Origin of the sequence: Gordonia malaquae NBRC 108250, from assembly GCF_000344135.1 — a bacterium.
Taxonomy (GTDB): domain Bacteria; phylum Actinomycetota; class Actinomycetes; order Mycobacteriales; family Mycobacteriaceae; genus Gordonia; species Gordonia malaquae.
The window spans coordinates 1-115,343 of sequence record NZ_BAOP01000010.1 but is presented as its reverse complement, the minus strand read 5'-3'; the positions used below and the strand labels follow the sequence as shown (position 1 = coordinate 115,343).

The following is a 115,343-nucleotide window of genomic DNA, read 5'->3' as shown; positions in this document are numbered from 1 at the left end:
CGGCTCGCGCATTCGGCGACCGTGTCGAGGCGAAGCTGACGGGCCGAGACACGTTGCCCGATGTGAGAGTCGAGTATCACGATGAACGACTGACCACCGTCACCGCGACGACCGCGCTCCGCGCAAGCGGCGTGAAGGCGAAGAATGCGCGCGCCGTCGTCGATCAGGCCGCCGCGGTGGCTATTCTGCAGGGATGGCTGGACGCGCGTCGCTGACGCGGGCACGCCGATGAGGAGGACCGACCGACGTGACTGACCAGGACCGTACGCCCCGTCACGGGGACGACGCACGGCCCCGCCATTCGGGTTCCACCCCGGACGGCAACGCCGGTGACCCTCGTCGATTCTTCGCCGATCCCTCATCGGTGCAGGAGGGGAACCGCCGTCGACGCCGCCGTGGGCCCGGCGACCCGACGACGACGGGGAGCATTCCGATCGTTCGAGTCGAGAGCGCGTTGCCCGATCCGACGATCGAGTACCGCACGCCCCAGCCGCCTCAGGGCGCTCCGTCGCCGTACTTCGAAGTGCGCTACCGGGACGCCTCGCCCGAGCCGATGATGCGTCTGAACGAACCGCACGCGCAGGCGCCGGTCCCCGAAGCGCCCGTCACCGGGAACGACCAGCAGCTGTTCGCATCGCCGGTCCCGCAGGAACCGGAGCCGTTCTATGCGGAGCCGGAACAGCCGGTGGCTGCACCTCCGGTGCCGGAGGTCGAGCCCACCCAACCGGTGTACGCCCAGTCCGCGCCCACTGCACCGGTGGACGTTCCGCCCGCCGCGGAACCGCAGGACCGGCCGGAGCCGCCGGTATTCGTCCCGGACATCCTCGAGTCTCGTGACGACGACGCCGACACGGGTGAGATCCCCGTCCACGGTGGCGCCATGCCGTCGCGGAAGAAGAACCGAGGCATCCTCCTCGGCATCGGTGCGCTCGTCCTCGTCGCTGTTCTCGTCGTCGGCGGACTGGGCCTCAAATGGCTCGGTGTGTTCGATTCGCGCACGGACTTCAGCAGCGACACCGGTTCCGGTTCGACGCTCGTCGAGGTGCCCGCCGACGCCGCGATCCGCGATGTGGGTCAGACTCTCGCCGATGCGGGAGTCGTCGGCAGCCAGCGTGCCTTCGTCGACGCCGCAGAAGGCGGCGCGGGCGTGTCCGCAGGTTTCTACGCGCTTCCGAAGGGAATCTCGGGCAAGGCGGCACTGGAGATGATGTCCGGTGACGACAAGCGCGTCGGACGGTTCATCGTCCCCGAGGGACTGCAACTCGACTCCAAGAAGAGCTCGGACGGCACCACCCGGCCCGGCGTGTTCCAGATGATCTCGAAGGCGACCACGTTCACCACGGACGACCGCGAGTACGGCGTGACCGCCGAACAGTTGCAGCAGGCGGCGGCGACGTCGACGCCCGAGGAGCTCGGGGTGCCCGACTGGGCTGCGGCGAAGGTGAAGGAACTGACCGGCGATCACCGCCGGATCGAGGGTCTGATCGCGTCCGGCGCGTGGGAGGACATCGACCCGCGTCTCGACGCGCGGACCATCCTCAAGGACTTGATCACCAGAAGCGTCGCCCGCTTCACCGCGTGGGGCCTGCTCAGCGGCAACAATTCGGGGAAGTCGCCGTACGACACGCTGACCATCGCGTCGATCGTCGAAGCCGAGGCACAGCACGAGGACGATTTCCCGAAGGTCGCGCGCGTGATCGTGAACCGTCTGGACCAGGACATCCGACTTCAGATGGACTCGACGGTCAATTACACCGCGGCGGTCGCCGACATCGATGTGCACGGCGAGTCGTACATGGACGACAACAAGTGGAACACGTACCAGCACGACGGGCTTCCCCTGACGCCGATCGGCGCGGTCGGTGAACGTGCGCTGTCGGCGACCGAAGACCCGGCGCCGGGCGACTGGCTGTACTTCGTGACCGTCGACAAGAAGGGCACGACGCTCTTCGCGAAGACGTTCGCGCAGCACAAGAAGAACCGCCAGGTCGCGTGCAAGAACAACCTGCTGGCGGTCAACTGTGAGTAGAGCGGCGGTCCTCGGATCGCCGGTCGGTCACTCCCGATCGCCTGATCTCCACCGTGCGGCGTACGCGGCGCTCGGTCTCGACGGGTGGACCTACGACGCCATCGAGACGACCGCTGACGAATTGCCGGCACGCGTCGGCGGCGCAGGCTCGGACTGGGTCGGGTTCTCCGTCACCATGCCGTGCAAACTCGCGGCACTCGCGTTCGCCGACGTCCGGACGGCTCGGACCGAGCTCATCGGCTCTGCGAACACGCTGGTCCGGACCCCCGACGGCTGGCGTGCGGACTGCACCGACGTCGACGGCGTGACAGGAGCACTCGCCGAAGCGGGGCTCCCCGCCGGAGCGGCACAGGCCGTGATCGTCGGGGCGGGTGGCACCGCGCTCCCGGCGCTCGCAGCGTTGGCCGAAGTCGGAGTCCACGACGTCGCCGTCGTCGCGCGGGACGAGGGGAGGGCACGCGGCGTCCTCGAACTCGCCCAACGGCTCGACGTCCGGGCACGGGTGGTCGACTTCGGCGACGACGATGCGGTGCGCGCGGCCTGCACCGACGGCGACGTGACGATCTCGACCGTCCCGGCGCCCGGGGCGGCGACGATCGCCGATGCGCTCGCCGCGTCGAAACGCGTCGTCGACGTCATCTACGATCCGTGGCCGACCCCGCTCGCTCAGGCCGTCGAGTCTGCGGGCGGCGTTGTGGTCGGCGGCATCGTGATGCTGCTCAATCAGGCGTACAGCCAGGTGGAGCAGTTCACCGGCCTCACGGCACCCCGGTCGGCGATGGCCGCCGCGGTCGGCGTCACACTCTGACGGAAAACTCACGACATGGCAGGAACGTCACACGGGGGTGCGTTTCGTACGCCACCACTCTGTGACTTCTATGGCACAACGCCACCTGCGTCGGCAGGTGAAGCACGCCTGTGGAAATCGTGCTGGTCAGATAGCGGATTCCGGGTGATGCTGGCCGCGTGATCACCATCGTGCTGTCCGCGGCCGTCATCGTGTGTGCCGTCGTCGACGCGCGTACCGGACGAATACCGAACGTGATCACCGGACCGGCCGTCGTCGTGGTGGCGGCACTCAGCGCTGCCGATCCGGCCACTGCAGTCGCGGCGGCAGTCTGCGCGGCGCCATACGCGATCGCGTTCGCGCGAGGATTGTGCGGCGGGGGAGACGTCAAACTCGCATTCGTCTGCGGTGGCCTTCTCGGTGATCCGGGACTCGCCGCGCTGGCCGTGGTCGGAGCTGCGATCGTCACGGGCATCGTCCTCGCCGCACGTCGGACGCGGGCAGTCGCGCACGGCCCGGCACTCGTCGTGGTCACATTGGTATGGCTGGTCACCGCCGTCGTCGGGCCTTCTGGAACAATTGACCCGTGTTGCGTTGGATGACTGCCGGAGAATCGCATGGACCGGCCCTGGTGGCCCTGGTCGAAGGCATGGTGGCGGGAGTGGAGATCACCACTGCCGACATCGCCGAACAATTGGCTCGACGCCGCCTGGGCTACGGCCGTGGCGCGCGCATGAAGTTCGAGGCCGACGAAGTGACCGTGATCGGTGGTGTCCGCCACGGTAAGACGCTCGGTGGTCCGATCGCGGTCGAGATCGGGAACACCGAGTGGCCCAAGTGGGAGAAGGTCATGGCGGCCGACCCCGTCGACGAGGACGAACTCGCGGGCAGCGCTCGGAACGCCGCCCTCACCCGGCCGCGCCCCGGGCACGCGGACTACTCCGGCATGCTCAAGTACGGCTTCGACGACGCACGTCCGATCCTGGAGCGCGCGAGCGCCCGTGAGACCGCCGCGCGCGTGACGGCCGGAACCGTCGCCCGGAACTTCCTCAAGCAGGTCCTCGGCATCGAGATCGTCTCGCACATCGTGTCCATCGGCGACAGTGACCCGTACACCGGCCCCGCACCACGCCCCTCCGACCTCGAGGCCATTGACGCGAGCCCCGTCCGGGCCTTCGGGAAGGACGCCGAGGCGTCGATGATCGAGGAGATCGAGGCGGCAAAGCGCGACGGTGACACACTCGGCGGCGTCGTCGAAGTGATTGCGACCGGTGTCCCCGTCGGGCTGGGCTCGCACGTCAGTGGCGAGGCACGTCTGGATTCGAGGCTCGCTGCCGCGCTCATGGGCATTCAGGCGATCAAGGGCGTCGAAGTCGGCGACGGTTTCGAGACGGCACGACGTCGCGGAAGCCAGGCGCACGATGAGATGGTCCCGGGCGCGGACGGTGTGCTGCGGTCGACGAACCGGGCCGGCGGCCTCGAAGGCGGCATGACAAACGGTGAGGACGTCCGTGTCCGCATCGCCATGAAGCCGATCTCCACCGTCCCGCGTGCTCTCGCCACCGTCGACATGACGACGGGCGAACCCGCGAGCGCCATCCACCAGCGCAGTGACGTGTGCGCGGTGCCCGCCGCCGGAGTCGTCGCCGAGGCGATGGTCGCGCTTGTCCTCGCTCAGGTGGCGCTCGAGAAGTTCGGTGGCGACTCGGTCGGGGAGACCGGCTCCAACCTGCGCGGATACCTGGACGCCGTCGAAGCGCGTCCACCGCGCCCGTGACGGTCGTCGTACTCGCCGGGTTCATGGGATCCGGCAAGTCCACAGTCGGCCGCGCGGTCGCCGATCGACTCGGACTGCGGTTCGTCGACACCGACATCGAGATCGAACGACGCTCGGGCCGCACCATCCCCGAGATCTTCGACGCCGACGGCGAGGCCGGTTTCCGGGCCGTCGAGGCCGACGTCGTACGGGCCGTGCTCGCCGAGAGCACAGGTGTTGTTGCGCTCGGTGGTGGATCACCGACGGTGCAGGCGATCCGTGAGGCCCTCGTCGGCCATCACGTCGTGTATCTCGAGATCAGTGCCGACGACGGCTTCGCCAGGGTGAACGGATCGAACCGGCCGCTGCTGTCGAGCCCCGAACCGGCCGCACGGTACGAGGAACTGCTCCACTCCCGCGTCGACGCCTACGAGAGTGTCGCCGGATTCACCGTCGACGCGACCCGTCCCGTGGACGACATCGTCACCGACATCATCAGAAGCCTGCACGAGGCAGGCCTGCCCCAGGAGGACTCATGACCGAACCGGTCACCGTCGCCGTCCGCGCGGCCTCGCCGTACAACGTCACCATCGGACGTGGACTGCTCGACGACGTCGCTGTCGCCGCGAAGGGCGCCGACCGGGTGTGCGTGGTCTATCAGCCCACGCTCGCGCAGACTGCCGAGCAGATCCGCGAGTACCTCGCGGGCAAGGGATTCGACGCACACCGCGTGGAGATTCCGGACGCCGAAGCAGGCAAGGACCTGTCGGTTGCGGCGTTCTGCTGGGAAGTGTTCGGCCGTATCGGGATGATGCGCAACGACAAGGTGATCAGCCTGGGGGGAGGCGCCGCGACCGACCTCGCGGGCTTCGCCGCCGCCACGTGGATGCGTGGCATCGGCGTCATCCATGTCCCGACCACACTCCTCGCGATGGTCGACGCCGCGGTCGGCGGGAAGACCGGCATCAACACCGACGCGGGAAAGAACCTCGTCGGGTCGTTCCACGAGCCCGACGCGGTCCTCATCGATCTCGCCACCCTCGAAACGGTTCCGCCGAACGAAGTGGTCGCGGGGCTCGCCGAGGTGATCAAGACCGGTTTCATCGCCGATCCGGTGATCCTCGATCTCATCGAAGGCGACCCGAAGGCCGCGCTCGATCCGGCAGGTGACCTCCTCCCGGAACTGATCCGGCGCTCGGTGCAGGTCAAGGCGGACGTCGTGTCGGCCGACCTGAAGGAGTCGTCGCTGCGCGAGATCCTCAATTACGGTCACACGCTCGGTCACGCGATCGAACGTCGCGAGCAGTACAAGTGGCGTCACGGCGCGGCGATCTCCGTCGGCATGGTGTTCGTCGCCGAACTGGCACGGCTTGCCGGCCGCCTCGACGATGAGACCGCCGATCGACACCGGTCGATCCTCGAACTCGTCGGACTTCCCACGGCCTACGACGAAGACGCTCTGCCCGCGTTGCTCAAGACCATGGCGGGCGACAAGAAGAATCGCTCGGGAATGATCCGCTTCGTCGTTCTCGACGGTCTCGCCAAGCCCGGCCGGCTCGAAGCGCCCGACCCCTCGCTGATCGCGGCCGCCTACTCCTCCGTGGCCAAGGGCAAGCCCTCCGGCGGCGGCGCGATCCTGCTCTGAGGAGCTGAGATGAAGAACGGCGCCGGACCTCGATGAGGTCCGGCGCCGTTCGGCGTTCGCGGGTCGGTCAGGCTGCGGGCACTGCGTGCTGGGTGTTGGCCTCGGCGGCCTCTTCGGCTGCGAGCTCCGCCTTGCGCTGCTCGCGCCGGATCAGGAAACGGCCGACCGAGGCGCCGAAGAAGGCCGGCACGAAGACGATCAGGGCGATGAACGACGTGCCGGCGATCAGCTCGATCGGCAGGCTCGCCTGACCGATGCCGTTCAACCAGACGGTGCCGAGAATCCAGCTCACCAGGCAGGACACGAAACCTGCGAACAGGCCTGCCTTGAGCCAGCGGACAGTGAGGTCCTCGTAGTCATCGGGGTCGGAATGCGCACGCGCATCCTTCAGGCCGTCCAGGCCGCCCCACACGATGGCGACGACGATGCAGGCCGCAATCGTCAGCCACCGGGCGAGGGGAGACGACAGGGGTGCGGAAATCACGACGGCACCGAGGATGATGCGGGCGGCGATATGCACAATGGACATCACGACACCACGAAGAAGCCACGAACTCATGGGGACACAGTAGCCGGGTAGAACATGTTCAACAATGCAGACATGCACTTTTCAACAAATCACGGTGCCCGACGGGCCCGACTCGCCGCCGAGATCGAGGCGTCGGACGTCGATGCGATCATCGTCTCCGACCTGACGAACCTGCGATATCTCACAGGGTTCACGGGGAGCAACGGGGCCGCACTCGTGTGGGCGGGGTCCGACCGTGACCGTGATCGGATATCGACCGACGGTCGCTACATCACCCAGGTGGGGGAGCAGGCCGCCGACCTTCGCGCGGAGATCAACCGCGACTGCCCGTCGGCGCTCCTGCGAGTGGCCGCGGCGGAGCAGCCGGGCGCGCGCGTCGCGATCGAAGGTCACGTCGTCACAGTCTCCGACTATTCGCGACTCGCCGAACTCGCCGGGGAGGTCGGTGCGGCGTTGACCCCGGTCACGGATGCAGTCGAGCGGTTACGCATCGTGAAAGACGCCGATGAAGTGGATTTGATCACGTCCGCGTGCCGGGTCGGCGACGCCGCGCTCGCCGCATTGATCGACCGCGGAGCGATCACCCCCGGCCGTACGGAACGCCAGGTCGCTCGCGAACTCGAATGGGAGATGTTCGCTCTCGGCGCGGACGCGATCGCTTTCGAGACGATCGTCGCGGCAGGCGCCATGTCGGCGATCCCGCACCACCGCCCGACGGACGTCGTCCTGAGGGCAGGCGACCTGGTCAAGATCGATTTCGGGTGCGTCTGGAGTGGATACCACTCCGACATGACGCGCACCTTCGTGCTCGGCGAGCCTCAGGCGTGGCAGACCGAGATCTTCGACATCGTCCTGACCGCACAGCAGGCCGGCCGCGACGCTCTGACAGTCGGTGCGGAACTCGCCGACATCGACGCCGCAGCCAGACGGATCATCACCGACGCCGGGTACGGCGAGTACTACGTGCACGGGCTCGGGCACGGCGTGGGCCTGCAGATACACGAAGCACCGGGAATCGGGGCCGCTGCGAGCGGTACACTGCCTGACGGCGCAACGGTCACCGTCGAACCAGGTATTTACCTGCCGGGACGCGGAGGCGTGCGGATCGAGGACACCCTTGTTGTCACCGACGCCGGACCGACGTCGCTGACGACCACATCCAGGGCGCTCCGCGTCCTGTAGACAGCAGCCGGCCCCCACCGGGGCAGGCGAACCGCGAGGAGAACATTCATGGCGACGACCGCCGACTTCAAGAACGGACTCGTCCTCAAGATGGACGACCAGCTCTGGCAGATCCTGGAGTTCCAGCACGTGAAGCCCGGCAAGGGGCCGGCTTTCGTGCGCACCAAGATCAAGAACGTGCTCACGGGAAAGGGCGTCGACAAGACGTTCAACGCGGGTGTCAAGGTCGAGACCGCGACCGTCGACCGCCGCGACATGACGTACCTGTACAACGACGGTGACGATTTCGTCTTCATGGACGGCGAGACGTACGACCAGATCAACATCACGCCGGAAACCGTCGGCGACGGTGCACGTTTCCTCCTCGAGAACATGACCGTGCAGGTCGCGACCCACGAGGGCGCGCCGCTGTTCGTCGAGTTGCCCGTCACCGTCGAACTCGTCGTTTCGCAGACCGACCCCGGTCTGCAGGGCGATCGCTCCACCGGAGGCACCAAGCCCGCCACGCTGGAGACCGGCGCCGAGGTCCAGGTCCCGCTCTTCATCAACACCGGCGACAAGCTGAAGATCGATTCGCGCGACGGCAATTACCTCGGCCGCGTCAACAGCTGATCGGCGAGTACTGAACAGCTGGTTAGTGAGCGAGCAAAGCGAGTCGAAGCGTGACTGAAGCAAAAGGCCGCCACCGCATGCGTGCGCGTGCGGTGGACATCCTGTTCGAAGCGGAGGCCAAAGAGGTCCCCGCCACCCAGGTGGTCGCCGACCGCCGCGCATGGTTCGCCGAGCACGACGCCGTCGGCGAGATGACCGGGTACACCGTTACTCTCGTCGAGGGTGTCGCCGCCGACGCGAGTCAGATCGACGCGGTGATCTCCTCGCACTTGGACAACTGGAAGCTGCACCGCCTTCCGGCAGTCGATCGTGCAATCCTGCGTCTCGCGGTCTGGGAGCTGCTGTACTCCAACGAGGTCGACATCCACGTTGTTCTCGACGAGGCGGTCACGCTCGCCAAGGAGCTCTCCACCGACGAGTCGCCCGCATTCGTCAACGGCGTGCTCGGCCGTATCGCCGAACTCGCACCTCAAGTCCGCGCCGCCGCAGCAGCGGAGTAGACTACCTCTCAAGCGAAAATCCTTTAACGACCCGTCCAGTGAGGCGGAGAAGGAGGTCGGCTTGGTTCCGCCGGTCGATGATGCCCACACCCCGGAGAAGGGGCAGCCCCGTGTCCTGCTCGACGCATCAGACGTCGGACGCACGGTGGCGCGAATGGCTCATCAAGTCATAGAGAAGACCGCCCTCGACGCAGTCGGTTCACGCCGAGTGCTGCTGATCGGCATCCCCACCCGCGGCACCAGCCTCGCGCAGCGCCTCGCAGGCAAGATCGCCGAGTTCTCCGGAGTGACCGTGGAGACCGGCTACCTGGACATCACGCTGTACCGCGATGATCTCCGAGACAAACCACACCGCCCGCTCGAGCGCACGCTGGTGCCCGAAGGCGGTGTCGACGGGGCGCTCGTGATCCTCGTCGACGACGTCCTGTTCTCCGGGCGGACGGTCCGCGCAGCCCTCGACGCACTCCGCGACCTCGGTCGGCCCGCGGCCGTTCAGCTGGCCGTTCTGGTCGACCGCGGACACCGTGAACTGCCGCTCCGCGCCGACTACGTCGGAAAGAACATCCCCACCTCACGTGACGAAGACGTACAGGTGCATCTCGCCGAGCACGACGGGCTCGACGAGGTGGTGCTGCGATGAAGCACCTCCTCTCCACCGCCGATCTGTCGCGAGACGATGCGATCGACATCCTCGACGAGGCGCAGCGCTTCGAACAGGCCCTCGCCGGACGCGAGGTGCGCAAGCTCCCCACATTGCGCGGTCGCACAGTGATGACGATGTTCTACGAGAACTCCACCCGCACCCGCGTCTCCTTCGAGGTGGCCGGCAAGTGGATGAGCGCCGACGTCATCAACGTCAGCGCGTCCAGCTCGTCGGTCAACAAGGGGGAGTCCCTCCGCGACACCGCCAAGACTCTGCGTGCGCTCGGCGCAGACGCACTCATCGTCCGACATCCGGCATCGGGATCGGCAGCGCAGATCGCCCGCTGGACCAACGACGGCAGCGACATCCTCGGAGTCCCCAGTACTGGACCGAGCGTGATCAACGCGGGCGACGGCATGCACGAGCACCCGACACAGGCGCTGCTCGACGCCTACACGATCCGTCAGCGTCTCGGGGGCCTGGACGGACGCAGGATCCTGATCGTCGGTGACATCCTGCACTCCCGTGTCGCACGGTCGAACGCGCTGCTGTTGTCGACTCTCGGCGCCGAAGTCGTGCTCGTCGCGCCGCCCACCCTGCTGCCGACAGGGGTGCAGACCTGGCCGGTCCGCGTCGCCACCGACCTCGACGCGGAACTGCCTGCCGCCGACGCGGTGATGATGCTGCGGGTCCAGGCCGAACGCATGAACGGCGGCTTCTTCCCGAGCTCCCGCGAGTACTCGGTCCGCTACGGACTGTCGGACAACCGACGCTCGATGCTTCGCGACGACGCGGTGCTACTGCACCCGGGCCCGATGCTCCGCGGCATGGAGATCGGCTTCGACGTCGCCGACACCCCGCAGGCCACCGTCCTCGAACAGGTTCGCAACGGTGTGCACGTCCGGATGGCGGTCCTCTTCCGCCTCCTCGCGAGCGCCGACGAACAGCCGTCGCACCACACTACGATCACCACGTCAGGAGAGCAGTCGTGACCGCCACCGGATCGGTCCTGATCACCAACGTTCGACCCTACGGTGACGGCGAGCCCGTCGATGTCGCCGTCGTCGACGGCGAGATCACCGAGATCGGCTCCGGTCTCACCGCACCCGACGGTGCGGAGACCGTCGACGGGCGCGGAGGGGTCCTGCTGCCCGGCTTCGTCGACCTGCACACTCACCTGCGTGAGCCGGGCCGAGAAGACACCGAGACCGTCGAGTCCGGATCACGGGCCGCCGCCCGCGGCGGCTACACCGCAGTGTTCGCGATGGCCAACACCGCTCCCGTCGCGGACAACTCCTCGATCACGGATCTGGTGTGGCGCCTCGGTCAGGAAGTCGGCCTCGTCGACGTCCACCCGGTCGGTGCGGTCACCGTCGGCCTGGCGGGCGAACAACTCGCCGAGATGGGCATGATGGCCTCCGGCGCCGCCAAGGTCCGCCTGTTCAGCGACGACGGCAAGTGCGTCCACGATCCGGTGATCATGAAACGCGCTCTCGAGTACTCGACCGGACTCGGCGTCCTGATCTCCCAGCACTCCGAAGACCCGCGCCTCACCGAGGGCGCAGTCGCGCACGACGGCCCGACTGCCGCACGCCTCGGCTTGGCAGGCTGGCCGCGCGCCGCAGAGGAGTCGATCGTGGTCCGCGACGCGCTCCTGGCCCGTGACGCGGGCGCGCGTGTCCACATCGCCCACGCGTCCACCGAAGGCACCGTCGAACTTCTTCGATGGGCTCGCAGCCAGGGGATCGACGTCACCGCGGAGGTGACCCCGCATCACCTGCTGCTCGACGACTCGCGGCTGGAGACCTACGACGGCGTCAATCGTGTGAACCCGCCGCTTCGTGAGGAGCGTGACAAGCTCGCCCTGCGTCAGGCGCTGGCCGACGGCATCGTCGACTGCGTCGCCACGGACCACGCACCTCACGCCTCACAAGAGAAGTGTTGCGAGTTCTCCCAGGCCCGGCCGGGGATGCTCGGACTCGAGACCGCGGTCTCGATCGTCGTCGAGACGATGCTGCGCACCGGTCTGCTCGATTGGCGCGGAGTGGCCCGAGTGATGAGCGAACGCCCCGCCGAGATCGTCGGACTGGACGATCAGGGACGCCCGATCGCGGTCGGCGAGCCGGCCAACCTCACGATCATCGACCCGGACTCGTCGTGGACCGTGAGCAGCGACGACCTCGCCAGCAAGTCGGCGAACACGCCGTACGAGACGATGACTCTGCCCGGCACCGTCGAGGCGACCTTCCTTCGAGGACGTGTCACCGCGCGCCGCGCCGCCGGATCCCCGAGCGAAGTCGAGGGGTGGCTGTGACGAACTGGCTCTATTACCTGCTGATCGCACTCGGCGCGCTCGCGATCTGGCTGACGCTTGTGACGTTGGCGTTGCGCGGATGGCGCAAGCGCGGCAACCGTCAGATCGACGAACTGGGCGCGTTCCCGGAGACACCGACCGACCTCGGTGATCCGATCCGCGGCCCGCACACCGGTCTGTACGTCGGGAGCACGGTGTCGCCGAGTTGGCAGAACCGCGTCGCCGTCGGCGACAAGGGCGACCGCGCGTCGGCCGAGCTGACCGAGTACAACGACGGACTGTTGCTGACCCGCCAGGGCGCGTCGGAGATCTGGATTCCGCGGGACTCTCTCGTCGCAGTCCGCACCGAGAACGGCCTGGCCGGGAAGGTGATGAGCCGCGACGGTGTGCTCGTGATCCGCTGGGCGCTGCCGTCGGGAGTCGAGATCGACTCCGGGCTCCGCGGCGACGACAAGACCGTCTACCCGGACTGGACGTCCGCGTACGCAGACCTGAATGAGAAGGCGTTCGAGGCCTTCGAGAACACCGAGACCACGCCGGCACCTGAGAAGAAGGATTCGTAAGAGATGAGCAAAGCAGTACTGGTGCTGGAGAACGGCCAGGTCTACACCGGGCGCGCCTACGGTGCGACCGGCGAGACCCTGGGCGAAGCGGTGTTCTGCACCGCGATGACGGGATACCAGGAGACGCTCACCGACCCCAGCTACCACCGGCAGATCGTGGTGGCCACAGCTCCGCAGATCGGCAACACCGGCTGGAACACCGAGGACAGCGAGAGCCTGCTCGGCAAGCGGTCCGCGGTGCGCTGGTCGGCGGACTTCATCGACCATGACGATCCGGGCAAGATCTGGGTCGCGGGCTACGCCGTGCGCAACCCCACGCGCCGCGTCTCCAACTGGCGCGCGGGTTCGACCCTCGAAGGTGAACTCGCCGACCAGGGCGTCGTGTCCATCTCCGGTATCGACACCCGCGCCGTGGTCCGGGTGCTCCGCGACACCGGCTCGATGCGCGCGGGAATCTTCTCCGGCGACGCGCTCCGATCGGTCGACGAGATGCTCGACGCGGTGCGGGCGCAGCCGTCGATGGCCGGCGCGGACCTGGCAGCAGAGGTCAGCACCACCGAACCGTATGTGGTCGAAGCCGCAGGCGGGCAGGCCAAGCTGCGTGTCGCCGCGCTCGACATGGGCATCAAGGCGAACACGCCGCGCATGCTCGCGGCGCGCGGCGTCGAAGTCCACGTCCTGCCGTCGAACGCCACTCTCGCCGACATCCGCTCGGTGAACCCGGACGGATTCTTCCTGTCCAACGGTCCGGGCGACCCGGCGACCGCCGACGCCGCGGTGGCTCTGACCAGCGAAGTCATCGACTCCGGTCTGCCGACGTTCGGCATCTGCTTCGGCAACCAGATCATGGGTCGCGCATTCGGCCGCGACACCTACAAGCTCAAGTTCGGTCACCGGGGCATCAACATCCCGGTGCTCGACACCGTCACCGGACGAGTCGCCATCACCTCGCAGAACCACGGGTTCGCCATCGCCGGTGAGGCGGGCGAGGAGTTCGACACGGCGTTTGGCCGCGCCCGAGTCTCGCACGTCTGCGCCAACGACGGTGTCGTCGAGGGCGTCGAGCTGATCTCCGGTCAGGCCTTCTCCGTCCAGTACCACCCCGAAGCCGCGTCCGGCCCGCACGACGCAGCAAACCTCTTCGACAAGTTCGTCTCCACCATGGAAGGGACCCGTTCCTGATGCCCCGCCGTACAGACATCTCCCACGTCCTGGTGATCGGGTCCGGCCCGATCGTCATCGGCCAGGCCTGCGAGTTCGACTACTCGGGCACCCAGGCATGCCGCGTCCTCAAGGCCGAGGGCCTGCGGGTGTCGCTGGTCAACTCGAACCCCGCGACGATCATGACCGACCCCGAGTTCGCCGACGCGACCTACGTGGAGCCGATCAGCCCCGAATACATCGAGAAGGTCATCCAGACCGAGGCCGCCGCCGGTCATCCCATCGACGCAGTCCTGGCGACCCTCGGCGGTCAGACCGCGCTCAACGCCGCCGTCGGGCTGCACGAGAAGGGCATTCTCGCGAAGTACGACATCGAGCTGATCGGCGCCGACTTCGACGCCATCCAGCGCGGTGAGGATCGTCAGATGTTCAAGGACATCGTGACCAAGGTCGGCGGCGAGAGCGCTCGTTCGGCCGTGTGCTTCACGATGGACGAGGTCCGCAAGACCGTCGACGACCTCGGGTTCCCCGTCGTCGTGCGCCCGTCGTTCACCATGGGCGGACTCGGCTCGGGCATGGCGTACAACGACGCCGACCTCGACCGGATCGCGGGCGGCGGCCTCGCCGCGTCCCCGACGGCCAACGTGCTCATCGAGGAGTCGATCCTCGGGTGGAAGGAGTACGAGCTCGAGCTGATGCGCGACAACAAGGACAACGTCGTCGTCATCTGCTCCATCGAGAACGTCGACCCTGTCGGTGTCCACACCGGTGACTCCGTGACGGTCGCGCCGGCGATGACCCTCACCGACGTCGAGTACCAGATCATGCGCGACCTCTCGATCGACATCCTCAGGGAGGTCGGCGTCGACACCGGCGGCTGCAACATCCAGTTCGCGCAGAACCCCGTCGACGGTCGTCTTGTCGTCATCGAGATGAATCCCCGCGTCTCGCGGTCGTCGGCTCTCGCATCGAAGGCCACCGGCTACCCGATCGCGAAGATGGCGGCGAAGCTCGCCATCGGGTATTCGCTCGACGAGATCACCAATGACATCACCAAGGTGACGCCCGCCGCGTTCGAGCCGTCGCTCGACTACGTGGTCGTCAAGGCGCCGCGCTTCGCATTCGAGAAGTTCCCCGGCGCCGACGACACACTCACCACCACGATGAAGTCCGTCGGCGAGGCGATGAGCCTCGGTCGCAGCTTCGCCGAGGCGTTCGGCAAGGTGATGCGCTCGCTGGAGACCAAGGCCGCAGGCTTCTGGACCGAGGCCGACCGGCCCGACCCGGCGACGCTCGACGTCGACGCACTGCTCGCCGACATCGCCGTGGCGCGCGACGGCCGCATGCTGAAGCTGATGCTGGCGCTCGAAGCCGGTGTGAGCATCGAGAAGCTGTACGAGGTCACCGCGATCGATCCGTGGTTCCTCGCCGAGATCGACGGCGTCCGCGAAGTGGGCCACGAGGTGCGCGACGCGGCGACGCTCGACGAGGACCTCCTGCGTCTGGCGAAGACGACGGGACTGTCCGACCGGCAGATCGCCGCGCTGCGCGTCGCAGGCGGCGACACGGTGCTCGTCGACGAGGACGCGGTGCGTGCGCACCGCGTGGGCCTCGGTGTCCGCCCGGTGTACAAGACTGTCGACACCTGTGCCGCAGAGTTCGAGGCGAAGACGCCGTACCACTACAGCAGCTACGAACTCGACCCGGCAGCGACAAGCGAGGTCGCCCCGCAGACCGAGCGGCCCAAGGTGCTGATCCTCGGTTCGGGCCCGAACCGCATCGGTCAGGGCATCGAGTTCGACTACTCGTGCGTCCACGCCGCGCTCACCCTCAGCGAGGCCGGCTACGAGACGGTGATGGTCAACTGCAACCCGGAGACGGTCTCCACCGACTACGACACCGCGGACCGTCTCTACTTCGAGCCGCTGACCTTCGAGGACGTCCTCGAAGTGTTCCACGCGGAGTCGGAGTCGGGGACCGTCGCGGGCGTCATCGTCCAGCTCGGCGGTCAGACGCCGCTCGGTCTCGCCGCGCGGCTGCAGGCCGCGGGGGTCCCGATCGTCGGCACCAGCCCGGAAGCGATCGACCTCGCCGAAGATCGTGGCGAGTTCGGCAAGGTGCTCGTCGACGCGGGTCTGCCCGCCCCGAAGTTCGGCACCGCGACCACCTTCGACGGCGCGCGTGACATCGCGGCAGGCATCGGCTACCCGGTGCTCGTCCGCCCGTCGTACGTGCTCGGCGGTCGCGGCATGGAGATCGTGTACGACGAGCAGGCGCTCGCCGACTACATCTCGCGTGCCACGGAGATCTCCGACGACCGTCCGGTCCTCGTGGACCGCTTCCTCGAGGGCGCCGTCGAGATCGACGTCGACGCGCTGTTCGACGGAACCGAGATGTACATCGGCGGCGTCATGGAGCACATCGAGGAGGCAGGCATCCACTCCGGCGACTCGGCGTGTGCTCTGCCGCCGATCACCCTCGGCGCCGCTCAGATCGACGAGGTCCGCCGTTCGACGCTCGCATTGGCGAAGGGGATCGGTGTCCGCGGACTGCTGAACGTCCAGTACGCGCTGGCCGACGGCAAGCTGTATGTCCTCGAGGCCAACCCGCGCGCAAGCCGCACGGTGCCGTTCGTCTCGAAGGCGACCGCGGTGCCGCTCGCCAAGGCATGTGCCCGCGTGATGCTCGGACGCTCGATCGCAGAACTGCGCGCCGAGGGCATCCTGCCCGCGGACGGCGACGGGTCGGCGTTGCCGTCGAACGCTCCGGTCGCCGTCAAGGAAGCCGTGCTGCCGTTCAACCGGTTCCGTCGTGCCGACGGCACCGGAGTCGATTCGCTGCTCAGCCCGGAGATGAAGTCGACCGGCGAGGTCATGGGCTTCGACAGCGACTTCGGTCGTGCGTTCGCGAAGTCGCAGGAGGCCGCAGGCGGTGCGCTGCCGACCAGCGGGACCGTCTTCGTGTCCGTCGCCGATCGGGACAAGGCGTCGATCCTCTTCCCGATCAAGCGCCTGGCGGATCTCGGGTTCACGATCATGGCGACGTCGGGCACCGCAGACGTGTTGCGCCGCAACGGCATCGAGGTGGTCACGGTCGCCAAGGGCGCCGAAGCGGCCGAAGGCAAGCGGACGGTGGTCGACGAGATCAAGGACCACAACGTCGACATGATCATCAACACGCCGTACGGCACGTCCGGACCGCGCGTCGACGGTTACGAGATCCGCGCCGCCGCCATCGGCGCCTCGGTCCCGTGCATCACGACGGTCTCGGGCGCAGGCGCCGCGGTCCAGGGCATCGAAGCTGCACTGGGCGAGACGATGGGCGTGCAGTCGCTACAGCGCCGTCACGCCGAGATGCGGGCCGGAGCGTGAGTTTCGGCCCGCGGTACGCCGACGCGGTCGCCGCTCGGGGCAGGCTGTGCGCGGGCATCGACCCGCACGCGGCACTGCTCACCGAGTGGGGACTGCCGGTGTCGGTCGACGGGCTCCGATCGTTCGCGCAGGCGTGCGTCGAGGGCATCGCGCCGGTCGCCGCGGTCGTGAAGCCGCAGGTGGCGTTCTTCGAGCAGTTCGGCTCGGCTGGATTCGCCGTGCTCGAGGAGACGATCGCGGGGTGCCGCGAGGCCGGTGCGATCGTGCTGTCCGACGCCAAGCGCGGTGACATCGGCTCCACGATGGCCGCGTACACGACGGCCTGGCTCGACGACGCGTCGCCGCTGTGCAGTGACGCCGTCACCGTGTCTCCGTACCTCGGCTTCGGTTCGCTCGCCCCGGCGGTCACGGCCGCGCGCGACGCGGATCGGGGACTGTTCGTACTGGCCAGGACGTCGAACCCGGAAGGCGGGGGACTCCAGCAGTCGACCGTCGAGACCGGCGGAACTGTCGCTCAGTCGATCGTCGACGCCGCTGCCGAGGTGAACGCCGCATCGCCGGGGACCATCGGTGTGGTCGTGGGCGCCACGCGTGAGCACGGTCTGGACCTCGCGTCGCTCGGGGGAGCGATCCTCTCGCCCGGCCTCGGTGCACAGGGAGCCACTGCGGCCGACCTCGCGCGCATCTTCGAGGGAGCCGACCTCTCCTGGCTGCTGCCCGCGGCGAGCCGCAGCATCCTCCGTTCGGGTCCCGACTCGGCCGCGCTCCGCGCCGCAGTCGAAGCGACTCGCGACGAGATCGAGAACGCGCTGTCCTGACCTTTCGACTCGCTTCGCGGGTCTTGAGCGAGTTTGCGAGTCGAAAGGCCCGCACCCGCAATCAAAACCGCGTCAGAGGCTCGCGCGGAAGGCGGCGATGGCAGGCCACGTGTGGGCTGCCGCGTCGGGTCCGGTCAGCAGGCCGAGGTGACTCGATTCAACTGTGTGGAACTCGACGTGCGCCGAGCCTGTCAGGAGTTCCTGACCGTACGCTGCTGCTGCGTGGCTCACGATGGCGTCCCGGTGCGAGCCGACCGTGAACACGGGAGCGGTGAGCGTACGGACGTCCACCGTGTGTCCGCCCAGGTGAAGCACGCCTTCGCCGATCTCGTTCCGAATGACGAGGTTCACCAGCATCTGTTCGGTGAGTCGTCCGGGGTAGCCGGGCATAGAGTCCTGGAAACGGTCGATCACCTGCATCCGGATGAGCGCGTCATGGTCATCGATGTTGTCCAGAATGTACTTCGGTTTGCGGAGTTCACGCTGCCAGCTCGTCGCTCGGTACGACAGCTGGACCAACGGCGCCGGAATGCCTCCGATAGCGCGCGCGATTGCGCCGAGTGGTTGCCCGCCGACGAGGCGCAGGAGCTTCCGGACCGCCGAGTACATCGGCATCTTCATGTAGTTCAGGGGAGTGCCGACGGTGATCACCGACCGGATGGGCAGCTCCTTGCGGTAGGCGGCCGTCAGGATCGACACCGTTCCGCCGAGACTCCACCCCATGAGGTCGACGGCGTCCGGACCGGCTCGGAAGTCGTCGACGGCGTCCGCGATCGCCCGCGGAACGAATGTGTCGAAGTAGTCGTCGAAGCCGAGATGGCGATCTGCGTAACCGACGTCGCCGAAGTCGACGACGTACGGAATTGTTCCCGTCGACAGCAGGAACTCGACGACGGAGTTCGCCGGGAACGCTCCGGGCGCGAGGTCGTAGCAGCTCGCCGGAACCGCCAGCGGCGGCACGAGAACCACCGGAACAGTGCCTGCCGCGCGTGCATCGTCGAGCTGCTGCGCCGTCCCGTACCTGCGGAGACGTCCGTGTGGGCGGTCGACGACGACCACCGACTCTGATGCGGTGCGTGGGGCGAAGTCGTCGCGGAGTACACGCGCGATGGTGCGCAGGTCGCTGAACATGGCAGGCACGCTACTAAAGTCCCTCATTTGGCGGCGCGCCCGGGGTGGTTGATGCGGACTCGCCGGTCAGCGGGGTACCGTTTGGGCTGGTCTCAGCGGCGAGCGTTACGCTCGTTGTGATCGCCGGGGGTCTTCACAGCCCTACGGCGAACCACCACGAGACGCTGATAGCGTCACGTGGACAACCCGAACTGTCGAAAACGAAAGACGGAGGAACCGTGGCTCTTCCCCAGTTGACTGATGAGCAGCGCGCTGCCGCGCTTGAGAAGGCGGCCCAGGCTCGCCGTGTGCGTGCCGAGCTCAAGGAGCGTCTGAAGCGAGGCGGCACCGACCTCAAGCAGGTCCTCGCGGACGCTGAGAACGACGAGATCCTGGGCAAGATGAAGGTCTCGGCTCTCCTCGAGGCCCTGCCGAAGGTCGGCAAGGTCAAGGCGCAGGAGATCATGACCGAGCTGGAGATCGCTCCGACCCGCCGTCTGCGCGGCCTCGGCGATCGTCAGCGCAAGGCTCTGCTCGAGAAGTTCAGCTCCTGAGCGTGCCTGAATCTAGAACCCGTCCGAGGGGCCGACTGGTTGTACTGGTCGGCCCCTCGGCCGTTGGTAAGTCGACCGTCGTCCGTAGACTCCGTGAACTGTTGCCCGACCTGTACTTCAGCGTCTCCGCGACGACACGCGACCCCCGTCCGGGCGAAGTGGACGGACGCGATTACTACTTCGTGACCCGCGAGGCGTTCGACAAGATGATCGACGCCGACGAGATGTTGGAATGGGCGGACATCCACGGCGGAATCCAACGCTCGGGCACTCCGGCCGCACCGGTCGAGGAAGCGCTGAACGCAGGCCTCCCGGTACTGGTCGAGGTGGACCTGGTCGGCGCACGGAACGTTCGGGAGCATCTGCCCGAAGCGATCACGGTGTTCCTCGCACCGCCGAGTTGGGACGAGCTCGTCGCTCGTCTCACGGGCCGGGGCACCGAGAACGACGACGTCATCGCCCGCAGATTGGAGACCGCGCGTGTCGAGATGGCGGCCCGTGACGAGTTCCGACACGTCGTGGTGAACCACGATGTCGACACCTCGGCCGAAGAATTGCTAAACTTGCTGGTCGGGCCACGCAGCGAATCGCGGCCGGCACACAATACTGCGCAGGAGAAGTTTTGAGCACTCAGACAGACATCGATCCGACCGTCGTCGACGAGCCCGTCTACGACACGCCGCTGGGCATCACCAACCCGCCGATCGACGAACTGCTCGAGCGCACCTCGTCGAAGTACGCCCTGGTCATCTACGCGGCCAAGCGTGCGCGTCAGATCAACGACTACTACAACCAGCTCGCAGAGGGCATCCTCGAGTACGTCGGTCCGCTGGTGGAGCCGGGCGTCCAGGAGAAGCCGCTCTCGATCGCGATGCGTGAGATCCACTCCGACCTGCTCGAGCACACCGAAGGCGAGTAGCCGCCACGTGTCGCACATCCTGATCGGGGTGGGCGGGGGGATCGCCGCCTACAAGGTGTGTTCGGTCATCCGGCACTTCACCGAGGCCGGACACGACGTCCGGGTGATTCCCACACGTGCTGCGCTGAACTTCGTCGGCAAGGCGACGTTCGAGGCGCTGTCCGGCAACCCGGTGAGCACCGAGGTGTTCGACGACGTCGACGAAGTCGCTCACGTGGCGCTCGGTCGCAACGCCGACCTCGTGATCGTGGCTCCGGCCACCGCCGACCTGATGTCGAGGGCAGTCGCAGGCCGCGCCGACGATCTGCTGACAGCGTCGCTGCTGACAGCCACCTGCCCGGTGATGTTCGTTCCGGCGATGCACACCGAGATGTGGGAGCATCCGGCGACAGTGGCGAATGTGGCGACACTGCGAGAGCGTGGAGTCACCGTCATGACACCGGCGAGCGGTCGTCTCACCGGCGCCGACACCGGCGCAGGCCGCCTTCCCGAGCCCACCGAGATCGGTCTGCTCGGGGATCTCCTGCTCGACCGCGCCGATGCGCTCCCGTACGACCTCGCAGGCCGCCGGGTGCTCGTCAGCGCAGGAGGCACCCGAGAGCCGCTCGATCCCGTTCGATATCTCGGCAACCACAGTTCCGGCAAGCAGGGCTATGCGCTCGCCCGGGCTGCGGCGCAGCGGGGTGCGCACGTCACTCTCGTCGCAGGTGCCACCAGCAATCCAGGCGAGCCCGCCGCCGTAGACGTGGTCCACATCGACTCCGCGGTCGAACTGGAACGTGAGATGCAGGCCAGGGCTGTCGACGCGGATGTGGTGATCATGGCGGCCGCAGTCGCCGACTTCCGGCCGATCAGTGTCGCCGGCTCGAAGATCAAGAAGGGCGCGGACGGACCGGCACCCATCACCCTCGCCGAGAATCCCGACATCCTCGCCGGCCTCGTCCGGGCGCGGAACGACGGTGTGATTCCCGCCGCCACCCTCATTGTCGGTTTTGCCGCCGAGACCGGGGACGAGAACGGGGGAGTCCTCGATCACGGACGCGCCAAGCTGCGCCGCAAGGGCTGTGACCTGCTCATCGTCAACGCTGTCGGCGACGGCAAGGCGTTCGGCACGGAGGACAACACCGGCTGGGTGCTGACCGCCGACGGCCGCGAGACGGCGTTGCCGTTCGGGTCCAAGACATTGATGGCGAGCAGAATCCTTGACGAAGTGGCCGCCGTCGTGCCGAATGGTGGGCGTGCGGCTGACTCAGACCTCTGATCGAGCGTCTGGCACAGTCGAAAGAGAGTGCGGGGCACAGCCCTGCAGAATTGCATCCCGAGAGGAACCGATGACCGCCTCAGCGTCCCGCCTGTTCACCAGCGAGTCCGTGACTGAAGGGCACCCCGACAAGATCTGCGACGCGATCAGCGACTCGATCCTGGACGCCCTGCTCGCCGTGGACCCGAAGGCCAAGGTGGCGGTGGAGACCCTCGTCACCACCGGCCAGGTGCACGTCGCGGGCGAGGTCAACACGACCGGCTACGTCGACATCCCGACGATCGTCCGCGAGAAGATCATCGACATCGGCTACGACTCGTCCACCAAGGGGTTCGACGGAGCATCGTGCGGCGTGAACGTCGCGATCGGCGCGCAGTCGCCGGAGATCGCTCAGGGACTCACCGATTCCCACGAGGCGCGCACCGGCGAAAGCGCGGACGAGCTCGATCTCCAGGGTGCGGGCGACCAGGGACTGATGTTCGGTTTCGCGACCGACGAGACTCCTGAACTGATGCCGCTGCCGATCGCGCTGGCACACCGCTTGTCGCGTCGCCTCACCGAGGTCCGCAAGAACGGCACGCTCCCGTACCTGCGTCCCGACGGCAAGACCCAGGTCACCATCGAGTATGCGGGCGACGTGCCCGTCCGTCTCGACACCGTCGTCGTGTCGACGCAGCACGCGGCCGACATCGACATCGACGGCATGCTTGCGCCGGACATCCGTGCCAACGTCCTGCAGCCGGTGTTCGACGAGCTCGACCTCCCCGTCGCGTTGGACACGAGCAATCCGCGCCTGCTGGTGAACCCGACGGGCAGCTTCGTCCTCGGCGGACCGATGGGTGACGCGGGCCTCACCGGCCGCAAGATCATCGTCGACACCTACGGCGGAATGGCCCGCCACGGTGGCGGTGCGTTCTCGGGCAAGGATCCGTCGAAGGTCGACCGCAGCGCCGCCTACGCGATGCGTTGGGTCGCGAAGAACGCGGTCGCGGCGGGTCTCGCCAAGCGCATCGAGGTCCAGGTGGCCTACGCGATCGGCAAGGCCGCACCGGTCGGCCTGTTCGTCGAGACGTTCGGCACCGAGAAGGTCGACCCGAGCACCATCCAGAAGGCGATCGCCGAGGTCTTCGATCTGCGTCCGGGCGCCATCGTGCGCGACCTGGAACTGCTCCAGCCGATCTACGCACCGACCGCCGCGTACGGCCACTTCGGCCGTACCGACATCGATCTCCCCTGGGAGCGCACCAACCGCGTCGACGAACTCCGCAAGGCCGCCGGCCTGTAGGTGTCCTCGCCGACTGACACTCGCAATCAACGGGTCGCTGCATTGCAGCGGCCCGTTGCTCGCGTTCTGCCGATGCTGTCGCTGGCTCATCTGGACCGTCCGTTCGACTACCTGGTCGACGAGAAGTCCGATGCGGCGGCACAACCCGGCGTGCGGGTGCGGGTGCGGTTCGCCGGTCGCCTCGTCGACGGCTACCTGCTCGAACGCCTGGAGCGCAGCGAGCACACGGGAAAGCTCGCCTGGTTGGACCGCGTGGTGTCGCCCGAGCGTGTGTTGACCGATGAGCTGGCCGTGCTGTGCCGTGCTGTCGCCGACAGGTATGCGGGAACGATGCCGGACGTCCTGCGGCTGGCGATCCCTCCGCGGCACGCCAGAGTCGAGAAGGACGTCCCAGCGCACGGGTGCGCGCCACCGGTTCCCGAACCCGACATGGCCGGGTGGGCGGCGTACGAGACGTCGGCGTCGTTTGTGCGCGCCACGATCGAGGATCGTCACCCGCGTGCGGTGTGGCAGGTGCTTCCGGGTGACGACTGGGCGGCTCGGCTCGCCGAACTGGTGACCGCGGTCGCCGCCGCAGGTCGAGGAGCCATCGTCGTCGTTCCGGATCAACGCGACCTCGACCGGTTGGAGGCCGCGTGCACGCCGCTGCTGGGCGACCGATGTGTGAGTCTGGCAGCGGGGTTGGGCCCGTCGGCGAGGTACCGGCGGTGGTTGTCGGTGCTGCGCGGGCAGGCGTCGGTGGTGATCGGCACTCGCAGTGCGATGTTCGCACCCGTCGTCGATCTGGCGTTGACCGTGGTCTTCGACGACGGCGACCAGAGTCTCGACGAGCCGCGGGCGCCCTACCCGCACCCCCGGGAAGTGGCAGTGCTGCGTGCACACGCCTCGGGCACCGCGATGCTCATCGGTGGCCATTCACGGACCGCCGAAGCGCAAGCGCTCGTCAGTTCGGGGTGGGCTCACGACTTGACCGCATCCCGACAGGACATCCGTGCCGCGGCGCCGTTGATCGAGGGAGTCGCCGACGACGACCGTCGGCTCGGCGGTGACCCGCTGGCTCGATCTGCCCGCATTCCGGCGACCGCTTTCCTGGCCGCACGCAAAGCGCTTCAAGCCGGCCTGCCGGTGCTGTTCAGCGTCCCGCGCCGTGGGTACCTTCCGTCGGTGGCGTGCGCCAGGTGCCGTGAGCACGCTCGATGTCGCGTGTGCCACGGTCCGGTGTCCATGAACGAGCGCGGAGACCTCGCGTGTCGGTGGTGCGGGCGACCCGAACTGCGGTTCGTCTGCCCGTCGTGCGGCGGCAAGGCAGTCCGCGCGCTGATGATCGGCGACAAGCGGACCGCGGAAGAACTGGGGAAGGCGTTCGCCGGGGTGCCGATCGTGACATCCGGAGGAGCGAAGATCGTCGACGAGATCGCGGAGGGGCCTCGTGTGGTGGTTGCGACGCCCGGAGCAGCACCACGGGTGCCGGGTGGCTACGGTGCCGCGGTGATCCTCGACACCTGGGCACAACTCGATCGTGAGGATCTCCGTGCCGGGGAGGAGGCCGTTCGCGGCTGGATGGCGATCGGCACTCTCGTCCGGTCGCGGAACGACGGCGGACGAGTCGTGATCGTCGCCGATTCTTCGGGGGCTCAGGTGCAGGCGTTGATCTCGTGGAATCCGATCGGCTACGCCGCATTCGAACTTGAACAGCGCTACGAACTCGGCTTTCCGCCCGCAGTCACGATGGCGTCGATCGACGGCCCGGCGACAGCGGTCAGCGCGTTCTGCGATCTTGTGAGTCTTCCGCCGAGTGCCGAGAAACTCGGACCCGTGCCGCTCCCGGCCGGGGTCCGCAGACCTGCGGGGCTCGACGGGGCCGGCGACGTCGAACGAGTCCTGCTGCGCACCCCGCGAGCTGTCGGACGGACGTTGGCCGACGCCCTGCGCGCGGCTCAGGTGATCCGAAACGCTCGACACGACGACACGGCGGGCATCCGAGTCCAGATCGATCCGCCTACGATTGGATGATCATGAGAATCGTCTTCGCTGGAACGCCCGATGTGGCTGTACCGACCCTGCAGGAGTTGATCGACTCGGCCGATCACGAGGTGGTCGGGGTCATCACGCGCCCCGACACCACGGCCGGACGCGGGCGGAAGAGCGTCCGGTCCGAGGTCGGTGTGGTCGCTGACGAGCACGGCATCGAGGTGATCACTCCGCGCCGCATGTCCGAGCCGGAGGTTGCGGAGACACTGCGTCGGTGGGCGCCTGATCTCGGCGTCGTCGTCGCCTACGGTGGTCTGATCCCGCAGGACGTGCTCGACATGCCCGTCCACGGCTGGGTGAACCTGCACTTCTCGATCCTGCCCGCGTGGCGCGGGGCGGCACCGGTCCAGGCGTCGATCGCGTCCGGCGACGAGTTCACCGGTGCCAGCGTGTTCGGCCTGGAGGCCGGGCTGGACACCGGCCCGGTGTACGGAACGCTCACCGAACGCATTCGGAGCACCGACACCTCGGGTGATCTGTTGACGCGGCTGTCGACCGCAGGTTCGAGCCTGACGAAGGCAGTCGTCGACGGCATCGCGGCAGGTGAACTCTCGCCCGTTCCGCAGGACGCGGACGGCGTGTCGCATGCTGCGAAGATCACCGTCGACGACGCCCGTGTCCGATGGGATCTGCCGTCGCACGTGGTCGACCGGACCATCCGTGCGCATACCCCGGCGCCAGGTGCCTGGACGACGCTCGGCGGCGTCCGCCTCAAACTCGGCCCCGTCACCATCGCCGACACCGATCCGCTGATCCCGGACCGACTCGAGATCGGGCGACTGGGCGTGACGAAGAAGGCTGTGTTCGTGGGGACCGGCTCCGGTGCGGTGAAGCTCGGGACGGTTCAGGCTCCTGGAAAGAAGGCGATGAACGCCGCCGACTGGGCGCGCGGTACGCGCCTCGATGAGAACGGTGTCCTGGCATGACTCGTGGTGGACGGGGTTCTGATCCTCGACGCGGTGGCGGTTTCCAACGAGGCGGACCCCAGCGAGGGGGCGGGCAGCGGTCGGACGCACCCCGCGACAAGAAGACTCGCGACAAGCCGGTCGATGGAGCACGTTCGGTTGCGCTGAAGGTGCTGCGAGCGGTCCGGAAGGACGACGCGTACGCCAACCTGCTGCTCCCTCGGCTGCTGCGGGAGAGCAAGCTCGACCCGCGGGACCGAGGTCTGGCGACCGAACTCGCCTACGGAACGGCGCGGAGCCTGGGCCTGCTGGACGCGGTGATCGCGTCGGCGGCCGGGCGACCGGTCGCTGACATCGACGGTGACCTCCTCGACGTGCTGCGTCTCGGCGCCTACCAGCTGCTGCGCACCCGGATCGGCTCTCACGCGGCGGTCTCGACGTCGGTGGATCTCGTTCGTGCCGAGCACGGCACGGGCCAGGCCGGCTTCGTCAACGCGGTGCTCCGCAAAGTGAGCCAGCGCGACGAGCAGCTCTGGATCGACGCACTCGCTCCGTCGATGGCGGACGACATGATCGGACACCTCGCGTTCGCATACGCGCATCCGAGGTGGATCGCTGACGTGTTCGCCGACTCGCTCGGCTCGATCGGCGAACTGCAGGCGGCTCTCGCCGCCGACGACGACCGCCCGATCGTGCATCTCGTCGCGCGCCCCGGCCAGATCACGGCCGAGGAACTCGCGCTGATCAGCGGGGGAGACGAAGGCAGGTACTCGCCGTACTGCGTCTACCTGCCCGAAGGTGATCCGGGCTCGCTGGACGCGGTCCGTGACGGGTTCGCAGGCGTCCAGGACGAGGGCAGCCAACTCGTCGCGGTCGCGGCCGCGAGGGCTGGGGTCGGAGAGGACGGGGGACGCTGGCTCGATCTGTGCGCGGGCCCCGGCGGCAAGGCCGCGCTCCTCGGCTCGCTCGCCGACCTCGACGGTGCACACCTGGACGCCGTCGAAGTGTCCGACCACCGCGCGAAGCTCATCGAGAACGTCGTCGACGGACTGCCCGTGACGGTTCACGTCGCAGACGGTCGCGAGTCCGGCCTCGAACCCGGCTACGACCGGGTGCTCGTCGACGCCCCGTGCTCGGGCCTCGGCTCCCTGCGGCGTCGTCCCGAAGCCCGCTGGCGTCGCACGCCGGAGGACGTTCCGGCGCTCGTCGAGCTTCAGAAGGAACTCGTCACCGAGGCGCTGCGCCTCGTCCGGCCGGGCGGAGTGGTCGTCTACTCGACGTGCTCGCCGCATCCGGCCGAGACGACCGCCGTCATCGACGCCGTTCTCGCGGCGGACGACTCGGTCGAGCAGGTCGACGCCCGTCCGCTCGTCGCAGGCGCCGACAACGACGCGTCGGTGTTCGGCGTCGGACCTCATGTCCAGCTCTGGCCGCACCGCCACGACACCGACGCCATGTTCCTCGCCGTTCTCCGGAAGAAGTAGCCGCTGCGCGGCCTTCCGCGACAAACGCGGCCTTCGGCGACATAAATCGACGCTTCATTGACAAACGCGGCCTCTGTGAAGGCCGCGTTTGTCGTTGAGGGTCGCGGCGGGGCGGTGTCGCAGAGGTTACGTTTGGCGAAGAGATGCTTGGGACGACGGGCGGTGGCTGGTTCAGCGCGCATCGGCCGGTTCCCTGCTGGTCATGGCGTCTTCTGGCGTTGCTCCCGAAGGGACCGGCACAGTGGGTCCTCGCCGCGCCCCTGACTGACAAACGCGGCCTTCAGGGAGGCCGCGTTTGTCGACGAAGTGTCGGTTTACGTCGAGGAGTGCAGCGTTCGTCGTTGAGGGTCGCTGCGAAGTCTTGTGGTGTTGCTGTGGAACCACCGGTACCAGGCCGTCCGTCGACGGCGGGTGACGGCTCACGGCCGAAGCCGCGTCGGAGACAGCGCGGCCGCGGCCGCGGTTTAGAATGGCCGCCATGTGCAACCCCGGCCGTCCGGCACCGATGATCGCTCCGTCCATCCTGTCCGCCGACTTCGCGAACCTGGCGTCGGAGATCGCGGCCGTCGGGCCGTCCGACGTCGACCCCGGAGTCGACTGGGTGCACGTGGATGTGATGGACAACCACTTCGTGCCCAACCTGACCCTCGGCATGCCGGTGGTCGAGAGTCTGCTGAAGGCCACCGACATCCCGCTCGACTGCCACCTGATGATCGCCGACCCCGGACGCTGGGCGCCGCCGTACGCAGAGGCGGGCGCCTACAACGTGACGTTCCACGCCGAAGCCACGGACGATCCGTCGTCGGTGGCTCGCGACATCCGCGCCGCAGGCGGCAAGGCAGGGCTCGCACTCAAGCCGGGGACTGCACTCGAGCCGTACCTGGAGATCCTTCGCGATTTCGACACGCTGCTCGTGATGAGTGTGGAACCGGGGTTCGGGGGGCAGAAGTTCATGCCCGAGGTCCTCGACAAGGTGCGGGCGATCCGCAAGATCATCGACCGCGGGGATCTCCGCCTTCTCGTCGAGATCGACGGCGGCATCGCCGACTCGACGATCGAGCAGGCCGCTGAGGCCGGCGTCGACTGCTTCGTCGCCGGTTCGGCCGTGTACGGCGGTGACGATCCCGCGGCCCGTGTCGCTGAATTGCGTCGTAAGGCCACCGTAGTCCGTGAGAACGCCTGACCGGCGATGATCGAGACCGCGATGCGCCGAGCGGTCGCCGAATCGGCGCACGCCCGAGGGTCGAGCTCGCCGAATCCTCCGGTCGGGGCGGTGATCCTCGACGCCGACGGCATGGTCGTCGGCGTCGGGCACACTCAGCCGCCCGGCGGGCCGCACGCCGAGGTGATGGCGTTGCGCGCTGCCGGTGACGCGGCGCTCGGCGGCACCGCGGTCGTCACGCTCGAACCGTGCAACCACACAGGTCGCACCGGTCCGTGCGCTCAGGCGCTCATCGACGCGGGCGTCGCCGCGGTGCATTACGCCGTCACCGATCCCAATCCGACGGCTTCCGGTGGTGCGCAGACTCTGCTCGATGCGGGCGTCGAGGTCACGGCGGGAGTGCTCGCCAGCGTCGTCGAGGCGGGCCCTCTGCGAGCGTGGCTATTCCGGCAGCGCCGTGGGCGGCCGATGGTGACCGTGAAAGTGGCTTCCACGCTGGACGGGCGGATCGCTGCACCCGACCGGACCAGCCGGTGGATCACCGGACCGCAGGCCCGGGAACACGCCCACGGTGAGCGCGCCGCGGTCGACGCCATCGTCGTCGGCACCGGCACCGCGATCACCGATGATCCGTCGCTCACCGCCCGACGTCCCGACGGCTCGCTGTATCCGCATCAACCGACGAGAGTCGTCATGGGGCGCCGCGACGTTCCGGCAGGCGCACGACTCCGCAGCGGTGAGAACGGTTTCCTCCAGGTGCGGTCACACGACCCGCGCGATGTGCTCGAAGCGCTGCCGGACGCGCTCCGGGTGATCGTCGAGGGCGGACCGCGCATCGTGGGCGCCTTCCTGGCCGCCGGTCTCGCCGATGAAGTGCAGGTCTACCTCGCGCCGACGCTTCTCGGCGGGGGCGCCGCATCCGTGGACGACGGATGCGTTCACACACTCACCGATGCGCACCGCTTCGAGCGCGGGGCCGTCGAGGTCCTGGGCGACGACCTGCTCGTCGTCCTGCATCCGCGGAGGGATTAGCGCCTGCTGCGTCGTCCGACGAACCAGCCGACGACGAACCCGATCAGCGTGACGACCGCGAGCATCAGCCACAGGGGTGCGTCGAGGTTCCACCAGAGCGCGGTGAACTGAGCCGAGTCGGTGTTCGTGGCGATAAAGATCATCGCGATCACAGTGATCACAATCGGAAGCCAGTACTGCCGGAGGAAACTCGAGGCGTCGTGAGCTGGCGTGTTGGTGTCGTTGACGGACATTTCGGGGGAGTTCCTCTCGCACAGTGGGACGCTTCGCGCCGATGGACCATACGTGTACCACGCTCCTTGTGATGTGCGTGCTACCTTCGAAAGGTAGTTCTCGGGGCGGGGTGAAAGTCCCCACCGGCGGTGATGCCCTTCAACTCAGGGACGAGCCCGCGAGCGCTCTCATCGGACACGATGTGAGGTCAGCAGATTCTGGTGAGATTCCGGAGCCGACGGTCATAGTCCGGATACGAGAGAACGGCAGTGCGGCACCGTGCCGTCATCTGTCTGTCCCGAGCGCACCTGTGCAAAGGAGAGACGGTGTTCACCGGAATTGTTGAGGAACGCGGCGAAATCATCGGCCGCGAGGACCTCGCAGAAGCCGCACGTTTCCGCATCCGCGGACCCCTCGTGACGAGCGACGCGTCGTTCGGCGACTCGATCGCCGTCAACGGCGTGTGCCTCACCGTCGTCGAACTCGACGACGGAGCGTTCACCGTGGACGTGATGGCCGAGACGCTCCGCCGTAGTTCACTCGACAACCTCGGACCCGGCGCGACCGTCAATCTTGAACGAGCGATGGCAGCGGGTGGACGTTTCGGCGGGCACATCGTGCAGGGCCACGTCGACGGCGTCGGCACTGTCGTGTCCGTCTGGCCGTCCGAGAACTGGACCGTCGTCCGCATCGCCGTCCCAGGAGACCTGTCGCGCTACGTCGTCGAGAAGGGGTCGATCACGATCGACGGCATCTCGCTGACGGTCTCGTCGATCGGGCGCGACGACGACCGCGGCGACTGGCTCGAAGTCTCTCTCATTCCGACGACTCTGTCGGAGACCACGCTGGGCATCACCGCGACCGATGCCCGGGTGAACCTGGAAGTCGATGTGATCGCGAAGTACGTCGAGCGCCTGCATGGCGCCGGCCGGGCAGAAGGACAGCAGTGATGAGCGAGCAGACCGAAGTGAAACTGGACTCGATCGACCGGGCCATCGCCGACATCGCGGCGGGCAAGGCCGTCGTCGTCGTCGACGACGAGGACCGCGAGAACGAAGGCGACCTGATCTTCGCGGCGGAGAAGGCGACGCCTGAACTCGTCGCGTTCATGGTCCGCTACACGTCCGGCTACCTGTGCGTTCCGCTCGAAGGCGACGACTGCGACCGGCTCGGTCTGCCGCCGATGATCGCGCAGAACCAGGATCGTCACGGCACGGCGTACACGGTGACCGTCGATGCCCGCGAGGGAGTCGGCACCGGCATCAGTGCGGCGGACCGCGCCACCACGATGGTCAAGCTCGCCGACCAGACGGCGCAGCCGCACGACTTCACCCGTCCCGGTCACGTGGTGCCGCTCCGTGCCCGCGAGGGCGGCGTGCTGCGTCGCCCCGGCCACACCGAGGCCGCGGTCGATCTAGCGAAGCTCGCCGGGCTGTCGCCCGCGGGCGCGATCTGCGAGATCGTCAGCCAGAAGGACGAAGGCCACATGGCCCACGCCGAGGAACTGCGCGTCTTCGCCGACGAGCACGACCTCGCGATGATCTCCATCGCCGACCTGATCGCGTGGCGCCGCCGCAACGAGAAGCACGTCGAGCGCGTCGCCGACGCGCGGATCCCCACCGTCCACGGTGTGTTCCGCGCGGTCGGCTACTCGAGCCCGTACGACGACGCCGAGCACGTGGCACTCGTCATGGGCGACGTCTCGGGTGAGGACGGCAAGGGCGAGGACATCCTGGTCCGCGTCCACTCCGAATGCCTCACCGGCGACGTCTTCGGTTCGCTGCGGTGCGACTGCGGTCCGCAGCTCGAGGCAGCGATGGCGATGGTCGCGGCCGAAGGTCGTGGCGTGGTGCTCTACATGCGTGGCCACGAGGGCCGGGGCATCGGCCTCATGCACAAACTCCAGGCCTACCAGCTGCAGGACGCGGGTCACGACACCGTCGACGCGAACCTCGAACTCGGGTTGCCCGCCGATGCCCGCGACTACGGTCTCGGCGCACAGATCCTCGTCGACCTCGGCGTCCGGTCGATGCGACTGCTGACGAACAATCCGGCCAAGCGCGTCGGACTCGACGGCTACGGTCTGCAGATCGTCGATCGCGTTCCGATGCCGCTCCGCGCCAACTCGGAGAACCTCCACTACCTGAAGACCAAGCGTGACCGGATGGGCCATATGCTCGAAGGACTGGACGACTTCGACGGAGAGGGCACGCAGGCATGAGCGGCCACGGAGAACCCACACTCGACCTGGAGGACGCGAGCGGACTGAAGGTCGCCATCGCCGCGTCCCAGTGGCATGAGACGATCTGCACCGCACTGCTCGACGGTGCGACGCGAGCAGCGGCGGGCGCGGGCGTCACCGATCCGACCGTGGTGCGGGTGGCCGGCGCAATCGAACTCCCGGTGATCGTGCAGGCGCTGGCACGCACACACGATGTGGTCGTCGCGCTCGGCGTGGTCATCAAGGGCGGCACACCGCATTTCGAGTACGTCTGCGACGCCGTCACCGCGGGCCTCACCCGCGTGTCACTCGACGAGTCGACGCCGGTCGGCAACGGTGTGCTCACCACTCTCGACGAGCAGCAGGCGCTCGACCGTTCGGGACTTCCCGGATCGTCGGAGGACAAGGGCGCTCAGGCGATGACCGCCGCGATCGCATCCGCGCTCACGCTCCGGAAGCTGGCGTGAGTGCACTAGGAGCGCCGTCGACCGGGGCGGAGGTGTGGGACTACACCTACCACCCGCAGTGGTTGCGTCGGACCGGACTCTGGGTGGCGGGCGTGGTCATCGCCATTCACCTCGTGTTCGGGCTGCTCTTGGACATCTCGTACACGGGTGTCGGAGTCGAATGGTCCGACAAGATCGGTCTCATCGCGATCGGTCTGGTCATCGCTGGAGCTGTCCTGCTCGTCTTCCGGACGCGACTGCGCGTGGGTCCGGACGGTGTGGGCGTGCGCACCTTGGTGGGCGAGCGGGTCTTCACCTGGGACGTGGTGCGCGGCCTCGAGTACCCGGACAAGGGCTTCGCCGCGCGACTGCTCCTGCCGTCGGACGAGCACGTCCCGGTGCTGGCCGTTCAGTCGCGCGACGGCGACCGCGCCGTCGATGCCATGGAGACCTTCCGCGAGCTGTACACGAAGTACAGTCGGCCGACGCCGTGACCCGGCCCGCGTCGGACGGATACGTCCGCCCGGACCTGCGTGTTTACTCGTTCGTCGCCTGTGACGGACGCGTCGTCGAGTACGGCTCCCGGTTCAATGCCGTCGACTCACAACCCGCCGAGGACGACTACGTCACGATGTCGGCGACGGAACGCTTCGATCAGCTCACCGATGTTGCCGAGTCGGTGATAGCGCACCTGGCCGAGAACTTCGACGTGACGGTCACCGAAGAAGCTGATCCACCGGCGATACAGCCGTACGGCGCGCCGAATCGACGAGTGACGCTGACGCCACGCGACGAGCAGGCAGCGCCGCTCGGCTTCGACTTCCAGAATCCCGGCCTGGTCGTGCGCTGCGGGCTTCTCCACGACGTCGGAATCCCGACGTGCATGTGCGATGCGTGTGATGAATCGTCAATCACCGAGGCGGAACGTGTCGAAGACCTCGCCTTCGCGATCGCCGACGGTCATTACCGCGAGAGTGTCGACGGACGGCTCCGCATGCGGATCTCACATGTCTTCGATGTTCCTGGACGATGGGGCCAGAGTGGAACAGAGTCGGCACTTCAGGACTTTCGGCGCGATCGTGCGCGTGCGGTGAGAGGTCGTCTCGACCAGATCTGCGGCACCTGGCATCCGTGGCCTCGACGCGTTTGAGGTTCCCTGATTCTTGCGGTACTGACGCGTAGGGCGACTTTGCGCCGTGATTCGGGGAACCTCCGCCGTCGACCCGGCGGCGAACGGGTTGTCGGACCCGACGGCTAACCTGGAGACCGTGGCAGACCCGTCGACTTACCGCCCCGCTACCGGGGCGATCCCCACCGATCCGGGCGTCTACAAGTTCCGCGACGCACACCGGCGAGTGATCTATGTCGGCAAGGCGAAGAACCTGCGCTCTCGGTTGACGTCGTACTTCGCCGACATCACCGGACTGCATCCGCGGACCCGGCAGATGGTCACGACGGCGGCGTCCGTCGAGTGGACCGTCGTCGGCACCGAAGTCGAGGCGCTGCAGCTCGAATACAACTGGATCAAGGAGTTCGATCCGCGGTTCAATGTCCGCTACCGCGACGACAAGACCTATCCGATGCTCGCGGTGACGCTCAACGAGACGTACCCGCGAGTGTTCGTCTACCGCGGCGCGCGCAAGCCCGGTGTCCGGTACTTCGGGCCGTATGCCCACGCATGGGCGATCCGCGAGACTGTCGACCTCTTGACCCGTGTGTTCCCGATCCGCACCTGCTCCACGGGGGTGTTCCGGCGCAACGAGCAGATGGGGCGCCCCTGCCTGCTCGGGTACATCGACAAGTGCTCGGCGCCGTGTGTCGGACGGGTCGACGCCGACGAGCATCGAGCGATCGTCGACGACTTCTGCGACTTCCTCGCGGGCAAGACCGACGGTCTCATCCGTCGACTCGAACGTGAGATGACCAGCGCGGCCGAAGAACTCGATTTCGAACGAGCCGCGCGTCTGCGTGACGACACGTCCGCGCTGCGCCGTGCGATGGAGAAACAGGCGGTGGTGCTCGGGAGCGGCACGGACGCCGACGTGATCGCCATGGTCGGAGACGAACTCGAATCGTCGGTGACCATCTTCCACGTCCGCGACGGACGAGTCCGCGGAGAACGCGGCTGGGTGGTCGAAGTGCAGGAGAATGCGACACTCGCCGAACAGGTCGAGTCGTTCCTCACACAGTTCTACGGCGCCGAGTCGGACATGAGCTCCGGCATTCCCCGCGAGGTGCTCGTCCCGGCATTGCCCGACGACGTCGACCAGATGCAGGACTGGCTCACACAGCGGCGCGGCGCGCGAGTCGACATTCGCGTCCCGCAGCGCGGCGACAAGCGCAACCTGATGACCACCGTCGAACGGAACGCCTCCGATGCGCTCGCTCGCCACAAACTCCAGCGTGCGGGTGACCTGACGACCAGGTCGGCGGCACTGACCGAACTGCAGGAGCACCTCGGCCTCGACGTCGCTCCGCTGCGCATCGAATGCATCGACATCTCGCACGTTCAGGGCACCGATGTCGTCGCGTCCCTCGTCGTCTTCGAGGACGGGCTGCCTCGCAAGTCCGACTACCGGCATTACGGCATCAAGGAGGCCGCAGGGGACGGTCGCTCGGACGATGTCGCATCGATCGCCGAAGTCACCCGTAGACGCTTCCTCCGACATCGCGGCGGCGAGGCGACGCCGCCTCCTGTCGACGGGGACGAACCCGTTGCGATCGCGGCCGGCGAGGTCTCCGCCGAAGAGGGAAAGAAGCGCCGGTTCGCATACCCGCCGAATCTGTTCGTGGTCGACGGCGGCGCACCCCAGGTGCACGCCGCCGCGGCAGTCCTCGAAGAACTCGGTGTCACCGACGTCGCGATCATCGGACTGGCCAAAAGGCTCGAAGAAGTGTGGGTTCCGGGCGATGATGAGCCGGTGATCCTGCCACGCAACAGCGAAGCGCTCTTCCTGCTGCAGCGTGTGCGCGACGAGGCGCACCGTTTTGCGATCACCTTTCACCGCAGCAAACGGAGCAAGCGGATGACCGCGTCGGCGCTCGACGGGATCCCGGGGCTCGGAGCCACCCGTCGGACGGCGCTCCTCACCCATTTCGGATCGGTCGCCAACCTCAAGAAGGCGACGGTCGACGAGATCTCGCAGGTGCCGGGGATCGGTGCAACCACCGCGCAGTCAGTGCGCGACGCGCTCAGCGCAGACGAGTCCACAAGGGAGGATGTGACCAGTGGGTGACAGTCATGGATCGACAGGGGAGGGTCCGGCGACGGTCCTGTTCGTCGCAGGCATGTCCGGCGCGGGCCGGACGTCGGTGGCGAATGTCCTCGAGGACGACGGGTGGTACGTCTCGGACAACGTCCCGGTGTCGCTGATCGGGCAACTGATCGAGATGGTGCGCAGCGACGAAGTGGGCGCGCGAAAGATCGCCCTTGTCGTCCGGGCAGGCGACCCGCAGTTCAGCGAACAGATCGCGGAACTGCGTGACGACCTCGAAGCGGGCGGCGCCCGTACGTCCATCGTGTTCGTGGACGCGTCCGACGACGTCCTCGTGCGACGGTTCGAACAGGTCCGGCGCAGGCATCCGCTGCAGGGGAACGGGACCCTCAGCGAGGGAATCGCCGCCGAACGCGCGATGCTCGCCGGAGTTCAGGCGAGCGCGGGAACCGTGATCGACACCTCGAATCTGAGCTCCACTCGGCTGCGGGCCATCGTCGAGAGCACGTTCCCGAACGTCGGTGGAACGGGGCTGACAGTGGCGGTGCAGTCGTTCGGATTCAAGTACGGCCTGCCGATCGACTGCGACCTCGTGGTCGACGTCCGGTTCCTGCCCAACCCGTACTGGATTCCGGAGCTTCGCGAACACAACGGTCTCGACCCGCAGGTGCGCGACTACGTCCTCGGCCAGGAGGACGCACTCGAGTTCATCAACCGATACGTCGACCTGGTGGGCATCGTCGCGCGCGGATACAAGCGCGAAGGCAAGGGCTACATGACGATCGGTGTCGGCTGCACGGGTGGCAAACACCGTAGCGTCGCGATGTCGCAGCAGCTTGCGCGCCGGCTCGAAGAGGCCTCGGACGACGACGGTTCCCCGTTGTACAAGGTGCAGGTGACCAACCGCGACCTGGGACGCGAGTGACGGCGCCGATCCGCGCGGCCGCTCTGGGCGGCGGTCACGGGCTCTTCAACACGATCACCGCGTTGCGGTACCTCACGCCCGACGTGACCGCGATCGTCACCGTCGGCGACGACGGCGGTTCGTCGGGCCGACTCCGCAACGAACTCGGCGGCATTCCGCCGGGTGATCTGCGCATGGCGTTGGCGGCACTGATGGGCGCTCCCGCGGCGATCGATCACTGGAACGCTGTCGATCCGGCGGTGGCTCGCAGGCACAAGCGGTGGGCGCGCATCCTGCAGCACCGCCTCGGCGGGTATGGAGCGCTCGCCGGTCACCCGGTCGGCAACCTGATGTTGGCGGGTGTCGAAGAACTCACCGGCGACGTCGTCGAGGCGTTGGACGCGATGGTCGACCTGTTCGGGATCGACGGTCGAGTCCTGCCGATGTCGACGGTGCCGCTTGTCATCGAAGCCGATGTCACGGGCCTCGAATCGGACCCGCGCGTCAGTCGGGTGATCCGCGGACAAGTGGCGGTGGCGACCACTCCCGGAACCGTCCGACGTGTGCGGGTCAATCCGTTCGAGCCGGTGGGATGCGACGAGGCGGCCGCCGCCATCATCGACGCCGACGTCGTCACGTTGGGGCCCGGATCATGGTTCTCCAGCGTGATCCCGCACGTACTCGTCCCATCCCAGGTCAGAGCGTTGAAGTCGACGAACGCACGGAAGGTTCTGTTCGTGAACCTGGCCAACGAGCCAGGGGAGACGACAGGTTTCTCCGTCGAACGGCACCTGCACGTCCTGCACGCGCACGCAGACACCGTCGGAGTCGACGACGTGGTGGTCGATGCGGCGTCCGTGCCTGCAGGCGCCGAGCGAGATCACCTGGTGCGAGCAGCGGCGTCGTTCGGCGCCCGCTTGGTGGTCGCCGACCTGGCCGTGCCCGGAACTCACGAACACGACCCGCGTAAGTCCGCGAACACTCTGAGTCGCCTGCTGAGTGACCACTCGGACCGGTAAGGTCGACGGCACTACGGTTGACGCCCCCGAGGTTTGCTCGGGGTGTGCTGTCAGTACCCTGGGGGAGATATCACTTTGTTTATAGGAGGCGTCGACACGTGGCGATGACCGGTGCGGTCAAAGACGAGCTGAGCAGGTTGGCGGTCACTCAGATCAGCTGCCGCAAGGCGGAGGTCTCGGCGCTTCTGCGGTTCGCCGGCGGCCTTCACATCCAACAGGGGCGCGTGGTGGTCGAAGCCGAGGTCGATCTCGGCAACGTCGCCAGGCGTCTACGGCAGGAGATCCACGATCTGTTCGGGTACGCCTCCGACGTGCACGTTCTGCGGTCGGGCGGTGCTCGCAAGGGCGCCAGGTACATCGTTCGTGTCACGAAGGACGGTGAGGGTCTTGCACGCCAGACCGGACTTCTGGACATGCGGGGTCGTCCGGTCCGCGGACTGCCCGCCCAGGTGGTCGGCGGCAGCGTCGGCGACGCAGAAGCCGCGTGGCGTGGGGCATTCCTCGCGCACGGCTCGTTGACCGAGCCCGGCCGTTCGTCCGCGCTGGAGGTGAGCTGCCCCGGACCGGAGGCCGCACTCGCGCTCGTCGGCGCCGCCCGTCGACTCGGTGTGACAGCGAAGGCGCGCGAAGTGCGCGGAGCGGATCGCGTGGTCATCCGGGACGGTGAGGCCATCGGAGCGCTCCTGACGCGGATGGGCGCCCACGACACCCGTCTGGTGTGGGAAGAGCGCCGGATGCGGCGCGAGGTGCGGGCGACCGCGAACCGTCTCGCCAACTTCGACGACGCCAATCTGCGTCGTTCGGCGCGGGCCGCCGTCGCAGCTGCAGCCCGAGTGGAACGTGCCCTCGAGATCCTCGGCGACGAGGTGCCCGATCATCTGGTCGCGGCGGGCTCGCTGCGCGTCCAGCACCGACAGGCGTCGCTGGAGGAACTCGGTCAGCTCGCCGATCCGCCGATGACAAAAGACGCGGTGGCGGGCCGAATCCGTCGCCTGCTGTCGATGGCGGACAAGAAGGCACGAACGGAAGGCCTGCCGGACACCGAATCGGCCGTCACCGCCGACCTGATGGACGACGCATAGTCGGCCGGGCGTCTCGACTGCGCTCGACGGGCGGGGACTGCGCGCTCGACGGGCGGGGGACTGCGCGGCCGGCGGGGAGGATCTTGAGACCTTCTGGTGAACCGCGAGAGACGGACCACTAGGCTAGGAGCCAGCGGGTCGCGACACCCTCTCGACCCTTCACTCACCGCTTAAGGAGCACAACAGTGACTGTTCGCGTAGGCGTCAACGGCTTCGGCCGCATCGGCCGCAACTTCTTCCGTGCCGTGGATGCGCAGAAGGCGCTGGGCACCACCGACATCGAGATCGTCGCCGTCAACGATCTGACCGACAACGCGACTCTCGCGCACCTGCTCAAGTACGACTCGATCCTGGGTCGCCTGCCCCACGACGTGTCGCTCGAAGGCGATGACACCATCGTCGTCGGCGACCAGAAGATCAAGGCGCTCTCGCACCGCGGCCCGCTGTCCGAGCTTCCCTGGGGCGAGCTGGGCGTCGACGTCGTCGTCGAGTCGACCGGCATCTTCACCGACGCAGAGAAGGCCAAGGGCCACCTCGAGGCCGGCGCGAAGAAGGTCATCATCTCGGCTCCGGCCAAGGGTGAGGACATCACCATCGTCATGGGCGTCAACGACGACCAGTACGACGGCAGCCAGACCATCATCTCGAACGCGTCGTGCACCACGAACTGCCTCGGCCCGATCGCCAAGGTCCTCGACGACGAGTTCGGCATCGTCAAGGGTCTGATGACCACGGTCCACGCCTACACCCAGGACCAGAACCTGCAGGACGGCCCGCACAGCGACCTGCGTCGTGCGCGCGCCGCCGCCACCAACGTCGTCCCGACCGGCACCGGTGCCGCCAAGGCCATCGGCCTTGTCCTCCCGCAGCTTCTCGGCAAGCTCGACGGCTACGCCCTCCGCGTGCCGATCCCCACCGGTTCGGTCACCGACCTCACCGCCAACCTGGCGAAGCCGGCCACCGCCGCCGAGATCAACGCCGCCATGAAGAAGGCTGCGGAAGGTCCGCTCAAGGGCATCCTGAAGTACACCGAGGACCCGATCGTCTCGAGCGACATCGTCACCGACCCGCACTCGTCGATCTTCGACGCCGGCCTGACCAAGGTGATCGACGACCAGGTCAAGATCGTCTCCTGGTACGACAACGAGTGGGGCTACTCGAACCGCCTCGCCGACCTCATCGGCCTCGTCGCGAAGTCGCTCTGAATCCATGGCAGTCCGTACCCTGAAGGACCTCCTCGCTGACGGCGTCGAGGGACGCGGCGTGCTCGTCCGCTCAGACCTGAACGTTCCGCTCGACGGCGGTCAGATCACCGACGCGGGCCGCATCATCGCCTCGGCGCCCACCATCCGCCAGTTGGTGGAGGCAGGCGCCAAGGTCATCGTGACAGCGCACCTCGGACGCCCCAAGGGCGAACCGGATCCCGCGCTCTCGCTGGCACCGGTCGCCGCGCGTCTCGCCGAAGAGCTCGGACGCAATGTCCAGCTCGCGGGCGACGTCGTCGGCAGCGACGCACTCGCGCGCGCCGAGGGACTCACCGACGGTGACGTCCTGCTGCTGGAGAACATCCGCTTCGATCCCCGCGAGACCAGCAAGGACGACGCCGAACGGGCTCAGCTCGCAGCGGCGCTCGTCGAACTGGTCGGCGACGACGGCGCGTTCGTCTCCGACGGATTCGGTGTGGTGCACCGCAAGCAGGCGTCGGTCTACGACGTCGCGAAGGTGCTCCCGGCGTACGCGGGCGACTTGGTCGCCACCGAGGTCGACGTCCTGGCGAAGATCACCGGCGACGTCGAACACCCGTACGCGGTGGTTCTCGGCGGTTCGAAGGTGTCCGACAAGTTGGCCGTGATCGAGGCGCTGGCCCCCAAGGTCGACACTCTGGTGATCGGCGGCGGCATGGCGTTCACGTTCATCAAGGCGCAGGGCAGCCCCGTGGGCGATTCGCTCCTGCAGGCCGACATGATCGACACCTGCAAGGATCTGTTGGAGCGCTTCGGCGACGTGATCCACCTGCCGCACGACATCGTCGTGGCCGACAAGTTCGCACCCGACGCGCAGACGTCGATCGCGATGACAGCGGACGGCTTCACCGAGGGGATGGGTCTGGACATCGGTCCCGGCACCGTCGAGCGGTTCGCCGCCGTCCTCACCGGAGCCAAGACCGTGTTCTGGAACGGACCGTCGGGCGTCTTCGAGTTCGAGAAGTTCGCCGCCGGTACTCGCGGTGTGGCCGAGGCGATCGCCCAGGCCACGGCCAACGGCGCGTTCAGCGTCGTCGGAGGTGGCGATTCGGCTGCCGCCGTCCGTGCACTCGGACTGGCAGATGAGGCGTTCTCGCACATCTCGACCGGCGGCGGAGCGTCGCTGGAGTACTTGGAGGGCAAGGAACTTCCCGGCCTCTCCGTTCTGGAGGTCTGAGTCGTGGCTCGCAAACCCTTGATTGCAGGCAACTGGAAGTGCAATCTGAATCACCTCGAGGGCATCGCCCTGGTGCAGAAGATCGCCTTCGCGCTGCCGGAGAAGTACTTCGAGAAGGTCGACGTGACGGTGATCCCGCCGTTCACCGACATTCGCAGCGTCCAGACTGTCGTCGACGGCGACAAGCTCCTGCTCACCTACGGTGCGCAGGACGTCTCCGAGCACGATTCGGGTGCGTACACCGGTGAGATCAGCGGCGCCTTCCTGGCGAAGCTGGGCTGCACCTACGCTGTCGTCGGGCACTCGGAGCGTCGGACGCTGCACGGCGAGTCGAACGAGACGGTGTTGGCGAAGACCAAGGCGGCTCTCCGTCACGGTCTGACACCGATCGTGTGCATCGGCGAGGGCCTGGACGTCCGTGAAGCGGGCGACCACGTCGCGTACAACGTCGAGCAGATCAAGGCGTCGCTGGCAGGCTTGTCGGCCGCCGACATCGCCAAGGTCGTCGTCGCGTACGAGCCGGTGTGGGCCATCGGCACAGGCCGGGTGGCCAGCGCCGACGACGCTCAAGAGGTGTGCGCCGCCGTGCGCGGTGCGCTCGTCGAGCTCGCGGATCAGGCGACGGCGGACGGCGTACGAGTTCTGTACGGCGGCAGCGTCAACGCCAAGAACGTCGGCGACATCGTCGGCAAGGCGGACGTCGACGGTGCACTCGTCGGCGGAGCATCGCTCAAGGCTGACGAATTCGCTCAGCTGTCGGCGATCGCCGCCGGTGGGCCGCTTCTCTGATCGCAGTACCCATCACGTAGACTGTGGCAGGTCGTCCCCGCACTGTCGGGGACGGCCTGCCACACTACTTTTCCTCCACTGACAGGACAGACGACTCGTGACTCTCGCGCTCAACATCGGCCTGGTCATCACCAGCCTCCTGCTGATCGTGCTCGTGCTCCTGCACCGCGCCAAGGGCGGCGGCCTGTCGTCCCTGTTCGGCGGCGGCGTGCAGTCGAGCCTTTCCGGATCGTCGGTCGTGGAGAAGAACCTCGACCGCCTGACGGTGTTCGTCGGTCTGGTCTGGGTGATCCTGATCGTCGGTGTCGGCCTGAACATCAAGTTCGGCGGCTGACGAGCCTCGTTCATCAGCAGGAGCCCGGCAGGTCCAGATCGGACCTGCCGGGCTCCTTCGTCTGTCAACGCTTGCCTACGGGCTGGGGGCGGTGAGTGCGGTGAACACCACTTCGGCGCGGAGAGTGAAACCGAGGTCCTCGTACAGCCGTCGGGCGGGGTTGTCCGCCGCGACGTGGAGGAACGGCGTCGACCCGGTCGCGACGATGTTCGCCGCGACGTGCCGGACCAGAGCCGACGCGAGACCCTGTCCGCGTGCTGCGGGGTCCGTGCACACCGCGCTGATCTCAGTCCACCCGGGCAGGCGGAGTCGTTCACCGGCCATGGCCACGAGTGCTCCGTGCTGGCGGATGCCCAGATATGTGCCGAGTTGCACCGTGCGGGCCAGAAACGGGCCGGGTTCGGTCCGATCGATGAGGTCGAGGATCTCCGGCACATCCGCTCCGGTCAGCACCACGCTGCGTTCGTCGCGGACAGCCTCTACACGATCGCCGACGTACTGGGCGCCGGCGCCCTCGAACACAACCGACCATCCGGTGGGCGGTGTGATCCCGCTCGGCGAGCCGAACGCGACCACTCCGCCCGGCCCGACGAGTGTTGCGAGGTCGGCCCAGTCGTCCGCGGTCGGATCTGAGGGGATCGCGGTGAACGGGGAGACGTCCGTCGGATAGCGCACAGCTGCGCCCACCCGTTCGGCGAACCCGCTGTGCGGTCCGTTGAGCGCCGCGAAAGCAGGATTGTCGAGGATGCTCGTGTCGACAGCCGTCACCGCCGGGCCCACTCGTCGGCCAGCAGTTCGTACGAGCGGACCCGCTCGGCGTGCCCATGTGTGATCGTGGTGATCACCAGTTCGTCGGCTGCGGTCGCATCCCGCAAGCGTTCGAGATGGTCGGCGACCTCGACGGCGGTGCCGACGAATCTGGTGTCGACGCGGTCGGCGACGAGTGCCGCATCGTCGTCGGTCCACGGGAGGGCCCGGGCCTGGGCCGGCGTCGGATACTCGATGGCGCCCTGCAGGGTGCGGATGCTGCGGACCCACGGCCCGTAGCCCTCGGCGAGCTCGACCGCGTCGTCGTGTGTCGGTGCGACGACGACGTCGGCCGAGACGCTCACATACGGCTGGTCGAGGACTCTGGACGGGACGAACGCCGATCGATAGGCGTCGACGGCGTCGAGAATGGTACCCGGGCTCACGTGATAGTTCGCGCCGAATCGAAGCCCGTTCGTACCCGCCACGGTCGCGCTCTCGCCTGCGCTCGACCCGAGGATCCACACCTGCAGGTCGGCGCCTTCGCCGGGGACCACGTGAGCCTCCTGATCGAGTTCATCACGGAAAGTCCCAGCGATGAGAGCGAGGATGTCGTCGACCTGTTCGGTGTAGTCCTGCGGGGTTGCGCCGGGCAACTGGAGAAGCCGCTGGATCAAGCCGATTCGAGGATTGTCGAGAAGGCTCGCAAACGAGAACGGCTCCGGAACACGCAGGCCGTTCTCTGTCCGTCCGTCGACGATCTCGCGAGCCGGAGGAGCCGTCGTCGCCAACACCTTCGGGGGCTTGCCGCCGGACCTGCCGAGCCCGAGGTCGATGCGGCCCGGGTGCAAGGCGTCGAGCAGGCCGAACTCCTCGACGGTCGACAAGGCGGTTCGGTGGCCGAGTTGCACCGCGGCGGTACCGATGCGGATGGTCGACGTCGCAGCGGCGGTCAGCGCCAAGACCACAGCGGGCGATGTCCCGGCGACCCCCGGATTCAGATGATGCTCGGCGAACCAGTATCTGCGGTAACCGAAGCGTTCCGCCTGCTGCGCCAGGTCGATCGAGTTGTGCAGGGCGTCGGCAGCCGTCGATCCGGTGGTTATCGGCACGAGGTCGAGGACGGACAGGTCGGTGGTGGTCATGAGGCGGCCTCTCGGCTGGTGGTCGGTTCGGGACGCGTGAGGCCGAGATGGTCTCGCAGCGTGGTGCCGTCGTAGTCGGTCCGATAGACTCCCCACTCCTGCAGGATCGGGATCACTTTGTCGACGAACGGGGTGAGGCCGCCCGGCGTGATGTGCGGGGCGAGGATGACGCCGTCCGCGGCGTCCGACTGGACGAGGTCGTTCAACTGGTGAGCGACGGTCTCCGGTGAGCCGACGAGTCCGCCGCGGTGGAAGGCCTTTGCGACGACCTCTCGAGCCGACAGCCCTTCTGCGGCTGCGATGGCCCGCCACTGTTCCGCGACCTCTGCGGCTTCGCGTCCGAGCATGCGGACGCTCGCGCGTCCCTTGGACACCGTGGACTCGCCTTCGACAGGGTCGAACGACGGGAACGACCCGTCGGCGTCGAAGTCGGGAAGTGCGACGTTCCAGAGTTGTTCGATGAACCGGGTCGCGGTGGCCGCAGACACCTGGGCGAGGCGAACCTCGGCCGCGGCGTCGGCGGCTTCCGCATCGGTGTCGCCGAGCACGAAAGTGACTGCGGGAAGAATCAGCAGTTCGTCATGACGGCGACCGTACTTGGCCAGCCGCCGCTTCACATCGGCGTAGAACCTCGTGCCCGTTTCGAGATCGCCGTGCCGAGAGAAGATCGCATCGGCTTGAGCCGCCGCGAACTCGCGGCCGGCGTCGGAGTCGCCTGCCTGAAAGACGACCGGTCGACCTTGCGGGGACCGCGGCACGTTGAATCGTCCTTCGATGTCGAAGAACCGGTCGTGGTAGGAGTATGCCCCCGCGTCCGGGCGGCTCAGGAAGCGCCCTGCCGCCTTGTCGGCGATCACGTCGTTGTCCCGCCACGAGTCCCACAGGGTCTGCGCGGCGGACAGGAACGATTCGGCGCGACCGTAGCGATCCTCTTCGGCGAGAAAGCCGCCGCGCCGGAAGTTCTCTCCGGTGAACTCGTCCCAGCTGGTGACGACGTTCCAGGCCGCTCGACCGGCGGAGAGATGGTCGAGGGAGGCGAATTGACGCGCCACCTCGTACGGTTCGTTGAACGTCGAGTTGATGGTGCCGGCGAGGCCGAGACGATCGGTGACGGCGGCTAGTGCGGACAGAATCGTGAACGTGTCGGGTCGTCCGACGACGTCGAGATCGTAGATCTGTCCGTTCTGCTCACGAAGCCGTAGGCCTTCGGCGAGGAACAAGAAGTCGAACTTGCCGCGCTCCGCCTCCTGCGCGAATGTGCGGAAACTGTCGAACTCGATGTGGCTGCCGGCCTCCGGGTCGCTCCACACTGTGGTGTTGTTGACCCCGGGGAAGTGCGCGGCGATGTGGATCTGCTTGACGGGTTCGGAGTGTGCTGTGGTGGACATGGAATCTCCTGTCTACGACTGTGCGGTCGCGTAGCGGTTGGTCGGGCGTGGCAACCCCAGCAGTCCACGCAGGGTCGACGACTTCGGGTACTCGGACCGGAACGCTCCGCGCCGCTGAAGTTCGGGGACCAGACCGTCGACGATCCGATCGAGATCGGTCGGGAGCGTCCCGGGCCGTAGCCGGAATCCGCTGAGCCCTGCCGACTGACGCTCGACCAGCAGGTCGGCGAGACCGGCCGCCGTGCCGACGAACACCGGAGCGTCGCTGCGGAACGCCGCTCCCGCGGCATCGTCGAGCCGAGCGACGCGCTCGTGCGCATCGTGGTCGGTGTCGTCGAGGAAGACGACGAGGTCAGCGAACACATGGATCGTCTCGCCGTTGCGGCCCGCTGCCGCCGCGGCGGCGTGGATCGTCGCGACACTGTCGGCGGCCTCTTCCTGGGTGTGCGGAGTGATCAGCCCGATGTCCGCGGACTCGCCGATGAGCTCCAGGCCACGGGGCAGATGTGCGAGAACTGTGACGGGCGGTTGCCCCTGCGGTGGGCGAGGAGTGATCGACGGTCCTTTCACTGAGAAGTCGGCACCCGCGAAGTCGATGTAGTGCAGTTTGTGTCGGTCGATGAATCGGCCGGTTGTGACGTCGCGGATCTCGGCGTCGTCCTCCCAGCTGTCCCAGAGGCGACGGACGACCTCGACGTAGTCGGCGGCCTCCCCGAACAACGCCGACTCGGCGGCGGTGAACTCGTCCGTGCCGACGTCGGTGATGCGGAGATCGGGGATCTGTCGTCGACCGACGTTGGCGTTCGCCTGCGGTGTCGCAGCGACCTGGACCCGCAGCCCGGCCCGGCCGCTGCTCACGTAGTCGAGAGTGGCGACCGCCTTGGAGAGATGGAACGGCTCGGTGTGGGTCACGACAGCCGTCGGCACGAATCCGATGGAGGTCGTGGTCGGCGCGACACGAGCGGCGATCTCGACCGCATCCAACCGTCCCCGTACCCGGTCGGTGCGTTCGTCCGGGGAGAACGGGTCGTCCGACTGGACGGTGAGGGCGTCTTCGACGGTGACGAAGTCGAGCAGTCCCCGTTCGGCTGTCCTGGCGAGGTCGATCCAGTAGGCGGCGTCGAACAGGTCGGCAGGGCGGGCCTGCGACTCGCGCCATGCGGCGGGATGCCAGCCCGCGCCGTCGAGGGCGACGGCGAGATGCAAGTGATCAGTCATGGTGGTGGGGCTCCTCGTTGTGCGCGTGTACGTCAGAACGTCGACGCGTCAGAAGGTCGTGGCGGGATTGAGTTCAGATCGCTCGATCTTGTTGCCGGGGACCTTCCACTTGTCGAAGATCTTCTGGTAATCGCCGGTGGTGATGAGTTCGTTCACGGCGTCGACGATCGCGGGTGCGATGGGTGAGCCCTTGCCGGTGATGAAGCCCACCGGCGACTTGTAGATCTCACCGAGATACCGCGTATGGGGGATCCTCGACTCCGCGTACTGCAAAGCGAGTGACGGCCCGAAGTAGAGGTCGAGCTTGCCGTTCTGCAAGCCGAGGGTGATCGGTGCGGAGTCGGTGAAGTACTGGACGGTCCAGTCGGGCTTGCCGATCTTCTTGCAGGCGTCGGCGTTCTGTTCGAGCAGAGTCTGGAACGACGATCCCGGCGCGGTGCCGATCCGATACCCGCAGGCGTCGCTGATGTGCGTGAACTTGTCCTGTGTCACCTTTTCGGCGCCGAGGAACCCTTGTCCGTCGGTGACGAAGGTCGCGAAGTCGACGACCTTCTCCCGGTCTTTGGTCACACTGAAGTTGGCCTGGCCGACTTGGTAGCGGCCGTTCTGGATGCCGGGCAGGATCGACGGGAACGTTCCGTACTGGTAGTCCGCCGTGAGGCCGAGCACCTTTGCGACGGCGTCGGTGAGGTCGCGGTGGAGCCCGACGGGCTCGCCGTCGACTTCTCCGCCGATGGGAAGGGACGCGAGTCCTGGAGTCTTGATGGTTCCGATCGTGAGCTTGCCCGCCGACCGGACATCGGCCGGCAGTTTCGAGGCGATGGCGTCGACCTTCCTGATGCCGGACACGACGTCCTGTGTGGGCACGGCGGGTGCATCGCCGCTGGCGTCGGTGCTGGGGTCGTCGGACGAACCGCAGGCAGTCACGGCCAAGGATGCGGCTGCGAGGAGGGCCGCGGTCGCCGAGGCGAAGCGGACCGAGCGGCGTCGGGAATGTGAAGTGGGCACGGTGGAGCCTTTCGAGGAGGAAGAACAGGGAGTGGGAGTCGAGTTCAGAGAACGGCCGACACGAACGACCGGGTCCGTTCGTTGACCGGTGAGAGGAGCACGTCGTCGGGCGGTCCGGATTCGACGATCCTGCCGTCCTCGAGGAACACGACGGTGTCGGCGACTTCTCGGGCGAAGCCCAGCTCGTGAGTGACGATCAGCATCGTCATGCCATCGGCGGCGAGGTCGCGGATCACCGACAACACCTCTCCGACGAGTTCGGGGTCGAGCGCACTGGTCGGTTCGTCGAACAGCATCAAGCTCGGCCGTTGTGCAAGGGCCCGGGCGATGGCGACGCGCTGTTGTTGACCGCCGGACAGTTGGCGCGGGTACGAGCCTTCGCGCCCGGCGAGTCCGACTCGCTCGAGAAGCTCTGAAGCATGGCGCAGGGCGTCGCGACGGGACTCGCCCGCGGCGACAGGGCCCTCGATGATGTTCTGGGCAACGGTCTGGTGTCCGAACAGGTTGAACTGCTGGAAGACCATTCCGATCCGAGCACGCTGCGCTGCGATCTCGCGAGACGGGCGTTCGCGGAGGCGTCCGCCGACGTGCCGATAGCCGATGATGTCGCCGTCGACCTCAACGAATCCCGCGTCGGGCTTCTCGATGTGATTCACGGTGCGGAGCAGTGTCGACTTACCCGATCCCGACGGACCGAGGAGCACGGTGACTTCGCCCTCGTTCACGTCGAGGTCGATGCCTCGTAACGCGGGGTGTGCCCCGAATGATTTGGTGAGTCCACGCACGCGGACCAGCGGGCGGCTCATGCCTCGCCTCCAGCGGTGCGGCGCTGAAAGGTCCCGAACAGCGGCAGGTTGTCGCGGAACGTCTGAGCGAACGACGACGGCTGCTGTCGACGACGGCCCCGATTGTAGTGACGTTCAACGAAGTACTGGCCGATCGACAGGATGGTCGTGAGGATAATGTACCAGACCGTCGCCACCAGGAGCAGCGGGATGACGAGGTAATTCTGCTGGTAGATGAGCTGTGTCGAGTACAGGAGATCCTCAACCGCGATCACGCTCACGATGGAGGTGGCCTTCAGCAGTCCGATCAACAGGTTTCCGGTGGACGGAACGATGGCGGGCATGGCCTGCGGCAGCACGATCCGCCAGAAGATCCGCGAACGGCTCAGGCCGAGCGACTGCGCAGCCTCGGTCTGGCCCTCGTCGACCGACAGCAGTCCACCGCGAACGATCTCTGCGGAGAAGGCTGCGACGTCGAGCGTCAGAGCGATGAAAGCCGCGACCACCCCGGTGATGAGTGTGGCGGTGTCGAATGTGACAAAACTCGGGCCGAACGGGACGCCGATCGAGAGTTGGGGGAACAGCGACGCCAATTGGAACCAGAACAGCAGCTGGACGAGTGGCGGGACTGACCTGATCAACCAGACGTACCCGAAACTGATCGACGACAGGACCGGGCTCGACGAGAGGCGCATCGCTGCCAGCAGGACACCGAGCGCAAAGCCGACGATCATGGTCGCGGCCGTCAGCCACAGGGTGAGCCACAGTCCGTTGAGCACAGACGAACTCGTGAAGTAGTTGCCGACGACGTCCCACTGGAACCGGTCGTTGGTGACGAGCGTGTGGACGAGCATCGCCGTCAGCACGAGCACAACGCCGGTGCCGACCCACTGCCACGGATGGCGTGCGCCGACTACCGGCGCGGCGAGGAGATCGTCGTCGCCCGGACGGTTCACGGGGCCGACCGATCCGGGAGACGACGGGGATATGACAGCAGTCACGGGGGAGTCCTTACTGGGTTTGCGCTTACCGAGGCGCAGGGAGCGCACGGTCGGGTTCTCACCTGGAGCACCCCGCCGCACAGTGGAGGGTTGCCGGCCAGCAAGCCAGGGCTTGTCGCTGACGCTCGTAACCGGATACGACCGTAAGCCGACCGTGGACGAAGACGGAGACTAAGGCGCACGCTGAGTCGAATAGCTGTCGGATCGTCAGTCGCAGAGGTACATTCGCCGTGCTGTCCATTCCGTGCCGCCGAGACCGAACGCGCGTAACTTGAGGACATGACACCCGAGCCGCATCACGATCCCGAAGCGATCGCGCGGGCGATCGCAACGCCGATGGTCGACCGGATTCGGGTCGACGACACCGGCCGGTCGGCGACCGAACCACTGCGTGACGACATTCGCTTTCTCGGCGGACTGCTCGGTGAGGTGATCCGATCCCAGGCCGGCGACGACGTGTTCGACCTCGTCGAGGACTCGCGGAGGGATGCGTTCGGCATCCGATACCAGGACGTGTCGCGCGACGAACTGGCGGAGCGATACACCGGCAGAGACGTGTCGGAACTGATGCCGGTGATCCGCGCGTTCACCAACTTCGCACTGTTGGCCAACCTCGCCGAAGACCTTCACCGCGAGCGACGGCGACGGATTCATCTGATCGCCGGGGACCCGCCGCAGGCGTCGTCGCTCGGCGCGACGTTCGCCCGACTGGCCGACGCCGGGCTGAACGACGAGCGTGTGCATCGGTTGATCGCCGACGCCAACGTGGTTCCTGTGATCACCGCTCACCCGACCGAGACCCGTCGCAAGAGTGTGTTCGACGCACAGAACCGCATCAACGAACTCATGCGCGTCCGCGGGCGGACCGAGTTGACCGCCGACGAGGAGTCGACGATCACTCGGGAGATCTCCCGTCACATCCTGATGCTGTGGCAGACGGCGCTCATCCGGATGCGTCGGCTGACGATCAGCGATGAGATCACCACCGGTCTCCGCTACTACGGCGCCTCGTTCTTCGACGTGATCCCGTCGTTGAACAACGACGTCAGGAGAGCTCTGCAGGCGGCGTTCCCCAGTGCACGACTCGACACGTCGATCATCACTATGGGCTCGTGGATCGGTGGCGACCGCGACGGCAATCCATTCGTCACCGGCGACATCGTGACCGAGGCGACGTCGGCGGCCGCGGCCACCGCCATGCGGCATCACCTGGCTGAGCTCACCGCCCTGCATCAAGAGCTCAGCATGTCGGTGCGTCTGATCAGTGGAGTGACCGACGACCTGACGGCCCTGGGAGCGGGGTACGCGCCCGAGACGCCGGACGGCGTGGACGACGAGCCGTTCCGGTCGGCGGTGACCGCCGTCCGCTCACGGTTGCTGGCGCGGGCTGTCGTCACCCTCGGCAACGATGTGGTGGCGCCCGCCGACCGATCTCTCGCGGCAGCAGCGGAGCCCTACACCGACGCGGCGGAGTTCCTCGCCGACCTCGACGTGATCGACGCCGCCCTGCGCGCGGTCGTGGACGACGCGATCGCCGACGACCGTCTCGCGGCTCTCCGTGAGGCGGTCCGCACCTTCGGGTTCCACCTGTCGGGTCTGGACATGCGCCAGAACTCCGAGACGCACGAAGAGGTTGTCGGCGAGCTGCTCGCGTGGGCTGGCGTGTGTGACGACTACGCGTCCCTCGACGAGGACGAACGAGTCGCGGTGCTGACCGCGGAGCTCACGTCGCGCAGGCCGCTGACCAGTCCGGACGCCCGGCTCAGCGAACTCGCGGTGAAGGAACTGGGGGTGGTGCACGCGGCCGCGGCCGCGGTCGAGCGCTTCGGAGCGAAGGCCGTGCCGGTGTACATCATCAGCATGTGCCAGTCCGTCTCGGACATGTTGGAGGCGATGATCCTCCTCAAGGAAGCCGGTCTCTTCGATGCGGGCGACGGCTCACCGGCGTGCAGCGTGCGAGTGGTCCCGCTGTTCGAGACCATCGAAGACCTCCAGGCCGGCGCGGGCATCCTCACTGCCGCACTGGGTGTGCCGTTCTACCGCGAACTGATCCGGTCCCAGGGCGACGTCCACGAGGTGATGCTCGGCTACTCCGACTCCAACAAGGACGGCGGCTACCTCGCCGCCAACTGGGCCCTGTATCGCGGCGAACTCGACCTGGTGGACGCGGCACGCGCCGCAGGCATCCGCCTCCGGCTCTTCCACGGACGCGGCGGAACGGTCGGTCGCGGCGGCGGCCCGAGCTACGACGCGATCCTCGCGCAGCCACCGGGTGCGGTGCAGGGCTCGCTGCGGCTCACCGAGCAGGGCGAGATCATCGCCGCGAAGTACGCCGAGCCGGTCCGGGCTCGGCGAAACCTGGAGTCGTTGGTCGCCGCGACACTCGAATCGTCCTTGCTCGACGTCGAGGGCCTCGGTGACGAGTCCGCGGAGGCGTACCGAGTGTTCGACGAGCTCGCCGTGTCCGCACGTGCCGCCTACTCGCGACTGGTGCACGACACGCCGGGGTTCGTCGAGTACTTCACCGCATCGACACCGTTGTCGGAGATCGGCGCCCTGAACATCGGAAGCCGCCCGACGTCGCGGAAGCAGACCACCGCGATCTCCGACCTGCGTGCGATTCCGTGGGTGCTGTCGTGGACTCAGTGCCGGGTGATGCTGCCGGGCTGGTACGGAACGGGAACCGCGTTCGCCGAGTGGATCGGTGACGACCCCGATCGCCTCGCCGTTCTCTCCGACTACTACCGTCGCTGGCCGTTCTTCCGGTCGGTCATGTCGAACATGGCGCAGGTCCTCGCGAAGAGCGACATGGGGCTGGCGCACCGCTACGCGCAGCTGGTGCCCGACGTCGAACTCCGGGAGCGGGTCTTCACCATGATCGTCGACGAGCACGAACGCACCATCGCGATGTGCGCGGCGATCACCGGCACCGACGATCTCCTCGCCGACAACGATGCGCTGAAGCGTTCGGTCGTGAACAGATTCCCGTACCTCGAACCGCTCAATCTGCTCCAAGTGGAACTGCTTCAACGATTCCGCGCAGGCGACGACTCACCACAGATCCGGCGCGCCATCCAGTTGACGATGAACGGACTGGCGACAGCTCTCCGCAACAGCGGGTAGGACTGTTCCGAATCGCCCGCAGCGCACTGTGCCGTTGATCGTGACCACTATATGGTCACGATCAACGGCACAAGCGGATCAGAGGCCGGATGCGGCGGCGTGGTCCAGGAACCAGACGGTGCCCTCGGTGCCGCGGGCTCCTGCACACGGCCAGTCGTCGCGCGACTCGCCGTCGTGTGCGGCGGCGACGGCCTCGGCCTTCTCCGCTCCCGACACCAGGAACCACACCTCGCGGGAGGCGTTGATCACCGGGAACGTCAACGTCAACCGGGCAGGCGGAGGCTTCGGCGAGTCGGTGACAGCCACCACGGGGAGGACGTTCTCCGCGGTCGCAGCCGTGTGCGGGAACAGCGAGTTGACGTGTCCTTCGCCGCCCATGCCGAGAAGGTGAACGTCGAAGACGGTGTCGTTCCCGATCAGGCGAGCGTAGTCACGTGCGGCCGCGGCGATGTCGTCGCCGAACTCTCCGTCGGACGGCGCCATCACGTGCACGCGAGACGGATCGACGGCCACGTGATTGAGGAGCGCGTCGAATGCCTGCCCGGAGTTGCGCTCCGGATGGGTCGCCGGCACGAACCGGTCATCGCCCCAGTAGATCTCCACGCGCGACCAGCAGATGTCGCCGGAGTCCGCAGCGAGTGCCTTGAGCAGTCCGATGCCATTGCTCCCGCCGGTCAGCGCGACCGAGGCCACGCCGCGGGCCTCCTGCGCACGGACCACGAGATCGACAAAACGAGCGCGCGCCGTCTCGATCAGTTCGGCGGACGATTCGAAGACCAGAGTCTCGGGTGCGATCACAGCGTCTCCTCGTATTCGACTGCGGGCAGACCGTGGAGGGCCGCCTCGTACACTTCGTCTGCGTCGAGGCTGCGGAGCTCTTCCGCGAGACACTCGGCAGTGGTGCGGCGCGAGAACGCCGCTCGGCCGTCGGGGTGGCCGGTGCTGCGCAGCACCCCGCCGCCGGATTCGTTGACAGACACCTCCAGTTCGCCGTTCTCGCGCAGAAGCCGGACGCCGAGGCGGCCGGGTTTGCGCACGACCCTGGTCTTGAGCGCGTGGGCGAGCCAACCCGCGAAGATGTCCAGGCCCGGCATGTCGAACGGTCCGCTGACCTCGGCGGACAGCACACGGGTGTGTGGCGGGCGGTCGAGTGCGGAGACCAGCATCGCGCGCCACGGCGTGATCGCCGACCACGACAGGTCAGTGTCGCCTGGGTGATAGCCGGCGCGTCTGGCGAGGAGGAATGCGTTCGGGTCCGACGACTGGCGGGCGTCGGTGATGCGTCGCGAGGCGAGGCGACCGAGGCGGTCCTTCGACGGGTCCTCCGGAGCGCGGCCCGGCCACCACGTGACAACGGGGGTGTCCGGCAGCAGGAACGGCGTAACCACGGCGTGGGGATGCTCGGCGAGTGGACCCGACAACGTCAGCAGGACCACCTCTGACGCGCCTGCGTCGCCGCCGACGCGGATCTGAGCGTCGAGTCGGGCGGCGACATCCCGATCGGCACGGCACACGACGATCACGCGACACGGGTGCTCACGGCTGGCGGCGTTCGATGCGGACACGGCGGCTTCGGTGTCGTCGGTCGCGTCGACGTCGATGATCAGGGTGAGGACACGGCCCAGCGTGACGGCCCCGCCGCTGCTGCGCATACGCACCAGCTTCTTGCTGATCTCGGTGGTGTCGGTGTCCGGCAGATCGACGATCATCGGGCTTCCCTCGCGTCCTGCGCTGTCACGGTCGCCTCCAGATACGGCCCGTCCGGCTCATCATCTCGTCGGCCGACGTCGGGCCCCAGGTGCCCGACTCGTACTCGTCCGGTGTTCCCGACGCCGCCCACTCGGCGAGCACCGGGTCGAGGATGTCCCAACTCAGCTCCACCTCCTCGTTGACCGGAAACAGCGACGGCTCGCCGAGGAGGACGTCGAGCAGCAGACGCTCATATGCCTCGGGTGACGACACCGTGAACGCGCCGCCGTAACTGAAGTCCATGTTGACGTCGCGCACCTCCATGCCGCTGCCCGGAACCTTCGACCCGAACCGCAGCGTGACGCCTTCGTCCGGCTGCACTCGGATGACGAGGGCGTTCTGACCGAGCTCCGCAGTCATCGTGTCGTCGAACGGCAGATGCGGCGCTCGCTTGAAGACGAGCGCGATCTCGGTGACCCGTCGGCCGAGACGTTTTCCTGTGCGCAGGTAAAAGGGGACGCCGGCCCACCGGCGCGTGTCGACTTCGAGGGCGATGGCCGCGAACGTCTCGGTGGTCGAGTCCGCGGCGAAACCGTCTTCTTCTTTGAGCCCGACGACCTGTTCGGATCCCTGCCAACCGGGGCCGTATTGACCGCGGGCGGAGTTCTCCGAGATCGGGAGGATGTTGCGGGTCGATTGGAGGACCTTGATCTTCTCGGTCTGGAGATGTCGCGGAGAGAACGACACCGGCTCCTCCATCGCGACCAGCGCGAGAAGCTGCAGAAGATGGTTCTGGATGACGTCTCGGGCCGCGCCGATGCCGTCGTAGTATCCGGCTCGACCGCCGAGACCGATGTCCTCGGCCATCGTGATCTGGACATGGTCCACGTAGTGGGAGCTCCACAGCGGATCGAACAGTTGGTTCGCGAAGCGCAGGGCCAGGATGTTCTGGACCGTCTCCTTGCCGAGGTAGTGGTCGATGCGGAACACCGACTCCTCTGGGAACACACTGTTTACGAGCTCGTTCAGTCCGACTGCGGATTCGTGGTCGTGACCGAACGGCTTCTCGATCACCACTCGACGCCAACTGTCGCCCGAGGGGTCGGCCATGCCGGTTCGTCGAAGTTGGCTCAGCACGACGGGGAACGCCTTTGGCGGGATCGACAGGTAGTACGCGTGATTCCCGTCGGTCCCGCGGGACGCGTCGAGGTCCGCGAGAGTCCGCTGCAGTTCGGCGAACGCCTGGTCGTCCTCGAAGGAGCCCGCGACGAACCGGATGCCTTCGGCGAGCCGCTCCCACACCTCCTCGCGGAACCCGGTGCGGCAATTGGCCTCCACTGCCTCACGCACCAGCGTGGTGAAGTCCTTGTCGGCCCAATCCCGACGGGCGAAGCCGACGAGCGCGAAACTCGGCGGGAGGAGCCCACGATTCGCGAGGTCGTAGATCGCGGGCATCAACTTGCGACGGGCCAGGTCGCCCGTCACACCGAAGATCACCAGCGCCGACGGCCCCGCGATTCGCGGGAGACGGCGATCGTGCGGATCCCGCAGGGGATTGGTCCACTCGGGTTTCACCGCACGCGGCATACTCGCCCTTTCGCCCGTCGTATCCGTATCGCTTCTAGCGTGCCGCGTCGAGCTGTTGCGACGTCGCCGTCAGGAGTTCATCCCACGCCTGCTCGAACTTCTCGACGCCTTCGGTCTCGAGGACCGCGAACACGTCGTCGAGGTCCACTCCGACACCCCGCAGCGCGGCGAACACTTCGCGGGAACTGCCTTCGAGGCCGACGATCGACTCGGTGTTGACCCAACCGTGATCGGCGTACGCCTCGAGGGTCTTGCCGGGAACCGTGTTGACGGTGTTCGGCGCGACCAGTTCGCTGACGTACAGGGTGTCGGGGTAGTCGGCGTTCTTGGTGCCCGTGGACGCCCACAGCGGACGCTGGGGGAGCGCGCCGTGCGCCTGCAGGTCCGGGAAACGCGTCTCGGTCTCGAAGACCTCCTGGTATGCCGCGTACGCGAGGCGCGCATTCGCCAGACCGGCCTTGCCGCGCAGCTCGAGCGCCTCCGGGGTGCCGATGGCGTTCAAGCGGTTGTCGATCTCCGAGTCGACACGTGACACGAAGAACGATGCGACCGACGCGATCTTGCCTGCGTCGTGCCCATTACGGAGGGCACGGTCGAGGCCGTCGAGGTACGCGTCCATCACCTCGCGGTAGCGCTCCACCGAGAAGATCAGGGTCACGTTGACGCTGATGCCCTGCGCGATCACGTCGGCGATCGCCGGAACGCCCGCCGCGGTGGCCGGGATCTTGATCAGCACGTTGGGCCGGTCGACGAGCTTCCACAGCTCGGCGGCCTGCTCGACGGTCTCCGCGGTCTTGTTCGCGAGGCGGGGATCGACCTCGATCGACACGCGGCCGTCGAGACCGTCGGTGGCCTCGAAGATCGGCGCGAACACGTCGCAGGCGTTGCGGACGTCGTCGGTGGTCAGTGCAGTGATCGTGGCGTCTACGTCGGCCCCCGACTTGGCGAGCTCGGCGATCTGATCTGCGTACGCACCGCCGCCGGACGAGATTGCGTTCTGGAAGATCACCGGGTTGGTCGTCACACCCACGATGGAGCGGGTGTCGATCTGCTCCTGCAGACCCCCGGACGAGATCAGCGTCCGCGACAGGTCATCGAGCCAGACGGAGACGCCTGCCTCGGACAGTGCGGCGAGATTCGGGTTCTGAGTCATGGAGAAATCAGTGTCCTTCCGAGATCACTTGCCGAGAAGTCCGCGTGCGGCGGCGGCGACGGCCGTCGACGTGACGCCGAACTCCTCGTACAGCTTCTTGTAGGGGGCCGACGCGCCGTAGTGCTCGATCGAGACGATCGCGCCGCCGGCGACGATCGCATGCCACGGCATCGCGATGCCGGCTTCGACGGACACACGCGGCACACCGGTCGGGAGGACCGACTCGCGGTAGTCCGCGTCCTGCTCGTCGAACCACTCGATGGACGGCATCGACACGACGCGCGCCTTGATGCCGTCGGCCGCGAGCGCGTCGCGTGCCTCGACGGCGAGGCTCACCTCGGAGCCGGTGCCGATCAGGACGACGTCCGGCGTGCCGTCGGCGTCTGCGAGGACGTAACCGCCCCTGGCGACACCCTCGTACGAGGTGCCTGCCAGCACGGGGACGTTCTGGCGCGTGAGAGCCAGGCCGACCGGGCGGTTCCGGCGAGTCAGGAGGTGACGCCAGGCGTGTGCGGTCTCATTGGCGTCGGCCGGGCGCACCACGTCGAGGTTCGGGATCGCGCGGAGTGCGGCGAGATGCTCGATCGGCTGGTGAGTCGGGCCGTCCTCGCCGAGGCCGATCGAATCGTGCGTCCACACGTAGATCGGGTCGATCTCCATGAGCGCGGCGAGGCGGACCGCGGGACGCATGTAGTCGGCGAACTGCAGGAACGTTCCGCCGTACGCGCGCGTCGGGCCGTGCAGGACGATGCCCGACAGGATCGAGCCCATCGCGTGTTCACGGATGCCGAAGTGCAGAGTCCGGCCGTACGGCTCGGCGTTCCACGTCGACGTCGAGATCGACGCGGGGCCGAAGGACTTGGCGCCGTCCATCGTCGTGTTGTTCGAGCCCGCGAGGTCGGCCGAACCGCCCCACAGTTCCGGAAGGATCGGTGCGAGCGCCGAGAGCACCTTGCCCGACGCCGAGCGCGTGGCCACGTCCTTGTCGCCGGCCTCCCACGCAGGGAGAGCTTCGGTCCAGCCCTCGGGCAGTTCGTGCGCGAACAGGCGGTCGAACAGTTCTTTGCGCTCGGGGTTGCTCGCGGCCCAGGCGTCGAAGCCCTTCTGCCACTCGGCGCGGACCGCAGCGGCCCGTCCCACGAGTCCGCGAGTGTGCTTGATGACGTCGTCGGCGACGTCGAAGCTCTTCTCCGGGTCGAAGCCCACGGCCGCCTTCGTGGCGGCGACCTCATCGGCGCCGAGGGCACTGCCGTGCGAGGCGCCGGTGTTCATCTTGGTCGGCGCCGGGAACGCGATGATGGTGCGGACCCGGATGATGGACGGCTTGTCGGTGACCGCCTTGGCGGCTTCGACGGCCGCCTCGAGGGCTGCGACGTCCTCGCCGCCCTCCACGGTCTGGACGTGCCAGCCGTACGCTTCGTAGCGCTTGGCGACGTCCTCGGTGAGGGCGATCTGAGTGTCGTCTTCGATCGAGATCTGATTGTCGTCGTAGAAGACGATCAGGTTGCCGAGCTGCTGCGTGCCCGCGAGCGACGACGCCTCCGAGGTGACGCCCTCCTCGATGTCGCCGTCGGAGGCGATCACGTAGACGTAGTGATCGAACGGGCTCTCGCCCGCCGGAGCGTCCGGGTCGAACAGACCGCGCTCACGACGCGCCGCCATCGCCATGCCGACGGACGACGCGAGGCCCTGGCCGAGCGGGCCGGTGGTGATCTCGACGCCTGCTGTGTGGCGGAACTCGGGGTGACCCGGCGTCAGCGAGCCCCATGTGCGCAGTGCGACGAGGTCGTCGAGTTCGAGGCCGAAACCGCCGAGGTACAGCTGGATGTACTGGGTGAGGCTCGAGTGCCCGCAGGAGAGGATGAACCGGTCGCGGCCCACCCACGCCGGATCGGCGGGGTCGTGGCGCATGACGCGCTGGTACAGCGTGTAGGCGAGGGGAGCGAGGCTCATCGCGGTGCCGGGGTGGCCGCTGCCGCAGTTCTGGACCGCGTCGGCGGCGAGGATGCGGGCCGTGTCGACAGCCTTGGTGTCCACATCGGTCCAGTCGGCGGGGTGAACCGGTCGGGTCAGTGCGCGGATCTCGTCGGTGATGGCCACGATCGTGGAGTCTCCTGTGGGTCGATGCTGGTGCTCGTCTTCTACGAAGACGATTCTCGTCGTCCAGCCTAGCGGGGCGAGCGCGCTGTGCGTACGACACCACTGCGCACGGTTGTGTGGCGGTCGTCGCACCCCCGCGCGCCCGATTCCCTCCGTGATGATCGCCCGGTCTACCATCGCTTGTAGTAGTGGTCGGCGTGTGACGCGACCTGATGTGGTCGCGACCGTGAGGAGTATGTGGTGAAGACGTCCGAGAGCGCTGGTGTCGACGCGCCGTCGTCAACCGGATGGGGACGAGTCCGCACCACGATTCTCGCGTACATCGCGCTGACGAAGCCTCGCGTGATCGAGCTCCTCCTCGTCTCGACGATCCCGGTGATGCTGCAAGCACAGCGTGGACATGTCGACATCCGGTTGATTCTGGTCACCGTCGTCGGCGGTTGGCTCGGAGCGGCGAGTGCGAACAGTCTGAACATGGTCGCCGACGCCGACATCGATCAGAAGATGAAGCGCACCCAGAAGCGTCCGCTCGCCCGCAAGGCCGTCCCGATCCGGAACGTCTTGATCTTCGGCATCGTGCTGGCCTTCGCGTCGTTCGCCGTCTTGTACTACGGGACCGCCGACGCCGACGGCAACCGATCGTTCCTGCCGTCGATCCTCGTGTGGATCACCATCGCGTTCTACGTCTTCGTGTACACACTGATCCTGAAGCGTCGCACCTGGCAGAACGTCATCTGGGGCGGCGCCGCAGGCTGCATGCCGGCCCTGGTCGGTTGGGCCGCGGTGACGCACTCGCTGAACTGGCAGCCGTTCGTGCTGTTCCTCGTCGTCTTCTTCTGGACGCCGCCGCACACGTGGGCGCTCGCGATGCGGTACCGCGAGGATTACCGCGCAGCGGGCGTTCCGATGCTCCCGGTTATCGCGTCCGACGAGAAGGTCACCTTCCAGATGCTCGTGTACACGGTGCTCACCGTGATCACGTCGCTGTTCCTCATCCCGCCGTCGAGCTGGATCTACCTGGTCGTCGCGATCGCGTCCGGCGTCTGGTTCACCTGGTGGGTCGCGAAGCTGTACGTCCAGACGCGTGCCGGTGTCGAGCTGAAACCGCTGAAGATCTTCCTGGTCTCCAACGAGTACCTCGCGCTCCTGTTCTGTGGTCTCGCCGTCGACGCCGTGATCAACCTCCCGACGATCTCGAGCTACTTCTCCTAGTCCTCAACCCGCCTCACACGATTGGCGAGTGAGCATGCGCACCCCGAAACCACAGGCCACTGTCGGTATTGCTGTCGTAGCGGCACTCGTGGCCTTTGCTGTCGCGGCGATCGCGGACACCCTGCTCGTCCGGCTGCTCGCAGTCGTGCTCGGCACTGTTGCAGCAATCGTGCTGGTCAGGTCCGCAGGTAGTCGATCGACACGGGCGGGCGTCGCAGGCGTATTCCTTGTCCCCGTCGTCATGCTCGGTCTCGGAACCACCGTCGTCGGTGTGCTGACGGATGGGTCTGGCACTCCCTCGTATCAAGAGTCCGCCGACGACAAGACGGCGCGAGCCGATCTCGTCGAAGATCCGAACGCCAGACTTCGGGCGGCGTTCGACAAGGCGGACGAACTGGTGCCCGGCGGCTCAGGCCACGTCCAGTTGATCGACCTGGACGAGGATTCGACACGCGTCGTCGTACTGGACCCGAACACAGGCCAGCAGGTGACCGCCAACGAATCGTCATCGGGATGGAGCGACCCGACCCGTGTTTCGGCGAGCGACCGAAACACGTTCGGCCGCGCAGACACCGCACGACTGGATCTGGCCTCCGCCCAGAAGAAGGTCGGGGATGCCGCGCGCCGGATGAAGATCGACCTGTCCGAACGCAACTCGTCGGACGGCATCGAGATCAGCGAGCGCTACCAAGACAAGAAGCTGATCGCGACCTTCACGGTGGGGGGCTCCGAGATCGAGGTCGACATGGCCGGTGGGCTCCCCGACACGCTCGACGCGGGATCGTTCGACACGGTGGTCGATTCGATGACCCGGGTCATGACGACGAACGGTTTGGATCCGCGGAAGCGAACACTGTCCGATGCCGACTTCAAGTCGTCTCTCGAGACCGCGTACTTCCCCGGCGCCGGATCGGTCGGCCACTACGGCGGATTCGTTCTGAGTTTCGATTCCGGGCCGGTTGCGCGCATTGAGGTTGTTCCTGGCGCATTTCCCGTCGTCACTTCGGCGGAGTCCGACTCTCGGCCCTCATCTGGAGCCTTCGCTCTCAGCGCGGTCACGATGAAACTCCTCACAACCATCCGGGACGACGTCGTCGAGCGGTTTCACGCGCCCGCCTACGACAGGCAAGCGGTCGGGTTCGAGATCGAGCGGGAGCGCGACGACACCCTCGACGAGTACGTTCCGCTCATCACGCTGAGCGTGGGGCCGAGCTCGGCGGAGGCGCAGGCCGTCTACACCCTCCGCGGCGTCGAGGTTCCGAAGAACTGAACAGTCGCCGGTGGTCTCAGGCTTCGATTGCCGTCTGGGCCCTCCCGAGGTATGGGGCACGGGTATGCGCTCGTGAAGTGCAGGTTCAGCGGGGGACCGTGTGAGGGCTCTGCCGCGGAATATGCTGATCGGGTGAGCATGCCCTCTCCGAAGCCTTCGGTCGCTGTAGCCGTCGCCGTCATCGTCGCTTTAGGTGCGTTCTCCCTCGCGTCGCTGGCCGACTCGCTCGCGCTTCGACTGGTCGTTGTGGTCGCCGGCGCGGTGACCGTCGTCTGGCTGGTCCGGTCGGCGAGCGCGCATTCCGACGCCGCGGGCCTCACAGGAATCGCTGTGGTTCCGATTGTCATGCTCGCCGTCGGTACCACTGTCGTCACGATTGCATCGACCTCGACGGACTCTTTCGGTGCTGACCCGCCACCGGCGGGCGCGGACGACACCTCAGTCCTCGAGTTGGTCGCCGACGCCGACACGCGGCTGCGTGCGGGTCTCGACCATGCGGACGCGATGATCCCCGGAGGTTCGGCGCATCTCCTGGCCGTCGACCTGCGGGGTGACGACGCGATCGGCGTCACGGTCCTCAATCCCACGAACGGAAAGCGGATGTACGCATCTACGTCGTCGGCCGGGTGGAGTGAGGTGTCGACGTCGGCGGCGTACACCCGTGTCACCTTCAGCAGGGCCGACCTCGCGCGGCTCAACCTCGCGGACGCATCACGAAAGGTCGAGGCCGCCGCACGGAAGATCGGCGTAGACGACGAACATCAGTCCTCGTCTCCCGGCATCATGATCGCGCCGCGGTCCAGGCCCGACAACAAGGTCGTCGCGACGTTCACCGTCAGCAGCGACCTGGGCATCGAGGTCGACCTGAACGGAGACCTTCCCGATACCGTGGACGCCGGGTCCATGGACACCATGCTCGACGCGGCGAGTCGAGCTCTCAAGGCCAACCGGGTCCCGCTTCATCAACGGACTCTGCGTGAGCTGCAGTTCATGTCCTTAGCGGACGGCGCGAGCAGCATCTCGGCGACATCGGTCCAGAACAGTGGCGGAGTGGAACTTGAATTCGACACCGGACCGGTCAGCGAAATCACGCTCGTACCCGGCTCGTTTCCGACTGTGAGACCGTCTGCCGAATGGGCTCGCCTACAGGACACTTCGTTCGCCTTCTCATCGATCACGACCGACCTGCTCAATCGGATCAGGGATGACGCCATGAAGCGGTTCCGTTCACCCGCCTACGACCGCGAGGTCGTCGCGGTAAGAGTCGGCCATGCACCTGGTACTGACCGCGATGAGGGGACAACCGTCACCATTCGAGTGGGCCCGAGTTCGGCGGACGCAGCCGCGATCTACACGATGACCGGCGAGCACCTTCGTGACGGGACTTGGTGAAGCGGGTCAGGCTTCGATCGCGAGTTGAACACGGGTTGCGAGTTCTTCGCTGATCTTCGGGACTGCTGACACCACGCCGCGGTTTGTGAGTCGGTCGACGGTCGTGATGACCTGGCCGAGATAGGAAGCTCGTTCCTGGCCAGTCGTGCCATCGGCATGCCGCAGCAGTTTCAACGCGCGCCGGCAGTCCCGCGCGTCGGGCTCGGCGAGTTGATCGGTGCCTGTGGTGCGTGCGAAACGGTCGGCCTTCGTCCAGGCGCTACGCAGGATGTCGACGGCGTCCGCGTAGTCCTGTGCGTCGGATGGATCAGCCGGGTATGCGTCGGACTGGAGCCCTCCGGCGAGGTCGAGCGCATCGTGGAAGTCCATCACGGGTTGCGCGCTTAGGTCCCACAGTGCGGGGTATTGCAGAAGCATCGCCGGGTCGAGTTCATATGCGCCGTATGCGCTCAGAACTGCACTGTGGTGTTTGCAGGCCGCTGTCCACCGGCTCTTCAATGCGACGGCTGGATCGACCTTCGCTGTCGGACTGGCTGGGCGGGCATGCGTGGTCGGTGCGCTACGGGGCTTGGTCGCTTGTGCTGCGGTGACCGCGACCGAGGTGAATGACGGCATTGCGAGAGCGGCCAGGAGTGCACCCAGGAGCAAGGCGTATGAGACGATCTGGCCTTCCGGCGGGAAGGGGCGAAGCACCGTCAGGATCAGTATTCCGAAGGCAGCAGCAGCCGCAGCGGTGATCCGGCGGGGGCCGAGGCCGCTCACGGGATCAGCGCCGTCGCGCCGGTGGTGGACCGGGCCTCGAGCGCGCGGTGAGCGTCGGCGGCGTCGGCGAGTGCGAATGTCTGGCCCACGTCGATGTGCAGGACGCCGTCGGCGATGGCGCCGAAGAACTCGTCTGCGCGCCACGCGAACTCGGCCGGGTCGGAGATGAAGTACTGCAGCGACGGGCGTGTCACCGACAGTGAGCCGCCGCGATTGAGCCGCTGCAGGTCGAATGGCGGGACGGCGCCGCTCGCGGCGCCGAACAAGACGACGGTCCCGCGGACGGCGGTCGCGTCGAGGGATGCGTCGAATGTGGACGCACCCACACCGTCGTAGACCACGGATGCGCCGCGTCCGTCGGTCAGCTCCCGCACGCGGTCGGCGATCGGGTCGTCGTACCTCAGGACATGTGCCGCGCCAGCCTTGCGGGACAACTCGGCCTTCGCGTCGGACGAGACGGTGGTGATCACCGTGATACCGCGCGCAGTTGCCCACTCGGTGAGAATCAGACCGACGCCACCGGCGCCCGCATGAACGAGGACAGTGTCGCCCGACGTCGGATGGGCACTGCCGTCGAGGAGATAGTGGACGGTGAGACCACGTAGGAGAGCGGACCCCGCGACGTCGAACGGCACGCCGTCGGGGACGTGCAGCGCGTCGACCGCGGGCACAGCCACCTGTTCCGCGTAAGAGGACACGACGTCACACCACGCGACACGATCGCCGACCGCGAATCCAGTGACGTTCGACCCGACCCTGGACACGATCCCGGATCCCTCGAAGCCTGGAATGTACGGAGGCTCGGAGGGATACACGCCTTCTCTCAGATACGTGTCGATGAAGTTGACGCCGGCTGCTTTCACATCCACCAGAAGATCGTCGGGGCCGGCCGTGGGAGGGGTGACGTCGACACTCGTCAGAACGTCGGGACCGCCGTGACGGGACACATGGATCGCGCGCATGGATCCATTTTGGCACGCCGGTATGATCACCCGTATGAGTGATGATTCCGCAGTGGCGACGACCGTGACCGCACCGGCCGACGTGGTCGGTTCCATCCGAAAGTACGTCGCAGCCGAGGGCGGCTCGGCCAAGGCCGTCCTCCAGGCGGCAGGCGACGCAGGCGTTCGGATCACCCTGGTCGGCGGCTCGAACGGTGTCCTCGGCGACCGTGTGGTGCGCGACATGGCGACGGCCGAAGCTGTGATCGACGCCGTCGAGGGGCTCGAGAAGGCCGAGTGGGACCGCGACCTGACATCGTCCGCGACTGTCAGTCCGTCGCACTGGCGCAAGATGGCAGGCTGGGTGGCAGGCCAGAAGCGTTTCCCGAAGGCACGTAACCGCAAGATCGTCGACTGACGCCGCACCTGCCGACAAACGCTCCTTTCAACGACAAACGCTCCCTTCGCGAAGGGAGCGTTTGTCATTGAAAGGAGCGTTTATCCGTATCAGGCCTTCGTCGCGGTGGGCTCCGTGGGCCGGGTCGCGGAGACCAACAGGTAGGTGGCGCCCACCATGAGCAGGGCGCTTCCGAACATGTGCAGGACGACCATCCACTCGGGCAGGCCCGCAGCGTACTGGATGTAGCCGATCAGCCCCTGCAGCACGATGACGCCTCCGAACGTGATCGCCGCACGCCGCGACGGGAGCTTCGCGACGACGGTGACCAGGATCAGCCCGATCGAGATGCCGACGAGCGTCCACACCGCATCGACGTGCAGCTGGGTGGACTGAGTGGGTTCGAGACCGTTGCGGTGCGACTTGATATCGCCGGCGTGCGGCCCGGAGCCGGTCACGACCGTCCCGAGATAGATGGTCACCCAAGTCAGTGCGTAGACGACCCAGGACGCGGCGATCGCCAACCGCGTGACGACTGGGGGAGCATCCGGCGCGGCGTCGTGCTCGCGGGCTGGGTTGGTGTGAAACACGAGCCAGGTAGCCAGCGAGATGATCAGGATCGTCGCCAGGAAGTGGAACGAGACCACCCACGGATTGAGGTTGGTGAGCACAGTGACGCCGCCGACCACCGCCTGAAGCGGCACTCCGAGAGCCACACCGGTCGCGAGACGACGAGCGAGGCGATCCATCGGTCGGTAGCGCATCGCGGCGACCCAGGCGCCCACGGCGACCACGACCAGCACCCACGTGAGCATTCGGTTTCCGAACTCGATCACGCCGTGAATGCCCATCGCAGCATGCGGTGTGAGCGACCCCGAGGTGCACTGCGGCCACGTCGGGCATCCGAGACCGGAGTCCGTCACGCGGACCGCGCCTCCGGTCACGACCAGCAGAATGTTCGCGGCAAGGTTGGCGATCGCCCACCTGTACAGGAAGACACGCGTCGGGGCGCGGAAGCCTCCCCACGACTGCGACGACGATTGAGTGCTCATTCGAACCGGAACCACCTCACTGCGAGGGCGCCGCCGACGACGGCCCACGCCGCCAGCACGCCGATGCCGAACAGATCAACTGAGCCTGCCAACGCCTGCGTCAGGGACTCGGTGAGCGCACCGGACGGTGTGCACCTGGCGGCCCAATGGACGGCCGCCGGAACGTGCTCGTCGAAGACGACAAGACTGGAGACTCCGAGGAGGACGAACCAGATCAGATTGCCGAGGGCCAACACCACTTCGGCTTTCATGGTGCCGCCGAGCAGAAGCCCGAGCGCCGCGAACGCGACAGTGCCGAGAACGATGACGACCGCGCCGAGCGCGAGCCCTCCGACACTCGGTCGCCAACCGAAGGCCGCGCCGATGCCGCCGATGATCACGGCCTGCAGAGCGACGACGATGGCTACCGCCGACGACTTTCCCGCGATGATTCCCCAGCGGGGTATCGGGGTGGCGCCGAGTCGCTTGAGTGCGCCGTATCGGCGGTCGAAACCGACCGCGATGGCTTGCCCGGTGAACGCCGTCGACATGATCGCGACAGCCAGGATCGCCGGCACGAACGTCGTCGCTCGTGCAGCCGGGGTGTCACCCGACCCGGTGTCGATCGGCAGGATCGACAGGCCGATCAGCAGGGTGATCGGGATGAACATCGTGAGCAGCAGCTGTTCGCCGTTGCGCAACAGCAGGGTCAGCTCCATCCGCGTCTGTGCCGCGAGCATGGCTGTGAGCGGCGCGGGCGACGGAGCCGGGGCAAAGGTGCCCGCCGGAAAGCGGTTCGGTGTGGTGGTCTGGTCGGTCATGCACGCACCTCGCGGCCGGTGAGTTCCAGGAACACGTCCTGCAGGGAGTTGGTGTCCACCGCGAGGCTCGTCACGAGAATGTCGTGCTCGGCACACCACGCGGTGACAGCGGCGACGATGCCGGGAGTGATGTCGCCTGCGACGAGGACGTCCCCCGCGGGTGAGCGCCTGCAGGAGAAGCCGTCGGGTAGCGCCTTCTCGAGCTCCGCCGCCTCGAGTCCTTCCGCGGTGACACGCAGTTGGCCCTCGGCGTCACGGCGGACCAGGTCGGCGGGCGTCCCCGACGCCACGACGCGACCGCGGTCGACGATGACGATGTGATCGGCGAGCTCTTCGGCCTCATCCAAGTGGTGGGTGGTCAGCAGGACCGACACGCCGTCAGACTTGAGGCGACTGATGAGCTCCCAGACCATGATGCGGGCGTGGGCGTCGAGACCTGCGGTGGGTTCGTCGAGGAACACCAGCTCGGGCCGGCCGACGAGCGCGCACGCAAGCGACAGCCGTTGCTGCTGCCCTCCCGACAGCCTGCGGAAGGGCGTGGTCGCCACGTCGGCGATGCCGAGCACGTCCATCAGCCAGTCGGGGTCGATCGGATCGGAACTGTACGACGCGCACAGTCGCAGCATCTCGGCTGCCTTCGCGCCGGGGTAGGCACCGCCGCCCTGCAACATGACACCGATGCGGCTGCGGAGGGCGTCGTTGTCGGCGATCGGATCGAGTCCGAGAACTTCGACGCGGCCTGCGTCGGGAGCGCCGAAGCCTTCGCAGATCTCGACGGTTGTCGTCTTCCCCGCGCCGTTCGGGCCGAGGAGCGCGAGGACCTCGCCGGTTCGGAGTTCAAGATCGAGGCCGTCGACGGCGACGACGTCGTCGAACCGCTTGACCAGCCCACTGATGCTCAGGGCGACGGAAGAGACTGACGGTTCGGGCACGCCTGCCAGCCTAGGCCAGACGCGGCCCACGGACGGTGCCGGGTGCGACCGACGCGGCGTGTGTCACACCTTGTGTCGGCGGCGGTTGAACCAGACTCGAATCGGACTGTCGATGAAGAACGCGGTGGCTGCCACGCCGACCATCAGAACTCCGGTGGCCAGGCCTTGCGCGACAGTCAGAGGCGGAGTGTCCGAACTCGTCGGCATGACGACCACGGACATGATCCCGGAGATGATCACGGTGCCGAGGCGGAACCAGCGGGTGGTGGCCCAGGCGGCGAGCGGGATGATCGCCCACAGGAGGTACCAGGCCTGCACGAATGGGAAGAACACCACGAAGGTCGCCATCGCGATGCCGAGACCACCGAGCGCGTGGACGCGACCCGCGAGGCACGCCAGCAGCCAACGGATCACGAAGACTCCCGCGATCACCTGGCCGATCGGACGGGCGATGTCGAGGATCGCCTGTGTCTGCTCACCGAGCCCGAGCCACAGTCCGACGCGGCCGGAGACGACGCCGAGCAGGGTGGGCATCGACATCCACGAACGGACGATTCCTCCGGTGCTGAGCGTTCCGGTCCATCCGAAGCCGAGGCCCGTCGCCGTGCCGATTCCACCGATGACGATCGCCGACACGGCGAGCAGAATCGACGCTGACTTGCTGAGCGCGATGATCGACGTCTTCGATCGAGTCCACCACTGACCGATCGGGGCGTGTCTCAAGGCCGGGAGCGTGGCGCCCCATCGTCGAGCGAGAGCGATCCCGATGAAGCCGAGCGCGAGCATCGACGCGACTTTGATCATGGCCGACGCGGCGATCAGGGCGGCGCCGCCGATCAGGATCCAACCGGCCCGGGAAGGGAGCGGCCCGGACGGTCGGCGTAGTGGATCGGAGCCTTCGATCGCCCGGAAGCACAACTCCATGCCGACGAGCATCATGCCGAGCATCAGCGATTCGTTGTGGATGCCGCCGATCAGATGAAGGATCAGAAGCGGATTGAGAGCACCGATCCAGAGAGCCGCAACTGTCGAGACGCCGCAGCGGCGAGCGAGACGGGGGAGCGCCCAGACGATCATCGCGACGCCGGCAAGTGCGATCAGGCGATGCAGGAGCACGGCGGCCGTGATGTTGTCGCCGGTCAGGGCCGTGACATGTTCGCCGATCCACAAGAACAGCGGACCGTACGGAGCAGGCGTGTCCTTCCAGAGGTTCGGGACCGACAGCGTCAGCGGATGGTCGACGCCGAGCCCGCGCATCGGACTGTAGGTGTACGGGTCCATGCCCTTGTAGGCGATCGCGCTCTGCGCGAGATAGGAGTACACGTCCTTGCTGAGCAGCGGAGGCGCAAGGAGCAGCGGAGTGATCCACATGATGAGCGTGGTGTCTGCCTGCCTGCGCGACATGCGCCGCGCCGGGCTCCGGCCCTCCGCCACTTCGACGGAGAACCTGCCGATCGCGTATCTGCCGAGTAGGAGCCAGGCGACGACGAGCATCATCATGCCGCCGATGGAGACGGTCAACGCCGTCGAGTACATGCGTGACGGGAGCGACAGGATTCGGGTGCCGACGATCGGATTCTGCAGCACCGGCAGCATGCCCGTGCCGAGCGAACCGATGAGGATCAGGACGGTGCCCGTCGTCCCGAACAGCTGGATGCGTCGTAGTCGCTTGTTCTCGTACGCGTTGAGCGGTCCGACTTCGGCCTCGTCGTCGTGCATCCGGGCAAGACGGGAGCCGTAGTCGCCGGTGTCGTCGACGGAACGCTCGACGGGCGGCTTGGCCAGGCCCAGATAGTCCAGGCCGCGGCGCAACAGGGGGAGTTCCGGCACAGAACGACTGTAGCGGCCCGGTGCTCGGAGTTCGGCGAGGGCGGGTGAACGCATGCGGCTCGCACAGCGTAGAGGCTTAGGTCACCCTTGCTGGAAGAGGGGAATCAATTAAGACACACTTGTGTTGTGAAAAGCATGACCGACTCGAAGCAGCTGCAGTGGCAGCAGCACGCGGAAGGGGCTGGCGCAGACGGCCAGACCCGCGCGGCAGTCGTGTCTCTGCTGGTCGACGAGGGGCCGATGACGGCGAGCGACATCGCCGAACGTCTCGGGATCAGTCCCGCGGGCGTCCGACGTCACCTCGACAACCTCACCGACTCCGGCGACGTGGATCTCGCGCCGGCCGGATTCAACAAGGGCGGCCGAGGTCGCCCAGCCAAGTGGTTCCAGCTGACCCCGACAGGTCGCGGCAAGCTGCGTCACGCCTACGATGATCTCGCCGGAGCGGCCATCCGCTCGCTGCGTGACATCGCAGGTCAGGAAGCAGTCGAGAAGTTCGCGCGTGAGCGCGTGAACGGAATCGTCGCGAAGGTTCAACCCGTCCGTGAGTCCGGCTCGGTCATCGCGACCGTCGACCAGATCGCCGACGCGCTGACCGGTGCAGGCTATTCCGCAGACACTCGCCAGGTCGGGAACGGTGTGCAGATCTGCCAGCATCACTGCCCGGTGGCGCATGTGGCCGCAGAGTTCCCGGAACTCTGCGAAGCGGAGACGGCGGCCTTCACTGAACTGCTCGGCACCCACGTTCAACGTCTGGCGACGATCGCCAACGGTGACTGTGTCTGCAGCACTCATGTGCCGGTCAGCACAATCGCCACCGCGGTTCACACGAAAACGTCAGACCCGAAGGCGGACGCTCAGCCCGGCGCCGCCGACAACCCCGATGGAAAGGTCCCCCGATGACGGTCACCGATCCCGCCGCACCGCAGCAGCTGTCCCAGGAAGAGACGATCGCTTCCTTCGACCGCTACGGATACGGCTGGTCAGACAGCGACGACGCAGGCGCCGCCGCTCAGCGCGGTCTGTCCGAGGCTGTCGTCCGCGACATCTCGTCGAAGAAGAACGAGCCGGAGTGGATGCTGGAGCAGCGCCTCAAGGCTCTGCGGATCTTCGACAAGAAGCCGATGCCCAGCTGGGGCGGCGATCTGTCGGGTATCGACTTCGACAACATCAAGTACTTCGTGCGGTCCACGGAGAAGCAGGCGGAATCGTGGGAGGACCTCCCCGAGGACATCAAGAACACCTACGACAAGCTCGGCATCCCCGAAGCCGAGAAGCAGCGCCTCGTCGCCGGCGTCGCCGCGCAGTACGAGTCCGAGGTCGTCTACCACCAGATCCGTGAGGACCTGGAGGAGAAGGGTGTCATCTTCCTCGACACCGACAGCGGACTGCGCGAGCACCCGGAACTGTTCCAGGAGTACTTCGGCAGCGTCATCCCCGCCGGTGACAACAAGTTCTCCGCACTGAACACCTCCGTGTGGTCCGGCGGATCGTTCATCTACGTCCCCAAGGGCGTCCATGTCGACATCCCGCTGCAGGCGTACTTCCGCATCAACACCGAGAACATGGGTCAGTTCGAGCGGACGTTGATCATCGTCGACGAGGACGCGTACGTCCATTACGTCGAGGGCTGCACCGCGCCGATCTACAAGTCCGACTCGCTGCACTCGGCTGTCGTGGAGATCATCGTGAAGAAGGGCGGTCGCTGCCGCTACACGACCATCCAGAACTGGTCGAACAACGTCTACAACCTCGTTACCAAGCGTGCGAAGGCAGAGGCCGGCGCGACGATGGAGTGGGTCGACGGCAACATCGGCTCCAAGGTCACCATGAAGTACCCGGCCGTGTGGCTCACCGGCGAGCACGCCAAGGGCGAGGTGCTCTCGGTGGCGTTCGCAGGCGAGGGCCAGCACCAGGACACCGGCTCGAAGATGGTCCACCTCGCGCCGTACACGTCGAGCAACATCGTCTCGAAGTCGGTGGCGCGCGGCGGCGGACGCTCGTCGTACCGCGGCCTGATCAAGGTGAACCCGGGCGCACACGGCAGCCGCTCCACGGTGCAGTGTGATGCTCTGCTGGTCGATCAGATCAGCCGCAGCGACACCTACCCCTACGTCGACATCCGTGAGGACGACGTGACGATGGGCCACGAGGCCACGGTCTCGAAGGTCAGCGACGATCAGCTGTTCTACCTGATGAGCCGCGGCCTCACCGAAGAAGAGGCGATGGCCATGGTGGTCCGCGGATTCGTCGAGCCGATCGCCAAGGAACTCCCGATGGAGTACGCACTCGAGCTCAACCGGCTCATCGAACTGCAGATGGAAGGATCGGTCGGCTGATGGCAGACCTCGAGACCACCGCTCCCGGCGCCGGCGCAGGAAGCGTCGTCGTCAACAAGGGCGAGATGTTCAGCTCGTTCGACGTCGACGCGTTCGAGGTGCCCGCACAGCGTGAAGAGGCGTGGCGGTTCACCCCGTTCCGCCGCCTGCGTGGACTCCACGACGGTTCGGCGAAGGCCACGACGTCGGTCGACTACGCGGTCACCGAACTGTTCGACGGCGTGACCGTCGAGACCGTCGGCCGCGACGACGCGCGCCTCGGGACGGGCGGCACCCCGTTCGACCGCATCGCCGCCCAGGCCTACTCCTCCTTCACCTCGGCCACCGTGCTGACGGTGAAGAAGGAAGCTCAGGTCGCCGAACCTGTGTTCGTGACCCTCGACGGACCCGGCGAGGGCGAGGTGGCCTACACCCACCTGCAGATCCACGCTGAGCCGTTCTCCAAGGCCGTGATCGTTCTCGATCAGCGCGGCAGCGGGACCATCGGTGAGAACGTGGAGTTCGTCGTCGGCGACAGCGCGCATCTGACGGTCGTCAACGTCCACGACTGGGCCGACGACGCCGTTCACGTGACGGCTCACCACATCTCGGTCGGACGCGACGCCGCGATCCGCCACTTCGCCGTCAGCCTCGGAGGCGACCTGGTCCGCCTGTCCCCGCACGTGCAGTACCGCGCTCCCGGCGGCGACGCCGAACTCTGGGGCCTGTACTTCGCCGACGCGGGGCAGCACCTCGAGCAGCGCCTCCTCGTCGACCACTCGGCGCCGCACTGCCGCTCGCACGTCACCTACAAGGGCGCCCTGCAGGGCGACCTGTCCGGTGACAAGCGCGGCGAGGCGCACACGGTCTGGATCGGCGACGTGCTGATCCGGCCGACCGCCGAAGGCACCGACACCTACGAGCTGAATCGCAACCTGGTGCTCACCGACAACGCGCGCGCCGACTCGGTCCCGAACCTCGAGATCGAGACCGGCGAGATCGTCGGCGCCGGACACGCCAGCGCCACGGGTCGCTTCGACGACGAGCAGCTCTTCTATCTGCAGGCGCGTGGAATCCCGGAGGACCAGGCCCGTCGTCTGGTGATCCGCGGCTTCTTCGGCGAGGTGCTCGCCAAGATCGCCGTCCCGGAACTCCGCGAGCGACTCGAGGCGGCCATCGAAGCCGAACTCGAGACCGCAGGCGCCTGAGCGCCTTCGCCCCACAGCCACACTCTTACGAAGGAACTTCACTTCACATGACGACTCTCGAGATCCGCGACCTGCACGTCGACGTGACCCCCTCCGACCCCGATGCGGAGCCGATCCACATCCTCAAGGGCGTCGACCTGACTGTCCGTTCCGGTGAGACCCACGCGATCATGGGCCCCAACGGCTCGGGCAAGTCGACGTTGTCGTACGCCATCGCCGGTCATCCCAAGTACACCGTCACCTCGGGCACCATCACGCTCGACGGTGAGGACGTCCTGGAGATGAGCGTCGACGAGCGCGCCCGCGCAGGCCTGTTCCTGGCGATGCAGTACCCCGTCGAGGTTCCCGGCGTCTCGATGTCGAACTTCCTGCGTTCGGCCGCGACCGCGGTCCGCGGCGAGGCTCCGAAGCTGCGCCACTGGGTCAAGGAAGCCCGCGAAGCGATGACTGAGCTCGACATCGACCCGTCGTTCGGTGAGCGCAGCGTCAACGAGGGATTCTCCGGCGGCGAGAAGAAGCGCCACGAGGTCCTGCAGCTGAGTCTCCTCAAGCCGAAGATCGCGATCCTCGACGAGACCGACTCGGGCCTGGACGTCGACGCACTCCGCATCGTGAGCGAGGGTGTCAACAAGTACTCGGAGCGCGAGAACGGCGGCATCCTGCTGATCACGCACTACACGCGCATCCTGCGTTACATCAAGCCCGACTTCGTCCACGTGTTCGTGAACGGACGCGTCGTCGAGTCGGCCGGCCCGGAGCTGGCAGACGAGCTGGAGGAGAACGGCTACGAGCGGTTCACCTCTGCCGTCGCCAAGTGAGCCGATGACCATCACAACGGGGTCCGGCGTGACGGCGTTCGACGTCGCGACGGTCCGGGCCGACTTTCCGATCCTGCACCGCACGGTGCGCGACGACAAGCCGTTGGTCTACCTCGACTCCGGTGCGACGTCGCAGCGGCCGCTGCAGGTGCTCGACGCCGAGCGCGACTTCCTGCTGAATCGCAACGCCGCTGTGCATCGAGGTGCACATCAGCTCGCTGAGGAGGCGACCGACTCGTACGAGTACGCACGCGGCGCGATCGCCGGGTTCGTCGGAGCGGCCGTCGACGAGATTGTGTTCACCAAGAACGCGACCGAGTCCATCAACCTGGTCGCCTACACGCTCGGAGACGAACGGGCCGCAGGCGTGCTCGGTGGAAAGCCGCTGGGTGAAGGCGACACGATCGTCGTCACCGAGCTCGAACACCACGCGAATCTCGTGCCGTGGCAGGAACTGGCACGTCGGACCGGTGCCACGCTGCGCTGGTACTCGGTGACTGAGGACGGCCGGATCGATCTGGACTCGCTCGACGTGGACGACACGGTGAAGATCGTGGCGTTCACGCATCAGTCGAACGTGACCGGAGCGGTGGCGGACGTCGAGGAACTCGTCCGGCGTGCCCACGCTGTCGACGCGCTGGTGGTGCTCGACGCATGCCAGTCCGTTCCACACATGGCTGTCGACTTCGCGGCCCTGGGCGTGGATTTCGCGGCGTTCTCCGGGCACAAGATGCTCGGTCCGTCGGGTGTCGGCGTCCTGTACGGACGTGCGTCGCTCCTCGCGCAACTGCCGCCGTTCATCACCGGCGGTTCGATGATCGAGACGGTCACGATGGAGGGCTCGACCTACGCGCCGCCGCCGCAGCGATTCGAAGCGGGCGTTCCGATGACGTCGCAGGTGGTCGGGCTCGGCGCCGCCGTCGATTACCTCGAGAAGATCGGGATGGACGCCGTCGCAGCCCACGAGCACGACCTGGTCGTACGAGCGCTCGAGCGTCTCACCGCGATCGAGGGCCTTCGGATCGTCGGGCCGACCGACGCCGATCGTAGGGGCGGTGCCGTAGCGTTCGTCGTGGACGGCATCCATGCGCACGACCTCGGTCAGGTCCTCGACGACGAGGGGGTCGCGATCCGCGTCGGTCACCACTGCGCGTGGCCGCTGCACCGCACGTTCGGCATCGCGGCGAGTGCCCGAGCGTCGTTCGCGTTGTACAACACGCTCGACGAAGTGGACAAGCTCGCCGATGCGATCGGTGTCGCCAAGAGTTTCTTCGGGGGCCGCTAGATGCGGATGGAGCAGATGTACCAGGACGTGATCCTGGACCACTACAAGCACCCGCATGGGCGTGGACTTCGTGATCCGTTCGACGCCGAAGTCCACCACGTGAACCCGACGTGCGGTGATGAGATCACCCTGCGTGTGTCCGTGGTCGACGGCGAGGTGGCCGATGTCTCGTACGACGGTCAGGGTTGTTCGATCTCGCAGGCGTCCACGTCGGTTCTGTTCGATCAGATCGTCGGATTGAGCGTCCCCGATGCGATGATCGCGCTCGACTCGTTCAACACGATGATGACGTCGCGTGGCCAGGACGAGGGCGACGAAGACCTGATCGGCGACGGCATCGCCTTCGCCGGCGTGAGCAAGTACCCGGCACGCGTCAAGTGCGCGCTGCTCGGGTGGATGGCGTTCAAGGACGCGGTCGCCCAGACCGTGGCCGGACAGACTGGAGCGTGAACCGATGACCGATACCGTGACCACCTCGCTGCCGAGCGAGGACGACGTCGAAGAGGCGATGCGCGACGTCGTCGACCCCGAACTCGGGATCAACGTCGTCGATCTGGGGCTGGTGTACGGCTTCGAGATCAACGACGAGGCGGCGGTCCGCCTGGACATGACGCTGACCTCGCCCGCGTGCCCACTGACCGACGTGATCGAGGATCAGACGCGGAACGCACTGGTCTCGAGCGGTCTGTGCACCGACGTGGAGATCAATTGGGTGTGGATTCCCGCTTGGGGTCCGGACAAGATCACTGACGACGGCCGCGAGCAGCTGCGCGCACTGGGCTTCACCGTCTGACGGACGTAATAGCCGCCTGAACCGCATGACAGTGGTTCAGGCGGCTTTTTGCTCTGGTCAGACGCAACGGAGTCCAACGTCGTCTACGGTCGGTGTGAAGGTCGACATTCGAGGAGACGGCATCAAGCTGTTTCATCCATAGTCTCCCGTGGTGTGTTCGACGGCCGTGGGCAGCTTCGTGCCCGGGGATTCACTGTTCGACAGGCACAGAACCCGCCGGTAAGCGCATAATCGTGCCGATGAATCCCATTCAGCGGGCATGATTCGTCGGGTGGATCACTTTTGGTGCAAACATGTGAGGCGCGTCATAACGACGTGCTGATCAAGCCCCGAAGGAATCCTCCCCATGACCCATAAAAAGTCACTCCGCGCTCGCCTGGGCGCCGTTGTCGCCGCCGCCGCCACCGCGGCGTGTGTCGCGACAGCCGTCGTGCCGGCTGCGCCCGCCGAAGCAGAACCCGAGCTCACGATTACGTTCGTCCGCCACGCGGAATCGGCAGGCAACGCGTCGGGCCTCGTCGACACCAAGACTCCTGGCCCTGCGCTGACCGAACTGGGTCGCACTCAGGCGCGCCAGGTCGCAGTGCTGCTCGAGGACCGCAAGTTCGACGGAGTGTTCGCCTCGCGGATGATTCGTACCCAGCAGACCGCGGCGCCGCTGGCCCGCAAGCTGTTCAAGCATCCCGTGGTCCTCCCGGGCATCCACGAGATCCTGGCGGGCGACTACGAGGGCACTCCCGAGCGGGACGCTCCGACCGGGTACATGCTGGCGCCGCAGCAGTGGCTGCGTGGCGACCTCGCGGCCCGTATTCCCGGTGCCGAGAGCGGTACCGAGTTCAAGGCTCGGTTCACCGATTCGATCGCGGCTGTGGTGAAGGCGCGCAAGACGAACGCCGTGGTCTTCTCCCATGGCGCCACCATCATGTTCGGCACGATCCTGGCGTCGACCAACGGACGCGAGTACATGGCCCGCCTCGGCACGGACTACATGAAGAACGTCGGACGCGTGGTGCTCAAGGGCAACCCGACAGACGGTTGGCGGATCACGGAGTGGGTCGGCAACCCGACGCTTCCGAACGTTCCGGACTGCATCTCGACCGGATCGATGATGATCGATCCGTCAACGCTCGCTCCGTGCTGAACTGAGGCATCTCGACTCCGCTCGATGATCGGGAGGGTGACTCCGCTCGATGATCTGGAGGGCGGCTCCCTCGCTACGCGCGCATCTCACCCCTGACCGGCGGTGAGGTGCGCGCGTTCGCCGTCTCTGTCGAAGATCGTCAGGATCTCGGCGACCCTGCGGTGGGCGGTGAACGCGTGCGGCACCATCGTCGAGAATTCAGCCGCTTCGCCCGCCTCCACGTCGATCACCCGATCCGCGAGTCTCAGGCGGACGGTGCCGGACAGCACGGTGAACCACTCGTAACCGGGGTGCACACGCTGCTCGGGCTCCACCCCGGGCTGCGGCGTGAGGCGCATCTTGGCGACGACGACACCGTTCTCCGCTCGATCGCGGGACAGCATCCACGTGACGACGCCGGGGCGTTGATGCGGTTCGGGTCGGATCACGACGTCGCGGTCGTCCAGAGGTTCGACGAGGTGATCGAGGGTGGTTCCGAGAGCCCGTGCGATCGGAACGAGCTGATCGAGTGCCACTCTGCGATGACCGGTCTCGATACGGGAAAGCGTCGACGGGCTGAGGTGGCAGCGACGGGCGAGGGAGTCCAGCGTCCAGCCCTGGGCGACCCGAAGGCCACGGATCCGGGCTCGGACCAGGCCGTCGACGTCGTTCTCAAGCGATTCTTGCGGCATGAGCAAGAGTGTATGCCCATTCGGCAATCTTGGTTGTACGGTCGGAGACATGAGCAACTCGACAGACAACATCGGAGCCCGATTCGACGCAGTCATCGTGGGAGGAGGCGCCGCCGGACTGTCCGGAGCGGTCGCCCTCGGGCGGTCACTGCGCTCGGTCCTGGTCGTGGACAAGGGAGAACAGCGGAACCTGCCGGCGGACGCCGCGCACAACGTGATCGGCCGGGAGGGGATCTCGCCCGGAGAGCTGGTCGCAGAGGGGCGACGAGAAGCGGTGTCCTACGGCGTCGAGTTCGCCGACGACGAGGTGATCTCGGTCGAGCGGGACGGAGACTTCACCGTCACCTTGGGCTCCGGACGGATCGTGACCGCCCGACGACTGCTGCTCGCCACCGGTCTCGTCGACGAGCTGCCTCGGATTCCAGGTGTGCAGGAGGCGTGGGGACACGGCGTCCTGCACTGCCCGTACTGCCACGGCTACGAGGTCCGAGGCAGGCGTGTCGGCGTCATCGCCACCACGTCGATGGGCTCGGTCCACCAGTCCCTGCTGTTCGCGCAGCTGAGTGAGCACGTCACTCTCTTCGCGGGCGCCGTCGAGTTCGACGAACAGCAACTGGCGGAGCTGCGGGTGAGCGGAGTCGGCATCGTCGAGGGCGAGGTGGAGCGAGTGATCGAACACGACCGCGACGTGACCGGCGTTCAGGTCGACGGGCGGGTCCACGACGTCGACAACGTGGTCGTCGGCACGCGGATGGTGGCTCGAACGGAACTCTTCGAGCAACTCGGTGGAGTTCCGCAGGATCATCCGTTCGGTCAGTTCATTCCGTCCGACCCGACCGGGGCGACCGGAGTCGACGGCGTCTGGACCGCCGGGAACGCTGGAAATCTCGCTGCGATGGTGTCGGTCGCCGCAGGCGCGGGTCTGCTGGCGGGCATCGCCATCAATGCCGATCTTGTCGCCGCAGACGTCCGGGCGGCGCTCGTCTGAGTCCGTCCCGCCCACCGGGACGGCGCGACTCGTCATCGCACGCCGACTGCGACCATCGGCCGATGCAGATGTTCACGTCCTCGGTCCGTCCCATCCCCGTCGATCAGGTCGAGGCGTTCGACCACGACGTCGACGTCCTCGTCGTCGGCTTCGGCTGTGCCGGAGCGTCGGCGGCGCTGGAAGCTGACGCCGCCGGCGCGCAGGTGGTGATTCTCGAACAGCGCAGCGGCGGCGGTGGATCGTCTGCACTGTCGGGTGGGGAGATGTATCTCGGCGGCGGGACGTCTGTGCAGCGAGCCTGCGGTTTCGACGACTCGGCATCCGCTATGGAGGCTTTTCTGCTCGCCGCGCTCGGGCCGGACTGTGACCCCGAGAAGGTGCGTCTCTACTGCGAGAACAGCGTTGCTCACTTCGATTGGCTCGTCGATCAGGGCGTGCCGTTCAAGGATTCGCTGTGGCCGACTCCGACCTGGGTCCCGCCCACGGACGACGGCCTGATGTGGATGGGGGAGAAGGCGTTTCCGTTCGCGGACCTGGCGGCGCCGGCGCCGCGTGGTCATCGGGTCACCGCTGACGGATTCGGCGGCAAGGTGTTGATGGACGTGCTCTGCCGCCGAGTCTCCGAGTCGACTGTCGATGTGCACGTCGACACCGTCGCTCTCCGTCTTGTCGTCGACGGTGACCAGGTCGTCGGCGTGGTCGCACGACACTTCGACACGACGGTGACCTATCGCGTGCGCGGTGGGTGGTCATCACGACAGGTGGGTTCGCCGACAACAAGGCGATGCTCGCCGAACACGCGCCTGCGCTCGTCGGCCTGCCGGTCAACAGCGACGGGGGCGACGACGGTCGGGGCATCGCGCTCGCTCAGGCCGCAGGCGGGGCAGTCCGTCACATGTCTGCGGGCCAAGTCGGCATCTCGTTGATTCCGGGCATGGCGGTCCGGGGCATGGTGGTCGACGATCGTGGCAGACGATTCATCAACGAGGACGTGTACCCGGGCTTGATCGGGCAGGCCGCACTGTTCAAACACGGACTGCGCGTCTGGGTGATCCTCGACGAGGAGGCCTTCGAAGCGGTCCCCGAAGTGGAGCGATGGGGTGTGCGTCCACACCATGTGGCGGAGACGCTCGCCGAACTGGAAGCCGAGATCGGCATGCCCGACGGGTCGCTCGTGTCGACCGTCGGCGAGTACAACCGACACGCGGAGAACGGTGACGACCCGTACTTCCACAAGGCTCCCGAATGGGTCAGGCCTTTGCGATCTCCGTTCGCAGCGATCAACGTGAGGCGCGGCATCGTGCCCCCGGAGCACGGTGGAAGCTCTGGAGGGGCCGAGGTCTTCACCATCGGCGGCCTCCGGACATCAACGGAAGGCGAGGTGTCCGAGCTCGACGGACGACCGATCCCGGGACTGTACGGTGCAGGCCGGGCGACGTCGGGCCTGCATTCGTGGGGATACATCAGCGGTACGTCCTTGGGAGACGGAACGTTCTTCGGACGGCGTGCGGGTATCGCGGCCGCGCGCAGATCCAGTACGTCGACGGAATAGTCGGCGGCTCGCAGCTGTTAGATTCAGGCATGGCAACGATTGATCTGACAGGCTCCGACTTCGAGCAGACCATCATCGACAACAAGATCGTTCTGGTCGACTTCTGGGCAGAGTGGTGCGGCCCCTGCAAGCAGTTCGCCCCGACGTACAGTGCGGTATCGGAGAAGTTCGACGACATCGTGTTCGCGAAGGTCGACACCGAGGCCGAACAGCAGCTCGCCGCCGCAGCCAGCATTCGCTCGATCCCGACGATCATGGCGTTCAAGGACGGCCACCTTGTGTACAACGAAGCCGGAGCACTGCCTCCGCAGGCCCTCGAGTCGCTGATCGGCCAGATCCAGGAACTCGACGTGGAGAAGGCGATCCGGGAGAGCGGACAGGCACAATAGCGCCGGTTACATCGTTCGGATGAGGGACGCAGCACCGCTGCGGTGGGGCCGCAGACCTTACGATGATGGGCATGCGCATGCTGTCACGAGTCGTCGTCCCCGCCGTCGCACTCGCCGCCGCCGCGGCGCTCGCCGGATGCACAGTCGACGGCTCGCCGCAGCGCGGGCCAGTGGACCTTGATCTCGGCAAGTACGGATCGATGCAGGCGGCGACGCTGCCGTCCGCCACGACGGACGGTCAGTGGGCCAAGCTGCGTGCTGTGCGCCTCGCCGATCACATCGTCTTCCCCGTCGACATCGACGCCGGCATGACGGACATAAAGATGCCGACCATGCCGATCGTGGTTCCGAAGAACCTGGGTCTGGTGATGTCGGAAATGGTGGACCTGCCCGTGATGAAACGCTTCCAGTACGGGTTCAGCATGGCGGCAGGCAACGGCCCCAACGACTTCGGCGTCAATCACGTCGTCATGCGGTTCGCCGACGATCGGTCGGCAGGAGACGCCGTCACACAGATCGGTGGCGTTGCAGCGAAGCCGAAGGACTACTACAAGCCGGGCGGCGGGCGCGTCGATGTCGCCGGCATGCCGCCGGGCAGCGTTGTGGTCCACAATGTCGGCTCCGGCAACAAGCACGTGTTCGTCGCGGTGTCGCAGTCCGGGCCATACGTCGTCTACACGTGGGCCGACTCGCCGGACCGCGCATGGGGAGAACGTGCGATCGTCACAGCATTCGACAAGCAGAAGTCGCTGCTGGACGCGATCGGACCGGAGAACCCGGACCGGAACCCCGACCCGACCGGACTGATCCGTGGCACCATCCGGGTGCCTTCCGATGAGCAGACCGTCTCGACGCAGATCGTGTTCGGTCAGCGTGGCGCCGCACTTCTGTACGGCAACGGCCCGGAAGCATACAGCGAGCTGAAGAAGGCAGGCATCACTGCTGCCGCGCTCAATCAGACTCAGGCGTACCGGGCGGCCGGCTCGACTCAAGCGGAGGGCTGGCGCGACTACCTGATCAAGGGCTTCGGAGACGACACCTCACGCAAGGCCGCCAGCCCCCGCGACCTGTCGTCGGCCAAGTGCTTCCAGAAGGACGATCGAGTCGGCTGTTTCATCGCCGTCGGCGACTACGTCGGCGAAGCGTACGGAAAAGAACTCCTCGACACGCAGCAACAGATCTCGGCCGTCTACACGTTCCTGAAGGCGATGTGACCCGCTGGACGAATGACCCGAAGTTCCCGAGAGCCGTGAATGCGCACTAGCATGCTCGCATGCGGATCAACCTTGTGAGGACGGCACGTGCCGTCGTCATGCTCCTAGCCGCGGCAGTCGTCGGAGGCTGCACGGTAGACGGGACACCGACCACTGCTCCGATCGACCTGGACGTCGGCAGATACGGATCGATGCTCGAGGCGCCGCTTCCGGACGCCACATCGGCCGTCCGGTGGAGTCAACTGCGTGCAGTGCGCCTCGCCGAACACATGGTCTTCCCCCGCGATCTGGATGCGGCGATCGTCGACGTCAAGATGCCCACGGCACCGATCGGCGTGCCCAGGAACATGGGCGCGGTGATCCCCGATGCCGACACCATTCCGGCGATGAAGCGATTCGAGTACGGGTTCGTGATCACCGCCGGGGACACGCCCGGAGACCAGGCGAGCCAACAGATGATCGCGCGATTCGCCGATCCGGAGGCAGCACGGGACGCGGTTCATCAATTGGCGCCGCTGTGGACGAAGCCGACCGAGTACGTGCCGGCAGGCGAGATCGTGACACTCGCCGGACTGCCCGCCGGAAGCATCGCAGCCCACCTTGCGAGGCCGCTGAAAGGACGACCGACCGCTCATTCGACGATGGGGCTCACCGCTGTCGGTGAGTACCTCGTCTACACATGGGCCGAGTCGGAGAACCGTGCGTGGACGGAGCGCATCGTGACGACCGCGTACATGAAGCAGAAACCGATGATCGACGCGATCGGTCCCGATGATCCGAGCCGCAACGCCGACCCGACCGGTTTGATGACGGGCACTCTTCGTTCGACCGAAGACAACGGGAATCCGATCATCCGAACAGTGTGGGGTCCGCGAGGTATCGCGCTCATCAGTCAAAATGGGCCGGAAGCCTATCGCGCTGTGATGGCCAACGGCGTCACCGTCGGCGTCGTGAACGGATCGAATGCTTATCGTGCGGGCAGCCCCGCGCAGGCCGCGAGGTGGCGCGACTACCTGATCAAGGAGTATCTGGACAGGTCGGAGGGTGTCGCCCGGCCTGCCGCGAGTCCACGGGACCTGCCGTCTGCGCTGTGCTTCGCTGCCGGAACGCGGGAGTCTGCCTGCTTCGTCGCGGTCGGCGCCTACGTCGGAGAAGTTGAAGGATCAACACTGTTGGACGGTCAGCAACAGATATCGGCCGTGTACACGGCGCTCGTCGCCCGGTGACCAGGGAACGCTATGCGTCCCTCGCGCAGATGTGACGGATCGAGTGCCCCGCGACCCGCAGTCGTAAGGGGACGGGGAGGCGGCGGTAGACCGACCACATCGCCCGCAGGACGCCCGCCGCATCGTCGCGTGCCGAGAGGTACCCGCGCTGCACGCGCGGATCGAGCTCGAAGAAGGCGTCGAAGAACATGATGAGTTCCTCAGCGGTGAGTCGCAGAAGAACGCCGAGGCCCAATCGGCGCAGGCGGAAGGCCAGTCGGGCTCGACCCGTCCACAGCGCGCGGTGTGGGTTCCTGCCGGCGACGATGGCGTCGACGAGGACGTCTGCCGCAGCGAGTGATTGCGCGACGCTGTACCCGGTTGCCGGATTCATCATCCCGCCGGCCGCGCCGAATCGGAATGCGCCGCCAGGCGTGTGCCGCCACGGTCGGGATGAGACGAGCATCGGGAAATCGACGTGCTCGTCGACCCGCGACTCCACGCCGCGGCGGATGTTGCGTACCGCGAGGTCGGCGACCGGGACCGGCGGTCGTCCGGCGAGGCAGGTCTCCTCGACGAGTCGGCGACCGTCGCCGAGCGGGACCCGGTAGCTGAACGACGGTCCGCTGTGATCGCCGACAGGTCGCCAATCCATGAGAACGACGTCACGCTCCGCCGAGTCGATCACCGTGCCGGCCGCCGTCTGACGGGGAAGCCCGGCGAGGTCGACAGCGACCGGCCCACGGGCGTCGACGACATGCCGCGCACGGACGACGGTGCCGTCGTCGCAGACGACCTCCGTCGCTGTGACCTGCCGGGCTCGCGCCGTTGTGACTGTTGCGCCGTCGATGGCCAACGACTCCTGAAGTCGCACCGAATCCAGAACGACGTAGCCGCGATCGACCACCCGACGTTCGGGTGTGAAAACCGTGAAGGACGGTGCCGACGCCGCGATCGCCACCGCAGCGAGCCACGGAGGACAGTCATCGGTGTACATGCCGTATGTCGCGGTCCACGCCTTCGTCGGAGACGGGTCGACAACACCCACCCTGAGCCCTGCGACGAGTGCACGGTGGGCGAGTGCACGACCGGCCGGCCCGACCCCGACGACGGCCACATCGGCCGGTCGTCCGCCGGTCACATGCTTCCGGTGGCCAGCAGGCCGCCGTCGACGCGGAGCGTCTCGCCGGTGATCCAGCCGGCGTCGTCGCCGACCAGGAAGGCGACGGCGGCGGCGATGTCCTCGGGCGTGCCGAGTCGTTTCATCGGGTACGGCGCGGCCGCGGCGTCCTCGCCTGCCGCGAGGAGTCCCGCTGCGAACTTCGTCTTGACGATGCCGGGTGCGATGGCGTTGACCCGGATGGTCGGTCCGAGCTGCCATGCGAGTTCTTCGGTGAGCCGGATCAAGGCGGCCTTGGACGCGCCGTATGCGGCGATGACGCCGGTCGATCGCAGACCGGCGACAGACGCGATGTTCACAACGGCTCCACCGCTGTCGGCCATCCCGGCGCGATGCGCCTCCTGGATGTACCCGAGCGCAGCGACGACGTTCGTGTCGAGCAGCTTGCGGAAGCCGTCGAGGTCGGCCTGCATGAGGTCGCCGAACACCGGGTTGATGCCGGTGTTGTTGACGAGGATGTCGATGCCGCCGTTGGCGACGGCAGCGGCAACGGCCTCGGCGCGATGTGCGGCGTCTCCGGTGTTGCCTGCGACGGTGCCGACCACGGCGTTCGGCACGGCAGCGCGGATCGTGTCGGCGGCTTCGGCGAGGGTGTCGGCCTTGCGCCCGGTGATGATCACCGCCGAGCCGCGGCGGGCGAGTTCGGTTGCGACGGCCAACCCGATGCCGCGGCTACCGCCGGTCACCAGAGCCGAACGGCCGGTCAGGTCAGTCGATGACGTCGAGTTCGAAGTAGTCATGTCAGTCACGGTATGCGACGAGCGAGTCGCCGGCGACGCGGTCCGGTCGAGTAGGCTCCGCTCGTGCAACACGCTGGGGAGTGGCTCCGATGAAGGCGACGGTGCGCCCCGACCGCGACGATCATCACCATGCGCTGCGAGTCCTCGCCGGTCTGCTCGTCCCGATGTCGGTTCTGCTGCTGATCGGCCGGCCAGAACTACTGGTCTACGCGGTGTTCGGATCGTTCGCCGGCATGTACGGACGTCGTGTGTCCGGACGTCCGAGGATCGTGAGGCAAGTGCAGGCAGCGGGTCTGCTCACCGTCGGGGTCGCGATCGGGGTAACGCTCGCCCACGTCGGGGCGCCCGTCTGGGTCCTGGTGATCGTGGAGACCGTGTACGCGCTCGTCTGTTCGCTCGCAGCCGACGTTGCACGGCTGCGGCCCGCGGGACCGTTCTTCTTCATCTTCGCGCTCGGCGCCACCGCGACCGTCCCACCGGACCTCGTGGCTCCGCCGCTGGCTGTCGCGATCTGTGGCGCCACCGCAGTGCTCGCCGTGGGAATCGGGATGATCGGGGTCCCTCATCCGCTCGACGGAAAGCCGTGGCTCACCGGTATGCGATGGTTGCTGCGCACTCCGCCGTCTGGGGTGTGTGTGCACGCGGTCCGGTATGCGCTCGCCGTAGGCGTCGCGGGCACGATCGGGACGGTCCTCGGCTTCGACCACGCCAACTGGGCGATGGCGGCGGCGGCCGTCCCGCTCGCAGCGATCGATGGGACGCGGCCGGGCGATGCGACGACCCGCGCGGTACTTGTCCGCGCAGGTCATCGAACTCTGGGAACGTTCGCCGGGCTGCTGATCGCCGCCGTGTTGCTGGCGTTCGAACCGGGCGCTGCAGTGGTGGCCGCCGTCGCCGTGCTCCTGCTCTGGCCGACGGAACTGTTCATGAGCCGTCACTACGCTGTTGCGATCGGCTTCTTCACCCCGCTGATCATGTTGATGACAGAGCTCACCGCACCTGCGCCACCCCTGGAGATGCTGACGCTGCGAGGAGTGGACACGCTGATCGGGGTCGCTGTGGGCGTCGCTGTCGCCGTGATGATTCCCGCCGGGACGGGCCGACGGAAGGCCACCGGCCGCGACTGATGCGTCTCGGGTCACACACGGTGGCGTTTCGCTGCAAAGGATTGGCCCTGCGACCATCGCAATCCGTACGATAGACCCTCGTGATCACCGCGACCGACCTGGAAGTTCGAGCGGGCGCGAGGACCCTCCTGTCGGCGCCCGGAGACCAACTGCGCATTCAGCCCGGCGACCGAATCGGCCTCGTCGGTCGAAACGGTGCAGGTAAGACGACGTCGTTGCGCATCCTCGCAGGCGAGACGCAGCCGTATGCGGGTGAGATCCGCACATCGGGACCGGTCGGCTATCTCCCGCAGGATCCGAAGGAAGGCGACCTCGACGTCCTCGCGAAGGACCGCGTGCTCTCGGCACGCGGCCTCGACGAGATCCTGGCGTCGATGGCCAAGCAGCAGACGCTGATGGAAGAGGCCGCCGACGACAAGATCCGCGACCGCGCGATCAGCAAGTACGCCCGCCTCGAAGAACGCTTCTCGGCGCTCGGCGGATACGAGGCGGAGAGCGACGCGGCTCGTATCTGCAGCAGCCTGGGACTACCGGATCGAGTCCTCGAACAGCCGCTCCGCACACTGTCGGGCGGTCAGCGTCGTCGTGTCGAGCTGGCACGCATCCTGTTCGCAGCGTCCGACGGTTCGGGCAAGTCCGATATGACACTCCTGCTCGACGAGCCGACCAACCACCTCGACGCCGACTCCATCGCGTGGCTGCGGACGTTCCTGCAGAATCACGACGGCGGACTCGTCGTGATCAGTCACGACGTCGACCTGCTGGCCGACGTCGTGAACCGTGTCTGGTTCCTCGACGCGGTCCGCGGTGAGGCCGACGTCTACAACATGGGCTGGAAGCGGTATCTCGACGCGCGTGCCACCGACGAACAGCGTCGCAAGCGCGAACGGGCGAACGCGGAGAAGAAGGCCGGAGCGCTTCGTGTGCAGGCGGCGAAGCTCGGGGCCAAGGCGACCAAGGCGACCGCGGCACAGCAGATGCTCAAACGCGCCGAACGCATGATGGACGAGCTCGACGAGGTGCGCGTCGCCGACAAGACTGCGCACATCCGTTTCCCGGAACCCGCGCCGTGCGGAAAGACTCCGCTCATGGCGTCGAACCTCACGAAGGTCTACGGATCGCTGGAGATCTTCACCGGCGTCGATCTGGCCATCGACAAGGGCAGCCGCGTGGTTATCCTCGGACTCAACGGCGCAGGCAAGACGACATTGTTGAAACTGCTCGCCGGGGTGGAGAAGCCGGATCTCGGTGGCCTCGAACCCGGCCGCGGGCTCAAAGTGGGCTACTTCGCGCAGGAGCACGACACGCTCGACGACAACGCGACGGTCTGGGAGAACATCCGACACGCCGCGCCCGACGCGGGGGAGCAGGACCTGCGAGGGCTCCTCGGCGCGTTCATGTTCACCGGCCCTCAACTCGAGCAGCCTGCGGGCACCCTCTCGGGCGGTGAGAAGACCCGCCTCGCTCTCGCCGGGCTGGTGTCGTCGGCGGCGAACGTGCTGCTGCTCGACGAGCCGACCAACAACCTCGATCCGATCTCGCGCGAACAGGTCCTCGAGGCGCTGCGGAGCTACACAGGGGCCGTTGTACTGGTGACCCACGACCCCGGTGCGGCGGAGGCTCTTGAACCGCAGCGGGTGATCCTGCTGCCGGACGGCACCGAGGATCACTGGTCCGACGAGTATCAGGAACTCATCGAACTCGCCTGATCACGACGTCCGTCCGGTCTGGATCGATCGGATCGGAATCCGCGGACCCGGGGTGGGGACGACCGTCTGGGTGCCGAGCGGAACCAGGACGAACCCGAACGACGTGTTCGACCCGGCCGTCACGAGTCCGGTCGCGTACGCGTGACCGTCGAAGCGGTAGCCGGCAGGCGCGGACACAGCGGTGACCCCCACGCGGCCCGAGGCGACAGTGATCGTCGCCGGAGTGGTCAGCTGGAAGTCGAAACCCGTAGAGTCGGACACCTGCACCACTGCTCCCGGGAGGGGGCTGTCGGTCCCGGCTTCGCGTGAGGACACGGTGACGGTGCCGGTCTCCACCGGTGGGGGCGTCTCACTGCTGGTGGATGTGGACGAACCGGTCGGCGCCGTCGAACTCGGGTCGGCGGTGGAACTCGAGGTCGGTGGACTCGACGACGTGGTCTTCGTCGCAGTCGATGACTCGTCAGCGGCGGAAGGCCCCGGGGCGGCGACCGCCACGAGCCCGACGATTGCGGCGAGCGCGCAAGCGGAACCGAACGCGCGGCGACGGATGGTGATCATGATGAACCTCTGTTCTCCCCGACAGTCGGTCCCCGACGTGGTGATTCCTCGCGCCGCCCGTCACGTGGGCGACGCGAACGCGATGATGTTGTCGCGATATCCGAGCGGTGGCCCGACGAACGGTCCGCCGCATGTCACCAACGCGAGCTTCTCCGGACCGTTCTGACGGTTGAGCTCGTCGTAGGGCACGGCGTCGGCGCCGGTCCCGTGCTTCTGCGCGTCGATCACCGACGTCACGCGATAGTCGACTCTCTTCTGCGATGCGGTCACGAGGGTGACGGTGTCGCCCGCGCTCAGATCGGCGAACCGTGCGGCATATCCCTCGCCCTGAGCGATGTCGTCGACGTGCCCGGCGACCACGATGGTCCCGGCGCCCGATCCGGGGAGGGACGAGTCGACCCACCACCCGAGCCGCCCGATGTCGGTCGGCGGCAGGAGGGTGCCCTCGGCGTCGGTCGCGACGGGATCGGTCGGCGCGCTGTCGCCGTCGATCTCGAGGCCGACGGGCGTCAAGGGATGCTCGGACTCGGCGGTCACAGGCGGCCGTAGGCTCTGTTGCGCCGGTGTCGACGCGGGGGAGGCCTCCTGCTCGGCGCATCCAGCCATCAGCGCCACCGAGGCGGCGAGCGCTACGGCGATCAGACTGGCGCGGTGTCCGGGCATCGTTCCTCCTCTCGCATGGGATATGTCGGGGCTCGAGTGACGTCGGTTACCGTCGGGGTCGTTCACCTGAATGATGGACAATCACTCGCCACGGCCGGTCGGAATGGATCTCACGGGAACTCGGTGGGTGGGATCGCGGACCACACGGTAATGGGTCGGAAGGTCGTACACGGTCACCGTGGCAGTCCTGCCGTTCGCGACGGTCGTCCGCCGCGTGTCGGCCTCGTCGACGAATCCCGTCGGTGTTCCGGTTTCGGTCACCGAATAGCATCCCGCGGGCAGCCCCGTCAGGGGAGCGATGCCGTCGGCTCCGGTGAACACAGTGTCCATGAAGTCTCCGGTGCACGTCTCGACGGTGAACGCAGCCCCGCGCAGCGGCGCCCCGGTCACACGGTTCCGAGCAACCGCGTTTATCGATCCGCCGCCGACCGGTTTGCGGCGGAGTTGGAATGTGAACGAACTGATCTTTCCCGGTTCGACTAGTCCGGATCGGAACAGGCTGCCTTCGTAGCGGTATCCGCCGGGTGCATCGGATGCGGTGATCGTGACCTCACCTGCGGGAACGGTGATGCTGGTCGGCGTGACGATCGTGCGTCGCCCGTTTCGGTCGGTGACGTAGAGGGCCGCACCACGCACGGGTTGGCCGGTGTCGGAGTCGAGCGCGAGAACCGACACCGTGCCGTCGCCGGTGGGTTCGGACGTCGGAGTGATCGTGATCGTCGGAGCACCGCTCGGCTCTGACGACGACGGCGGCGGCGTCGGGACGGGTGCACTCGGCTGCGTCGAGGGCAGAGTGGTCACGCCCGGTGCGGTCGACGGTGTCAGACGTGGTCTGCGCGGCGTGCTGCTGTTGCCGGGCGTGGCGGTCCGAGGGGTCGGTTGCGCGGTTCCGGTGTGCGGTGTCGCCGACGGAGTTCCGAGGTGAGGTGGTGTGAACGTGCGTGGAACCGGCGGTCGTGGACTCGGAACGGGCCAGGTCGAGTCGGCGGCCGCCGGCGAGGTGCCGATCAGGAGCACGATCGACACGATTGCGCCGACGGAGCCTGCTGCGACGCGGCGTCGCTCGCGCGGCGTGCGTCGTCGATCCATCGATGTTCCCCCTGTGCTCCCACAATCCCGTCGTCTGAACGTACTACATCACAGGAGGATAACGATGGCTCAGTGAAATGTGGCGGCCAAGAAGTCGAGCTGATGGGTGATGGTCGCCTCGAACCAGTCGCGCCCGGCGAAGACGTCGAAGTGGTCGCACGGATAGTGCCGGACCTGTGCTTTTCCGGCGAACGCGGCCTTCGCTGCGGCGTGCGGTGGGGCGGCCTTGTCGAAATCGGCTATCTGAACGAGCATCGGCGCACGAACGGACGACGCCGACTTGTGGGCGCGGTACCGTCCGAGTTCCGAACCGATCGACGCGTCGACCTCGTTGCGCCAACTCGGACCGGCGATCGCCTCGTACGCCTCCTGGTATCCGTCGACGGTGAGTGCGGCGAGTGAACCGGGCGGACCGACGAGGGGAATCGTCGAGGGTTCGCCGCCGAAGCGCTGCCGCACACTGCTGATCACGCCGGTGGCAGTCGACCGCGCCAACGTTCCAGGCGAGTGCAACGGCAGTGCGTGGCGCGCCGCCGCCATGCCGCTCACCATCGGGACGACCGCCAACACCGCGCCGACGTCATCCCGACCGACAGCGGCCTGCAGGACGTGTCCACCCGCCAGGGAGACGCCCCACAGGACGATCCGTGACGGATCCACACCCGGCAGTTCCGCGGCCGCCCGGGAGGCCGCGCGGTAGTCGTCGACCTGCCCGCTCAGCGACACCTTCTGCCGAGGGGAGCCCTCGGATTCGCCGAAACCTCGGTAGTCGAATGCGAACACCGGATAGCCGTTGTCCGCGAAACGCCGAGCGAAGGGCACCAGGCCGGCGTCGACGGTGCCGCCGAGTCCGTGCGCCATCACGATGACCGGCTCCGGCGTTGTGCCCTCGACGGGGAAGAACCAGCCCGAGCACCGTGTGCCGGACGAATCGAACCAGACCTGCGTCGGATCGGTCACGATGCGGCTCCTCGCTGAGCGTCGGCCCATGCGACGGGGCCGTCCTGTGCCGCTCGGCGGGCGCCTGCGGGCAATTCCTTCACTCGCATGTCGTGCTCGTACAGGAAGTAGTCCAATTGCTGGGTGTGACGCGGACGGTCGAGCATGTGCCCTGTGTACTTTCGCGTGTCCTCTTCGATCACCCGCCGCATCTCGCCGGGCGACGGGGGACGATACCTGCCGACGGCGTACGCGCCGACGAGCCTCGCCTGCGCCTCCACGAAGGGGAACAGAGTCGGCGTGGCCTGTGCGAAGCCGACGAAGACCAGATCATCGATCCCTGGATACAACATGCGCTTGTACAGGTCGATCCGATTGTCGGGAGCACTGATGAACTCGGTGTCGAAGAACGGGAACGTGATGTTGTATCCGGTCGCGTAGACGAGGATGTCGACGTCGTCGACGCTGGTCCCGTCCGCGAAGTGCACACTGGTGCCGTCGAGCCGTTCGATGTTCGGCTTCGGGATCACATCACCCGATCCCAACCTCAACGGGAGTTCCACCGATTGGGTGGGGTGTGCCTCGAAGAATTTGTGATTGGGAGTCGGCAGACCCAGATTCTCCGGTCGACCGGACATCAGCGGCTGCCCCAACTGCGCGATCTTTCGCTGCCAGGCCGTGGGGATGTAGGGATTGGTCTTGTAGAACTTGTCGGCGGGCTGCCCTGCGACGTACTTGGGGACGATCCACGCGCCGGATCTGGTGGACAGGTACAGCTCGGTGTCGAGGGCCTTCGAGGAGAGCTCCACTGCGATGTCGGCAGCGCTGTTCCCCAGGCCGACGACGATGATCTTCTTCCCGGCGAAGTCGTGCGGCGTGCTCGGGTCGATGTACTGGTGGGCGTGCATCTCGATGCCGTCGAATGAACCGGGGAAGTCGGGCCACCGTGGATCCCAGTGGTGGCCGTTGGCCACGACGAGGAGATCGAACCGGCGAGTCTGCCCTCGCTGAGTGGTCAGTTCCCATCCGCCGTCGGGCAGTCGTGCGGCGTGGGTGACTCCGTTCTCGAACTCGATCGTCGAGTGAAGCCCGAATGCCGACGCGTAGTCGTCCAAGTACTGCTTGATCTGTGTGTGGTGCGGAAAGTCCGGGTAGGAGTCGGGCATCGGGAAGTCGCGGAACGACAGCTGATGCTTCGACGTGTCGATGTGCAGGGATCGGTATGCGCTCGAATGCCCGTTGGGATTGCCGAACGCCCAGTTGCCGCCGATCCGGTCGGACGACTCGAACACCGTGTGTGGAACGCCGTAATCGGTGAGCATCTTGGACGAGGTCAGTCCGCTGATGCCCGCGCCGATCACGGCGGTCGTGGGGTTGGTCATGGGCCGCAGTGTACAGAGTTCTGGACAGCTGTCCACGATTTCCGAACGGCCCGGCGCACGACGTCAGACGCCGAGCACACGCTTGCGCAGGTCGCCCTTCACGAGCTTGCCCGTGGGCGTCCTCGGTAGTTCGTCGATGAAGGCGATGCTGCGCGGCACCTTGAACGCGGCGAGTTCTGCCCTTGCGAAATCCGTGAGCTCCTGAGCGAGTTCGTCAGACGGTGCGACACCGTCCATGAGCTGGACGAACCCTGCGGCGACCTCGCCGAGGTCGTCGTCGGGAAGTCCGATCACGCCGACGTCGTACACCGCGGGATGGTTGATCAGGACGTTCTCGGCCTCCTGCGGATAGATGTTGACACCGCCGGAGATGATCATGAACGCCTTCCGATCCGTGAGATAGAGGAACCCGTCCTCATCGACGTAACCGAGATCGCCGGTCGTGGCCCAGTTGGGATGGTCGGGGTGTTGTGCGGCGGCAGTCTTCGCAGGATCGTTGTGGTAGGCGAACGGCATCTCCTCCCGTTCGAAGTAGACCGTGCCCACCTCGCCCGTCGGCAGGTCGGCGCCGTCGTCACCGCAGACGTGGATCACGCCGAGAACACCGCGGCCGACCGAACCCGGGCGCTCGAGAGCGTCCTGCGACCCGATCAACGTGACACCGGCGGCCTCGGTGGCCGCGTAGTACTCGTTGATGATCGGACCCCACCAGGCGATCATCGCCTTCTTCACCTCGGCCGGGCACGGTGCCGCCGCGTGGATCGCGACCTGCAGGCTCGACACGTCGTAGGAGGCACGGACCTCCTCGGGAAGCTTGAGCATGCGCACGAACATGGTCGGCACCCACTGGCTGTGCGTCACCCGGTACTCCTGGATGAGGGCCAGAGACGCTTCGGGCTCGAAGCGGTCCATCAGGATGACCGTGCCGCCGAGTGCATTCACCATCGCGCAGTACCGCAGCGGTGCGGCGTGGTACACCGGGGCGGGCGAGAGGTACACCGTCTCGGTTCCGAATCCGTACACCGGTCCGAAGACCTGCGAGATCAGATCGAAGGATGCGTCGACTTGAGTGCCGGGAAGGTTCGGCTTGATGCCCTTGGGGCGACCGGTGGTGCCGGATGAGTACAGCATGTCCGCGCCGCGCGGCTGGTCGACGAGTGGTTCGGCCGATGACACGGCGAGAACCTCGTCGTAGTCCATGAAGCCGGTGATGGATCCGCCCCAGGCGACCCGCCGTTCGGGCGTGGACAGCACATCGATCTCATGCGCGAGCGCGACGGCGTCTGCCACGTTCGCCGACGCGAACACGATCTTCGCGTCACAGTCGTCGAGGATGTAGTTCACCTCCGGCGCCGTCAGGTGATGGTTGACAACCGTGACGTAGAACCCGCTGCGGATCGCGGCCCAGTACACGTCGAACACCCGCAGATCGTTGTCGGTCACCACAGCGACGGTGTCGCCGACTTGCAACCCGAGATCGCGGAGATGGTTGGCGATCCGCGTGGAATTGTCGGTCAGCTGTGCATACGTGACAGTCTCACCGGTACTCGGGCGGATCACCGCAGGCTTGTCGGGGGTGGTCGTGACGTAGCTGCCTGGATACACGTGACGCTCCTCATAGTGGGGGTGAATCCGACAGTAACCGAGCGCTCGGTCGTTCGACGTGCCTTCGTTCGAGCCGCCTGCTCCCTCGCCTACGATCAGCGAATGACCGAACCGACCGAGCCTGCGCCGTCCCAGCTCGTCGGCGACCGGTATCGCCTGGTGGAGCGGATCGGCCGCGGCGGCATGGGGGAGGTCTGGCTCGCGCGTGACGAGCTCCTCGACCGTGACGTGGCGGCCAAACGCATCCTGACCGTCGGTGCCGACACCGACCAGGGATCGACCCGCAGGCGCAGGGCGATTCGTGAGGCCAGAGCAGCGGCCCGGCTCACCCACCCGCACGCGGTGGCGATGTTCGACGTGCTGGTCGCCGATGATCCGTGGCTCGTGATGGAGTACTTCCCGTCCGTCAGCGTGGCCGACGTCCTCCGCCGCAGCGGAACGATGTCGCCCGCAGAGGCGGCACGGATCGCGGCGGATGTCGCCGGTGCGCTCGCCGAGGCGCATCGTCGGGGCGTCGTCCACCGCGACGTGAAGCCAGGGAACATCCTGATCTCGACGGGGTCGAGCGGGCACGGGACGGTGAAGGTCGCCGATTTCGGAATAGCTCGATCGGCGGGGGACCCGTCGATCACGCGGAGCGGAATCGTCACGGGCACGCCCGCCTACTTCGCGCCCGAGGTGGCCCGCGGCGCTGAAGCGACGACGGCGTCCGATGTGTACTCTTTGGGCGCCGCGCTGTACACGATGATCGAGGGGCGACCGCCGCACGGCGACGACGACAACGTCATCGCGACGCTTTTCCAGATCGCGAACACCGAGCTTCGCCCGATGACCGCAGACACGGATCTGACGCAGGTTGTCGTCCGACTCATGACCCGGGACGTCGAATCACGCCCGTCCATGTCGGAGGCGCGCGACCTTCTTGCCGACTGGGTGACGCGGTCGACCGGATCGGTGGACCTCGGACTCCTCGGCGGTGTCGCCGACGTCGTCGCCGAACTCTCATCGGCCCCGCCGACGCTGATGCCGACGCTGTCGACCCCGTCGTCACCCGTCCGGCGAACCCGCAACGTGCCCGCAGAGCTGACGTCGTTCATCGGCCGGGAAAAGGAACTCGCCGACCTCGCCGCCATGATGGCGACCAGCCGGGCGGTCACGATCACCGGACCCGGCGGGGTGGGGAAGACGCGCATCGCACAGCGAGTCGCCTCGACGAGAGCCGACGCGGATGGTCCCTGGTTCGTCGAGTTCGATCGTGTCCGCGATGCCGCGGGCGTTGCTGACGCGCTGGTGTCCGTCCTGGGGATCACGACCGCCGGCGGTGTGGGCGCCGTTGTCGAACACCTCGGCTACCGGTCCTGCCTGCTCGTCTTCGACAACTGTGAGCACCTCGTCGACACCATCGCCGACACGGCGCACCAGATCCTTCAGGCGTGCCCGCAGGTGTCGATCCTGGTGACCAGCCGCACCGCGTTGGGCGTTCCGGGAGAGCGGAGGTACGCACTCGCGCCACCGTCGGACGGCACCGAACTGTTTCTGGCGCGGAGCCCTCAAGCTGTGGGTCCGGAAGACCTGGACGACGTGCGGCGTCTGTGCGAGGCAGTCGACCACCTTCCGCTCGCCATCGAACTGGCCGCGGCGCGCACGAGGATCCTGTCCGTTCGGCAAGTTCTGACCAGCATCGGAGACAATCTCGCAGTGCTCGGGCCACACGACAGCGAACGGCGTTCGAGGCGAACGAGTTTGATCACAGTGATCGACGACTCGTTTCAAGCGCTGCGCGAATCGCGTCGGTCGTTGCTGATCGACCTGTCGGTGTTCGTGGGGAGCTTCGACGTCGATGCGGTCGCCGCCGTCACCGGTCGCGATTTCGGGCTGGTCGACGACCTCGCGGGTCTGGTGGACGAGTCACTCGTCACGGTGGTCGGGGGAGATCCCCGTCGGTATCGGCTGCTCGACACGGTCCGCACGTTCGCGTCCGGGCATCTGGACGCCGCGCGACGAACCGACTTGGTGGATCGCCGCAGACGGTGGGCCGTCGCGATCGCCGCCGACGCCTTCGACGGACTCCGCGGTCCCCATTCGGTCGCGTGGATGACGCGTGTCGACGCCGAGATGCCGAACATCCGCGCGGCTCTCGACGACGCATCGCCGGTCGACTCGGCCGAGTATGCGCGGATCGTCGGTGGCCTGTACTGGATCTGGTACCGCAAGGGAAGGATCGACGAAGGCAGCAGGCTCCTTGATCCCGTGTTGACCGAATCGGTCTCGTCGGTGTCGGATTCCGACCTGGTCCGATGCGTGGTCGGTCGAGCGCTGCTTGCCTACCTGGCCGGGGACGTCGACGTCATCGCCGGTTGCGGGGATCGCCTTCGGGTGATCGCTCACCGGCTGGGGCCCGATCCAGCACCGGGACAAGCTCGGCGCGCCGCGGCCGAGTCGGCTGCGATGTTGGCGTTCATGGCGGCAGGCATGGGGACTCCGGACGAGACACGCGAATGGGCGGTGCGGGCCCGAGGATTCGCGATGGCGGAAGGCCTCGCGTGGACGGCTGCCGAGACCGAGATCGCCTTCGCCGGCGCCGCGTCCCGCATCGGCGACGCAGCCGCGGTCGGGCGGCACCTGGAAGCGATGAGGTCCACCGCGCAGGAGCACGGATTCGACTGGCTGCACGCGTCCGCGCTGTGGCTGACGGCCAAGCACACGATTCGGACGACCGGCGACACCGCCGAGTCACGTCGCCTGTTGACCACGATGATCGCGATCTGCGAGCGCAGGGCGGACCTGACGTCGTGGATGGTCGGCGTCGTCACCCTCGCGTACGTCGAGTTCGTGGAGGGCTATCACGAGCGGGCCGCACTGCTCCTCGGGGTGACGGCCCGGCGCAGTGATGAGTCGGGGTTCTTTCCCGAGCGGCTCGACCCTATCGACATGGCGGAGTTCGTCACGGACATGAGATCGACCATCGCCGCCGACACACTCGGGCGGGGTATCGACACCGGACGAACGCTCAACCGCGCCGGTGTCGCGTCGCTGATCGCCGACTGCGCCACGAGTCGCAGTGGACCGGTGGATCGACCAGGTCACGAGAATTATCCTGGTACGCGTGGAGATTGACGTCGATGTGCTCGGACCGCTTCGCGTGCGAGTGGACGGTGAGGTCGTATCCACCGGCGGTCCGCTGCCCCGCGCACTGCTGTGCAGGCTGATCACAGCGGCGGGGGAGACTGTCCCGGAGACGACCCTCATCGAGCTGTGGCGCAGCGCCCCGCCGAGATCGGCCGTCTCCACGTTGCACGGTTACGTCTCGACGCTCCGCCGCGTGCTGGAGCCCGCACACGGCAGGGCACAGCCGAGTGTCCTTGTGCGCAACGGTGTGGGGTACGCGATCCCGAGAGACTCGGTGACCGTCGACAGCCGACGATTCGACGATGTCGTGACGGCCGCGCGGGCGGCAGCCGACCAACTCGACCGGCGTACCGCACTCGTCCGGTTCGACGACGCGCTCGCCTTGTGGCGAGGTCCCGCATACGCCGACGTCATCGAATGGGATTTCGCGCAGGTCGCGTCGGCCGGTCTGCACGCCAAGCGTGACGCAGTGGTCCTCGATCGGCTCGAAGTGCTGTCTGATCTCGGCGAGCACGACGACGCCGCAGCCGGCCTCCTGGCAGTCGTCGAGCAGTCACCGCTGGTCGAACGCGGATGGGAACTGTTGGCGCTCGCGGAGTACCGCGCGGGTCGCCAAGCTGCTGCGATGGCGAGTCTGCGGCGCGCCCGCACTGTGCTCGCAGACCAACTCGGGGCCGAACCGGGACCCGGCCTGACGAATCTGTACGAGGCGATGCTGCGCCACGATCCCGACCTCCTGCCGAGGCCCGTTGTCGTCGCGCCGACCCGGAGAACGCGATATGTGCCGGCCGAACTGACAACGTTGATCGGGCGTGACGCCGAGGTCGCGGTGGTCTCCGGTCTCATCGAGGAACACCGGATGGTGTCGGTCACCGGGCCGGGGGGAGTCGGCAAGACGCGCGTCGCTCAGCGGGTGGCAGGGGTGTCCGGACACCGCGACGGCGCGTGGTTCGTCGAACTCGCGGGTGTGCACGATGCTGTCGGGATCAGCGACGCGATGGTCAACGTTCTCGGCCTCACGGCGCAAGGTGGAGTCGACATGGTCGGCACGATGCTGCGCGACCGCAGCTGCCTCGTGGTCCTCGACAACTGCGAGCATCTCGCGGGCGCCGTCGCCGACGTCGCCGAGAGGTTGCTCAGGGCGTGCCCCGACCTGAGAATCCTGACCACGAGCCGAGTTGCGCTCGGCGCCGACGGCGAGTGGATCCACCCGCTGAGTCCGCTGGCCGACGGCACCGACCTGTTCTGCGAACGCAGTGCAGAACCGGTGCGCGACGTCGACCGAGACGACGTCCGGCGACTGTGTGCAGCGTTGGACAATCTTCCCCTTGCACTGGAACTGGCGGCCGCACACACGAGCGTCCTGTCTGTGCGTCAGCTCCTCGATCGTCTGGACGACCGCTTCGCGTTGCTCGAAGCCCGGTCGGCGCGGTCCGTCGGCCGACACCTGAGCATGCGGATGGTGATCGACGCCTCGTACGCCGCACTGACCTCGTCGCAGCGATCCCTTATGCAGGACCTCGCGATCTTCGAAGGAGGTTTCGACTTCGACGCCGCGGGCGCCGTGTCGAAGCGTGGGGCGGACGTTCTGCCGGATCTCGCTGCTCTCGTCGACGCGTCACTGGTCGCGGTCGTCGGTGGGGATCCGCGCCGATATCAGGTGCTCGAGGTGTTGCGCGAGTATGCGATCGGAGAATGGTCACCGGAGCGCCGCGCCGACCTGGTGGCGGCGCACATCGGGTGGGCTGAGGCGGTCGCCGCGGCGGCGTATCCCGGACTGCGCGGACCTGACTGCATCACCTGGATGCGCCGGATCGAGGCGGAACTCCCGAACATGCGCGCTGCTCTGGCGAATTGCGTCGAGACCGACCTCACCACCTATCTGCAGATCGTCGGCGACCTTCACTGGTTCTGGTTCCGTCGTGGACTCATCGACGAAGGAAGCCGTCTGCTGGCGCCCGTGGTGAGCGATGCTGCAGCGTCGGCGCCGGTTGAGCGGCGAGTCCGCGTCCTCTCCGGCCGCAACCTCGTCGCGTACCTCGCGGGTGACGGCGAAACGATCTTCGACTCCCTGCAGCGACTGCAAGCTCTCCTTGTGGAGATCGGTGACGATCCGATCGATCCGGCCGATCGTGGCGCCGCTGCCGAGGCCGCGACGATGCTCGCGTTCTTCTTCGCCGGAGCCGGTGCGATCGCCGAGTCCGCACAGTTCGCGGCCGTGTCTCGGCGTCATGTAGGCGCCGACGGCGACAGCGAGGCGCGCGGGGAACTCGAACTCGCCGTCGGCACGGCGGGTTTGAGATCCGTTGATCTCGACTCCGCAGAGATCCACCTGGGTGAGGCCATCCGGATCGCCGACGTGAACGGCTACGACTGGCTCCTCGCATCGGCATGTTGGATCCTCGCGAAGAGCCGGATCGCAGGGGACGACCTGATCGGGTCCAGGCCGCTGCTCGGACGGATGGTCGAAGCCTGCGAGCGTTCCTACGATCTCACGTCGTGGATGGTCGGAGTCGCGACGCTTGCGTACGTCGCCTACCGGTCGGACGACCCGGAGACAGCTGCCCGATTGACGGGTGTAGTCCGTCGTCGGACGGATCTGACCGGCTACGACCCGGAACGCATGGATCCGATCGACCTCGCCAGGTACGGCGCGGAGATTCGCGACGGCATCGCCTCTGACGTGTACGAACACGGTCTCGAGGAAGGTCTCCACGCCGACCGCGGAGCTGTCACCGCACTGATCGCGGGGGCCGTCGCCCTCGATTGAGCCGCGGGTTCAAGCTGATTCCAATCGTCCCGGTGCATCCTGTCGACACTCAATCGACACGGCGCTCCCCGGCGCCAGGACCGAAGGAATCACCCCATGACATCGATCGGCGACCCCATCGCAATTCCTGGATCAGAACAGGCCGAACGTCTCGACACCGCTCCGCGGGAGACCGTCGCGCTCCCGACGGTGCGAGCCGTGGGCATCGCACTCGCTGTGAGCGCCCCGATCTGGGCGGTGGTGATCGTCCTGTACGGCGACGTCGTCGACTTCGGGTGGCGCACTCTGCTGGGCGGCGTCACCGCCCTCGCCTTCCAATCGGCGGTCGTCGGATTGCTGCGCGTGGAGGAACGAGCACGCGCCATGACCCGCCCGGGCTCGTCGGGCACCGTGGCCACAATCGGCTTCCGCGTCGAATACGTGCTGATGGCGGGAGCCATGGTCTCGACCGTGCTCGACGGCTTCGCGCTGATCGAAGGCACGGTCGTCTGGGCGGTGTTCGACGCCTGCTGGCCGCTGTCCATGCTGGGCATGGTGATCATCGGGGCCCGTGTCGCGATCGTCGGCCGCTGGCAGGGCGCCCTGCGGTGGCAGACGCTGTTCGCCCAGAGCTGGTTCGTGTGGGGCATCCCGGCGATGGCTTTCGGAACCGTCGGGACCGTCGTCATGATCTCGCAGGTCGTCCTCGGATACGGCGTCCTCGGTGGCCTGCTCGCCGCGAAACCGGGAGCGACGACGTCGGACGTCTGACCCCGCAAACGACACTGCCGCCGATCGTGACCACATACTGGTCACGATCGGTGGCAGACGTCGTACCGGCGTCAGACGGCCGGTTTGCGCACCGACGCTTCGACGAGGTCCAAGACCGCATGCAGGTCGTCCGTGGACTGCCCCGATGCGAGTCTCGTGACGATGCCGTCGAGGATCACGTCGAGGTAGGTGACGAGGACTTCGGGTTCCACATCGTTGCGGAGACTGCCCGCCTGGCGTTTGCGCTCCAGACGCGCGAGTGTCGCCGCTTCGCGGTCGGCCGCCTGAGACTCCCACGCCTTCCGGAAACCGGGATCGCTCCGAATCTTGCGGACGATCTCCAGTCGGGTGCTCAGCCAGTCGAAGTCCTTGGGGCGCGCGAGAATGTCACGCATCACTTGGACCAGGCCCTGTCGTGCCGCGACGTCGGCCATCCGGTCGGCGTCCTCCCTCGCGAGCGCGAGGAACAACGCCTCCTTGTCTTTGAAGTGGTGGAAGATGGCTCCACGGGACAAACCGGTGGTCTCCTCCATCCGCTTCACGGTGGCGCCTTCGTAGCCGTACTGCGCGAAACAGTGCCGCGCGCCGTCGAGAATCTCCCGACGACGCGCGGCGAGCCGGTCATCGCTGACCCGTGGCATTGATCAGCTCTTGATCATGTTCCGCAGGACGTACTGCAGGATGCCGCCGTTGCGGTAGTAGTCGGCTTCACCGGGCGTGTCGATGCGGACGACCGCGTCGAACTCGACCTTCTCGCCGTTCTCCTTGGTCGCGGTGACCTGAACGGTCTTCGGGGTGACGCCCTCATTCAGCTTCTCGATGCCGACGAAGTCGAAGGTCTCTGTGCCGTCGAGGCCGAGGGTCTTCGCCGACTCGCCCGCCGGGAACTGCAGCGGGACGACACCCATGCCGATGAGGTTCGAGCGGTGGATGCGCTCGAACGATTCGGTGATGACGACCTTCACACCCAGCAGGACGGTGCCCTTGGCGGCCCAGTCACGCGAGCTGCCCGAGCCGTACTCCTTGCCACCGAGGACGACCAGCGGGATGCCGGCTTCCTTGTAGTTGACCGACGCGTCGTAGATGAACGACTGCGGGCCGCCCTCCTGCGTGAAGTCGCGGGTGTAGCCGCCCGAGACGCCGTCGAGCAGCTGGTTCTGCAGACGGATGTTCGCGAACGTTCCGCGGATCATCACCTCGTGGTTGCCACGACGGCTGCCGAGCGAGTTGTAGTCCTTGCGGGCCACACCGTTGGCGTCGAGGTACTGCGCAGCGGGGGTGCCGGGCTTGATCGGGCCTGCCGGGCTGATGTGGTCGGTGGTGACCGAGTCGCCGAGCAGGGCGAGGACGCGGGCGCCCTTGATGTCGCTGACCGGAGTGGTCTCGAGCGTCATGCCGTCGAAGTACGGCGCCTTGCGGACGTACGTCGACTTCTCGTCCCACGCGAAGGTGTCGCCCTCGGGAGTGCTCAGACCCTGCCAACGCTCGTCACCGGCGAACACGTCCTGGTACGACTTGCGGAACATGTCCTGGTTGATCGCCGACTTGATGGTGTCGTCGATCTCCTGGGCGGACGGCCAGATGTCCTTCAGGAAGACGTCGTTGCCGTCGGTGTCCTGGCCGAGGGCCTGCGACTCGAAGTCGAAGTCCATGGTGCCGGCGAGGGCGTACGCGATGACCAGCGGCGGCGAGGCCAGGTAGTTCATCTTGACGTCGGGGGAGATGCGGCCCTCGAAGTTGCGGTTGCCCGAGAGGACGGCGGTGACGGTCAGGTCGTTGTCGTTGACAGCGGCGCTGATCTCCTCCGGCAGCGGGCCGGTGTTGCCGATGCACGTGGTGCAACCGTAACCGCCGAGGTGGAAGCCGAGCTTCTCCAGGTACGGCCAGAGGCCTGCCTTCTCGTAGTAGTCGGTGACGACCTGCGAGCCGGGAGCCATGTTGGTCTTGACCCACGGCTTGGAGACGAGGCCCTTCTCGACCGCGTTGCGGGCGAGGAGGCCTGCGCCGATCATGACCGACGGGTTAGAGGTGTTGGTGCACGAGGTGATGCCGGCGACCGCGACGGCGCCGTGGTCGAGCACGAACTCGCCGCGATCGGCGGTGGTGACCTTGATCGGCTTGCTCGGACGGCCCTCGGAGCCGTTGGCGGCCGACTGGACGTTCACTGCACCGTCGTCGGCGAAGGAGAGCGCGGCCGGGTCGGACGCCGGGAACGACTCTTCGACGGCCTCGTCGAGCTGCGTGTGGGCCGGGGTGTTGCCCTCTTCCACGTAGTTGTGGATGTCCTTGCGGAACGCGACCTTCGACTCGCTCAGCAGGATCCGGTCCTGCGGGCGCTTCGGGCCCGCGATCGACGGGACCACGGTGCCGAGGTCCAGCTCGAGGTACTCGGAGTACTGAGCTTCGTTGTCGACGTCGTGCCACATGCCCTGTTCCTTGGCGTAGGCCTCGACGAGAGCCAGCTGCTCGTCGTCGCGACCGGTCAGGCGCAGGTAGTTGATGGTCTCACCGTCGATCGGGAAGATCGCACAGGTCGAACCGAACTCGGGGCTCATGTTGCCCAGGGTGGCGCGGTTGGCCAGCGGCACCTCGGCGACGCCCTTGCCGTAGAACTCGACGAACTTGCCGACGACACCGTGCTGACGAAGCATGTCGGTGACCGTCAGGACGACGTCGGTCGCCGTCACACCCGGCTTGATCTCACCGGTCAGCTTGAAGCCGACGACACGGGGGATCAGCATGGAGACCGGCTGGCCGAGCATCGCTGCCTCGGCCTCGATGCCGCCGACGCCCCATCCGAGGACGCCGAGACCGTTCTCCATGGTGGTGTGCGAGTCGGTGCCGACACAGGTGTCGGGGTACGCCTGACCGTTGCGCACCATGATCGAGCGCGCGAGGTACTCGATGTTGACCTGGTGGACGATGCCGGTGCCCGGGGGGACGACCTTGAAGTCGTCGAACGCGCCCTGGCCCCAGCGGAGGAACTGGTAGCGCTCACCGTTGCGCTGGTACTCGAGCTCCACGTTGCGCTCGAAGGCGTCCGCGGTGCCGAACACGTCGAGGATCACCGAGTGGTCGATGACCATCTCGGCGGGCGACAGCGGGTTGACCTTGTTCGGGTCGCCGCCGAGAGCGGCGACGGCCTCACGCATGGTGGCGAGGTCGACCACACAGGGCACACCGGTGAAGTCCTGCATGAGGACACGCGCGGGGGTGAACTGGATCTCGATGCTCGGGTCGGCCGACGGGTCCCAGTTCGCGAGGGCGTTCACGTGCTCGCTGGTGATGTTGGCGCCGTCTTCGGTGCGCAGGAGGTTCTCGGCGAGGACCTTCAGTGCATAGGGCAGCTTCTCGGTGCCGGGCACGGCGTTGAGGCGGAAGATCTCGTACGAGTTCTCACCGACCTCGAGGGTGCCGCGGGCGCCGAACGAATTGATACTCACGTGTGCTCCACTCTGATCTCTGCTGGCCGCCGACGGGCTGCGTCGACGGAAGTTTGTGAAGTGTCGCGACCTGCGGACGGGCCGGCCCGCGTCGCCACGCCTCCATCCTAGCAGTACGGCCGTACTGGTTCGTGCAGAACGGTGTACTCGACGCGCCGAGTTCACCTGAGCGTCGGACACGGGGGAGTCCTGACGTATTCTTCGAGCCGATATCGCTCACGCCACGAGAGGACGCAAGACCATGAGCCCGGAACCGGTCGTGTTCACAGTAGCGTCCCCCGATCCGGTCGGCGGACGTCCCGCTGACAAATGGTCGAGCCTCGACATGCCCGCGATCATCAAACAATTGACCGCGACTGGCGTGTCCGCCCCCGACGATCAGTCCGGCGAACTGACCGCGCTCGTGAAAGAGGCGAAGGCCGACGGGCACGACCTGTTCGTCCTCGTCACCGACCAGCACTTCTCGCCCTTCACCGTCTACCGCGACATCGCGCAGGAATTGCAGCAGACCACCGGCGGCACGGTTCTGGTGTTCGGTCCGGGTGGGATGGGCACGGCATCCACCGACTTCTCCCGCGTCGAGCTCGAGGACGGCACGTCCGAGGTGCACGCCGGGGCGAGCGCGCCGCAGGCGGCGCGTGAGATCTATGAGAAGGCCGTCGATCCGAACGTCAACTGGACGCTGGTGACCATCGCGCTGATCGTCGTCGTGGTGATCGGAGCCGTCATCGCGCGTGTGCGTGGCCGCGCCTCCGTCGACGACGGAACAGGGCCGAAGCCCGCAGCCGACGGAACCGACGTGGACAACGACGCGACTCCCGCGACTTGATCTGTCCGACTTGAGGCATCTGTTCGGCTGACACCCGGTCGCCGGGTCCGTTACTCAACTGTGACGACATCGAATGTGGTCGTCTTTCGTGCTGCTCACTCGCATTTCCGCAGGTAATCACGCCTTTGTAATTCCGTGACACCAGTTTCCCGCGAGACTCCTGTGACGTACGGTGCAGGAGACACTTATGGTGTGCGGGGGACGGATGTTGAGGGAGATCACGGTACATGCGAGCTGATACGAGCACGCGATGGACGGCGCGCGGCTTCACGGTGGGCGCACTGGCACTGACGAGCCTGCTCGTCGCCGGTCCGGCCATCGCCGAACCCAACAAGTCGAACCCGATCGCATCACTGATCAACGAGATCGCCGACGTAGACCAGACACTGTCCGACCTGGCGGGTGCTGTCGCCGTCAAACAGGAGAACGTGAACCGCGCCCTGGTGGACTTCCAGAACGCGGTGGCCGCCCAGCAGGTCGCGGTCTCCGCCAATCGCGGAGCAAAGGCATCGCTCGACAAGGTGGGCTCTCTCGTCGAAGAAGCCCAGCGCGACTTCGACAAGTTCATCCGCTCGGTGTACCGCCAGGGCAACAACGAAGGCGCGATGACCAAGTACGTCGCGTCCGACGATCCGCAGAAGATCCTCGACCAGATGACTGCCGTCGATCAGGTGTCGCGCCAGCAGCAGGGTGTGATCCGCAGACTTCAAGTGGCGCGGAACCAACAGGCCAACCGGGTCGCCGCGACGGAGGCGACGAAGCTGCAGGCCGACGCGGCAGCCCAAGACGCCGCCGCCCGACGGACCACAGCGGTCGACGCGTACAAGGCTGCGACGGGTGCAGTGAAGGATCAGCAGGCCAAACGCTCCACGCTGTTGCGTCAGCGCGACGACCTCGCAACCCGGCTCGCCAAGCTCAAGGGCGTCCCGAAGCGCAGCGTCGATGCGCCCACGTCCGGCGCCACATTGCCGGACATCGTCGCCGACGGCGTCGACAAGGCCATCAAGACGATCCCGGGTCGGCCGGTCGCAGGCGACGACGCCCTCGCACAGGCTGCGCAGGCCGCAGCGAAGCTGGCGGCAGACACCGGTCAGGCGCTGCTCGCGAGCCTCATCGGGCAGCAGCAGATCCCACATTCGAAACTGCTCGACGAACTCGGCATCGGCGGCACCAGTCCATTCGCCGAAGGCGACAACAACACGTTCACCCGCCTCGGCAACGGCTCGTTGGGCAGCCTGTTCAGCGGCAACGGCGCCACCCCGGGTGCTCCCGGACCGGTCAACCCCGGACTCAAGGGCGCACCGGCCATCGAGCTCGTCATCAACCGCATGAAGTCACAGCTCGGTGTCACGTACGCCTGGGGCGGCGGCGACGCCAACGGCCCGACGCTCGGTATCCGTGACGGCGGAGTCGCCGACAGCTACGGCGACTACCAGAAGGTCGGCTTCGACTGCTCGGGTCTGATGATCTACGGCTTCGCCGGTGTCGGCATCGACCTTCCGCACTACACGGGCTACCAGTACACATCGGGTCCCCAGGTGCCGCTGTCGGAGATGCGGCGCGGCGACATGATCTTCTTCGGGCCGAACGCCAGTGCTCACGTCGCGCTCATCCTCGGTGACGGCACGATGATCGAAGCCCCGCAGTCCGGCGACGTCGTCAAGATCTCCCCGGTCCGCACCGCAGGCGCGATGCCGATGGTCGTCCGTCTCCTCTGACGCGCCATCGCCGTCCGGGTTCGGCGATCCTCTACTGTGGTGTGAGTACGCACGCGACGATCTTCAGGAGTAACACCCTTGACTTCAACGGACAGTCCGGATCTGGCTCTCACCGCCGAGGACACCAAGGTCCTCGAACGTGCGATGTACGAGGTCAAGCGGGTGATCGTCGGCCAGGACAAACTCGTCGAACGGATCCTCGTCGGGCTCCTCGCCAAGGGGCACATCCTCCTCGAAGGTGTGCCGGGTGTCGCGAAGACGCTCGCCGTCGAGACCTTCGCGACAGTTGTCGGCGGTAGCTTCTCGCGCGTCCAGTTCACGCCAGACCTGGTCCCCACCGACCTCATCGGCACGCGCATCTACCGCCAGGGCCGTGAGGAGTTCGACACCGAGCTCGGTCCGGTCGTCGCGAACTTCCTGCTCGCCGACGAGATCAACCGTGCACCGGCCAAGGTCCAGTCGGCACTTCTGGAAGTCATGGCCGAGCGCCACGTCTCGATCGGCGGCACCACCTACCCGATGCCCGAGCCCTTCCTCGTCATGGCGACGCAGAACCCGATCGAGAACGAGGGCGTGTACCCGCTGCCGGAAGCGCAGCGCGACCGTTTCCTGTTCAAGGTGATCGTCGACTACCCCTCGGTCGAGGAGGAGCGCGAGATCGTCTACCGGATGGGCAACCAGCCGCCGTCGGCGTCGCCGGTCCTCGACCCGGAGACGACCCTGCTCCTCCAGCGCAAGGCCGCCAACGTGTTCGTCCACCATGCGCTTGTCGACTACGTGGTGCGGGTCATCAACGCCACTCGCCGCCCGGCCGAGGTCGGCTTGAGCGATGTCGAGCAGTGGCTCGCCTATGGCGCGTCGCCACGTGCCACCCTCGGCATCGTCGCTGCGGCTCGTGCCCTCGCGCTCATCAACGGTCGCGACTACGTGATCCCGCAGGACGTCGTCGAGGTGATCCCGGACGTCCTCCGGCATCGTCTGGTGCTGAGTTACGACGCGCTGGCCGACGAGGTGTCCGCCGAGCAGATCATCACCCGGATTCTGCAGACCATCGGTCTGCCGCAGGTCTCGGCGACGCCGGTGCCGCAGCCCGGTCAGCCGGTGCAGCCCGCACCGGTCGCCGTGCAGCAGGTCCCGATCAGCCAGGCCCCGACCGCACAGGTGCAGGCGCCGCAGGTCCAGCAGCAGGGGCCGGATCAGCAGGGCCATGTCGGCCGATAGCGGCCTGCCGTCGTTCCACGACGGGACCCTCAGCGATCCAGCGCTCACCGCGGCACTCAAGTCACTCGAGCTGACCGTCCGGCGCAAGTTGGACGGCGTGCTGCAGGGCGAGCACCTCGGTTTGATCCCAGGTCCCGGCTCGGAGCCGGGGGAGGCCAGGCCCTACCAACCCGGCGACGACATCCGTCGCATGGAGTGGTCCGTGACCGCGCGAACATCGACGCCACACGTGCGTCAGATGATCGCCGATCGAGAGCTCGAGACCTGGTTCGTCGTCGACGCGTCCGCCAGTCTCGACTTCGGGTCGGGCACGCGGACCAAGCGTGACCTCGCCGTCGCGGCATGCGCTGCGATCGTCCACCTGACCGCGGGCGGCGGCAACCGCCACGGCGCGATCATCGTGACGGGTGACGACATCGTCCGCCTGCCCGCACGTTCCGGCCGCGCGCACGACCGCGCGCTCCTGAAGGCTGTGGCGACCACTCACCGCAGCAACCCCGGCGTTCGAGGCGACCTCGACGCGGGCTTGGAGGCGCTTCGACGTCCGATGCGACGTCGGGGACTCGCGGTGGTCGTCAGCGACTTCCTCGGCCCGATCGACTGGGACCGTTCGCTCCGCGCGATCGGCGCGCACCACGAACTGCTCGGCGTGGAAGTGCTCGATCCGCGCGATGTGGAGCTTCCCGACGTCGGGCAGCTGACGCTGCGTGACGCCGAGTCGGGCGAGATGCTCGACGTCGATGCGACGCCGCGTCTGCGCGCGGACTACTCGGCGGCGGCCGCGGAGCATCGTGGCCGGGTGCAGCGTGCGTTCCGCAGCAGCGGCGGCCCGGTGCTGTCGTTGCGGACCGACCGCGACTGGCTGTCGGACACGGTGAGGTTCGTCGGCGAGCGCCGCCGGGGCATGGCGGCCGGGGTCGCCCGATGAACGATCTCTTCGCCCACCCGTGGTGGCTGGCGTCGATCCTGCTCGTCGTCGCTCTGATCGCGGCGTACGTCTTCGTGCTGCGGCGTCGGAAGGCTCGTTCGTTCCGGTTCGCGAATCTCGACGTCCTCAAGTCCGTCGCGCCCGGGAAGACGGACCGTTTTCGGCATGTGCCGTTCGCGATCCTCGCCGTCGGGCTTCTGTTGTTGACGATCGCTATGGCCGGGCCGATCGCCGAACGTGACGTCGCCCGCAATCGCGCGACCGTCGTGCTGGTGGTCGACGTATCGCAGTCGATGAAGTCGACTGACGTCGCGCCCAGTCGATTGCAGGCAGCACAGGCCGCAGGCAAACGATTCGCCGACGACCTGACCGACGGCATCAACCTCGGACTGGTCGCATTCGCAGGCACCGCGTCGACGCTTGTGTCGCCGACGCCCGATCACGATGCGACGAAGAAGGCCCTCGACAATCTGAAGCTCGCCGAGAAGACGGCCACCGGCGAAGGCATCTTCGCGGGGCTGCAGCTGATTCAGACGTTGAATGCCGCCCTCGGCGGCGATTCGGCGGCGCCTCCGGCGCGGATCGTTCTGCTGTCGGACGGCAAACAGACCGTGCCAGACGACCCGGACGACCCGCGCGGAGGCTTCACAGCGGCGCGCAAGGCCAAGGAGAAGGGCGTGCCGGTGTCGACGATCTCCTTCGGCACGATGCACGGCACCGTCGAGATCGAGGGACCGAACGGCGGAGTCGACACCGTCGACGTGCCCGTCGACGACGAGTCGCTCCGGACCATCGCGAACCTGTCGGGTGGCGACTTCTTCACTGCGTCGAGTCTCGACGAACTCAACAAGGTGTACGCGACTCTGCAGAAACAGATCGGCTACGAACGTCAGCGCGGCGACAACTCCCGTCCGTGGCTGATCGCCGGAACGCTCCTGGCGATCCTCGGTTCGGTGGCCGCCTTGTTCCTCAACCGTCGGTTGCCCTGACCGCGTAGCGCACTCCGACCCACCGCTGTGTGACTGCTTTCGCAGTCACGTACTCATCTGAGATAGGTTGATCAACCATGGCAGACTCCATCATTCCCGAGCAGACTTCGCGTTCGGTCCTCGTCACCGGCGGCAACCGCGGCATCGGCCTGGCCGTCGCCAAGCGTCTCGCGGCAGACGGACACAAGGTGGCCGTCACCCACCGCGGTTCGGGCGCTCCGGAGGGGCTGTTCGGTGTGCAGTGCGACGTCACCGACACCGCTTCCGTCGAGCGTGCGTTCGCCGAGGTCGCCGAACACCAGGGCCCGGTCGAGGTCCTCGTCGCGAATGCGGGCATCGACGACAACATGCTCCTCATGCGTCTGTCGGAGGAGAGCTTCATCAAGGTGATCGACGCGAACCTGACGGGTGCTTTCCGTTGTGCGAAAGCCGCCACCAAGGGAATGCAGCGAGCGAAGTTCGGCCGGATGATCTTCCTCGGTTCGGTCGTCGCGACATCGGGAGTCCCCGGTCAGGCGAACTACGCCGCGTCCAAGGCCGGCCTGATCGGCCTCGCCCGTTCGATCGCCCGTGAACTCGGCTCGCGCAACATCACGGCGAATGTCGTTGCGCCCGGCTTCATCGAGACCGATATGACCGCGGGCATGGAGGACCGGTACATCGAGATGGCGAAGCAGGCGATCCCGCTCGGCCGCACCGGCAAGCCCGAGGACGTCGCCGCTGCGATCAGCTTCCTCGCCTCAGACGAGGGCGGATACGTGACCGGAGCCGTGCTGCCCGTTGACGGTGGCATGGGCATGGGCCACTGAACACCTTCCCTCATCATCACCTCGGACTAGGAGCAATCACGTGACCGGCATCCTCGCAGGCAAGACAGTTCTCGTCACCGGCATCATCACGGACGCGTCCATCGCGTTCCACACCGCCAAGGTGGCGCAGGAGCAGGGCGCGACGGTGATCATCACCGGCATCCCCGAGCGTCTGCGTCTGATCGACCGCATCGCCAAGCGACTGCCTCAGGAGGTGCCGCCCGCGATTCCGCTCGACGTCACCGATGAGGAGAGCCTCGGTGCGCTCGCCGACAAGCTCCGCGAGCTCGCACCGCAAGGCATCGACGGCGTGGTCCACTCGATCGCCTTCGCTCCGAAGACCCTGATGGGACCCGATGCGGTGCCGTTCCTCGAAGGACCGGGCCCCGACGTGTCACGCGCGTTCGAGATCTCGGCGTGGAGCTATGCCTCCCTCGCCCGGGCTGCACTGCCCGTGATGAACGAGGGCGGATCCATCGTCGGCATGGACTTCGACCCGCGCACGGCGATGCCGGACTACAACTGGATGGGCGTGGCGAAGGCCGCACTGGAGTCGGTCAACCGGTACGTGGCACGCGAGGTCGGTGAGGCGAAGCGCGTCCGCTCCAACCTCGTCGCCGCCGGCCCGATCAAGACGCTTGCGGCCAAGGCGATCTCGGGTACCGCGACCGACGATGCGAAGAAGCTGAACATGCTCAACGAGTACTGGGACGGCGCATCGCCCATCGGCTGGAACGTCGACGATCCGGGTGTGGTCGGCACCAGCGTGTGCGCCCTGCTGTCGGACTTCCTGCCGGCCACCACCGGTTCGATCGTGTACGTCGACGGCGGCGCAAGCCACAACACGTGGTTCCCGGACGACTTCCTCAGCTGACGTGAGTGACTCGTCGAAGGACGGCAGTGCGTTCGACGCACTGCTGTTCCTCTCGTTCGGCGGCCCCGACAAGCCCGAGGACGTCCGACCGTTCCTGGAGAACGTGACCCGCGGTCGCGGCGTGCCGCCCGAGCGGCTCGACGAAGTGGTTGAGCACTACCTCCACTTCGGCGGAGTGTCGCCGATCAACCGGCTCAATCTCGACATGATCGATGCGCTCGGCTCGGAACTCGACCGCCGCGGCCGCACGGACCTGCCGATCTACTTCGGCAACCGCAACTGGCATCCGCTGGTCGAAGACACTGTGTCGACAATGGTCGACGACGGTCACCGCCGGATCCTGGTGTTCCCGACCTCCGCCTGGGGCGGCTACTCCGGGTGCCGTCAGTATCACGAGGACATCGCCGCGGCGCTTCCCGAGTCGTCGGATCTGCTCCTTCGCAAGCTCCCGCACTTCGCGGAGGAGCCTGCCTTCCGAGGCGCCGTGGCCGACGCGGTCCGAGCCGCGTTCGGCGGTTTCGAGGACGGCCCGGCACCACGGCTGGTGTTCACAGCTCACTCGATCCCGGAGTCGGCTGATCGAGCTGCCGGTCCGGCCTCCGACGGCGGCTATCTGTACTCGCGTCAGGTCGCCGCTGCTTCGGCGGCAGTGGCGGAGGCGGTCGGTGCCGACGACTTCGACGTCGTGTGGCAATCGAGGTCGGGTCCGCCGCAGGTTCCTTGGCTCGAGCCGGACATCTGCGATCACCTCCGCGCGCTGTCCGACGACGGCGTGACTCGCGTAGTGGTGTGCCCGATCGGCTTCATCTCCGATCACCTCGAAGTTGTGTGGGACCTGGACTCGGAGGCGGCTGATGTCGCTGCCGAGCTGGGCATGGAGTATGTCCGCGTGCCGACGGCCGGTACCTCCGCGCGTTTCATCGCTCTCGTCGCCGATCTGGTTGAGCGGTACGTCGACGGCGGGGGAGACCTCACCGTCCTCGGGTGCGGGGACAATGGCACCGCGTGTCGACCCGACTGCTGTGTCCCGGTCCGTCGCCCCGGCAAGGCTACCGCCGATAGTCGGTGATCAGCGTGTTGATCGCGGCGGTGCGCGCCGTGCGCGTGAGTGATGTCAGGCGCCGGAGTCGGTCGTCGGCGACGGTCGACTGAGCGCCGCTGACACCGAGTGCCCCGACACCCGCCAACTGGACGATCGCGTCGATCTGAGCGGCCGCTGCCAGAACACGGTCCACACGTGGGTTGTCGTGGGGTGGGAGGTCCAGTCGTCGGGCTTCGGTCATGGCGGCGAGGGCGTCGCGAAGGTCGGCCGGGGTACTTGGACGTGCGCCCGACAGTCCGGCGATGATCTGCGCTGCTTCGCCGACCGCCTCGCGCAGGTTGTACTCGAGTTCGCCGAGCGGCAGATCGGACGACAGCCGATCCACTGCGACGGCCGTCGTGAGCCTGTTCAGCTCCCACCTGCAGCGCTCGGGCGTACCGCGTGCGATCAGGCCCAGCGCGAGTGTCGGGCCGTCGGATCCGGCCGGTCGGTCGTCGATGAGCAGTACCTCGCGCGTTGTCATCGCAGAGTCCATCACAGTCCCCGGAGGGAGACCCTGAGCGTCGCCCGCGGCAGGCATCCGGACGGCGACGTGAGCGTTTGCTGCGACGAGGTCGAGCAGTTCGAGGACGTCACCGGTGTGCACGTCGTCGGACGGTCCGTCTACCTCGTGCGCCTGTGCGTAATCGTGGAGAGTGTGCAGGACGTCGTCGGGAGCGCAGCGGCTGGCATCGCGCGCCGCAGCCCACACGGCGAGTGCCGAGACGGGCCATGCGCGCATGGTGGAGATCGAGGAAGTGGTCATCGCCCATCCACGGTACGCGTCGGTCCGCGAGAAGCCGACAGACTAGTGTGGGCGATCGTGATGGACGATCGATACGGCCGCGACGTGTTGGCCTCCCCGCGGAAGACCAAGCCGAAGGCGCCCGAGGTGGCTGCTGAGCGTGATCTGGTCGTCGAGGACGCCGGAACCGGGTTCTGTGGCGCCGTCGTCGGCCTGGAGAAGAGCTACGCGGGCGACATGGTCCGGCTCGAGGACCGGCATGGTCGGACACGGGTGTTCCACATGTATCCGGCCGCTTTCCTGATCGACGGCAAAGCCGTCACGCTGGTCCGTCCGAGGGGACGCGGGCCCAACGCGCCGGAGACCATTCAGACCGCATCCGGGTCGCGGGCTCTCCCGAAGCAGCGGGCCAGGACGGCGCGTGCCAGCCGGATCTTCGTGGAAGGCGTGCACGACGCGACGCTTGTCGAGCGCGTGTGGGGCGACGATCTGCGAGCCGAAGGCGTGGTGGTGGTCAGCCTCGACGGACTCGACAATCTGGACGACGCATTGGCGGAGTTCGAGCCTGCGCCGCACCGCCGCGCAGGTGTGCTCGTCGATCACCTCGTCGCCGGGTCGAAGGAGGCCAGGCTCACGAGGGAGGTCGGCGAGAACGTCCTCGTGTGCGGTCACCCGTACATCGACGTCTGGGAGGCGGTGAAACCCGCCTCGGTAGGCATTTCCGCCTGGCCGACGATCCCGCGTGGCACGGACTGGAAGACGGGCATCTGCAACGAGCTGGGATGGGGCGAACCGCGAGACGGTTGGCGCCGAGTGCTGGCCGGGGTCAAGAACTTCCGCGATCTCGAGGTGCCGCTCCTGCGGAGTGTGGAAGAGCTGATCGACTTCGTGACCGTCGGGCCGGACGTCACGAGCTAGCGTCGCCGTTCAAGGTTCCCCGATTCTGGTGAATTGTCGAGCGGCGGGCCCCGATCCGCTGATTCCGGGGAACCTTGAACGGCGACGCTACTTCTCGCCGTAGGCGCGGTCGCCGAGCAGCGCGTCGAGGAAGGCAATGAACGCGTCGGCGGCAGGCGCCGAGACGAACTCGGCGATGTCGCGGGGCTCCTCGTCCGGATCGAGCAGCCCGAACACGTCACCGTCGGTGCTGGGGAGCACCCACAGTCGGCGAGTTCCCGGACCGGTGAGCCGGACTGCCGGGTCGGGATCGTCCACGACTTCGGTCGGAGCGATCCATTCGACTCCGGGATGGTCGGCATCGGCATCCGACAGGATCGTGTCGCCGCCGATCCGCAGGTGTTCGGGCATCGCGACGAGATGGGCGATGAGCTTCGCGATGCGACGAGCCGACTCCTCGTCGTAAGCGAAGGCCAATGCGTCCCAGTCGCCCGCGTCGTTGTAGATGAGCGCGTGCTGGCCGTCGTTCGCCGCGACTGCGATGTGCGCGGTGACGTCACCCGGCAGCGTCGCCGTCCACCGTCCGATGATCTCGGTCCTCTTGCTCACGACGCACGACACTACGCGGTTGGTGTCGGTACGGCACCGGATCCCGCGGTACGCAGCGCTACAACAGCAAGGTGACGCCGACATAGAAGCATGCGCCGAGCGCCGCCCATCTGAGACACTCAATCGCTCGCTGGACGCGCCGATGCTT

At 67.0% G+C, this 115,343-nt stretch carries 105 protein-coding genes, 1 pseudogene and 2 riboswitches (1 of these 108 running past the window's edge); of the genes and pseudogenes, 72 read left to right on the top strand and 34 right to left on the bottom strand.

Annotated features, from left to right (window positions below):
- From ruvX to aroB, 7 genes are all read left to right on the top strand, one after another.
- Nucleotides 1-215: the end of a Holliday junction resolvase RuvX gene (gene ruvX / locus GM1_RS08245; protein WP_008377989.1), read on the top strand. Its footprint begins 232 nt before the window's first position; 215 of the gene's 447 nt are visible here — the last part of the coding sequence; the start codon falls outside the window, past its left edge; it ends in the stop codon at nucleotides 213-215.
- 32 nt (nucleotides 216-247) lie between these two features.
- On the top strand, nucleotides 248-2,029 hold the full coding sequence (locus GM1_RS08240; protein ID WP_008377987.1) for an endolytic transglycosylase MltG: 1,782 nt from the start codon (nucleotides 248-250) through the stop codon (nucleotides 2,027-2,029).
- Entirely contained in the window at nucleotides 2,022-2,837 is an 816-nt protein-coding gene (locus GM1_RS08235) for a shikimate dehydrogenase (RefSeq protein ID WP_008377985.1), read from the top strand. The genes GM1_RS08240 and GM1_RS08235 overlap by 8 nt, the downstream gene beginning before the upstream one ends.
- Nucleotides 2,838-2,995: 158 nt before the next feature.
- A complete protein-coding gene (locus GM1_RS08230; RefSeq protein ID WP_008377983.1) occupies nucleotides 2,996-3,418 on the top strand; it encodes an A24 family peptidase in 423 nt (140 codons plus the stop codon).
- On the top strand, nucleotides 3,415-4,593 hold the full coding sequence (gene aroC, locus GM1_RS08225; protein ID WP_008377981.1) for a chorismate synthase: 1,179 nt from the start codon (nucleotides 3,415-3,417) through the stop codon (nucleotides 4,591-4,593). The genes GM1_RS08230 and aroC overlap by 4 nt, the downstream gene beginning before the upstream one ends.
- A complete protein-coding gene (locus GM1_RS08220; RefSeq protein ID WP_008377980.1) occupies nucleotides 4,590-5,111 on the top strand; it encodes a shikimate kinase in 522 nt (173 codons plus the stop codon). The genes aroC and GM1_RS08220 overlap by 4 nt, the downstream gene beginning before the upstream one ends.
- A complete protein-coding gene (aroB, locus tag GM1_RS08215) occupies nucleotides 5,108-6,217 on the top strand; it encodes a 3-dehydroquinate synthase (RefSeq protein ID WP_008377978.1) in 1,110 nt (369 codons plus the stop codon). Before GM1_RS08220 ends, aroB begins: the two co-directional genes overlap by 4 nt.
- Nucleotides 6,218-6,284: 67 nt before the next feature.
- Here the strand turns inward: aroB and GM1_RS08210 are convergent, their stop codons facing one another.
- Nucleotides 6,285-6,776, bottom strand: a complete 492-nt coding sequence (locus GM1_RS08210; RefSeq protein ID WP_040519717.1) for a B-4DMT family transporter — start codon at nucleotides 6,774-6,776, stop codon at nucleotides 6,285-6,287.
- 24 nt (nucleotides 6,777-6,800) lie between these two features.
- Between GM1_RS08210 and GM1_RS08205 the strand changes: the two genes are divergently transcribed.
- The 10 genes from GM1_RS08205 to pyrF all read left to right on the top strand — a co-directional run bounded on the left by GM1_RS08205 (nucleotide 6,801) and on the right by pyrF (nucleotide 17,910).
- On the top strand, nucleotides 6,801-7,928 hold the full coding sequence (locus tag GM1_RS08205; RefSeq protein WP_008377974.1) for a M24 family metallopeptidase: 1,128 nt from the start codon (nucleotides 6,801-6,803) through the stop codon (nucleotides 7,926-7,928).
- Between the two features lie 48 nt (nucleotides 7,929-7,976).
- Nucleotides 7,977-8,540 carry an elongation factor P gene (gene efp, locus GM1_RS08200; RefSeq protein WP_008377973.1) on the top strand — a complete coding sequence of 188 codons (564 nt, stop codon included), beginning with the start codon at nucleotides 7,977-7,979 and terminating at the stop codon, nucleotides 8,538-8,540.
- 50 nt (nucleotides 8,541-8,590) lie between these two features.
- Complete coding sequence (nusB, locus tag GM1_RS08195) at nucleotides 8,591-9,040, top strand: transcription antitermination factor NusB (protein ID WP_373278338.1); 450 nt, start codon at nucleotides 8,591-8,593, stop codon at nucleotides 9,038-9,040.
- A 61-nt stretch (nucleotides 9,041-9,101) separates the two neighbouring features.
- A complete protein-coding gene (gene pyrR / locus GM1_RS08190; RefSeq protein WP_008377969.1) occupies nucleotides 9,102-9,680 on the top strand; it encodes a bifunctional pyr operon transcriptional regulator/uracil phosphoribosyltransferase PyrR in 579 nt (192 codons plus the stop codon).
- Complete coding sequence (locus tag GM1_RS08185; RefSeq protein ID WP_008377967.1) at nucleotides 9,677-10,675, top strand: aspartate carbamoyltransferase catalytic subunit; 999 nt, start codon at nucleotides 9,677-9,679, stop codon at nucleotides 10,673-10,675. The genes pyrR and GM1_RS08185 overlap by 4 nt, the downstream gene beginning before the upstream one ends.
- On the top strand, nucleotides 10,672-11,997 hold the full coding sequence (locus GM1_RS08180) for a dihydroorotase (protein ID WP_008377966.1): 1,326 nt from the start codon (nucleotides 10,672-10,674) through the stop codon (nucleotides 11,995-11,997). The genes GM1_RS08185 and GM1_RS08180 overlap by 4 nt, the downstream gene beginning before the upstream one ends.
- Nucleotides 11,994-12,560: a PH-like domain-containing protein gene (locus GM1_RS08175; RefSeq protein ID WP_008377964.1), complete on the top strand. Its 567-nt coding sequence runs from the start codon at nucleotides 11,994-11,996 to the stop codon at nucleotides 12,558-12,560. Before GM1_RS08180 ends, GM1_RS08175 begins: the two co-directional genes overlap by 4 nt.
- Nucleotides 12,561-12,563: 3 nt before the next feature.
- Entirely contained in the window at nucleotides 12,564-13,742 is a 1,179-nt protein-coding gene (gene carA, locus GM1_RS08170; protein WP_008377963.1) for a glutamine-hydrolyzing carbamoyl-phosphate synthase small subunit, read from the top strand.
- Complete coding sequence (gene carB, locus GM1_RS08165; protein ID WP_008377961.1) at nucleotides 13,742-17,092, top strand: carbamoyl-phosphate synthase large subunit; 3,351 nt, start codon at nucleotides 13,742-13,744, stop codon at nucleotides 17,090-17,092. Before carA ends, carB begins: the two co-directional genes overlap by 1 nt.
- Nucleotides 17,089-17,910: an orotidine-5'-phosphate decarboxylase gene (gene pyrF / locus GM1_RS08160; protein ID WP_008377959.1), complete on the top strand. Its 822-nt coding sequence runs from the start codon at nucleotides 17,089-17,091 to the stop codon at nucleotides 17,908-17,910. Before carB ends, pyrF begins: the two co-directional genes overlap by 4 nt.
- 72 nt (nucleotides 17,911-17,982) lie before the next feature.
- Here pyrF and GM1_RS08155 read toward each other — a convergent pair whose 3' ends face one another.
- Entirely contained in the window at nucleotides 17,983-19,041 is a 1,059-nt protein-coding gene (locus tag GM1_RS08155; RefSeq protein ID WP_008377958.1) for a polyhydroxyalkanoate synthase family protein, read from the bottom strand.
- A 218-nt stretch (nucleotides 19,042-19,259) separates the two neighbouring features.
- Here GM1_RS08155 and mihF point away from each other — a divergent pair, with 218 nt between their 5' ends.
- The 10 genes from mihF to ribD all read left to right on the top strand — a co-directional run bounded on the left by mihF (nucleotide 19,260) and on the right by ribD (nucleotide 29,653).
- Nucleotides 19,260-19,574, top strand: coding sequence for an integration host factor, actinobacterial type (mihF, locus tag GM1_RS08150; protein ID WP_008377956.1), 315 nt, complete (start codon nucleotides 19,260-19,262; stop codon nucleotides 19,572-19,574).
- A 2-nt stretch (nucleotides 19,575-19,576) separates the two neighbouring features.
- Nucleotides 19,577-20,200, top strand: a complete 624-nt coding sequence (gene gmk / locus GM1_RS08145) for a guanylate kinase (protein WP_008377954.1) — start codon at nucleotides 19,577-19,579, stop codon at nucleotides 20,198-20,200.
- Complete coding sequence (rpoZ, locus tag GM1_RS08140; protein WP_008377952.1) at nucleotides 20,197-20,493, top strand: DNA-directed RNA polymerase subunit omega; 297 nt, start codon at nucleotides 20,197-20,199, stop codon at nucleotides 20,491-20,493. The genes gmk and rpoZ overlap by 4 nt, the downstream gene beginning before the upstream one ends.
- Before the next feature lie 7 nt (nucleotides 20,494-20,500).
- Nucleotides 20,501-21,754, top strand: coding sequence for a bifunctional phosphopantothenoylcysteine decarboxylase/phosphopantothenate--cysteine ligase CoaBC (coaBC, locus tag GM1_RS08135; protein WP_008377951.1), 1,254 nt, complete (start codon nucleotides 20,501-20,503; stop codon nucleotides 21,752-21,754).
- 70 nt (nucleotides 21,755-21,824) lie between these two features.
- Nucleotides 21,825-23,039 carry a methionine adenosyltransferase gene (gene metK / locus GM1_RS08130; protein WP_008377950.1) on the top strand — a complete coding sequence of 405 codons (1,215 nt, stop codon included), beginning with the start codon at nucleotides 21,825-21,827 and terminating at the stop codon, nucleotides 23,037-23,039.
- 72 nt (nucleotides 23,040-23,111) lie between these two features.
- Entirely contained in the window at nucleotides 23,112-25,052 is a 1,941-nt protein-coding gene (locus tag GM1_RS08125; protein WP_008377948.1) for a primosomal protein N', read from the top strand.
- A gap of 2 nt (nucleotides 25,053-25,054) precedes the next feature.
- The gene (gene fmt / locus GM1_RS08120) at nucleotides 25,055-25,996 is read left to right on the top strand and encodes a methionyl-tRNA formyltransferase (RefSeq protein WP_040519730.1); all 942 of its coding nucleotides are present in this window, start codon (nucleotides 25,055-25,057) and stop codon (nucleotides 25,994-25,996) included.
- Nucleotides 25,993-27,459: an RsmB/NOP family class I SAM-dependent RNA methyltransferase gene (locus tag GM1_RS08115; RefSeq protein ID WP_008377944.1), complete on the top strand. Its 1,467-nt coding sequence runs from the start codon at nucleotides 25,993-25,995 to the stop codon at nucleotides 27,457-27,459. The genes fmt and GM1_RS08115 overlap by 4 nt, the downstream gene beginning before the upstream one ends.
- Before the next feature lie 478 nt (nucleotides 27,460-27,937).
- The gene (gene rpe, locus GM1_RS08110; RefSeq protein WP_008377942.1) at nucleotides 27,938-28,642 is read left to right on the top strand and encodes a ribulose-phosphate 3-epimerase; all 705 of its coding nucleotides are present in this window, start codon (nucleotides 27,938-27,940) and stop codon (nucleotides 28,640-28,642) included.
- Nucleotides 28,643-28,648: 6 nt separating this feature from the next.
- Nucleotides 28,649-29,653, top strand: coding sequence for a bifunctional diaminohydroxyphosphoribosylaminopyrimidine deaminase/5-amino-6-(5-phosphoribosylamino)uracil reductase RibD (gene ribD / locus GM1_RS08105; RefSeq protein WP_008377940.1), 1,005 nt, complete (start codon nucleotides 28,649-28,651; stop codon nucleotides 29,651-29,653).
- Here the strand turns inward: ribD and GM1_RS08100 are convergent.
- Nucleotides 29,650-29,886, bottom strand: coding sequence for a lipopolysaccharide assembly protein LapA domain-containing protein (locus GM1_RS08100; RefSeq protein ID WP_008377938.1), 237 nt, complete (start codon nucleotides 29,884-29,886; stop codon nucleotides 29,650-29,652). The two genes, ribD and GM1_RS08100, sit on opposite strands and share 4 nt — an antisense overlap.
- A gap of 92 nt (nucleotides 29,887-29,978) precedes the next feature.
- Nucleotides 29,979-30,135: riboswitch (FMN riboswitch) on the top strand.
- Between the two features lie 57 nt (nucleotides 30,136-30,192).
- Here GM1_RS08100 and GM1_RS08095 point away from each other — a divergent pair.
- The 13 genes from GM1_RS08095 (at nucleotide 30,193) to secG (ending at nucleotide 42,297) form a co-directional block, all read left to right on the top strand.
- Nucleotides 30,193-30,816, top strand: a complete 624-nt coding sequence (locus GM1_RS08095; protein WP_008377936.1) for a riboflavin synthase — start codon at nucleotides 30,193-30,195, stop codon at nucleotides 30,814-30,816.
- Entirely contained in the window at nucleotides 30,816-32,087 is a 1,272-nt protein-coding gene (locus tag GM1_RS08090; protein ID WP_008377935.1) for a bifunctional 3,4-dihydroxy-2-butanone-4-phosphate synthase/GTP cyclohydrolase II, read from the top strand. The genes GM1_RS08095 and GM1_RS08090 overlap by 1 nt, the downstream gene beginning before the upstream one ends.
- Nucleotides 32,084-32,554, top strand: a complete 471-nt coding sequence (gene ribH, locus GM1_RS08085; protein ID WP_008377934.1) for a 6,7-dimethyl-8-ribityllumazine synthase — start codon at nucleotides 32,084-32,086, stop codon at nucleotides 32,552-32,554. The genes GM1_RS08090 and ribH overlap by 4 nt, the downstream gene beginning before the upstream one ends.
- On the top strand, nucleotides 32,551-33,027 hold the full coding sequence (locus tag GM1_RS08080; protein ID WP_008377932.1) for a PH domain-containing protein: 477 nt from the start codon (nucleotides 32,551-32,553) through the stop codon (nucleotides 33,025-33,027). Before ribH ends, GM1_RS08080 begins: the two co-directional genes overlap by 4 nt.
- Nucleotides 33,024-33,683 carry a DUF6226 family protein gene (locus GM1_RS08075; RefSeq protein WP_008377929.1) on the top strand — a complete coding sequence of 220 codons (660 nt, stop codon included), beginning with the start codon at nucleotides 33,024-33,026 and terminating at the stop codon, nucleotides 33,681-33,683. The genes GM1_RS08080 and GM1_RS08075 overlap by 4 nt, the downstream gene beginning before the upstream one ends.
- A gap of 118 nt (nucleotides 33,684-33,801) precedes the next feature.
- Nucleotides 33,802-35,769, top strand: a complete 1,968-nt coding sequence (gene uvrC, locus GM1_RS08070) for an excinuclease ABC subunit UvrC (RefSeq protein WP_008377927.1) — start codon at nucleotides 33,802-33,804, stop codon at nucleotides 35,767-35,769.
- Nucleotides 35,762-36,673, top strand: coding sequence for an RNase adapter RapZ (rapZ, locus tag GM1_RS08065; protein WP_008377925.1), 912 nt, complete (start codon nucleotides 35,762-35,764; stop codon nucleotides 36,671-36,673). Before uvrC ends, rapZ begins: the two co-directional genes overlap by 8 nt.
- Nucleotides 36,670-37,671 carry a gluconeogenesis factor YvcK family protein gene (locus GM1_RS08060; protein ID WP_008377923.1) on the top strand — a complete coding sequence of 334 codons (1,002 nt, stop codon included), beginning with the start codon at nucleotides 36,670-36,672 and terminating at the stop codon, nucleotides 37,669-37,671. Before rapZ ends, GM1_RS08060 begins: the two co-directional genes overlap by 4 nt.
- Before the next feature lie 104 nt (nucleotides 37,672-37,775).
- Complete coding sequence (gene whiA / locus GM1_RS08055; RefSeq protein WP_174316864.1) at nucleotides 37,776-38,753, top strand: DNA-binding protein WhiA; 978 nt, start codon at nucleotides 37,776-37,778, stop codon at nucleotides 38,751-38,753.
- A gap of 185 nt (nucleotides 38,754-38,938) precedes the next feature.
- The gene (gene gap, locus GM1_RS08050; RefSeq protein WP_008377919.1) at nucleotides 38,939-39,958 is read left to right on the top strand and encodes a type I glyceraldehyde-3-phosphate dehydrogenase; all 1,020 of its coding nucleotides are present in this window, start codon (nucleotides 38,939-38,941) and stop codon (nucleotides 39,956-39,958) included.
- Nucleotides 39,959-39,962: 4 nt separating this feature from the next.
- Nucleotides 39,963-41,174, top strand: coding sequence for a phosphoglycerate kinase (locus GM1_RS08045; RefSeq protein WP_008377918.1), 1,212 nt, complete (start codon nucleotides 39,963-39,965; stop codon nucleotides 41,172-41,174).
- Nucleotides 41,175-41,177: 3 nt separating this feature from the next.
- On the top strand, nucleotides 41,178-41,963 hold the full coding sequence (gene tpiA / locus GM1_RS08040) for a triose-phosphate isomerase (protein WP_008377915.1): 786 nt from the start codon (nucleotides 41,178-41,180) through the stop codon (nucleotides 41,961-41,963).
- Nucleotides 41,964-42,060: 97 nt separating this feature from the next.
- Nucleotides 42,061-42,297: a preprotein translocase subunit SecG gene (secG, locus tag GM1_RS08035; protein ID WP_008377913.1), complete on the top strand. Its 237-nt coding sequence runs from the start codon at nucleotides 42,061-42,063 to the stop codon at nucleotides 42,295-42,297.
- Nucleotides 42,298-42,372: 75 nt separating this feature from the next.
- Here the strand turns inward: secG and GM1_RS08030 are convergent, their stop codons facing one another.
- From GM1_RS08030 to GM1_RS08000, 7 genes are read right to left on the bottom strand one after another with little or no spacing between them, the layout of a single operon-like run.
- Nucleotides 42,373-43,065, bottom strand: a complete 693-nt coding sequence (locus GM1_RS08030) for a GNAT family N-acetyltransferase (protein ID WP_008377911.1) — start codon at nucleotides 43,063-43,065, stop codon at nucleotides 42,373-42,375.
- On the bottom strand, nucleotides 43,062-44,189 hold the full coding sequence (locus GM1_RS08025; RefSeq protein ID WP_008377909.1) for an LLM class flavin-dependent oxidoreductase: 1,128 nt from the start codon (nucleotides 44,187-44,189) through the stop codon (nucleotides 43,062-43,064). The genes GM1_RS08030 and GM1_RS08025 overlap by 4 nt, the downstream gene beginning before the upstream one ends.
- Complete coding sequence (locus GM1_RS08020) at nucleotides 44,186-45,577, bottom strand: NtaA/DmoA family FMN-dependent monooxygenase (RefSeq protein ID WP_008377907.1); 1,392 nt, start codon at nucleotides 45,575-45,577, stop codon at nucleotides 44,186-44,188. The genes GM1_RS08025 and GM1_RS08020 overlap by 4 nt, the downstream gene beginning before the upstream one ends.
- 12 nt (nucleotides 45,578-45,589) lie before the next feature.
- Nucleotides 45,590-46,795: an LLM class flavin-dependent oxidoreductase gene (locus GM1_RS08015; protein WP_008377905.1), complete on the bottom strand. Its 1,206-nt coding sequence runs from the start codon at nucleotides 46,793-46,795 to the stop codon at nucleotides 45,590-45,592.
- Between the two features lie 48 nt (nucleotides 46,796-46,843).
- Entirely contained in the window at nucleotides 46,844-47,803 is a 960-nt protein-coding gene (locus GM1_RS08010; protein WP_008377904.1) for a transporter substrate-binding domain-containing protein, read from the bottom strand.
- Between the two features lie 44 nt (nucleotides 47,804-47,847).
- On the bottom strand, nucleotides 47,848-48,609 hold the full coding sequence (locus GM1_RS08005) for an amino acid ABC transporter ATP-binding protein (protein ID WP_008377903.1): 762 nt from the start codon (nucleotides 48,607-48,609) through the stop codon (nucleotides 47,848-47,850).
- Complete coding sequence (locus GM1_RS08000) at nucleotides 48,606-49,589, bottom strand: amino acid ABC transporter permease (protein WP_052005351.1); 984 nt, start codon at nucleotides 49,587-49,589, stop codon at nucleotides 48,606-48,608. Before GM1_RS08000 ends, GM1_RS08005 begins: the two co-directional genes overlap by 4 nt.
- Before the next feature lie 16 nt (nucleotides 49,590-49,605).
- A riboswitch (SAM riboswitch) is annotated at nucleotides 49,606-49,722 on the bottom strand.
- A gap of 146 nt (nucleotides 49,723-49,868) precedes the next feature.
- Here GM1_RS08000 and ppc point away from each other — a divergent pair.
- On the top strand, nucleotides 49,869-52,712 hold the full coding sequence (ppc, locus tag GM1_RS07995; RefSeq protein ID WP_008377901.1) for a phosphoenolpyruvate carboxylase: 2,844 nt from the start codon (nucleotides 49,869-49,871) through the stop codon (nucleotides 52,710-52,712).
- A gap of 78 nt (nucleotides 52,713-52,790) precedes the next feature.
- On the opposite strand, the gene pgl is transcribed toward ppc, so the two are convergent.
- Genes pgl through tkt form a run of 5 tightly spaced genes read right to left on the bottom strand, consistent with a single transcriptional unit; the run spans nucleotide 52,791 to nucleotide 59,241 of the window.
- On the bottom strand, nucleotides 52,791-53,507 hold the full coding sequence (pgl, locus tag GM1_RS07990) for a 6-phosphogluconolactonase (protein WP_085950660.1): 717 nt from the start codon (nucleotides 53,505-53,507) through the stop codon (nucleotides 52,791-52,793).
- Complete coding sequence (locus GM1_RS07985; RefSeq protein WP_008377899.1) at nucleotides 53,507-54,421, bottom strand: glucose-6-phosphate dehydrogenase assembly protein OpcA; 915 nt, start codon at nucleotides 54,419-54,421, stop codon at nucleotides 53,507-53,509. Before GM1_RS07985 ends, pgl begins: the two co-directional genes overlap by 1 nt.
- Nucleotides 54,422-54,446: 25 nt before the next feature.
- Nucleotides 54,447-55,988, bottom strand: a complete 1,542-nt coding sequence (gene zwf, locus GM1_RS07980) for a glucose-6-phosphate dehydrogenase (RefSeq protein WP_008377897.1) — start codon at nucleotides 55,986-55,988, stop codon at nucleotides 54,447-54,449.
- Nucleotides 55,989-56,022: 34 nt separating this feature from the next.
- Nucleotides 56,023-57,141: a transaldolase gene (tal, locus tag GM1_RS07975; RefSeq protein WP_008377895.1), complete on the bottom strand. Its 1,119-nt coding sequence runs from the start codon at nucleotides 57,139-57,141 to the stop codon at nucleotides 56,023-56,025.
- A 24-nt stretch (nucleotides 57,142-57,165) separates the two neighbouring features.
- Nucleotides 57,166-59,241, bottom strand: coding sequence for a transketolase (tkt, locus tag GM1_RS07970; protein ID WP_008377894.1), 2,076 nt, complete (start codon nucleotides 59,239-59,241; stop codon nucleotides 57,166-57,168).
- A gap of 240 nt (nucleotides 59,242-59,481) precedes the next feature.
- On the opposite strand from tkt, the gene GM1_RS07965 reads away from it, so the two are divergent.
- The 3 genes from GM1_RS07965 to GM1_RS07955 all read left to right on the top strand — a co-directional run bounded on the left by GM1_RS07965 (nucleotide 59,482) and on the right by GM1_RS07955 (nucleotide 63,115).
- Nucleotides 59,482-60,453 carry a heme o synthase gene (locus tag GM1_RS07965; protein WP_008377892.1) on the top strand — a complete coding sequence of 324 codons (972 nt, stop codon included), beginning with the start codon at nucleotides 59,482-59,484 and terminating at the stop codon, nucleotides 60,451-60,453.
- Nucleotides 60,454-60,481: 28 nt separating this feature from the next.
- On the top strand, nucleotides 60,482-61,723 hold the full coding sequence (locus GM1_RS07960; RefSeq protein WP_157435893.1) for a hypothetical protein: 1,242 nt from the start codon (nucleotides 60,482-60,484) through the stop codon (nucleotides 61,721-61,723).
- A gap of 132 nt (nucleotides 61,724-61,855) precedes the next feature.
- Nucleotides 61,856-63,115 carry a hypothetical protein gene (locus GM1_RS07955; RefSeq protein ID WP_157435891.1) on the top strand — a complete coding sequence of 420 codons (1,260 nt, stop codon included), beginning with the start codon at nucleotides 61,856-61,858 and terminating at the stop codon, nucleotides 63,113-63,115.
- Between the two features lie 6 nt (nucleotides 63,116-63,121).
- On the opposite strand, the gene GM1_RS07950 is transcribed toward GM1_RS07955, so the two are convergent.
- Nucleotides 63,122-63,877, bottom strand: coding sequence for a hypothetical protein (locus GM1_RS07950; RefSeq protein WP_008377886.1), 756 nt, complete (start codon nucleotides 63,875-63,877; stop codon nucleotides 63,122-63,124).
- Entirely contained in the window at nucleotides 63,874-64,839 is a 966-nt protein-coding gene (locus tag GM1_RS07945) for a quinone oxidoreductase family protein (RefSeq protein ID WP_008377884.1), read from the bottom strand. Before GM1_RS07945 ends, GM1_RS07950 begins: the two co-directional genes overlap by 4 nt.
- A gap of 34 nt (nucleotides 64,840-64,873) precedes the next feature.
- Between GM1_RS07945 and GM1_RS07940 the strand changes: the two genes are divergently transcribed.
- Nucleotides 64,874-65,236, top strand: a complete 363-nt coding sequence (locus GM1_RS07940; protein ID WP_373278337.1) for a hypothetical protein — start codon at nucleotides 64,874-64,876, stop codon at nucleotides 65,234-65,236.
- An 89-nt stretch (nucleotides 65,237-65,325) separates the two neighbouring features.
- Here the strand turns inward: GM1_RS07940 and GM1_RS07935 are convergent, their stop codons facing one another.
- The 4 genes from GM1_RS07935 to mptB are packed head-to-tail and all read right to left on the bottom strand — an operon-like array spanning nucleotide 65,326 to nucleotide 69,883.
- Nucleotides 65,326-66,267 (bottom strand): COX15/CtaA family protein, encoded by a 942-nt coding sequence (locus GM1_RS07935; protein WP_008377881.1) that lies wholly within the window; start codon nucleotides 66,265-66,267, stop codon nucleotides 65,326-65,328.
- Nucleotides 66,264-67,067 (bottom strand): ABC transporter permease, encoded by an 804-nt coding sequence (locus GM1_RS07930; protein WP_008377879.1) that lies wholly within the window; start codon nucleotides 67,065-67,067, stop codon nucleotides 66,264-66,266. Before GM1_RS07930 ends, GM1_RS07935 begins: the two co-directional genes overlap by 4 nt.
- Nucleotides 67,064-68,008, bottom strand: coding sequence for an ABC transporter ATP-binding protein (locus GM1_RS07925; RefSeq protein ID WP_190243330.1), 945 nt, complete (start codon nucleotides 68,006-68,008; stop codon nucleotides 67,064-67,066). Before GM1_RS07925 ends, GM1_RS07930 begins: the two co-directional genes overlap by 4 nt.
- 54 nt (nucleotides 68,009-68,062) lie before the next feature.
- Complete coding sequence (gene mptB / locus GM1_RS07920; protein WP_008377875.1) at nucleotides 68,063-69,883, bottom strand: polyprenol phosphomannose-dependent alpha 1,6 mannosyltransferase MptB; 1,821 nt, start codon at nucleotides 69,881-69,883, stop codon at nucleotides 68,063-68,065.
- 81 nt (nucleotides 69,884-69,964) lie between these two features.
- Here mptB and GM1_RS07915 point away from each other — a divergent pair, with 81 nt between their 5' ends.
- From GM1_RS07915 to GM1_RS07880, 8 genes are all read left to right on the top strand, one after another.
- Complete coding sequence (locus GM1_RS07915; RefSeq protein WP_008377872.1) at nucleotides 69,965-70,732, top strand: helix-turn-helix transcriptional regulator; 768 nt, start codon at nucleotides 69,965-69,967, stop codon at nucleotides 70,730-70,732.
- The gene (gene sufB / locus GM1_RS07910; RefSeq protein WP_008377869.1) at nucleotides 70,729-72,168 is read left to right on the top strand and encodes a Fe-S cluster assembly protein SufB; all 1,440 of its coding nucleotides are present in this window, start codon (nucleotides 70,729-70,731) and stop codon (nucleotides 72,166-72,168) included. Before GM1_RS07915 ends, sufB begins: the two co-directional genes overlap by 4 nt.
- A complete protein-coding gene (sufD, locus tag GM1_RS07905; protein WP_008377867.1) occupies nucleotides 72,168-73,355 on the top strand; it encodes a Fe-S cluster assembly protein SufD in 1,188 nt (395 codons plus the stop codon). Before sufB ends, sufD begins: the two co-directional genes overlap by 1 nt.
- A 47-nt stretch (nucleotides 73,356-73,402) precedes the next feature.
- Nucleotides 73,403-74,173: a Fe-S cluster assembly ATPase SufC gene (gene sufC / locus GM1_RS07900; RefSeq protein ID WP_008377865.1), complete on the top strand. Its 771-nt coding sequence runs from the start codon at nucleotides 73,403-73,405 to the stop codon at nucleotides 74,171-74,173.
- A 4-nt stretch (nucleotides 74,174-74,177) separates the two neighbouring features.
- Nucleotides 74,178-75,458, top strand: coding sequence for a cysteine desulfurase (locus tag GM1_RS07895; RefSeq protein WP_008377863.1), 1,281 nt, complete (start codon nucleotides 74,178-74,180; stop codon nucleotides 75,456-75,458).
- The gene (sufU, locus tag GM1_RS07890; protein ID WP_008377861.1) at nucleotides 75,459-75,908 is read left to right on the top strand and encodes a Fe-S cluster assembly sulfur transfer protein SufU; all 450 of its coding nucleotides are present in this window, start codon (nucleotides 75,459-75,461) and stop codon (nucleotides 75,906-75,908) included.
- Between the two features lie 4 nt (nucleotides 75,909-75,912).
- Nucleotides 75,913-76,251: a metal-sulfur cluster assembly factor gene (locus GM1_RS07885; RefSeq protein WP_008377859.1), complete on the top strand. Its 339-nt coding sequence runs from the start codon at nucleotides 75,913-75,915 to the stop codon at nucleotides 76,249-76,251.
- 346 nt (nucleotides 76,252-76,597) lie between these two features.
- Nucleotides 76,598-77,392 (top strand): histidine phosphatase family protein, encoded by a 795-nt coding sequence (locus tag GM1_RS07880; protein WP_008377857.1) that lies wholly within the window; start codon nucleotides 76,598-76,600, stop codon nucleotides 77,390-77,392.
- 86 nt (nucleotides 77,393-77,478) lie between these two features.
- Here GM1_RS07880 and GM1_RS07875 read toward each other — a convergent pair whose 3' ends face one another.
- Entirely contained in the window at nucleotides 77,479-78,063 is a 585-nt protein-coding gene (locus GM1_RS07875) for a helix-turn-helix domain-containing protein (protein ID WP_040519712.1), read from the bottom strand.
- A gap of 49 nt (nucleotides 78,064-78,112) precedes the next feature.
- On the opposite strand from GM1_RS07875, the gene GM1_RS07870 reads away from it, so the two are divergent.
- The 5 genes and pseudogenes from GM1_RS07870 (at nucleotide 78,113) to GM1_RS07850 (ending at nucleotide 83,432) form a co-directional block, all read left to right on the top strand.
- On the top strand, nucleotides 78,113-79,051 hold the full coding sequence (locus GM1_RS07870; protein WP_008377853.1) for an NAD(P)/FAD-dependent oxidoreductase: 939 nt from the start codon (nucleotides 78,113-78,115) through the stop codon (nucleotides 79,049-79,051).
- Nucleotides 79,052-79,119: 68 nt separating this feature from the next.
- Nucleotides 79,120-80,603, top strand: a pseudogene (locus GM1_RS23335) (FAD-dependent oxidoreductase).
- A gap of 29 nt (nucleotides 80,604-80,632) precedes the next feature.
- A complete protein-coding gene (gene trxA / locus GM1_RS07860) occupies nucleotides 80,633-80,992 on the top strand; it encodes a thioredoxin (RefSeq protein ID WP_008377848.1) in 360 nt (119 codons plus the stop codon).
- 71 nt (nucleotides 80,993-81,063) lie between these two features.
- The gene (locus tag GM1_RS07855) at nucleotides 81,064-82,206 is read left to right on the top strand and encodes a DUF7373 family lipoprotein (RefSeq protein ID WP_075051979.1); all 1,143 of its coding nucleotides are present in this window, start codon (nucleotides 81,064-81,066) and stop codon (nucleotides 82,204-82,206) included.
- 59 nt (nucleotides 82,207-82,265) lie between these two features.
- Entirely contained in the window at nucleotides 82,266-83,432 is a 1,167-nt protein-coding gene (locus tag GM1_RS07850) for a DUF7373 family lipoprotein (RefSeq protein ID WP_008377846.1), read from the top strand.
- Nucleotides 83,433-83,442: 10 nt separating this feature from the next.
- On the opposite strand, the gene GM1_RS07845 is transcribed toward GM1_RS07850, so the two are convergent.
- Complete coding sequence (locus tag GM1_RS07845) at nucleotides 83,443-84,552, bottom strand: lycopene cyclase family protein (protein ID WP_008377845.1); 1,110 nt, start codon at nucleotides 84,550-84,552, stop codon at nucleotides 83,443-83,445.
- A complete protein-coding gene (locus GM1_RS07840; protein ID WP_008377844.1) occupies nucleotides 84,549-85,331 on the bottom strand; it encodes an SDR family oxidoreductase in 783 nt (260 codons plus the stop codon). The genes GM1_RS07845 and GM1_RS07840 overlap by 4 nt, the downstream gene beginning before the upstream one ends.
- An 89-nt stretch (nucleotides 85,332-85,420) precedes the next feature.
- On the opposite strand from GM1_RS07840, the gene GM1_RS07835 reads away from it, so the two are divergent.
- Both GM1_RS07835 and GM1_RS07830 read left to right on the top strand, forming a co-directional pair.
- The gene (locus GM1_RS07835) at nucleotides 85,421-86,458 is read left to right on the top strand and encodes an FUSC family protein (protein WP_008377843.1); all 1,038 of its coding nucleotides are present in this window, start codon (nucleotides 85,421-85,423) and stop codon (nucleotides 86,456-86,458) included.
- Between the two features lie 80 nt (nucleotides 86,459-86,538).
- Nucleotides 86,539-88,167: an ABC-F family ATP-binding cassette domain-containing protein gene (locus GM1_RS07830; protein WP_008377842.1), complete on the top strand. Its 1,629-nt coding sequence runs from the start codon at nucleotides 86,539-86,541 to the stop codon at nucleotides 88,165-88,167.
- Here the strand turns inward: GM1_RS07830 and GM1_RS07825 are convergent, their stop codons facing one another.
- From GM1_RS07825 to GM1_RS07800, 6 genes are all read right to left on the bottom strand, one after another.
- Nucleotides 88,168-88,725 (bottom strand): hypothetical protein, encoded by a 558-nt coding sequence (locus GM1_RS07825; protein WP_040519710.1) that lies wholly within the window; start codon nucleotides 88,723-88,725, stop codon nucleotides 88,168-88,170.
- A gap of 60 nt (nucleotides 88,726-88,785) precedes the next feature.
- Nucleotides 88,786-89,388, bottom strand: a complete 603-nt coding sequence (locus GM1_RS07820) for a class F sortase (RefSeq protein ID WP_008377840.1) — start codon at nucleotides 89,386-89,388, stop codon at nucleotides 88,786-88,788.
- Nucleotides 89,389-89,469: 81 nt separating this feature from the next.
- The gene (locus GM1_RS07815; RefSeq protein WP_040519709.1) at nucleotides 89,470-90,477 is read right to left on the bottom strand and encodes an MSCRAMM family protein; all 1,008 of its coding nucleotides are present in this window, start codon (nucleotides 90,475-90,477) and stop codon (nucleotides 89,470-89,472) included.
- Nucleotides 90,478-90,546: 69 nt separating this feature from the next.
- Entirely contained in the window at nucleotides 90,547-91,437 is an 891-nt protein-coding gene (locus GM1_RS07810; RefSeq protein ID WP_008377837.1) for an alpha/beta hydrolase, read from the bottom strand.
- Nucleotides 91,434-92,798 (bottom strand): flavin-containing monooxygenase, encoded by a 1,365-nt coding sequence (locus GM1_RS07805; protein ID WP_008377836.1) that lies wholly within the window; start codon nucleotides 92,796-92,798, stop codon nucleotides 91,434-91,436. The genes GM1_RS07810 and GM1_RS07805 overlap by 4 nt, the downstream gene beginning before the upstream one ends.
- Before the next feature lie 63 nt (nucleotides 92,799-92,861).
- Nucleotides 92,862-94,403, bottom strand: a complete 1,542-nt coding sequence (locus tag GM1_RS07800; protein WP_008377835.1) for an acyl-CoA synthetase — start codon at nucleotides 94,401-94,403, stop codon at nucleotides 92,862-92,864.
- A gap of 102 nt (nucleotides 94,404-94,505) precedes the next feature.
- On the opposite strand from GM1_RS07800, the gene GM1_RS07795 reads away from it, so the two are divergent.
- From GM1_RS07795 to GM1_RS07785, 3 genes are all read left to right on the top strand, one after another.
- Entirely contained in the window at nucleotides 94,506-97,520 is a 3,015-nt protein-coding gene (locus tag GM1_RS07795) for a protein kinase domain-containing protein (protein ID WP_008377834.1), read from the top strand.
- Nucleotides 97,510-100,302 carry an AfsR/SARP family transcriptional regulator gene (locus GM1_RS07790; RefSeq protein ID WP_040519708.1) on the top strand — a complete coding sequence of 931 codons (2,793 nt, stop codon included), beginning with the start codon at nucleotides 97,510-97,512 and terminating at the stop codon, nucleotides 100,300-100,302. Before GM1_RS07795 ends, GM1_RS07790 begins: the two co-directional genes overlap by 11 nt.
- Nucleotides 100,303-100,398: 96 nt before the next feature.
- Nucleotides 100,399-101,052: a hypothetical protein gene (locus tag GM1_RS07785; RefSeq protein ID WP_008377832.1), complete on the top strand. Its 654-nt coding sequence runs from the start codon at nucleotides 100,399-100,401 to the stop codon at nucleotides 101,050-101,052.
- A gap of 71 nt (nucleotides 101,053-101,123) precedes the next feature.
- On the opposite strand, the gene GM1_RS07780 is transcribed toward GM1_RS07785, so the two are convergent.
- Together GM1_RS07780 and acnA are read right to left on the bottom strand one after the other, a co-directional pair.
- Complete coding sequence (locus GM1_RS07780) at nucleotides 101,124-101,693, bottom strand: TetR/AcrR family transcriptional regulator (RefSeq protein ID WP_008377831.1); 570 nt, start codon at nucleotides 101,691-101,693, stop codon at nucleotides 101,124-101,126.
- Nucleotides 101,694-101,696: 3 nt separating this feature from the next.
- Nucleotides 101,697-104,495, bottom strand: a complete 2,799-nt coding sequence (acnA, locus tag GM1_RS07775) for an aconitate hydratase AcnA (RefSeq protein ID WP_008377830.1) — start codon at nucleotides 104,493-104,495, stop codon at nucleotides 101,697-101,699.
- Nucleotides 104,496-104,736: 241 nt separating this feature from the next.
- Between acnA and GM1_RS07770 the strand changes: the two genes are divergently transcribed.
- The 8 genes from GM1_RS07770 (at nucleotide 104,737) to GM1_RS07735 (ending at nucleotide 112,932) form a co-directional block, all read left to right on the top strand.
- Nucleotides 104,737-105,324 carry an Rv1476 family membrane protein gene (locus tag GM1_RS07770; protein ID WP_008377829.1) on the top strand — a complete coding sequence of 196 codons (588 nt, stop codon included), beginning with the start codon at nucleotides 104,737-104,739 and terminating at the stop codon, nucleotides 105,322-105,324.
- A 227-nt stretch (nucleotides 105,325-105,551) separates the two neighbouring features.
- A complete protein-coding gene (locus GM1_RS07765; RefSeq protein ID WP_008377828.1) occupies nucleotides 105,552-107,042 on the top strand; it encodes an NlpC/P60 family protein in 1,491 nt (496 codons plus the stop codon).
- Nucleotides 107,043-107,186: 144 nt separating this feature from the next.
- Complete coding sequence (locus GM1_RS07760; protein WP_223291433.1) at nucleotides 107,187-108,263, top strand: AAA family ATPase; 1,077 nt, start codon at nucleotides 107,187-107,189, stop codon at nucleotides 108,261-108,263.
- Nucleotides 108,250-109,191 carry a DUF58 domain-containing protein gene (locus GM1_RS07755; protein WP_008377826.1) on the top strand — a complete coding sequence of 314 codons (942 nt, stop codon included), beginning with the start codon at nucleotides 108,250-108,252 and terminating at the stop codon, nucleotides 109,189-109,191. The genes GM1_RS07760 and GM1_RS07755 overlap by 14 nt, the downstream gene beginning before the upstream one ends.
- A complete protein-coding gene (locus GM1_RS07750; protein WP_008377825.1) occupies nucleotides 109,188-110,180 on the top strand; it encodes a VWA domain-containing protein in 993 nt (330 codons plus the stop codon). The genes GM1_RS07755 and GM1_RS07750 overlap by 4 nt, the downstream gene beginning before the upstream one ends.
- Before the next feature lie 77 nt (nucleotides 110,181-110,257).
- Nucleotides 110,258-110,989, top strand: a complete 732-nt coding sequence (gene fabG1 / locus GM1_RS07745; protein ID WP_008377824.1) for a 3-oxoacyl-ACP reductase FabG1 — start codon at nucleotides 110,258-110,260, stop codon at nucleotides 110,987-110,989.
- A gap of 40 nt (nucleotides 110,990-111,029) precedes the next feature.
- Complete coding sequence (gene inhA, locus GM1_RS07740; RefSeq protein ID WP_008377823.1) at nucleotides 111,030-111,863, top strand: NADH-dependent enoyl-ACP reductase InhA; 834 nt, start codon at nucleotides 111,030-111,032, stop codon at nucleotides 111,861-111,863.
- 1 nt (nucleotide 111,864) lies between these two features.
- Complete coding sequence (locus tag GM1_RS07735; RefSeq protein ID WP_008377822.1) at nucleotides 111,865-112,932, top strand: ferrochelatase; 1,068 nt, start codon at nucleotides 111,865-111,867, stop codon at nucleotides 112,930-112,932.
- Here GM1_RS07735 and GM1_RS07730 read toward each other — a convergent pair.
- Nucleotides 112,913-113,710 (bottom strand): Rv1486c family protein, encoded by a 798-nt coding sequence (locus GM1_RS07730; protein ID WP_008377821.1) that lies wholly within the window; start codon nucleotides 113,708-113,710, stop codon nucleotides 112,913-112,915. The genes GM1_RS07735 and GM1_RS07730 overlap by 20 nt on opposite strands.
- Nucleotides 113,711-113,770: 60 nt before the next feature.
- Between GM1_RS07730 and GM1_RS07725 the strand changes: the two genes are divergently transcribed.
- A complete protein-coding gene (locus GM1_RS07725; protein ID WP_008377820.1) occupies nucleotides 113,771-114,607 on the top strand; it encodes a DUF3097 domain-containing protein in 837 nt (278 codons plus the stop codon).
- Nucleotides 114,608-114,694: 87 nt separating this feature from the next.
- On the opposite strand, the gene GM1_RS07720 is transcribed toward GM1_RS07725, so the two are convergent.
- Complete coding sequence (locus GM1_RS07720) at nucleotides 114,695-115,195, bottom strand: hypothetical protein (protein WP_223291370.1); 501 nt, start codon at nucleotides 115,193-115,195, stop codon at nucleotides 114,695-114,697.
- Nucleotides 115,196-115,343: the final 148 nt, after the last annotated feature.

Excerpts from the sequence above, each read along its gene's own strand:
- ribD (WP_008377940.1), top strand. The coding sequence starts at position 28,649 with ATGATCGAGACCGCGATGCGCCGAGCGGTCGCCGAATCGGCGCACGCC.
- GM1_RS07780 (WP_008377831.1), bottom strand. The coding sequence starts at position 101,693 with ATGCCACGGGTCAGCGATGACCGGCTCGCCGCGCGTCGTCGGGAGATT.
- ppc (WP_008377901.1), top strand. The coding sequence starts at position 49,869 with ATGACACCCGAGCCGCATCACGATCCCGAAGCGATCGCGCGGGCGATC.
- GM1_RS07880 (WP_008377857.1), top strand. The coding sequence starts at position 76,598 with ATGACCCATAAAAAGTCACTCCGCGCTCGCCTGGGCGCCGTTGTCGCC.
- GM1_RS07945 (WP_008377884.1), bottom strand. The coding sequence starts at position 64,839 with ATGCGCGCGATCCATGTGTCCCGTCACGGCGGTCCCGACGTTCTGACG.
- sufU (WP_008377861.1), top strand. The coding sequence starts at position 75,459 with ATGCGGATGGAGCAGATGTACCAGGACGTGATCCTGGACCACTACAAG.
- GM1_RS08100 (WP_008377938.1), bottom strand. The coding sequence starts at position 29,886 with ATGTCCGTCAACGACACCAACACGCCAGCTCACGACGCCTCGAGTTTC.
- GM1_RS07730 (WP_008377821.1), bottom strand. The coding sequence starts at position 113,710 with ATGACCACTTCCTCGATCTCCACCATGCGCGCATGGCCCGTCTCGGCA.
- GM1_RS08005 (WP_008377903.1), bottom strand. The coding sequence starts at position 48,609 with ATGAGCCGCCCGCTGGTCCGCGTGCGTGGACTCACCAAATCATTCGGG.
- GM1_RS08205 (WP_008377974.1), top strand. The coding sequence starts at position 6,801 with ATGTTCAACAATGCAGACATGCACTTTTCAACAAATCACGGTGCCCGA.
- GM1_RS08185 (WP_008377967.1), top strand. The coding sequence starts at position 9,677 with ATGAAGCACCTCCTCTCCACCGCCGATCTGTCGCGAGACGATGCGATC.
- whiA (WP_174316864.1), top strand. The coding sequence starts at position 37,776 with ATGACCGGTGCGGTCAAAGACGAGCTGAGCAGGTTGGCGGTCACTCAG.
- GM1_RS07875 (WP_040519712.1), bottom strand. The coding sequence starts at position 78,063 with ATGCCGCAAGAATCGCTTGAGAACGACGTCGACGGCCTGGTCCGAGCC.
- GM1_RS08090 (WP_008377935.1), top strand. The coding sequence starts at position 30,816 with ATGAGCGAGCAGACCGAAGTGAAACTGGACTCGATCGACCGGGCCATC.
- rpe (WP_008377942.1), top strand. The coding sequence starts at position 27,938 with ATGTGCAACCCCGGCCGTCCGGCACCGATGATCGCTCCGTCCATCCTG.
- GM1_RS08020 (WP_008377907.1), bottom strand. The coding sequence starts at position 45,577 with ATGTCCACCACAGCACACTCCGAACCCGTCAAGCAGATCCACATCGCC.
- GM1_RS08155 (WP_008377958.1), bottom strand. The coding sequence starts at position 19,041 with ATGTTCAGCGACCTGCGCACCATCGCGCGTGTACTCCGCGACGACTTC.
- GM1_RS07825 (WP_040519710.1), bottom strand. The coding sequence starts at position 88,725 with ATGATCACCATCCGTCGCCGCGCGTTCGGTTCCGCTTGCGCGCTCGCC.
- GM1_RS07930 (WP_008377879.1), bottom strand. The coding sequence starts at position 67,067 with ATGACCGACCAGACCACCACACCGAACCGCTTTCCGGCGGGCACCTTT.
- GM1_RS07935 (WP_008377881.1), bottom strand. The coding sequence starts at position 66,267 with ATGAGCACTCAATCGTCGTCGCAGTCGTGGGGAGGCTTCCGCGCCCCG.
- zwf (WP_008377897.1), bottom strand. The coding sequence starts at position 55,988 with ATGCCGCGTGCGGTGAAACCCGAGTGGACCAATCCCCTGCGGGATCCG.
- GM1_RS07855 (WP_075051979.1), top strand. The coding sequence starts at position 81,064 with ATGCGCATGCTGTCACGAGTCGTCGTCCCCGCCGTCGCACTCGCCGCC.
- GM1_RS07820 (WP_008377840.1), bottom strand. The coding sequence starts at position 89,388 with ATGCCCGGACACCGCGCCAGTCTGATCGCCGTAGCGCTCGCCGCCTCG.
- sufC (WP_008377865.1), top strand. The coding sequence starts at position 73,403 with ATGACGACTCTCGAGATCCGCGACCTGCACGTCGACGTGACCCCCTCC.
- mptB (WP_008377875.1), bottom strand. The coding sequence starts at position 69,883 with ATGCGTTCACCCGCCCTCGCCGAACTCCGAGCACCGGGCCGCTACAGT.
- GM1_RS07805 (WP_008377836.1), bottom strand. The coding sequence starts at position 92,798 with ATGACCAACCCCACGACCGCCGTGATCGGCGCGGGCATCAGCGGACTG.
- GM1_RS07915 (WP_008377872.1), top strand. The coding sequence starts at position 69,965 with ATGACCGACTCGAAGCAGCTGCAGTGGCAGCAGCACGCGGAAGGGGCT.
- carA (WP_008377963.1), top strand. The coding sequence starts at position 12,564 with ATGAGCAAAGCAGTACTGGTGCTGGAGAACGGCCAGGTCTACACCGGG.
- carB (WP_008377961.1), top strand. The coding sequence starts at position 13,742 with ATGCCCCGCCGTACAGACATCTCCCACGTCCTGGTGATCGGGTCCGGC.
- ribH (WP_008377934.1), top strand. The coding sequence starts at position 32,084 with ATGAGCGGCCACGGAGAACCCACACTCGACCTGGAGGACGCGAGCGGA.
- aroC (WP_008377981.1), top strand. The coding sequence starts at position 3,415 with ATGACTGCCGGAGAATCGCATGGACCGGCCCTGGTGGCCCTGGTCGAA.
- GM1_RS08115 (WP_008377944.1), top strand. The coding sequence starts at position 25,993 with ATGACTCGTGGTGGACGGGGTTCTGATCCTCGACGCGGTGGCGGTTTC.
- GM1_RS08125 (WP_008377948.1), top strand. The coding sequence starts at position 23,112 with ATGCTGTCGCTGGCTCATCTGGACCGTCCGTTCGACTACCTGGTCGAC.
- trxA (WP_008377848.1), top strand. The coding sequence starts at position 80,633 with ATGGCAACGATTGATCTGACAGGCTCCGACTTCGAGCAGACCATCATC.
- GM1_RS08025 (WP_008377909.1), bottom strand. The coding sequence starts at position 44,189 with ATGACCACCACCGACCTGTCCGTCCTCGACCTCGTGCCGATAACCACC.
- GM1_RS07850 (WP_008377846.1), top strand. The coding sequence starts at position 82,266 with ATGCGGATCAACCTTGTGAGGACGGCACGTGCCGTCGTCATGCTCCTA.
- fabG1 (WP_008377824.1), top strand. The coding sequence starts at position 110,258 with ATGGCAGACTCCATCATTCCCGAGCAGACTTCGCGTTCGGTCCTCGTC.
- fmt (WP_040519730.1), top strand. The coding sequence starts at position 25,055 with ATGAGAATCGTCTTCGCTGGAACGCCCGATGTGGCTGTACCGACCCTG.
- GM1_RS07795 (WP_008377834.1), top strand. The coding sequence starts at position 94,506 with ATGACCGAACCGACCGAGCCTGCGCCGTCCCAGCTCGTCGGCGACCGG.
- GM1_RS07835 (WP_008377843.1), top strand. The coding sequence starts at position 85,421 with ATGAAGGCGACGGTGCGCCCCGACCGCGACGATCATCACCATGCGCTG.
- GM1_RS07815 (WP_040519709.1), bottom strand. The coding sequence starts at position 90,477 with ATGGATCGACGACGCACGCCGCGCGAGCGACGCCGCGTCGCAGCAGGC.
- sufD (WP_008377867.1), top strand. The coding sequence starts at position 72,168 with ATGGCAGACCTCGAGACCACCGCTCCCGGCGCCGGCGCAGGAAGCGTC.
- tal (WP_008377895.1), bottom strand. The coding sequence starts at position 57,141 with ATGACTCAGAACCCGAATCTCGCCGCACTGTCCGAGGCAGGCGTCTCC.
- GM1_RS07760 (WP_223291433.1), top strand. The coding sequence starts at position 107,187 with ATGTACGAGGTCAAGCGGGTGATCGTCGGCCAGGACAAACTCGTCGAA.
- GM1_RS08045 (WP_008377918.1), top strand. The coding sequence starts at position 39,963 with ATGGCAGTCCGTACCCTGAAGGACCTCCTCGCTGACGGCGTCGAGGGA.
- GM1_RS07755 (WP_008377826.1), top strand. The coding sequence starts at position 108,250 with ATGTCGGCCGATAGCGGCCTGCCGTCGTTCCACGACGGGACCCTCAGC.
- GM1_RS08210 (WP_040519717.1), bottom strand. The coding sequence starts at position 6,776 with ATGAGTTCGTGGCTTCTTCGTGGTGTCGTGATGTCCATTGTGCATATC.
- GM1_RS07985 (WP_008377899.1), bottom strand. The coding sequence starts at position 54,421 with ATGATCGTCGATCTGCCGGACACCGACACCACCGAGATCAGCAAGAAG.
- GM1_RS07770 (WP_008377829.1), top strand. The coding sequence starts at position 104,737 with ATGAGCCCGGAACCGGTCGTGTTCACAGTAGCGTCCCCCGATCCGGTC.
- metK (WP_008377950.1), top strand. The coding sequence starts at position 21,825 with ATGACCGCCTCAGCGTCCCGCCTGTTCACCAGCGAGTCCGTGACTGAA.
- GM1_RS07750 (WP_008377825.1), top strand. The coding sequence starts at position 109,188 with ATGAACGATCTCTTCGCCCACCCGTGGTGGCTGGCGTCGATCCTGCTC.
- GM1_RS07870 (WP_008377853.1), top strand. The coding sequence starts at position 78,113 with ATGAGCAACTCGACAGACAACATCGGAGCCCGATTCGACGCAGTCATC.
- GM1_RS07765 (WP_008377828.1), top strand. The coding sequence starts at position 105,552 with ATGCGAGCTGATACGAGCACGCGATGGACGGCGCGCGGCTTCACGGTG.
- GM1_RS07885 (WP_008377859.1), top strand. The coding sequence starts at position 75,913 with ATGACCGATACCGTGACCACCTCGCTGCCGAGCGAGGACGACGTCGAA.
- efp (WP_008377973.1), top strand. The coding sequence starts at position 7,977 with ATGGCGACGACCGCCGACTTCAAGAACGGACTCGTCCTCAAGATGGAC.
- GM1_RS07840 (WP_008377844.1), bottom strand. The coding sequence starts at position 85,331 with ATGACTACTTCGAACTCGACGTCATCGACTGACCTGACCGGCCGTTCG.
- GM1_RS07940 (WP_373278337.1), top strand. The coding sequence starts at position 64,874 with ATGAGTGATGATTCCGCAGTGGCGACGACCGTGACCGCACCGGCCGAC.
- GM1_RS07785 (WP_008377832.1), top strand. The coding sequence starts at position 100,399 with ATGACATCGATCGGCGACCCCATCGCAATTCCTGGATCAGAACAGGCC.
- sufB (WP_008377869.1), top strand. The coding sequence starts at position 70,729 with ATGACGGTCACCGATCCCGCCGCACCGCAGCAGCTGTCCCAGGAAGAG.
- GM1_RS07895 (WP_008377863.1), top strand. The coding sequence starts at position 74,178 with ATGACCATCACAACGGGGTCCGGCGTGACGGCGTTCGACGTCGCGACG.
- GM1_RS08015 (WP_008377905.1), bottom strand. The coding sequence starts at position 46,795 with ATGACTGATCACTTGCATCTCGCCGTCGCCCTCGACGGCGCGGGCTGG.
- GM1_RS07725 (WP_008377820.1), top strand. The coding sequence starts at position 113,771 with ATGGACGATCGATACGGCCGCGACGTGTTGGCCTCCCCGCGGAAGACC.
- aroB (WP_008377978.1), top strand. The coding sequence starts at position 5,108 with ATGACCGAACCGGTCACCGTCGCCGTCCGCGCGGCCTCGCCGTACAAC.